Raw genomic sequence first — 110,111 nt, 5'->3', positions numbered from 1 at the left:
ACCGGAACTATCTGGGGATGGCGCGCAAGCCTCAGGCAAGCCCGAGCATCGCGCGCGCGTCCTCTGCGGCCGCCGCTTTGCTGCGAACCACCCTCTCCCACGAGGGAAGAGGGTAAGAGCGCACGCTGCTTCTGCTGAGTTAGATGATCCCCTGCTGCTTCAGCGTCTCGATTTTGCCCGCATCGTAGCCGAGCTTGCCGCCGAGGACCTCCTGCGTGTGCTCACCAAGCAGCGGCGGGGCGCGATATTCGGTGAGGGGGGTGCCCGAAAGAGTCAGCGCGTTTCGGATCAGCGAGAGTTCCGGTTCGAACTTGTGCTCGGTCTTCACCCGCATGCCGCGCGACTGGACGTGCGGATCGGAAAACACCTGCTCGAAATTGTTGATCGGACCCGAGGGCACGCCGGCCTCCTCCAGCTTTTCCAGCCAGTAGGCCACCGGCTGCTTCAGGAACAGGCCGGCGAAGATCGCCATGATCTCCTTGCCGTGCGTGACGCGGTCGTTGTTCTTGACGAAGCGCGGATCGCTCGCAAGCTCGGGTTCGCCGAGCACGGCGCAGGTCTTCCGGAACTGGCCGTCATTGCCGACCACCAGCATCAGCTCGCCATCGGTGCAGCGGAACACGCCGGCCGGCATGCCGCCATTGCCCCAGGTGCCGCGGCGCGGCGGCGTCTTGCCGTTGACGAGGTAGATCTGCAGCCAGTGCGACAACGACGCAATGACGGTGTCGAACAGGCAGACATCGATGTGCTGACCCTGCCCATCATTGGCGTCGCGATGGTAGAGCGCCGAGAGAATCCCGATCGAGGTGTTCATGCCGGTCATGTAGTCGACAATGGAGGGACCGACCTTCATCGGGCCCTCGCCCGGCTCGCCATCCATGTGGCCGGTGACGCTCATCAGGCCGCCCATCGCCTGCAAGATGGCGTCATAGCCGGCGCGCGGCGCGTAGGGTCCGGTCTGGCCGAAGCCGGTCACCGAGCAATAGATGATGCCGGGGTTGATCGCCTTGATGGTCTCATAGTCGAGGCCGTAGCGCTTGAGATCGCCGACCTTGTAGTTCTCCATGAAGACGTCGACGTCCTTGGCAAGCTCGCGGATGATCGCCTGGCCCTCGGGCTTGGCGATGTTGACGGTGACCGACTTCTTGTTGCGGTTGGCGCAGAGATAGAAGGAATTGTTGTTGTTGGCCTTGCCCTCGGGATCGCTGAGATAGGGCGGGCCGAAGGCGCGCGCGTCGTCGCCGGTGCCCGGCCGCTCGATCTTGATCACCTCGGCGCCGAGATCGCCCAGCATCTGGGCCGACAAAGGCCCTGCAAGCACGCGCGTAAGGTCAAGGATCTTGATGCCTGAAAGCGGCAGGGCCGACATGTCGATTTCCTCCGGGGAACTGAATTTTGGCGCGGCGGCTCTGAGCGGCCGCGCTCCCCAGCCGATACACTATTTTGGCGCCTTGAGCCCTGCACTGGCGGCATACGGCTATCCGCAGCTCCGGCAGCACGCCAATTCCTGTCGGCAGCTTTCCGCGCCGCGAATATTGCCTCGTCGGCTCAGGTCACGGCTGCCGCCGCCACGCGCGGCCGCCGGCGGCCGAGCAGGATCAGGATCAATACCGTCGCGCAGGAGCAGACGAAGGTGAGACCGAGCGCGCCGCGGCTGCCGAATTGGGTGAGCAGGCCGACAAGGAGCGGCGGCGAGATCGCGGACGCCAGATTGAGCGGCAGCGCGATCATCGACATCGCCTTGGCGAACTCGGCCTGGTCGTAGAACACCAGCGGGATGGTCGCCCGCGCCACCGCCATCGCGCCGCTGCCGGCGCCATAGAGCAGGATGAAGACCGCGACCGCCCAGGTCGCGCCTTCGCTCAGCATCAGCAGCAGCATGGCGACGGGCAGCGCCGTGCCCGCGACGAGCCCTGTCGTGATCCCGTCCCATCGCCCGCCGCCAAGCAAATCCAGCCCGCGGGCGCTGACCTGGATCACGCCCAGCATCGAGCCAAACGCGAGGGCCTGCGCGGGCGTGAGCCCCTCCGCCCGCAACAGCTCGATCATGATGGCGCTGATGCCGAAATTGACGAAGGCGTTGAGCGTGATCGCGGCGACGACGAGGCCGAAAGTGCTCCTTGGAATCGCGGGCACATCGGCAGACTTGGCCGGCGTGCCGCCATCGTCCTTCGCAAGTCTCCGGCGCGGCGCCACGAATGCATAGAGCGGAAGTGACACGAGGATCAGCATGGCCGCGTAAACCAGGCACGTCCCCCGCCAGCCGAGGTGCCCGCTGAGAAACGACGTCGTCGGCCAGAAGATGCTGCTGGACAGTCCCGTCACCAGCATCAAGGCTCCGATCGCGTTCTTGGCCTGCCGCCCCGCGACCTCGTTCAGCATGATATAGGCGCCGGTCGACAGCGTGGCGCTGCCGGCGATGCCGAGGACGATCCAGGCGGCGAAATAAAGCACCGGCTCGTGAGCGAGAGACAGCAGCACGAAGCCCGGCGCGGTGACGACCGTGCCGACCATCATGACCGTCCGCGCGCCATGCCGCGCAAACGATCTGGCGAGCCACGGCGCGCACAGCCCCATCGAGACATAGAGAACGGATGTCCCGGCGAACACCGCCGGCAGGCTCATGCCGAGATCGGCGGCGAGATCGCGCCCGACGATGGCAGGAAGCCCGATCGTGCCCCATCCGACCAGCTGCGTGATGGCGAGCACCAGCAGGACCCCGATCAGCCTGCTGTCAGATTTCAAGAACCGCATTCCAACCGTTCGCCTGCCCGGCAGGCGCTGATCACGCCTGTGACACCTCTCTTAGCCGGAGACTCAGTGCGCGGGAACGCCGGCCGCCGAATGGCAGAAGGCAGCCGGGAGCATGTCAGGAGGAGGCAGCAGCCTCTACCGCGCGATCCCGAGCAAGGATCGCGCCTCGGCGGCGGTCGCAACGCGGCGACCGTGGCGCGTGACAGCCTCGCAGGCGATGGTCACGAGCTCCGCATTGCTGGCGGCCAGGCGTGTCTTGTCGATCCTGATATTGTCCTCGAGCCCGGTCCGAACCGCGTCGGCGCCCCGCGCCAGCGCCCAGCCCATGACCTCGGCCTGGTGACGTCCGATCCCGGCCGCGGTCCATGTCGCGTGCGGGATCAGCCGCCTGAGCTCTGCCAGCAGGATGTCGAGGACATGCTCGTCCGCCGGCATCGCGTTCTTGACGCCCATGACGAACTGTACGTGCGGACGCGGGTCGATCAGCCCCGCCTCGATCAGGCGGCGGGCACCGTGGATATGAGACAGATCGAAGATCTCGATCTCCGGCCGGATGCCATTCGTCTGCATGCCGGTGGCGAGGGTCTCGACCAGGGCGGCGCTGTTCTCATAAACAATCGTCGGGAAGTTCACCGACCCCGTGGACAGCGAGGCCATGTCCGGCTTCAGATAGAGCGACGATCCACGCGCCGAGGGATCGCGGCCCCGCCCGCCGGTCGAGAACTGGACGATCATGCCGGGACAATGCTTCCTGATCCCCTCCGCTACCTTCGCAAAACGTTCGGGATCGGACGACGGCGTCTCGTCATCATTGCGAACGTGGATGTGGGCAAGCGTGGCGCCGGCCTCGAAGGCCTCCTGCGTCGACTCGATCTGTTCGGACGGCAAAATCGGCACCGCAGGATTGTCCTTCTTGCGCGGAACGGAGCCGGTGATAGCGACAGCAACGACGACGGGGTTCATCCTGCAACCTCATGATGATCGCGCTCACGCGCACCAAGTTCGATCAGGCCCTGACATAGCGCGCGGAGCCCTGCCGCCGCAAACATCAATTGTCGCGGCGGCAAGGCTTCCTTGCGTTCGCGTCAGGTCTGAACTGCGGCCACACCATTCGCGGCTTCCGCACGCTGCCGCTCGTAGTCGGCTCGGGCGATCGGAACGGCCTTGGGATTGCCGAGATCATCGATGCTGATCCGATAGGTCTCCCGGGCCGAGACGGCCGCCAGCGCCGCGATCACCGTGATGCCGAAGGCGATCGCGCCCACCGTCAAGGGAATGTTGGCCGAGCCGGGAGGCGCTACGATGGCGAACAGGGCTGGAAGCAAGGCGGTGATGGTCGTTCCGATGTTCTGCGAGATCGCCATCGCCGACACCCGTGTGCGGGTCGGAAACAGCTCCGGGTAAAAGCTCGGGAAGATCGCGTTATAGCCCTGATAGACGACGCCCCACATCAGGAGCGACAGCAGGATCGCCAGCGGCACGTTCCTGATGCTGATGGCATAGAGATAGCCAAAGGAGAGCAAGCCGGAGAGCAGCGCGCCCACGACGATCGGAGGCTTGCGCCCGACCTTGTCGGAGAGATTGCCGACGAAGGGAATGACGAACACGGCCAGCATGTTTCCGAGGACCGGGATCCACAGATAAACGTCCTTGGCAAAGCCGATGCCGTAGGCCGGCTGCACCGCGTAGGCCGCACCGAAGATGGTCGCGACAACCGGAATGACATTCATCAGCGCCATGCAGATGACCCTGAGCATGTCGGGCCAGTTCAGCTTGATGGCCTGAACGATGGGCGCCCGCGGCGTTTCTCCCCGCTCGCCCTCTCGCGCAAAGGCGGGGGTCTCGTCGACTTCGCGGCGAATGATGTAGCCCGCGACGATGACGAAGAAGCTGAGCAGGAAGGGAATCCGCCAGCCCCAGCTGTTGAAGGCGTCGGTCGGCATATAGGCCGCCAGCGGCAGGAAGACCGCAGCTGCGAGAATCTGTCCAGCCTGCACGCCCTGAAGGGCGAAGCTTGCATAGAAGCCGCGTCGACCGAACGGCGCATGCTCCAGAATCATCGAGCTTGCGCCGGAGATTTCACCGGCAACGGCAAATCCCTGCACGAGGCGCAGCATGACGAGCAGGATCGGCGCCAGGATGCCGACCTGCTGATAGGTCGGCAGGAGTCCCACGGCCATGGTCGAGATGCCCATCAGGAACATGCAGAGGATGAGAACCGTCTTGCGGCCATGGGTATCGCCCCAATGTCCGAGCACGAAGGCGCCGACCGGCCGGGCCACATATCCAACGCCATAGGTCGCCAGCGATGCGACGATCGCGACCGTGGGATTGTCCGACGGGAAGAAGATTTGCGGGAAGATCAGCGACGCAGCGGTCGCGTAGATGAAGAAGTCATAATATTCGAGAGCCGACCCGATCCAGCCGCTGGCAGCAGCCTTTCTGGACTGACTCATGTCGTGGATCGCGCGCGTGGTACCCATCACAAAAGCTCCTCCCGATCTGTTCGTTTGATGCGTCCCGTTGGCGGGCTTCGCTGGACAATTGGACAGCAATCCCCGGGCGCTCTGCGGAGCTCCGCGAGTGCTTGGCACTGCCGGTCGGTGTCTTGAGTGAAGAGACAGTAGGCTTTCGCCGGGCTAACACAATTACCCAGTTATGCGATAAACCTAACATGATGTTATCTGGGCTAAAGGGCCGAGCCGACCCATCCTGCACGCTGACCGACGGCTCGGCATGCCGCCGCGGAGTTCATTCCGGCGGATTGAACGTCCGCACGAAATACACGGGCTCGCTGCCCTTCTTCAGGCGGTAGAGTTGCGCCGGGCGGTTCGGGCCGCGCCGCATCTTCGCGACCGGCTCAATCATATCGGCCGCCAGGATCCGGGTGCGGAAGGCGCTTTTCTCGAGCGGGCGGTCGAGCACGATCTCGTAGACGCGCTGCAAATCCGGCAGCGTGAATTCCGGCGGCATCAGATAGGCCGGCAGCGAGGTGTATTCCACCTTGTTGCGCAGGCGCTGGATCGCGGTTGCGAGGATGTCGCCGTGATCGAAGGCGAGCTTGTCCTTGAGCCTGCCCTCTCGAATTGGAAACCAGTGCGCATCGTTCGCCAGCACGCTTGCGTCCGCCGGGATCAGCGCGAAATAGGCGTGCGTCGCCGACCAGCCGCGCGGATCGCGCGTCGCGCTTCCCCAGCTTCCGAGTTGCTCCAGATAAGGGCTGGTGACCCCGGTCTTCTCCTTCAGCTTGCGGGCCGCGCAAGCCGCGAGGTCGCGGTCCTTCGTGACGTCCACGAAGCCGCCCGGCAGCGCCAAGCTGAGCGGAAACGGCTCGCCCTCGCCGGCCGGGCGCTGCATCAGCAGCACCTGAAGGCTGTCGTCGAGGATCGTAAAGATCACGACATCGACCGTGGTCAGGGGGCGCGGAAAGTCCAATTCTCCAGACTTTCCAAGGCCCTTGCCAAGGTCCTTGCTCCGCCCCTCACCTGCCATCGCCAATCTCTCCTGTTCGGTCTTGACAGTAGCATAGTTAGTTGTACAGTCCAACTTACTTAGTTGCTCAGACACACTTATTGCAGCCGTTGGAGAAACACATGTTCGGCGTCAGGTTCATCAAGGCCCAGCCCACCACCTATCTGATGAAGTATCGCGCCGGCGCGATCGTCGCCGAGGGTGCTGGTCTTTCCGCGCTGTATTACGCGCCGGTGACCATGCTGGTCGCGGTGCCCATCGGCAGCCGCGACGCCTCGTTCATCTTCGAGCAGACCGCGCGCGACTTTCAGACGCTGACCGTGCAGGGCCAGGTGACTTATCGCGTCAGCGACCCGAAGAAGGCGGCCTCGATGCTCGACTTCACCCTGAAGGCTGACGGCAAGACCTATGCGAGCGACGATCCGGAAAAGCTGCCGGAACGCATCCTCGGCACGGTCGAGGTCCTCGCCCAGCAAGCGGTGAAGGAACTGACGCTGAGGGACGCGTTGCAGGCGTCCGACCGCATCGCCGACATCATCGCGGGCGGCTTGAGGGCGCGCGCCGACATCGCAGCTCTCGGCCTCGAAATCCTCGGCGTGTCGATCCGCGGCATCAAGCCGACGCCGGACACCGCGAAGGCGCTGGAGGCGCAAGCGCGCGAAGCGATCCTGAAGAACGCGGACGAAGCGATCTTCGCCCGGCGCAACTTCGCCGTCGAGCAGGAACGCGCCATTCGCGAGAGCGAACTCGACACCGAGATCGCGGTCGAGCAGAAGAAGCGGTCAATTCGCGAGACCCAGATGGACGCCGAGGCGAGCGTTGCGGCAAAGCGCAATGAGCTGCGCGAGGCCGGCATGGCCGCGGACATCGTGCTGGAAGGCAAGCGCAAGGATTTCGTCGGCCTCAATGCCGAGAACACCAGGACGCTGGCCGACGCCGAGGCCTATCGCGTCGGCGCGCTGATGAAGATCTTCGAAGGCGTCGACACCCGCGTGATCCAGGCGCTTGCCGCTGCCGGCATGCAGCCGGGTCAGCTGATCGCACAAGCCTTCTCCGGCATTGCCGAGAAGGCCGAGAAGATCGGCCAGCTCAACGTCTCGCCGGACCTGCTCAGCCAATTGATGGAGAAGCCGAAGGAGGCCGCCAATGCCCGCCGCCAATGACCGAAAGGTGGTGCTGGTGACGCGCAAGACCAGGTTGGAGGACCTGATCGCGCGCCACCTGACGGCGGCGCAGGCGCGCTTCTATGTCGAACATCTCGGCGCCGACTTCTCCGACTATGAGCGCGAGCACGAGGTCTATCGTGCCCAGCGTCACACGACGCTGCAAGTGCTGGAGCAATGGGGGCGCTATCAGGTCATCGACCGCGGCTTCCTGCCGAACTTCCTCTTCGGGCCTGATGACATCGTCGTCGCGCTCGGCCAGGACGGCGTCGTCGCCAACACGATGAAATATCTCGATGACCATCCGCTGATCGGGCTCAATCCGGATCCCGCGCGCCACGACGGCATCCTCCTGCCCTTCGCGCCGCGCGACCTCGCCAAGCTCCTGCCGGAGGTCGCCACTGAGAAGCGCGACAGCCAGGCCGTGACGATGGCGGAAGCACGGCTCAACGACGGCCAGGTGCTCTACGCCGTCAATGATTTGTTCATCGGCGCACGGACGCATGTCTCCGCGATCTACGAGATTGCCGCCGGCGGGGCGACGGAACGGCAATCTTCAAGCGGACTGATCGTCTCGACCGGCCTCGGATCGACCGCCTGGTTCAAAAGCATCGTCACGGGCTCGCTGGCCATTGCCGGCAGTCTTGTTGGGCAGCCTCCCCCGCTGACCGGTTACGAGGCCCTGCCCTGGGACGCGCCGGAGCTGCGCTTCGCGGTGCGCGAACCCTTCCCCAGCCGCCATTCGCAGACCCATCTCGTCTGCGGCCGGCTCGCCTCGGCGGACCAGTTGCGCATCCGCTCGCTGATGGCGGAAAACGGCGTCATCTTCAGCGACGGCATTGAAGCCGACCGTCTCGACTTCAACGCGGGTGCCGAGGTTGCGATCGGGATCGCCGCGCGGCGCGGACGATTGATCGTCTGATCATGTTAGGCCGCCGCGCCGCCTCACGCGGTGTGGCCGGGATCGACGTGCTTCGGCGTCTTCTTGTCGCGCTGCGGGGTCATCTTGGCCGGATCAGGCGCACCGGGCACGCCGCGGGGACCCAGCTGCTCCCGCTGGATGTCGTCCTCGGAACGGGATGGCTCGACGCCGTTCGGCTCACGCGGCTTGGTCATCGCGTCTTCCTTCTCAAGCGTTGTCCTGGACGCCGAGCGCGTTGCCTCCGGCTTCGCGGCCAGGCACGCTGACCTGGACTTCATGTCCCTCACGCAGCGCGAGGGATGCGGCGGCGACCGCCGATTCGAATGCAGCTTCCTTGGTGGCGTATGTGTTCTTGACATCGCCGTCGTGCAGCACGCCCCATTCGTCCCTCACCGGCACGATGGCATATTGAGCAAGGCCCATTGTCCAACTCCTGGCTTTGAGTTTCAGAATTTGGCTTTCACCGTCTGTCCGATAACGCGCCGGCGGGCCTATCGTTGCGTCAACTGCGGATGCGCAGCTGTGACGCGCCACAACGTGTTGCCGCTGTCGTCTGCGATCAGCAACGCGCCTGATTTGTCGATGGCGACGCCGACGGGACGGCCACGCGCCTGGTTGTCGCTGTTCAAAAAGCCCGTCACGACGTCCTGCGCCGGTCCGCTCGGCTTGCCGTCCGTGAACGGCACGAACACGACCTTGTAGCCGTTGAGCACCTGCCTGTTCCAGCTGCCATGCTCGCCGACGAAGGCGCCGCCACGATAGGCGGCCGGCAGGCCGGAGCCGGTGTTGAAGACGAGCCCGAGCGGGGCGACATGCGAGCTCAGGGCATAATCCGGCACGATCGCCTTGGCGACGAGATCCGGTCGCTGCGGCTTGACGCGGGGATCGACGTGCTGGCCGTAATAGCTATAGGGCCAGCCGTAAAAGCCGCCGTCCTTCACCGAGGTCATGTAGTCAGGGACGAGATCGGGACCGAGTTCGTCGCGCTCGTTCACCACCGTCCACAACGCGCCGGTCTGCGGCTCGAAGCTGAGCCCGTTGGGATTGCGCAGGCCGCTTGCGAACACGCGCCACCGGCCGCTGGCACGATCGATCTCGAGGATCGCCGCGCGGTTGTGCTCGGCCTCCATGCCGTTCTCGGTGATGTTGCTGTTGGAGCCGACGCCGGCATAGAGTTTCGAGCCGTCGGCGCTCGCGACCAGGCTCTTGGTCCAGTGATGGTTGATCGGCCCACCCGGCAGCGGCGTCAGCACCGTGCCCGGCGCGGTGATCTTGGTGTCGCCTTCCGTGTAGGGATATTTGACGATCGCATCGGCGTTGGCGACATAGAGGTCGTTGCCGACCAGCGCGATGCCGAAGGGCGAATTGAGATGGTCGAGGAAGACGCTTTGGGTATCCGGCACGCCGTCGCCATTGCTGTCGCGCAGCAGCGTGATGCGGTTGCCCGGCCCGGTGTCGTTGCCGCCCGAGGTTGCCCAGAACTCGATATAGCCCATGACGATCTCCTTGGGCCGCTTGATCCCGGCGCCCTTCGGCGCCTTGGATTCAGCCACCAGCACATCACCATTGGGCAGCACATAGATGAACCGCGGATGCTGCAGGCCGGTCGCGAAGGCCTTGACCTGCAGGCCCTCAGCCACAGCCGGCGTCTCGTCCTTCTTCCAGCCGACGATGCGCGCGATGTGGACCGGCGGCAGCAGATATTGCTGGATGTCGGGAAGCTTAGGATTGGCCCCGATCTGCGCCTTCGGATCGCCGCTGCCGTCGTCGCAAGCAGACAAGAGCAGCAGCGAGGAACAGAACAGCGCGCGGGCAAGCTTCGATATCATCGTGCAACTCCTACGCCGTGGCGATAGACCATGGCCCAGCCGAGCCAGCCGGTGACGGGCAGGATCAGCACCGTGATCACGGACAGGACGAGCCCGGTCGGCCACACCGAGGTCCAGGCATCGCGCGTATGGATCAGCGCGTTGACGATGGCCAGGATCAGCGCCACGGCATTTCCGATCAGATGCGGCCATGCCGGCATCTGCGCCCGCACCAGGCGGTTGCCGAGGAAATCGGTCAGACCCGCGATCGCCGCCAGCACGCCGAAGACGACGCCAGCGAGCAGAAGCCAGGCGGAAAAATTCGCCCACATGATCTCGGCGCTGGCGACATAGGCGATGTCGGTCAAGAGCGCCCCGACGAAGCACGCGATCGGGATCGGCACCAGCATCGGATGAATCGGATGACCCGCGATCTGCGCGGTGGTTCGCACGCGCATGTCGTCTTGCACGGTCGGCCTCGTGTGATTTTCGGTCCTGCCCGACCGGCCAACTCGTGCGTCGTGCGATGGTTCCTGCAACCGCTCGATGGCACGGACGGATCCGCCAGTCGGCCTGCCGCACCAACTGTCTGCGGCCCAGCCCGAATCGTCGGGGCATGCCCGAGGCCGACTTGCCCGAAGAAGTCGACTTGCCCGGGAATCAACGTCGCTCGGGCTCAGATCAGCGGAGGTCCCTGCCGCAAATTCATGTGCCGGTTGACGTCCTTGTAAAGGAGATAGCGAAACCGACCCGGACCTCCTGCGTAGCACGCTTGCGGGCAGAAGGCGCGCAGCCACATATAGTCCCCGGCCTCGACCTCGACCCAGTCGCGATTGAGACGGTAAACGGCGTTGCCCTCGAGCACATATAATCCGTGCTCCATGACGTGCGTCTCTGCAAAGGGGATCTTCGCACCCGGTTCGAACGTGACGATATTGATGTGCATGTCGTGTCGCATATCGGCCGGATCGATGAAGCGCGTGGTGGCCCACCTCCCCTCAGTGCCCGGCATCGATACTGGTTCCAAGGAGTCTGCATTGGTCACGATCACCTCGGGCTGGGCCAAACCCGGCACGCGCTGATACAGCTTCCGGATCCAGTGAAGCTGCGCCGGGCTCTGGCCGCGGTTACGAACGCTCCAGGTGCAGCCAGGTGGCAGATAGGCGAAGCCGCCGGGCCTGAGCTCGTGTTCCCTGTCCGCCAATTTGACGACCAATCTGCCACCCACAACGAACAACGCGCCTTCGGCGTCCTTGTCCGGCTCGGGAATTTCACTTCCTCCACCCGGGGCCATGTCCATGAGATAATGCGAAAACGTCTCGGCGAATCCGGAGAGCGGTCGCGCCAGCACCCAGAGGCGCGTGTCGTCCCAATGCGGCAGGTGGCTGACGACGATATCGCGCTGCACGCCGTTGGGGATAACGGCGTAGGCGTTCGTAAAGACCGCCCGGCCACTCAGAATATCCGTCTGGGGCGGAAGGCCGCCCTGCGGGACGTGATAGGTTTGCGATGACATCACCAAGCCTCGTGGACGTTATCGGGGTCAGCTTGCGGCGCTGCCGAGATCGAGTTGCATGTTCTCGTCCAGCCGATATTCTTCGAGATTGTCACCACCACCCTTTCGATCGACGACGAGGAACGAGCTTGCGTCCTCGAGAACCAGAAGCGGGTGGTGCCAGCAGTTTCGGGCATAATTCACGCCTTGCTTGCCATTGGCCGCAAACGCCCGATAGCTCGATGGCGTGCGCGGATCCGTGCAAACGACGACCAGCCAGTTTCCTCCGCTCAAGGGCATGAACAGCTGGCTTCCAAGCGGATGGCGCTCCATCAGGCGGATGGCGATCGGCGCGGGCCGCGCGGAGGCGACAAACCAGCTGATGTTGATGTGTCCGCCTTCCGCGCCGACATCGATATTGGCGAGTCCGTTGTAGCGCGCCGCATATCCCTGATTGATCGACAGGGGCGTCAACCCTTCCGTTTCGACGACTTCGCCAAACGGAGCGAATGCCGGCCGCGTCAAGGGCTCAATCGGGAGTGTCGTCATCTCAACCAAACGCCTCTGCGTTCAACTTGTCTGCAGGCCTGCGACGGGAGCGGCCGCGCCGGCCGGATCAATCTGCAGGGGCTCGCTGGAAGGAACGATCTCGCCATCGAGGATGCGCTGCGCCTTCGCGCGATCGAGGTCGCCCTCCCACGAGGCGACGACGACCGTGGCAACGCAGTTGCCGACATAATTGCCGAGCGCGCGGGCGATGCCGATGAACCAGTCCACCGACAAGATGAGCACCAGCCCAATCGCCGGGATGGCCGGAATGGCAGCCAGCGTCGCCGCGAGGACGACAATGGCCGATCCCGGGACGCCATGAGCCCCCTTGGAGGTGAGCAGCGCGACGCCGAGGATCGCCAGGAGATCGCCCGTGGCGAGCGGCGTGTTCGTCGCTTGTGCAATGAAGACCGCCGCCAAGGTTAGGTAGATCGAAAAGGCATCCAGATTGAACGAGTACCCTGTCGGGATGACCAGACCGACCGTCGACCGCTTGATCCCGAGCTGTTCGAGCTTGCGCATGGTCTGCGGGAGCACGCTGTCGCCTGCGGCCGTGCCAAGAACGATCATTAGCTCTTCACGCAAATAGACGAGCAGCTTGAACAGGCTGAATCCCGAGAGCCGCATGATCGCTCCGAGCACGACGACCACGAAGAAGAACACCGCCAGATAGAACAGGGCAACGAGGCCCCCAAGCTGCTTGAGCGAGCCGATGCCGTACTTGCCGACGGTGAACGCGATCGCACCGAAGACTCCGAGCGGGGCGAGTCGGACGACGAAATTCATCATCTTGAAGATGATCTCGTTCACCCGCTCGACGAATTCGATGACCGGCTTGGCGCGCTCGCCGCACAACGACATGGCGCAACCGAACATGATCGAGACGATCAGGACCTGCAAGACGTCGCCAGAGCTGAAGGCTCCGACGATCGTCGACGGGATGAGCTTCATGAGGAATTCGGAGACGCCCCCACCGGCGACCTGGGCCGCGGTCTGGCTGAACCCGCTGAGCGCCTTGGCGTCCAGAGCCCTTGGGTCGATGTTCATTCCTGCGCCGGGCTGGAAATAGTAAGCGAGCGCAATGCCGAACACCAAGGCGATGGTGGTGACGATCTCGAAATAGAGAAGCGAGCGAATGCCGACCCTTCCAACCTTCGAGAGGTCGCCGGCCGCCGATATTCCCTGCACCACGACGCAGAACACGATGACGGGCACCAGCATCTTGATGAGCTTAATGAAGCCGTCACCCAGGGGCTTCATCTGCAACGCGGTGTCCGGATAGGCCATGCCGAGAGCAATGCCCGCCGCCAGGGCGACGACCACTTGGAAGAAGAGTGACTTGAAAATCCTGGGCATGGCTTTCCTCGCTCGCTGGGCTTCCTTTGGTCTGGCTTGGTCGGCCTGAGCCTTCGCCATTCTTGTCGTTGGCGGTGACGAGAAGTCGCCGCGGATGGAGCCGTTCGGTCGCCGCATTGCGCGAGAAGTCTCCATCGGTCATTCGTTGACCAGCCCCGCGACCAAGTCCAATATATAGAACGACACGATTGATAGGGTTTCGCTATGGATCTGCGCCAGCTCAGGTACTTCATCGCGGTTGCCGAAGAGCGCAGCTTCACCCTCGCCGCCCGGCGGCTGAACCTCTCGCAGCCGCCGCTCAGCCAACATATCCAGGCGCTCGAGGCCGAGCTCGGGACCCAGCTCCTCTACAGGACCAGCCGCAGGGTTGAGCTGACGCAGGCCGGTGAATCCATGCTGGTGCGGGGGCGCGCGATCCTGCAACAGGTCAAAGTCGCCGAAGACGAGGTTCGGTCGATAGGCGCTGGCCTGATTGGAACGCTGGATGTCGGAGCGACCGGCTCCATCCTGCGCGGTCGCCTCGCAGAGCTTCTCGCGGCCTACCGGAAGGTTGCGCCACTGGTGAAGATGACGGTGCATGAGCAGGCGCCGGCCCTCCAGATCGCGGCGCTCCTCAGCCGGACCACCAACATCTGTCTTATTCGCGGTGTCCCCGCCGAACGCGATTTGACCAGCAAGCTGGCATGGCGCGAAGAGGTCGTTCTCGCAGTGCCCCGCAGCCATCGGCTGGTGCAACGCAAGCGCATCGCCCTCGGTGACCTGGCCTCCGAGGATCACGTCGTCCTGGATCCGAACAGCTCCGATTTCGCGCGGTACGTTCAGAAGTGCTGTGTCGACGCCGGCTTTCTCCCGAAGGTATCCCAGCAAGTCGTCGACGCCCAGTCGATCCCAAGCCTGATCGCCGCAGGTTTCGGCGTGGCACTCGTGCCGCAGTCGATTGCGCGGTTCACGACGACCGACATCGTGTTCCGCCCGATCAGGCCCTCACCGCCCACGGCCGATGTGTTTCTGGTGTTCAGGGAGGACGAGACGTCGATGGTGGTGCACAATTTCATCAGGCTCGCTCTTCGATACCTCAACCAGCGAAGAGCCTGAGCCAGGTCCACGTCATCGATCATGCCTGCGATGGTCGTCGACGCAAGCGGTTGCGGACCATCTGCAAGACGACGACGAGGCGAAGTAAGACGCGCACATTGGCGAAGCGCGAGGTGTCGCGATGAAAAGCCTTCGACACGCTAAGCCGTTGAAAATGTTGGAGCGGGTGAAGGGAATCGAACCCTCGTATTCAGCTTGGAAGGCTGCTGCTCTACCATTGAGCTACACCCGCGTTACGGGCTCCCTAACACGGCCGGGCGGCGGTCTCAACTGTTCAGGAGGTCGCTTTCCGGCCGTCCTGAGCCTTTGCGAATCGCGCCCGGTTCCTGCGGACCCGCCGCCTCTTAACAGCGGCGGCAATGCCCCCTATATTGAAACCTTCCGAAACCAACGAAAGGAGGTGATCCAGTGTCTTTTACCAAGCGCTGTCACCTCGCTGGGATCGCCCGCTAAGCTTTGAATAGGGCTTGGCATCGGGGCGCTCTCAGCCCTGGACCAGCGAGCAAGAAATCGGGCGCGACGGGGGCTTCCCCGCCGCGCCTTTTTTGTCCGGGAGCGCCGCCGCTCAGGCCGGCGGCTCGCCCGCAAGCACCTCGCGAATCTTCTGCGACAGCTCCGACTTCCGGTAGGGCTTCTTGAGCAGCGCCACGCCGGAATCGAGATGTCCTTCGTGGACCATGGCGTTGTCGGTGTAGCCGGAGGTATAGAGCACCCTTGCCCCCGGCCGCCGGAGCCGGACCGCGTCGGCCAATTCCCGCCCGTTCATGCCGCCGGGCATGATGATGTCCGTGAACAGCAGATCGAATTTGGCGCCCTGGTCGACCAGCGCCAGTGCGGACGCGCCGTCGCCGGCCACCAGCGTGCGATAGCCGAGGCTGCCGAGCCGGGCGATGACATAGCCCTGCACCAGGGGATCGTCCTCGACCACGAGGATCGTTTCGTGTCCGCGTGCCGTGTCGAGCGCCTGGACCGGTGCGGTCCTGGCCGGCGCCTCGCCCTTCGATCGCGGCAGGAACAGCCGCATCACGGTGCCGCGCCCCTCCTCGCTCTCGACGGCGACCGTGCCGCCGGTCTGCTTGGCAAAGCCGTAGACCATGCTGAGCCCGAGGCCGGTGCCACGACCGACGCCCTTGGTGGTGAAGAACGGCTCGAACACGCGCTCGCGGATGTCAGCGGGGATGCCGTGGCCGGTGTCGCCGACCGCGACCATCACGAAGGCGCCGCGAACGGCATCGCCATCACCGGCAACGCCGGTGTCGTCGAGCTCGCGGTTCGCGGTCTCGATCGTGAGCTTGCCCCCGCCCGGCATCGCGTCGCGCGCGTTGACGGCGAGGTTAACGATCGCCGACGAGAGCTGCGAGGGATCGGCCATCGCGGACCAGGCGTCATCGGCGAGCCGGGTCACGATCTCGATATGGGCGCCGAGGATCGGCCTCAGCAACTTCGTAGACTCGAGCACGAGGGCGTTGACGTCGATCTCGCGCGGCTCCAGCGGCTGGCGGCGCGCGAAGGTCAGCAGCTGCGAGGTGATCTCCGCGCCGCGCGCGGCCGCATCGTCGATCAGCTGCGCAATCGCGGCGAATTCGGGCTTGTCCGCAAGCCCTTCCTGGATGATCTCGATGGTGCCGGTGATGACCGTGAGCACGTTGTTGAAATCGTGCGCGACGCCGCCGGTGAGCTGGCCGATCGCGTCCATCTTCTGGGATTGACGTAAGCGCTCCTCGGTTTCGTGCTGCTTGGTGAGATCGGTCGCGGAGCCGCGATAGCCCATGAAGCGTCCGTCGGCGGCGAAGATCGGCTGGCCGTTGACGCTGAAATGATGCATCCGCCCGGCGGTGTCGCGGCCGCGATATTCGAACTTCCGGAACGGCTCGTGGCGGTCCAGCATCGCCATGTGCGCGCGCCATTTCTCGGGCTCGGCGTCGCGGCCGAACGCGGCATCGGCGCGGCGCTTGCCGATCAGCGCCTTGCTGTCCATGCTGAAGGCACCGGCCCGGTCGGAAATGTAAGTGAACCGATGGTCTGGTCCGGTCTCCCAGAACCAGTCGGACGCGGTCTCGGCATAGTCGCGGAAACGCTGCTCGCTCGCACGCGCGTCCTCTTCGGCGCGCTGGCGGATGGTCAGGTCGCGCTCGAGATTTGCATTGGCCTCGCGCAGCTCGCCATAGGCCCGCTGGAGGTTCGCGCACATGGCGTTGAAGGCGTCGATCACCTTGTCCAGTTCGTCGGCATCGTAGGGCGGCCGGCGCTCCAGGCGCAAAGGCGGCGGCGGCCACGCCAGGCTGTATTTGCTGACGAACTCGGCGATGGCGACCAGATGCCGCGTCACCAGCAGATGGAACATATAGATGATGAACAGCGAGACGAGGAACGTCTTGGCCGCCTGGCTTGCCAGGATGACCAGCGCGCGGTTCAGCAGATGTTGATAGACATCGGTCAGCGTCGCCTCGACATGGAGCACGCCGATCTCGCGTGCGGTCCCCTGCACGATGGTGTTCAGCGGATAGTCGCGCGTCACGACTGAGCGGGTGCTCGGCTCGCCGACTGCGAGACGGATCGGATTGGGACGATCGGCAATCTCGCGCACCTCGGCGGCGCGGATGTCGGGCAGCCGCAGGATACCGTCGAGCTGGAGCTTGAGCTGGTTCTGGTCGAGATTCCACAGGCTCTCGCCGAGACTGCCGGTGGTGCTGCGGCCGATCTCCTCGAGCCTGGTCTCGATGAGGCCGACCTCGCGATCATAATCGAGATAGAGCTGGAGCGCCGTCAATGTCAGCGTCACGACCGAAGAGAACAGCAGCACGGCTGCGAGCAGGCGCGGCCCGACGCCGCTGCGCGACCAGTTGAAGAGCCGGGACAGCAGCGCGGCGAACATCGAAGGCGCGAGCGCGGTGCCGATCAAATCCTGCTTCGCAGCCGCCGGTGCAACGGCGCGGCCGCGCTTGGAGTCCTCGTCACCAGCCTTGACCATGCACCACATCCCCGGAAATGGCGGCACGCTGCGGCCGAGCGGTCGCAGCCTCGAGCATTTCGATCGTCGAGACTTCCCCGTCCCGCGATGCGCGCGGCGATCCCGTCGGCCGATTTCCTGTCAACCCCTGGGCGGCTTGAGGTCGGCGGGGTCCATCTTGCGTCCGGCAGCAGGATTGTCGCGCAAACTACCACTTCGCGTGGTAGAATGACATCGGTGAAAGTCCGGAAGTCGCCTGCACCTCGGGCGGGCAGTGTCGATATGGCCACGCGCAGGCGCCATCTCCGGTAGATCGGGCGGACATCGGAAATCCAGCGATAGCATCGGGCAACGAGGAGGCGCGTCATGTGGCGGATTATCGTCGCCTGCCTGTCACTGCTTGCAGGCGGTCCATCGCAGGCGCAGGAGGTCATCCGGCTGGCGCGCATCGCCGACATCCCCGATCAATATGTCGGCGGCGAGATGCTGCGGGCCGTCTACGCCAGGCTGAACATCAAGCTGGAGTTCGAGGACGTCCCCGGCAAGCGTGCGCTCGCACTGTCGAGTGCCGGCGCGGTCGACGGCGAGATCCAGCGCATCGGAACGCTCTCGCGCGACTACCCGACGCTGGTCCAGGTCACGCCGGCGATCAACTATATCGAGCCTGCAGTGTTTGCGACCAAACTCCGGTTCGACGTCGCCGGCTGGGATTCGATCAGGGACTACCGCATCGGCATCGTCCGCGGCGTCGGCTCCTCGGAGGCCGGCACGCGCGGCATGGCCCGCGTCACGGCGACCACTGGCCTCGACAACATGGTCAGGATGCTCGATGCCGATCGTTTCGACGTGATGGTCACCGATCTCTTCAGCGGGCTCGCGGCGGTGCGGAAACTCAATCTGCAGGCCAGGATCCACCCGCTCTCGCCGCCGCTCCAGCGCATCCACATCTACCATTACCTGCACGAACGCCATCGCGACCTGGTGCCCGAGGTCGGCAAGGTGATCGCTCAGATGGAGGCGAGCGGCGAACTGGCGGCGCTGCGCGAGGCCCTGGTCAAACAGGTCTTGAACGGCCCGTAACGGGCCGCCAGCTCAGCCCGCGCGAAGCCGCTCGCGCAAGGCGACGGCGGCAATCAGCATGCCGACGCACCAGGCCACGACTGCGCGGTGAGGCTCCCCGCCGAGCAGCACCGTGAAGATGCTCGTCAGCAGGCACGGCACGATGACCTTGCCCGTCCGGCTCGTCAGCGCGAGCAGGAACGGCATCGCCGCGATCGATATTTGCAGGACGTCCATATGGGACATCGGGCGCGAGGCTTCAGAAGCCGCAAACGCCGAGCGAGCGCGGACGCTTGCCGCGCCGGCTTTCGACGATGCGCTCGCCGCCATTCTCGGCCGAGCTGCCGTAATAGCGGTGATGGCCGCTTTGGTCGTGCAGATCGGCCGTCTGAGATTGTCCGGCCCGACGTGCGTCGCAGATGATCTTGATGTGACCCGACATTGCCGCCTCCAGCAGAAATCTTGTTGTTGTGGTCATCAGTCGCGACCACTTCCGGCGGCGTTCACACGGCAACGCCGCAATCGGGTTTCAGGACGGTTTCGTCGCGGCATGGCTACGCAATATTTTGTGCTTGAATTCTTGTTTGGGGATTGTCGGCATCGCCCGCGGTGCTACGTCCTTTGGGATCGGTGCAGAAAAACAACGAGGTGACGATGCTGTACGCCATCCTGGCCTACCACGTGGAAGACGAGGTCCTGTCCTGGACGCCCGAGCAGGACGCCGCGGTCGTGGCCAAGGTCATCGAAGTTCAGGCCCCCTTGCGGGCCAGCGGGCAGTTCGGGCCGGCCGCCCGTCTGGATGAGACCCGAAAGGCCCGCACCTTACGTGGCGCCGGCGCAGGCATGGTGCTGGACGGCCCGTTTGCCGAGACCAAGGAGCAGCTTCTGGGCTTCCACCTGATGGAATGCGCCACCGAGGAGGAGGCGATCGCGGCGGCGCGGAAGCTGCGAGCGGTCAATCCGACTGCGGTCTACGAAATCCGCCCGGTCAAGCTTTACGTGCCGGCCGATGGGTTCGGCGCGACGTCCGGGTGAGGCGCGGCCTCGTGCGCCCGGCCCGGTCCGCGCACCGTAGAAGCGCTGGATCAGGAGCCCGCCGAAGGCGATGAACCAGACGAAAGGCGCGACGTGGGGGGCGAATGCCGCCACGATCGTGCCCGGAATGAACACCAGAAGCGGAAACAGCGAGGCCATGATCTCGTAGCGCCAGCTGCCAAGGATGGTCCACCACAGCCAGGCATTGAGACCGGCGATCGCGGTCAGGTGCAGCCCGTAGAGCACCGCAACCGCACTGCTCATGCTGTAATTGGTATAGAGGCCGTTGGTGACAGGCAGCAGCACGATCGAGAGCAGGAAGAACAGGTTGAGGATCACCGCGCCGCGGCTGCCGACTGGCTGGCGCGCCAGCCGCCGGTGATGGCTGATCCAGAACACCCCGGCGATGATGAAGCTGAGCGCGAAGCCGGCGAGCTTGCCGGAATAGACATGGGCAAGATCGCTCCAGCCGGGTGCGCTGGTGAACACCGCGGCCTTGGGCAGGTCGTAGGCCAAAAGCGTCATGGCGACACCGAAAATGGTGTTGCTGAGCGATTCCAGCCGCCGCATCTCGAACTGGTCGGATTTGAGCTCGGTCATGCCGGGGGCGCTTTTCGGGAGGGAACCTTGGGTCGTCTTTCCCCCTAAATCCTAAACCCGGTCCCGTCCAGCCGCATTGCGATTCGCGACGGGATCGCCGACTCTCGCCCTTTCACCGGGGCGATTCGTGGCGACATATCTGGACACGCTCAATGCGGAGCAGCGCCGCGCCGTCGAGCATGGCGTGGCCGATGGCGCGACCGTGGGCGCTCCCCTGCTCGTCATTGCCGGCGCCGGCTCCGGCAAGACCAACACGCTGGCCCACCGCGTCGCGCATCTGATCGTCGCCGGCGCCGATCCGCGCCGCATCCTGCTGATGACGTTCTCCCGCCGCGCCGCGGCCGAGATGGCCGGCCGGGTCGAGCGCATCGCCCGCAAGGTGCTGGGCGAGAACAACGCCGCAATCATGCGCGATGCGCTGACCTGGGCCGGCACCTTCCATGGCATCGGCGCGCGGCTGCTGCGCGAATATGCCGAACGGATCGGCGTCGATCCCGCCTTCACCATCCACGACCGCGAGGATTCCGCCGACCTGATGAACCTGGTCCGGCACGAGCGCGGCCTGTCGAAGACCGAGAGCCGCTTTCCAGCCAAGGGCACGTGCCTGTCGATCTACTCGCGCTGCGTCAACGCCGAGATGGAGATCGAGAAGGTGCTCGGCCAACATTATCCCTGGTGTGCGGGCTGGGCCGCCGAGCTGAAGGGGCTGTTCGCGGCCTATGTCGAGGCCAAGCAGGCCCAGCACGTGCTCGATTACGACGATCTGCTGCTGTACTGGTCGCAGATGATGAGCGATGGGTTGATCGCCGAGGAAATCGGCGGCCGCTTCGATCACGTTCTGGTCGACGAATACCAGGACACCAACCGCCTGCAATCCTCAATCCTCCTGGCGCTCAAGCCCGACGGACGCGGGCTCACCGTGGTCGGCGACGACGCCCAGTCGATCTATTCGTTCCGCGCCGCCACCGTGCGCAACATCCTGGACTTTCCGCAGAGCTTCTCGCCCCGCGCCGAGATGATCACGCTCGACCGCAACTACCGCTCGACACAGACCGTGCTGGCGGCGGCCAATGGCGTGATTGGACTTGCGCGCGAGCGCTTCACCAAGAATTTGTGGACCGACCGCACCGCCTCGCACAAGCCGCAGCTCGTCACCGTGCACGACGAGGCCGACCAGGCGCGCTACATCGTCGAACAGGTGCTGGCGAACCGCGAGCAAGGCGCGCTGCTCAAGCACCAGGCGGTGCTGTTCCGGACCTCCTCGCATTCCGGCCCGCTCGAGATCGAGCTGACCCGCCGCAACATTCCGTTCGTCAAGTTCGGCGGGCTGAAATTCCTCGACGCCGCGCACGTCAAGGACGTGCTGGCGCTGCTGCGCTTTGCCGAGAACCCGCGCGACCGTGTCGCCGGTTTCCGCATTTTGCATCTGTTGCCGGGCGTCGGCCCCGCGACCGCACAGCGCGTGCTCGACCAGATGGCGGAGAGCACCGATCCGCTTCACACGCTGGGCCAGCTCCCGGTACCCGCGCGCACGGGCGCGGACTGGACCGACTTCGTCCGCACCGTCGAGAACCTGCGCTATTCGGAATGGCCGGTCGATCTCGAACGCGTACGGCTCTGGTACGAGCCGCATCTCGATCGCCTCCACGAGGATTCCGAGACGCGCCGCGCCGATCTGATGCAGCTTGAGCAGATCGCGAGCGGTTATGCCTCGCGCGAGAAATTTTTGACCGAGCTCACGCTCGATCCGCCCGATGCGACCAGCGACAAATCCGGGCCGCCGCTGCGCGATGAGGATTATCTGATCCTGTCCACCATCCATTCCGCCAAGGGCCAGGAGTGGAAGTCGGTGTTCGTGCTCAACGTCGTCGACGGCTGCATGCCGTCCGATCTCGGCGCCGGCACCAGCGCCGAACTCGAAGAGGAGCGACGCCTGCTCTATGTCGCGATGACGCGCGCCAAGGACGATCTGCACCTCGTCGTGCCCCAGCGCTTCTTCGTCCACGGCCAGGCCGCCAAGGGCGACCGCCACGTCTACGCCTCGCGCACCCGCTTCATCCCGGAATCCCTGGTCTACCTGTTCGAGCGCACCGCCTGGCCGAAGGCCGCAGCGGGTGCAGCACGTACAGCGGCCCAGGGACCGAAGATCGACATCGGGGCGAAGATGCGGGGGATGTGGCGGTAGACACAAGAGACCGCCATCCGGACCTGTCAGGATAACTGGAACCACAGAGGTCCGACATGAAAGCCGTCGTCGTCGAGCACTACGCGTCCATCGATCAGATCGAGCTGAAGGACGTTCCGCCCCCGTCCATGGAGCCGGGACAATTGCGCATCCGCGTGGAAGCTGCCGGGATCGGCTTCGTCGACGGCTTGAAGATCGAGGGACGCTATCAGACCAGGGATCCCCTGCCCTTCGTTCCCGGCACGGAGTTCGCGGGGGTGGTGATGGACGCGCCCGGCGCCCCCGGCGGCTATCAACCCGGCATGCGCGTGATGGGGATGACGCGCTCGGGCGCGCTGGCCGAAGAGATCGTCGTCAGGCCCGAAGCGCTCCATCCCCTGCCCGACGGCGTCGCGGCCGAAGTCGCCGCCTCGTTTCGCGCCAATTATCTGACCGCGCTCTATGCGCTAAGCGCACGCGCCTCGCTCTGCGCAGGCGAACAGCTGCTGGTGCTGGGCGCAGCTGGCGGCACAGGAATCGCGGCAGTCCAGATCGGCAAGCTGCTTGGCGCCAGTGTGATCGCGGCAGCATCGACACCGGACAAGCGCGCCTTCGCCCAACAACATGGCGCCGACGCTGTGATCGACTACACGCAGACCGGCTGGCGCGACACGCTGAAGGAACTGACTGGCGGACACGGTGCCGACGTGATCTTCGACCCGGTCGGAGGCGACGTCTCGGTGCAGGCCTTTCGCTCCATCGCCTGGCGTGGCCGTCATCTCGTGGTCGGTTTTGCCGCCGGCGCGATCCCGGCATTGCCGTTCAATCTGCCACTGCTGAAGGGTGGCGCCCTGCTCGGTGTCGATCTCGCGCAGATTCCCGTGCGCGAGCCCGAGGTGCAGAAGCGCCTGATGTCGCAGTTGACGGGCTGGCTTGCCGACGGCCAGCTGAAGCCTGTGGTCGGTCGCGTCTTTGCCCTGGACGACTTCCGGGAAGCGTTCAGGACCATGCAGACGCGCGGGGCGCTCGGCAAGATGGTCGTGCGCATCTCGACATAGGACGCGCAAACGGGCGAAGATGCCCGTGACGTGGCGGCAACTACGCGTTCAGTCGGTCGAACTGGACCTTGCCGGCCTTCATCACCAGCGGAATATGCTCGCCCTGACCGAGCAGGCAAGCGACGTCGCTGAGCGGATTGCCGTCGACCACCAGCAGGTCCGCGATCGCCTCGGGCGCGATACGGCCGAGCTTGCCCTCCATGCCCAGCACCTCGGCGCCGATCAATGTCGCGCTGGCGATCACCGCGCGCGGACCAAGGATCTCGGCGCGGATGCGGAATTCATCGCTCTGCAGGCGCTGCGACGGACCGAGCAAATCGCTGCCGAACCCCATCTTCACGCCGGCGTCGCGATAGATCGCGAGCGAACGGAGACCCGCGTCGCGGACGTCGGCGATCTTGGCGACGCTCTCGGGCGGCAGGCCGTATTGCGCGCCCTCATTGGCCAGCGCCTCATAGGTGACGAGCGTCGGCACCACATAGGCGCCCTTCTCGGCCATCAGGCGCGCGGTCTTGGCATCGACCAGATTGCCGTGCTCGATGGTGCGCACGCCGCAGCGAACCGCGCGCTCGATCGCAGCGGCGGTGTAGGTATGGGCGAGCACATAGGTCTGGCGCCCGCGCGCCTCCTCGACGATGGCGCGGATCTCGTCCTCGGAGTAGCCGAAGGCGCCGACCGGGTCGGTCGGCGACGCGACGCCGCCGGACGCCATGATCTTGATCTGGTCGGCGCCCATCTGCAGCTCCTCGCGCGCCGCCTTGCGCACGCCGTCGACGCCGTCGGCGACGCGCGCGAGCGCGCCGACGCGCACGCAACACGGACATGGCGCGTCGCTGGCGAGATAATCCGAGCGCGCCCGCATGTCGCCATGCCCGCCGGTCTGGCTCAATGCGCGGCCGGAGACGAACAGCCGCGGGCCATCGGTCAGGCCGGTGTCGATCGCCTGCTTCAGCGCATGGCCGGCGCCGCCGGCGTCGCGGACCGTGGTGAAGCCGCGGCGCAACATGCCGCGCAGCAGCAGCGTCGAGCGCAGCGTCACCAGCACATTCGGCATGTGCACCTGCTGCGCCAGGTTGAGCTCCACCGCGATCGCATGGACATGCAGGTCGATCAGGCCGGGCATCAGGGTCTTGCCGTTTAGATCGATGGTCCGGTCGGCTGAGATGGATAGCGGCCGGTCCGAGACCTCCTTGATCACATTGTCCTCGACCAGCACGTGATGGCCTTCCAGCAAATCCGGCTGAAGCGGATCGAGCAGAGCGGCATTCTTGAAGAGGGTGCGAGTCATGGTCGTTTCCTGTCCGGTCAGGACTGTGTGAGCAGCGCGGGCAATGCGAGCTGGGCGAACGGGAGACACGCGGCGACATCGTCTGCACCGTACCAGCCCGCTTCATGCAGCAGGTTGAGCGAGCCGAGCGTGCGTCCGCGCCAGCGCACGGGCATGTTGAGCACGCTCTCGCAGCCGAGTGAAGCGATCAGCTCGTGATCTGAGAAGACGGTGCGCAGATCATCCCGCGTATAGCCGATATAGGCCTCGCCGCGGTCGAGCACGGCTTCGGTCCAGGGTCCCGGCGCGAGGCGCTTGCGGCCGCCCGTCGGGTAAGGCCCGGGGAGATTGGAATAGATCCGCGCCGCTTCGGACGTGTCGTCGTCATAGGTCAGGATCGTGAACAGCTTGTGCCCGATCGCCGATTTCAAGGCATCGTCCAGTGCCGAGAACAGCGCCTCCGGCTGATCCGCCCTGCCCTGCGCCGCCGCCACGGCGTTGAGCAGCGGATCGGCCCGGCCTGTCGTCTCCCTCATGCGACCTCGCCCGCGGCAATATCTTCCAGCGAACGGCCGCGCGTCGGCACGCCCATCACCACGACGGTGAGCGCTCCGATCAGCAGAACACTGGTGGTGATCCCGAACACGCCGGCAAAGCCGAAATTGGGATAGAGGTAGCCGACCAGGATCGGCGAGACGATCGCGCCGATGCGGCCGATCGCCGAGGCAAGGCCGGCGCCGGTGGTTCGCACCGGCGTCGGGAACACCTCTGCGGTATAGGCATAGACGCCGGCATAGGTGCCGTTCATGAAGAACGACAGCAGGATCCCCGCGACCATGATGTGCTGGTCGCTCTGCGCGAAGGCGAGCCCGAGCGCGCTGATGCCGCCGAGCACCATGTAGGACGCAATGGTCGCCTGCCGGCCGATGCGCTCGTTGAACCAGGCGGCGCTGAAATAGCCGGGGATCTGCCCGCAATAGATCGCGATCGAATAGGCGAAGCTCTTGGTGATGCTCATGCCGTTCTGGACCAGAAGGCCGGGGATCCAGACGAAGAAGGAATAATAGCTGAAGGTGATCGCAAGCCACATGATCCAGGTCATGACGGTGATGCGCGCCTGCCGGCCGTCGAGCAGCGCCGCGAAATTGGCAAGCAACGTGCCCCCGGCGACGGGCGGGCTGACTGAATCGACGACCGGCTGTGGCAGCACATGCCCCTGGCGCGCGAAGCCGGCTTCGATCTTGTCCAGCACCGCTTCGGCTTCCTTCGCCCTGCCCCGGCTTTCCAGCCAGCGCGGCGATTCCGGCAACGCCCTGCGCCACCACAACAGCATGACGACCGGCACGGCGGTGATGACCAGCACGATGCGCCAGCCGTTCTCAGAGGCGGGCACGATGAAATAGCCGAGCAAGGCCGCTGCGACGAAGCCGAACGAGAAGAACCCGGCCAGCGCGCCGGTGAAGCTGCCGCGGAAGCGCCGCGCCACGAACTCGGCGAGGTAAGGCGCGATGATCGCGCTCTCGGCGCCGGTGCCCATGCCGGCGACGACGCGGGCGGCGAAGAAGGACGGCCAGCTGTCCACGGCGGCGCTGACGATCGATGCGGCACAATAGAGCGCCAGCGCCGACATCATCACCGCACGGCGACCGATCAGGTCGCCAAGCGTGCCCGCCAGCAACGCGCCGAACAGGAAGCCGATATAGGTGCTGCTACCGAGCACGCCGATCTGCACGCTCGTCAGATTCCAGGCGGTGCGCAGCACCGGCAGGATGAACGCCAGCACGGCCGCGTCCATCGCGTCGAACATGTAGCCGAGCCCGCCCATCAACAACAGATGCGTGTGGAAGCGTGCGAATGGCAGGCGCTCGATGCGCGCCGAGATCATCGACATGTAAGTCCCCTCTGTCCGGCGGCCCGGCATCCGCAAGTCCCTGGGGGAACCATAGACAAAGAGATATTATCGTCATAATTTATAATCGTGATCCCATACATCACCACGGTGAATGTTCTGTCGTTTCGATCGCTCGACCTCAACCTGCTGAAAGTCTTCGAAGCCCTGATGACCGAGGGCAGCGTCACGCGCGCTGCAAACGCGCTGCTGATGACGCAGCCCGCGGTCAGCAACGCACTGGCACGGCTGCGCGACGCGCTCGGCGATCCCCTGTTCGTCAGATCCGGCACCGGCATCCGTCCGACCCAGCGCGCCGTGGTGTTGTGGGAGCCGATCGGCGAGGCGCTCGAAAGCGTCCGCGGCGCGCTCGACGAGCAGGTGTTCGATCCGCGCCGCGCGCAGACCGAGTTCAGCCTGTCGATGTCGGATTACGTCGCCTCGCTGGTGATGCCGAACCTCCTCGGCCATTTCGGCAAGGTCGCGCCCAAGGCGCGCGTGCACACCGTTCCCAACACCATCCTGGAGATCGCCGATCAGCTCGAAGACAATCGCGTCGATTGCGTGCTCAGCGTCTATGTCAACGAAGCGCAGCAGCCGGCCGCCATCCGCTCGCGCTCGTTGTGGACGGTCGACTATGCCTGCTTCATGCGGCGCGGCCATCCGCTCGCCGCCCAGAAGCGGCTGAGCACGCGCAGCTTCCTCGGCGCAGGCCATGTCGATGTGAGCCTCGCCGGCAAGACCCTGCCGTCCTACGATCTCTTCCTCGCCTCTCGCGGTCTGTCGCGCAATCTGGTCGCGACCGTCAACCACTACAGCGCCGCTTACGAGGTGGTGCGCCAGTCCGACCTGATCGCCGTGCTGCCGAGCGATCTGCGCTCGCAATCCCGGCACGCGCCGTTCCTGCACGCCATGCCGCTGCCGCTCAAGGCGCCGCCGCGCATCGTCAGCCTGTTCTGGCACCAGCGCAACGACACCGTGCCGGCGCAGCGCTGGCTGCGCGAGACCCTGGTCGAGATGTTCGCCAAGTCCGACTGAATACTCGGGCACAGGCCTGACACCATCCAAAAAGGAAACGGTGGGTTTCTCGAAGCAGCATTGTTGCACCGGCCGCCGGGGCCTAGCTCCACCGCAAACGATCCCCTCCCACAGCGACAAGCGCAAGCTGCGTCCGCAGAGACCTCACCGATGACCGCATCGCTTCAATTCGGACTGGATACTTTTGGCGACGTCACCAGGGACGCCGCAGGCGCGATGCTTCCGCACGCGCAGGTGATCCGCAATGTCGTCGACGAAGCGGTGCTGGCCGACGAGCTTGGCCTCGACTTCATTGGCCTCGGCGAGCACCATCGCGCCGATTTTGCGATCTCCTCGCCGGAGACCGTGCTCGCCGCGATCGCATCGCGCACCAAGCGCATCCATCTCGGCTCGGCCGTGACGGTGCTGTCTTCGGACGATCCCATCCGCGTGTTCCAGCGCTTTGCGACGCTGGATGCGCTCTCGAACGGGCGCGCCGAGGTGATCCTCGGCCGCGGCTCGTTCACCGAATCCTTTCCGCTGTTCGGCTTCGATCTGCGCAAGTACGAAGAGCTGTTCGAGGAGAAGCTCGACCTGTTCGCCGCACTGCTGTCGCAGAAGCCGGTGACCTGGGAAGGCAAGCTGCGTCCGCCGCTGAGGGATCAGCTGGTCTATCCCCCGGTCGAGAACGGCCGGCTTAAGACCTGGATCGGCGTCGGCGGCAGTCCGCAATCGGTGGTGCGCGCTGCGCATTATGACCTGCCCCTGATGCTCGCGATCATCGGCGGCGATCCCGCGCGCTTTACGCCCTTCGTCGATCTCCATCACCGCGCCGCCAAGGAATTCGGCCGCCCCGCGCAGCCGATCGGTGTGCATTCGCCCGGCTATGTCGCCGAGACGGATGAAGAGGCGCGCGAAGAGCTATGGCCCGACTACAAGGTCATGCGCGACCGCATCGGCAAGGAACGCGGCTGGCCCCCGATGGGCCGCGACGAGTTCGTCAACGAGGTCGAGCACGGCTCGCTCTATGCGGGATCGCCGGAGACGGTCGCGCGCAAGATCGCCAGGACGGCGAAGACACTTGGTGTTTCGCGGTTTCAGTTGAAGTATTCGGCGGGACCCTTGCCGCACGAGAAGCTGATGAAGAGCATCGAGCTTTATGGGCGGAAGGTGGTGCCGATGGTGCGGGAGATGATGGGGTAGCGGCTTGACGCAGCCGCCTACTTCATCAACCCGAGCCGGCTCGCGCCGACATAGAGCGAGAGCACGGCGGCGTTGGAGACATTGAGGCTCTTGATCTCACCGGGCATATCGAGCCGCGCCACGACGCTGCAGGTCTCGCGGGTCAATTGCCGCAGACCCTTGCCTTCGGCGCCGAGCACCAGCGCGAGCGGCTCGCGCAGCGCGACGTCGCTGAGATCCGCGCTGCCTTCGCTGTCCAGCCCGACGGTCTGGAAGCCGATTTCGTTCAGGGTCGTCAGGGCGCGAGCGAGGTTCTGCACGGTCACAACAGGCACCAGTTCCAGCGCGCCGGAGGCGGCCTTGGCGAGCACGCCGGTGGCTTCCGGGCTGTGGCGGGCAGTGGTGACGATCGCCTTCACCGCGAACGCTGCGGCGGAGCGCAGGATCGCGCCGACATTGTGCGGGTCGGTGATCTGGTCGAGCACCAGCACCATGCCTTCTTGCTTCAAGCTCTCGATATCAGGTGAAGGCAGAGGATCGGCTTCCGCAAGCAGGCCCTGATGTACGGCATCGGGCGAGAGCAGACGGTCGATCTCCTGGGGCCGGACGATCTCGGGCGTGACGCGGGTCTCGATGTTCTCGTCCGCAAGTCGCTTCGCAGCGTTCTCGGTCAGCGTCAGCTTGCGGATCCGCCGCTCCGGGTTGGCCAGCGCCATGGTGACGGTGTGCCAGCCATAGAGGATGACCGGCCCGTCGGGGTGCGAATCGCGGTCGCGCCAGGCCGGCCGGCCGCCCGATTTCCCGGGCCTGTTGAAGGGCTTAGCCCCGCCGCGGGGACCCCTGGAGGTGAATTTTTTGTCCTTCATGGGCTCGCTTGTGTCACGGGTCCCGGAATATGGCAATTTGGGTGGCTTGGGAGGCGATTTTAGCTGTTCGCCTCGGTTGACTTTGCCCCACCGGATCGCCCATAACCGCGCCCGGTCGCGCCCCCATCCGGGCTGTCGCGGCCTTCACGTTCCATGGCCGTCTTCGGTCGCCGGCAAGGTCCGGCCCGATTGTGCTGCCGTCGAGCGGGGGAGTGTCCCGAGTGGCAAAGGGAGCTGACTGTAAATCAGCCGCCTCATGGCTTCGCAGGTTCGAGTCCTGCCTCCCCCACCAGCCTTCGCTCGCTTCGCGAGCTACGGCTCGGCAAGCCAATCCAGAACATCATTCAGCGAAGCGAGCGAAGCGAGCGAAGGCTGCCACGCCGTAGCCGGCAGGCGCAGGCGGGCTGACAGCCCCGATCGATTCCAATCGCGACCACGCGCACGTCGCAAAAAAAACAAAACGCCCGTCCGCATCGCGCGAACGGGCGTCTCGTTAGCTCAACCGATCAGAGATCAGTAATAGCGGCGCAGCACGCGGTGACCGCCGTAGTACGGCATCGGCGCGTGGCGGTGGGCGTAGCCGTAGCGCGGACCGTAGCCATAGTGCGTGCGCGGCAGATAGCCGTAGCGCGGGCCGTAGCCGTAGCGATACGGACGGTAGTACGGGCGGTGATAGGGAGCCACGGCGGCGCGATAGCCGTAGCCATAATTGGCGGGCGCGACGACCGCGTCTTCACGGTAGGTCGGATACGGCGCGAACGCGCCCGGACCGGTGTAGGTCGGGCCCTGGTTGACGTAGTAGTACTGTGTGGTCGGCTCGGCGAGACGCTCATAGGCGCCGTAGCCATAGCCGTATCCATAACCATAGCCGCCGCAGCCGGTGTTGCAGCCGGTATAGACCGGCGCAACCGGCGCGCAGCTGGTGAAGCCGCAGGCCGCAGCGGGCCCGGTGGCGGCGAACATCACGGCAGCCGCCGCAACCAGTCCCGAAATCATTTGACGCATTACTCTCTCCTGTTGATTTTCGTTTGTTGAATTTTGACGTTTCTTAACCCGGCGGCTTGCCGGGGACTTGGACATGCGGCCGCGGTCGCGGTGGCCGCGGACGATCGTTGATTTCAGGCGCGAGGATCACCGGCGGCGGATCGACGGGCACGTCCATCTGCGGCGGCAGCGGCGCCGATTGCGCACCCCAGCTCTGGTGGTAGCTCTCGGCAGGCTTCGGCAATTTTCGGTTCGCGGGCGGCTCGACCTCGAGCCGGCCGTAGCCGGGCCGCAGGCCCAGCGTCGGATAATAATGGCCAACGTCGGCAGGCTGCCGCTCGGCGATATAGCGCCCGCCATAGATCGTGGGCTGCACCTGCTGGTTCTTGCCCAGGCCCCAGACACCCTCGACCACGGCATAGGACGCGTCGATGTTGTTGATGATGATCGGCACGCCGGGCCGGCCGGGGACAACGATATCGAAGCCGCTGTCGGCAAACGCCGTCGCGGGCAGTCCGATCAGAAAGGCAGCGAGCGCCACAACGCGCATGAGGGGGACCCCGGTTATGCGGCGGCAACCTATCCGATCGCGGCGCAGAGAGGGTTAAGGCCCGCTCACCAAATTCCGGTAAGCCTAATGTGTAAGGATTGCGCGCCACTCAAATGCTGCAAGGCGGACTAGCGAAGCATTAACGGCATGTGGCTTCGCCAAGCGGAACCGCGGCTGCTCACATCGGTTTGACCGCCGCTTGCGAGAAAATCCACCGGTTTCATCGGAACGTCCGGCGCCGCAAGCGTTTAGCCCCCGTCAACAAAATGGGAGCCAACAACCATGAACATCAAACTTCTTGGAGCGACGGCGATTGCGGCGACCATGCTGGCAGGCTCGGCCATGGCGCAGGCGGTCGTCAACGAACCCGGACGCTGCTCGGCGCAATTCCCCAACGCCAATTGCCAGAATCTCGGCCCCGGCAATCCCTACACCGATCGCGGATCGCGCCATCGCCGCGTGTCGTATCGTCAAACCAATTCCTACCGTCAGGCCAATGGCGACTGGAATAACGACTGGAACAGGAGCCGCACCGGCTTCTGGCCGACCGACGTTGCGGCCGGCGTAGCCGGCGCTGCGATCGGCACCGCGGGCGCGATTGCCAGCGCGCCGTTCCGCGCCTGGGACAATTCCTACGCCTACGACAATTCGTGGGACAACCGCGGCTGGGACAATCGTGGCTGGGACACCCGCACCTACGCCCAGCGTAACGGCTTCGTCTGTACGCCCGGCACCTGGTTCAAGGGCGCAGACGGCCGCCGGCACATCTGCCAATAAGGCGGTCTAAATCGATGCGAGAGATCAGGCGGCCTTGGGGCCGCCTGATTCATGTCTGCGGCCACGACGTTTCCGGTTGTGGCGCTTTCCGATCAAGTCTGGTATTGCGGCGCGCAACGGGTGGACACCCCGGCCCATGCCGGCCCTGCCCGCCTCCAGGCGTCGCCGGCTTAGCTCAGCGGTAGAGCAGCGGTTTTGTAAACCGAAGGTCGGGGGTTCAATCCCCTCAGCCGGCACCAGCATCTGGCATACAGATCTCAGCGCGAACGCTTCGGCGCGCTGCCTTGCTGGAAGTGCTCGGCGCCTGACATCTCCACCCAGCCGTGTTTCGACTGCTCGAACACCGATCTGATCGGCGGTGGAAAATCGGGATTTGCGATCGCGCCGACGGCGACGCCGATCATCGCGGGCAAATTCTCGGCTTGCCAATAGACCGTCGAGCCGCACTCGGGACAAAAATAGCTGCGGACCTTGCCGCCGCTTGCGGCTGTCCGGACGTAGGGCTTTGGCGTCCCTGTAATCGTGACGGTCTCCACCGGATAGAAGGCGCCGACGCCGAACGGCGCTCCGGTTCGCCGCTGGCAGTCTAGGCAATGACAGGCAACGACGAGGCGCGATGGTTCCGGAAGCGACAGCGCGAGAGAACCGCAGCTGCATCTGGCATCGATCATCGAATTCTCTCCTCGTTGGTCGGGATGCAAGTTGAAAGGGAGGCGCCGATGACGAGGTTGACGAAGCAGCCCCGACCTGTGCCCCGGACGCAGTGCAGCGCCTCTTCGGCGATGCGCTGCAGAGCGGGGGCCCATCGCGCCGCATTCCTCCGTACCGCTTTCTGGGTCCCGGCTCAGCGCCGCAACGCTGAAGGCGTTGCAGCGCGTCGGGGACATGGCGGCGAGATTCTCACTCCGTCCCCACCTCGAACGCCAGCAGCACGTTGCCGGTGACGCCGCTCCATTGGCCGTAGCCGGAATTGGTGTAAAGCATGCCGCCGGCGATGACCGGCCCGGGGCCGTCGATCGCGCCGCCATGGGCGGGGACGCCGTTCACGGCCTTGAAATCCTGCGCGGTGTCGAACTCCCAGAGCAGCTTGCCGTCGGTGGCATAGGCGCGCAGGAAGCCGCTGACGCCGCCGGAGAACACCACGCCCGGGATCAGACTCACTGCCGCCGAGAGCGCGGGGCTGCATTTGGGGCGGTCGCCGCAGGCGACCGGCGGCACTTCCATCGCGATCTTGCCGCTGGCGAGGTCAAGTCCGAACAGGCCGCCGCCTTGCGTGGAATCGAGTTGCCGCGTGCCGTCACGCATGAAGCGCACGTCGGAGTTGGCGACATAGATGCGCTCACCGTCCGCGGCCGAGCCCCATTCGCTGCCGCCGAGCGCTCCGCCCTTCCCGATCCGGGTCTGCCACAGGATCTTGCCGCCCTCGTCGGGATCGAGCGCGTGCACGACGCCGGATTTCTGCGCGATGACGAGCACGCGTCTGCCGTCGCGCAAGGTCACGAGGATCGGCGACTGGCCGAAATCGTGATCGGGTCCGTGATCCTCGGGACAATTGGACTTGTCCGCGGTGAAGCACGCCACGACAAAGGCATCCTTCGGCGTCGCCTGCTGCTTCCAGAGCAGCTTCCCGGTCGCAAGCTCGAAAGCGAGGATCGCATCGGCGGTTACCGCCGGCGGGTTCGAGTACGAATTGCTGGTTGCGACATAGACGGCGCCCCGCTTCGCATCGATCGTCGGTGCCGACCAGATCGCGGCGCCGGACGGACCGAACAGCTGCGTGCCCCTCGCACTCTTGCCGGTCGGATGCGGCACTTCCGGAATCGTATAGGCCTGCCAGACCAGCTTGCCGGTCACCGCGTCCAGCGCCACCACGCTGCCGCGGAAGGTGCAGCATTCGTAGCTGGCCTGCGAGCCCGCCGCTTCCTCGATCGAGGACACCGGCACGTAGAGCACGCCGGAATGCAGCGTCGGCGCGCCGGTGATGCGCGCGGCGGCATGCTCCTCGACCTTCGTTTTCCAGATCAGCGCGCCGGTCAGCGCGTTCACGGCATAGGCGTTGGCGCGCAAATCGCCGAAGAAGATCGCGAACTGGTCGGAGCCAGGAAGCGGCGCAAAGCTGATCGCGGCGCGCACCGCCGCATCGATCGCCAGCGTCCACAGCGTGCAGCCGCTGCGCGCGTCGAGCGCGTGCACCTTGCGATCGGTGCCGCCGATGAACAGCATTCCGCCCACGATGGTCGGCGGCGCAAACGACACCGAGGCGCCGGGGAATGCATAGGCCCATTTCAACCGCAGGCGCGGTACCTGTTCCGCCGTCAGCCCCGCCATGTCGGCGGGCTGGAATCGGCTGTTGTTGGTGTCGACGCCCCATCCGTTCCAGCGCGGACCGTCAAGGGCTTGCGGAAAACCGCTGGCCTGCTGCGTACAACGACCTTCCGCGTCGGCCGCAACGCCGCCGGTCGCGATCTTGCCGGTGACGAAGGACGCTATCGCGCGGCGTTCCGCGTCGCTGCGATCCTTTGCCATCGCCGCCATGCTGCCGGAGGTCAACGCCGCCAGCACATGGTCGAACGACATCGCCTGTAGGGCGCCGCGGCCCGGCACGCGGGTCTGCACATCGCCGTCGTGGCATTGCGCGCAATGCGCGGCATAGAGCGCGGCCCCCTCCTGCTGGGCCAGCGCCGGCGCGCTGCACCAGATCAACAACGCGGCCAGGACAGCACGTGCTCTCATGGTGGGCTCCGGCAGGTCACCGCAATACGAGATCGCTACACAACCCAAAGTCTATCGCCGGGGCGATCACTGATGCAATGGACGTTCCGCCCGCAGCTGTCACACATCCGTGGCCGTGCGGACGCGACCCGGCAACTCATCCAGCCGCCAGAGCCCGAGGCTCTTGTCGCGCCAGCCGCCATCGCCCTCCTCACAGCGCTCGTCGATCAATTCGCGCGGCGCCGGCCAGTCGAACGGCGCCGTCGTCATATTGAGGGCGCGCCAGTCGCCATCCTCGCAATCGCGGTTTTCCTCCCACTCCGGAAACGTCGTGGCGAGCAGGAATTGCGCGCCGCTCTCGCGAAAGCGGGCGATCACGCGGGCGATGTTCTGAAAACACAGATGCACCAGGCAGTCCCGGCACAGGATCAGATCGGCGCGCGGCAATGCATCGCACGTGATATCGGCCACCAGGAATCGGCCGGACAATTCGCCGCGCGCCGCACGCGCGTTGTTGGTCTCGATCAGCGACCGCACGATGTCGATGCCGATGTAATCGAGATCGAGATTGAGGCGGCCGATCCAGCCGGCATCGCCGCAGGGCGCATCGAGCAGCGAGCGCGCGCCGAGCCGCTGCAGCAGCGGCGGCAACGCGTCCCGGATCGCGGCAGTCGCGGGGTCCTCCGAGCCGAGGCCGGACACCGAACTGGCCGCGCCCCAAAGGTTCGTCCTCTCGATCCGCTCGAACCGCGCGGCGAGATCTAGCCCTGAGAAGTTGTCGCGGTCGGCGACGAAGCGTTCGTGGGCGAGCACGGGAGGACGATTGGAGATCATGGGATCGGACTCAAGGTCGAGACTCCGGTGCAAACACGCTATACTCGCGTCCGATGCGCTCGACCACCCCGACAGAGAAGGCCAAGATCGTCGCCGGCGCGGTGACGGCCGTCGTCATGACGGCCATGCTGCTCGTGTTCGTGCTCGGTTTCCTGCTGGCGTGATCGAGGGCGCGGCATGAAAGCCGCCGCGCACACTCAGGCCGTACGCACCGTCCGCAGGAATTTCCCGACCTCGTCCTTGAGCCGGTTGCTGTCGGTCGCCAGCATCTTGGCGGTCGAGAGCACCTGCGAGGAGGCCGAGCCGGTCTCGGCCGCGCCGCGCTGCACGTCGGTGATGTTCGTGGAGACCTGCTGGGTGCCGTGAGCGGCCTGCTGGACGTTACGCGAGATCTCCTGGGTCGCGGCACCCTGCTCCTCGACGGCCGCGGCAATGGTCGAAGACACCTCCGACAGCCGCTCGATGGTCATCGAGATATCGCGGATCGCGTTGACGGATTCCTGGGTCGCGGTCTGAATGCCGGAGATCTGCTGGCTGATCTCGCCGGTCGCCTTCGCGGTCTGCTCGGCCAGCGTCTTCACCTCAGAAGCGACGACCGCGAAACCGCGGCCGGCCTCGCCCGCCCGCGCCGCTTCGATCGTGGCGTTCAGTGCCAAAAGGTTGGTCTGGCCGGCAATGGTGTTGATGAGCTCGACGACGTCGCCGATCCGCGTCGCGGCAACCGAGAGCTCGCTGACCCGCTCCGTCGTGGTGCGGGCCTGGGCGACGGCTTCGCCCGCCATTCGCGCGGATTCCTGCACCTGCCGGCTGATCTCGTTGACCGAGGAGGACAGCTCCTCCGTGGCGGTCGCGACCGACTGTACGTTGCCGGTGGCTTCGCCGGACGCGACTGCGACGACCGAGGTCAGCTCCTGCGCGCGCTGCGCGGTGGTCGCCAGCGTCGAGGACGAGGCTTCGAGCTCGGTGGAGGCGGATCCGACCGTGTCGATGATTTCGCCGACTGCACGTTCAAAGCCGTCGGCGAGGTTGACCATGTCGCGGCGGCGTTGCTCGGCAGCCTGCTTCTCGGCTTCGAGCTGTGCAGCCTTGAGGCGCTCGACTTCCAGTGCATTGGTCTTGAACACTTCGACCGTCTTGGCCATGTCGCCGATCTCGTCGCGCCGGTCCTTCTCGGGCACCTCGGTCTTGAGATCGTTGCGGGCAAGTCCCTCCATGGCGAGCTTGAGCCGGGCGATCGGCTGCGACATCGCCTTGAGGCCGATGAACAGCGCGATCGCAATGCCCAAGATCAGGCCGCCGGCGCTGACGCCGATCACGGTCCAGGTCGCGGCGTGAGCGTCGCGGTTGATGGCGTCCTTTCGCTTGGCCACAGCCTGACCGGTTTCGGTCGTGAACTTGGCGATGCGCAGCAGGGCCGCATCGATCAGGGGATCGCACTCCTTGTGCGCGCGTTCGGCTGCCCTGACGTTCTCTTCCGTGCTGCTGGCCTGTGAGCCGGCCTGGAGCACCGGATCGCAGCCGATGAAAGCGGCTTTCAACTGGTCGCCGATGCTCTTCAGCTCGCCGGCGCGCGATGGGTCGTCCTGCTCGGCCGCATCGAGGAATTGACGGATTTCGTCGCGGTTCTGGGTCGCGGTCTTGAGGCGTTTGGCATTGCCCGCCTCGGTTGCCTCGGTGAACACCGCATAGAGCGCCGCGTGGTAGGTCTCGGCGCGGCGCTGGGCGCGGGTGAGGTTGAGAGAGGAGGATTGCGCGGCGGAGAGCTCGCCGAAACCGTCGACGGTCGCGGAAAGTTCGCGCACGCCAAAGGCCGCGACGGCGATCATCGCACACCCCATCACGGTCACGATCAACGCGACCTTCCAGACGATCTTCAGATTGTTCAAAAAGCTCATTTGTGCCGTCCAATGATGGTGCTGCCGGCGATAATCCCAGCACCGTGCATTGGAACCGGCGGATGTTAAGATTTAACCTCAATTCGCCCGGGTATTCTTACGCAAAAATAACCCTTCTGCGCTCCAGCGTAAGCCTGGCGTAAGCTTCGGCCCGTTTTCGGTCGCGCGATCGGCATCGCCAGCCCGGAACCGAGCCTCCGCGTCAGCCGTTGTCGACCTATGCGGATCAGGGAAGAAAACCGAAATATGTTTCTGCTGGCGACGGTGGCGTTGTGCTGTGTCGCCGTGGCCGGGACATTGACGTTGTTGGAGCCGATGCTTTCGCCGGCCCCCGAAAAGCGGGTCGCGGAGACAGCCGTGATCGACGTCACCCGGACACCGGTTCAGACACCGGTCCGGGTGGTTGGCGCACCGTTCGAGCCCAACATCAATCCGCGCCAGCGATAGCGCTCACCTCGGCGACGCCTGCGTGCCCTCCTCGGGCCGGCCATGCGCACGCGCCAATTCCTCGACGAACGCGATCACCTCCGCCCGCTTGTCGGGCGGTAGCGACAAGAACGCGCGGATGAGCCTCAGGCCCTCCACTTCGTCCGACCGTTCTTTTCCGGAATCCATCCGACTAATGTCGGGTGACCGGGAAAAATATGCAATCCCCTGTTTACCGCCTTGATTCGGCGCAGCCGCTTTGCTGGAATGGGGCCGGCTGAGGTGGATCATGAAATGGATCGCGGAACGCGACGCGCTGATCGCGCAGACACTGGCCTTCGTCCAATCGGTAACTGGAAGAAAGGATGACGTCCTTCAGCCGGACGGGACCTCGGTTGCCACGACCGTCGCGGTCGAAATCGTTGCCGTGAAGGCCGCCGCAGTCGAGATCGAACTGCCGCAAGCTCCGGTACCGCCCCCACCCACGCCTCTGCCGCCACCGCGGGCGATCGGTGATTTCCGCACCGAGATGCAGGCCCGCATCGCCAATTTCCGCAAGCATCAGGAGCGGTTCGAGCGCGAGCGCGAGGAATATTGTGCCAAAACCCTGACCAGATTGCGCGCCGCCATCCACGACTCCCCGGCCCCACCGGCCAGAAAATAAGGCCCCCCTCCCGTCAGAGGGGCCTATAGCCAGGACCACACCAGCCAAAGATTGGCCGCGCAGGCGCCGAATAACGCCAGCGTCAGCGGCAGGAGCATGTGCCCGCAGGAGGTCTTCAGGTCGCTCGTCATGGCGGAAAACATCCGCTGATTCCGCCAAACGAGTCCCAAGGATTCTTTTTTTCCCGATTCAGGACTCGTTAAGGACTCAGAGGCCCCGGCAGCCCGATCACGGCCCCGTGATCGCCTGCCCCCCGGAACCGCCGGCCCATGAGGTCGTTAATGCGCTTTCCGGGAGCGGGAAGAATGCCCTACGCCTTGTTCTGCAACGACGCCCAGATCAGCAAGGCCTATCCGAGTGAATCCGACGTCTGGAAGCTCGCGTATCGGAGCGGCCTGGTCGTCGACGTCAGCGCCGACGAGGACCGTCCTGGGCCGCGCCGGGTGCTCGACAACGACTACGAGATCAAGCCCTGCCGGGTCGCGCAGGGTGAGGACCCCGCTCGAAACAAGGCCGAGGCCGACCGCCAGTCGAAAATGGAGCTCGAGCTGAATCCGTGAGATCTGGCGGCGGAGGCCGCCAAGCGATCAGGGCGTTGCGGTTGCCAGCGAGGCCTGCTCACCGGCCAGCGCCACGCAGGCCTTGCGGCGATGCAGCCCGCGGATCGCGCCGGTGACCTTGAGCACCTTGCCCGACGGGCAGGACGCGTCCTTGACGAAAGCCACCTCGTAAGGTGCCAGCATCAAAGGCTCGGATTTGAGGATTGTCTGTGCAGAGCACGGCAGGCAGATAAAGCACGAGAGCACCACCGCCGACACCAAGATACGCATGTCCGTCGTCCCACCAGCCCGGTAATTCTCATATAACGCTTTCCGGAGCGCGAGTTCCGTAAGCGGCAAAAATTATTTTTGCTTTACCCAAGTCCCATGACGCGCGTGAGAAGGCGCCCGCCGGAATGTTTTCCTGCAAATGACGCGCCAGATGGTTCATGCAAAGCAAACATGGGGCCGACAGGCAAGAGGCTGACAAACGAAAGGCCGGCAGAGCCGGCCTTTCCAGAGCGTGGTCGCGGTGGAGGGTCAGTAGCGCGAGGCTGCCGGACCGCCCCAGCCGAAGCGGTAGTTCACACCGACCTTGACGGTATGCTCGTCTTCCCGGCCGCGAACGCCGACGATGTCGGCCGGGCCGGAGGTGAAGGTGGTGCTGCCGAAATTGTAGTACTGGTACTCGGCCTTGGCCGACCAGCTCGGCGCGAACATGTATTCGAGGCCGGCGCCGACGGTGTAGCCGTCCTTGCTGTTGCCGGTGGTGGTGAAGCCCTGCGGCACGCCTGCGACATTGACGCCCAGGCCGCCATTGCGCCAGGCGTAACCGCCCTTGGCGTAGAGCAGCGCCGGACCCCAGGTGTAGCCGACGCGGCCGGTCACCGACCCGAGCTGGTCGGTGTTGGAGGTCACCTGCGTGCCCGCCGGGAACGTGACACCGTTGTTGTTGGTCGGCAGCCAGGAATACTGGGCCTCGATACCCACCACCCAGTTGGGCGCGAACTGGTAGTCGAAGCCGCCCTGCACGCCGCCGAGGAAGCGGGCGTCGCTGGACTGGAAGCTGCTGTCACCGGCAAACGCGCCGCCGACATGGCCGCCGATGTAAAAACCGGTCCAGTTATAAATCAGCTGCGGCGGCGTATAGGCCGGGGCCTTGGCGTAGGTGCGCGGCTGCATGTCCGCGGCTGCCGCCGGCGCGGCCAGCGCAAGCAGAGCAGCTGCACCCAGCAAAATCGATTTCATGATCATCCCCGTTCTTTCATTTACGACACTCAGGAAACAACGTGGCGTGAATTGGGTTGCTTCGCGGCGATGCCGGAACGTTGATCGCTCGTGACTGTGACGGAGGGGCAACAACGCGATTTTGTTCCGTCCCGTCGTCCTGCACCGACTATTCTTGTCGTCTGCGCAGCACCTGCCGTAACAATTTGTCGCGAGGTCAAACCGCCCCGTTCAAAGCTCGCCGAAATGTGATCCCGCGGCTCCGGCAGTATCGTTCTAGCACCCGGCGATGAAGACGGGCTTTGCGCTACCGCGTCATCTTTTCGAGTTCCGGAAAGGGTACGTAAACCGCGCCGGCGCAGAGCTCGCTCGTGCGGTCGACGACGCGGTCCGCGCGTCCGTTGACGAAGATCACAGCGCGTTCCCGCATGGCCTTGTAGCTGCCATCGGTCTCGCGCGGGGTGAAGTGCAGGCAGCTCACATAGAACTGCCGGCCGCCGACCTCGCGCTGGACCGGCTCGGCCATGCTGGCCTCACGCACGCCGACCGGGTTGTTCAGATAGGTGCGCATCAGGGCCGGGATGTCGCCGCGGAAATTGTCCGGAAACGGCTGCGGCCCTCCGGCCTGGGTCCCACCGATGATGGTTGGACGATCACCGTCGCTGCCGAAACATGCCGCGAGCGCCAGCGGCAACAACAGGACCGATGCCAGGCTCGCCGCACGTTTCGCCAATCGCCCCACAGATCCCGCTCCCGCTCGAACAGACTAAGGGGACGTTCTAGCCGCAAGGTCGCGCAAAGGGAATTCGCGTCCCCGGGGCTTTGCGACGCACGCACCGTCCCGCCGCCGGCGTCTTTCGCTTTCGCGCAAGGCGCCGAGACGACGGGCCGGGCCTGACGTCCTGACGCGGCGGCGGGGCAATGCTTGGGATGCCGCCGCGAGAGGATCAGTCGTTAGCTGCGCTTGTCGGTGGTTGCCGGCTTGGTCAGGTCCGGCTGCGCCTTCAGCGATTTCTTCGCCGACAGATGCTTGTGGTGGTGGCGATGGGTGCGCACGGTCTTGTGCTCGTCGGACGTGACCGCTGCGTTGGCATTCAGCGCCTTCGACTTGCTATCCACCTTGGCGTCCGCCTTGACGTCGGCGGGCTTGACGTCGCCGGCCTTCGCGTCGGTCTTGGCATCGACCGCCTTGGCATCGGCCTTGATGCCGGTGTCCGGTTTCGCGGCGGTGGTCGAGGCCTTGGTCTGGCTCTGGTCCGCCTTGATCACCGGGGCCGTAGTGGTCTTGCCGGCCTCGGCAGCGAAGGCCGGGGCTGCGATCACGGAAGCTGCGAGCAAGGCTGCGGAAATGGTCTTCAGCATGGTGGTCTCCTCTTGGAAGGATCTTCAGGCGGCGCCCTCTCGCCTACCCTTCGATCGTGGGTGGGAGCCTAGGGGCGGCGCGCTGAACCCTGTCTGAAGTCCCCTGCAGGCTTCCGTTCATCTGGATGACAAGTTTGTCATCCGCGCCCTGTCGAATAGATCGTGCGGAGCGGGAATGTTTTCGCCAGACGGGTGTTCCGGTCTTCGGGCAATCGTGTAGGATCGCCACGTTCCATACGGGAGAATTTAGATGCGCAAACTCTCAATGCTTGTCGTGCCGGGATTGGTCGCCATGTCGCTGGCGACCGCGCCGGTGCTGTCCAGCGCCTATGCCGCCGGCAGTGACGAGCCCTCGCCGCCGCCGAAGTCGGACTCCTCGTCCAAGAAGGGCAAGAAGAAGAGCTCTTCGGTCAGCGATCCCAAATTCCTCGCCGCCTATCGCACCGCCTATACCGCGATCTACGACAACCACGACTACACCGGCGCGATCGATCGGTTGAAGTCGCTCAAGCGCGACGACGTCGCCGACGTCGCCAACCTGATCGGCTACTCCTATCGCAAGCTCGGCGACTACCAGTCGTCGAAGGTCTATTACGAGCTGGCGCTGAAGGACGATCCGAACCACGTCCGCACCTGGCAGTATTACGGCCTCTGGCAGCTCGAGCAGGGCAATCGCGAACAGGCGCAGTATCATCTGAACAAGATCGCCTCGCTCGCCGGCACCGACAGCTCCGAGTATCGCTCGCTCGCCACGGCGCTCGACAAGCCAACCGGCGCGACGCTCGTCTACTAAGACAATCGCATCTTCGAACGCAGCGAACGGGCACAACCTTTCGGTTGTGCCCGTTCGGCTTTCTCGGCTAGCCTCTCGCATCGATTTTCCCACTAAATTGGTGTGCAATGGACCCGTGGCTGCGATCCGCGATCGACTACATCGGCTCCTGGATCGAATTCCAACTGACGACGATCCAGCAGCCAGGCGTCATCGTCGCATTCGCCCATCGCGGCGAGATCGTCGCCGAGCATGCGTTCGGCCTTGCCAATCTCGACACCGGCGAGAAGCTCACCCCGCGCCACCGCTTCCGCATCGCCTCCCATTCCAAGACCTTCACCTCGGCCGGCATCATGAAGCTGCGCGAGCAGCGCAAGCTCCGGCTCGACGACACGGTCGGCCAATATGTCGGCGGGCTGCATCCGCGCGTCGCCGAGACCACGATTGCACAGGTGCTCTCGCACAGCGCGGGTCTGACGCGCGACGGCGCCGATTCCGGCCAGTTCATCGACCGCCGTTCCTATCTCAACGCGAAAGAGTTGCTTGCGGAATTGAAGCTGCCGACCGCGATCGAGCCCGGCACCCGCTTCAAATATTCCAATCACGGCTTTGGCCTGCTCGGCCTCGTCATCGAGGCGGTGACCAAGCAGCCCTACTCAGCCTGGATCAAGCGCGAGATCGTCGAGCCTGCGGGCCTGCGCGCAACTGAGCCGGACGCGCCGCTGCCCAAAGGCGCGTCGTTCGCGCGCGGCCACACACGAAAGCTGCCATTCGGCGAGCGATGCGTGATCCCCGGCGACAATCCCGCCCAGGCGATGGCGTCCGCCGCCGGCTTCGTTGCGACTGCCGGCGACACCGCACGCTTCTTCGCGCAGCTTGCGCCCAATGCGAAGAAGAGCGTGCTCTCGGTCGCGAGCCGCCGCGAGATGACGCGACACCATTGGCGTATCCCGCAGAGCTTCGAGGGCTATTACGGCCTCGGCGTCAACGCCGGCAAGACCGACGGCTGGGACTGGTTCGGCCATGGCGGCGGCTTTCAGGGCTACATCTCCCGAACCTGCGCCATCCCCGCTTGCGAGCTCACGATCAGCATCCTCAGCAACTCCATCGACGGCGCGGCGCCGTTCTGGATGGACGGCGCGATGCAGATCTTGCGCGTGTTCAAGACGCGCGGCACGGCCGACCGTCGCCTGCGCGACTGGACCGGCCGCTGGTGGACGATCTGGGGCGCGAGCGACCTCGTGCCGATAGGCAACCGCGTGCTCGTCGCCAATCCGCAATTCAACAATCCGTTCATGGATGCCGCCGAGATCGAGGTCACCGGCCGCGACACCGGCAAACTCGCCTGGGCTGCGGGCTATTCCAGTCATGGCGAGCCGGTGCGCCGGATCCGCGACAAGCGTGGCAGGATCAGCGAGGTCTGGATCGCCGGCGCCAACGTCAAGCCTGCGAGCGTCGTGGCGAAGGAGATCGCGCGCCGCTATCCGCCGCGCAAACGCCGGCCTATTCCCTGATCAGCGCCTCGACCTCGCTGCGAAACGCCTGCCGCGAGCCGCCTTGCGAATAGAACATGTGACCGCCGGGATAGACGGCGAACTTCACGCGCTGCGTCGCGAAGGCCGGCATCTGATCGAGGACCCGCTTCGTTCCGAAATAGGGCGTGGCAAGGTCGAACAGGCCGTGCGCGACCAGCACGTTCAGTTTCGCGTCGGTGGCGAGGATCTGGCGCAGCTCGGATACCGATTGCGGCGGGTTGATGCCACGGCCGAAATCCCAGTGACCTTCCACACTGCCGTTCAGGACTTCATAGGAGCCGTCGGGCCGCCAGTTGAGCTTGCGCGTGAGGACATCGACCGCGGCGCTCGTCAGCGGCGCCTGGAGCGCGTCGCCTGAGGGGTCGCCGAACCGCGAGCTGCTCGAATCCGGATAGGGATCGAAGCCGCGCACGGAGGCGTCGTAACGTCCCGTCACCTTGCCGTTCTTGCGGTCGAATTCGCGACGGAATTCACCGACGTCGAAACGGCCGGCGAGCCGGCGGCTCACCGCCTGGTCGATGCCGGTAAGCGCGGCGACCTTGTCGGCAAGACGATTGGTGGCCTCCTTGTCGGCCTCGCCCTTGACGAGGTCAGCCAGGAATTCGCCGCGCGCGTAAGCCTCGACGTCGGCGAGATCGGCGCGCTTGACCGGCCCTTTTGCCTCGCGCGCCACCGCCACATAGCTCGGCAGCGTCGCGACATATTGCAGGAGGCTGGTGCCGGTGAACTCGCGGAAATCCAAGAGCGGCGACACCAGGATCAGGCCCTTGACGCCGACGCCGTGCTGGAGCTGCAACTGGCGCACGACCTTCGGCCCGCGAATGCCGCCATAGCTCTCGCCCGCGACGTATTTCGGCGAGGTCAGGCGGTCGTGCTTCTCGAGCCAGCGGCGGATCACCAGCGCGATCGCGTTGACGTCGCCGTCGACGGAGTAGAACGATTTTCGTGCGTCCTCGCCGCTCGCGATGAAGCGGCTGTAGCCCGTGCTGACGGGATCGATGAAGACGAGATCGGTGAAGTCGAGCCAGGTCTCCGCGTTCGGCTTCACCTCGGGCGAGGCCGAGGGCGACAGCGCTTCGCCGTCGAGCGGCAGCCGCCATGGACCGGCCGCGCCGAACTGGAGCCACGCCGAGGAGGCGCCGGGCCCGCCATTGGACAGGAACGTGACCGGGCGCGTGGCGCGGTCGGCGCCGTCGAGCTGGTAGGAGGTATAGGCGATGTCGGCCAGCGGCTCGCCCTTGCCGTCGAACACGCGGATGGAGCCGGCGGTCGCGGCGAAATTGAGGGTGCGGCCGGGCAGATCCAGCGTCTGCTTCGTGGTCGAATCCGCGGGGAGACGGTGCGGCTCGGCCGCGGACGGCGAGGCCTGCGTCGCGCTTTGCGGATTGGTGGCGCGCCCACCCTTCTGTGCCGCTGGCGATGCCGCCTCGGAGCGCGGCTGCGGCGGATCATCCGCGCGCGCGACGCTCGCGAGCGCGGCCGCGGACACGGCCAGCGCGAGCCCGGTTCGTCGCAGCGTCGGCAAGATCGTGAACATGATCGTTCTCCCTGCCCGGCTGTCACAGCCGGTGCGCATCAAAGCTAGCGCGGAATTGCGACGCTTTGCGGGATCACCGGCCCGATGGGCAAGTAAGGCGCCCGGGACGGCTCAAATCAACCCGTTTTGTTCTCCGGATCGACAATCGCCCGTTTGCCTTGAGACCCGGTCATCCTCGACAATGCAGGGCCACCTCGTATAGACGAGCCCGGCGGAACTTCCTCCAGCCAGCGGCCTGCCCGACAAGCCATGACCAAGCCCCAGCGATACGAACGCATCGCCTTCGTCGCCAGCCCGAGCAGCGAGGCGCAGACCGCCTTCAGCCAGCTCACCAGGGACTATGGCAATTGCGACCCCAGGGAGGCCGACGTCGTGGTCGCGCTCGGGGGCGACGGGCTGATGCTCCAGACGCTGCACCAGAACATGCGCACGGGAAAGCCGATCTACGGCATGCATCGCGGCACCGTCGGCTTCCTGATGAACGAATACGCGACGCACGATCTGCGCACGCGGCTCGAGACGGCGCATGAATCCGAGATCAATCCGCTCCTGATGCGTGCAACCGACGTCAATGACCGCGTCCATTTGCACCACGCCATCAACGAGGTCTACCTGTTCCGGCAGACCTCGCAGGCGGCGCGCCTGCGGATCCTGATCGACGAGCGCGAGCGCATGCCCGAGCTGATCGCCGACGGCATCATCGTGGCAACGCCGGCCGGTTCGACGGCCTACAATCTGTCGGCGCAGGGACCGATCCTGCCGATCAACGCCGCCCTTCTGGCACTGACCCCGATCAGCGCCTTCCGCCCGCGCCGCTGGCGCGGGGCGCTGCTGCCCAACACCGCCTATGTCGTGATCGAGGTGCTGGAGGACGACAAGCGTCCGGTCGCGGCCGTCGCCGACCATGAGGAGGTCCGCAGGGTCCGGCGGGTCGAGGTCCTGTCCGACAAGAGCATCTCGATGCGCATGCTGTTCGACCCCGGCCACAGCCTGGAAGAACGCATTTTGCGCGAGCAGTTCGGCTACTGAGCCCCTGCCCCCGCACGCTGCGGGAGCCCGGTCGCAACCCTTCGTTAACCCTCGCCACGATATGGTTAACGAAGGTTGACCGCTTTGGCCCGGGCGTCATGTTCCGTATCGACTTCAACAAGCTGCGCTTCCTCGTCTGCGACGACAATCCGCACATGCGCCGCATCCTGCGGACGCTGCTGCATTCCTTCGGCGCGCGCGAGGTCTATGAGGCCGAGGACGGCGCCACCGCGCTGGAAATGTACAGCCATTACGTGCCTGACATCGTCATCACCGACTGGGCAATGCCGATCTTCGACGGGCTCGAGCTGGCGCAGATGATCCGGCAGCCGGAATCCAAGGGCAACCCCTACGCGCCGATCATCATGCTGACCGGCCATTCCGAGAAGCGCCGCGTCACCGTGGCGCGCGATGCCGGCGTCACCGAATTCCTGGCCAAGCCGATCTCGGCCAAGGGGCTCTATCAGCGCATCCTCAACGTGGTCGCCAATCCCCGCCCCTTCATCAAGACCAAGACCTATTTCGGGCCGGACCGGCGCCGCAACACCAATTCCGCCTATATGGGCCCCGAGCGCCGCGTCGGCGAAAAGCACGAGGTGCTCCAGCAGCCCTCGCTGCTCGACAAGGCCCGCTCATCCATCTAGCGCAACGTCTTCAGACGAGGCAGGCATCATGGCGAAGAACAGCGCAAAGGACATCGAGGTCACGGCCTTCGCCACGCATCAGATCATCACGCAGCCCAACCCGCTGCGGAAAGTCCTGCGCCGGGTCGAAGACAAGGACATGGACGATCCGATCGGTCGCGCCGAGCAGGCGCTCGCGGGCCTGTCCGGCGAGTTCAAGGATTGGATGACGACCGAGGTCAACCGTCTGTCGGCCGCCTATGTCGCCATCCGCAATGACGGCTTCACCAAGGAGCGCCGCGACGAGCTGTTCCGCGCCGCGCACGACATCAAGGGCGACGCCGCGACCTTCGGCTATCCGGCCGCAGCCGGAATCGCCGAGAGCCTGTGCCGCGTCATCGAGCACGCGCCTGATCTGGAAAAGGTGCCGGCCGAATTGTTCACGCACCACATCAACGCCATCCTCGCCATCGTGCACGAGAACACCAGGCTCGACAGCATCAGCGTCTCCGCCGAGCTCAGCCGCCGCCTGCGCAAGGTCGCCGACGATTATCTTACCCAGGTCAACCGCGACCGCCCCGAGCATCTCGAGGTGATCCTGGCGCCGAGCATCGCGCCGGCGGAGTAAAGGCCCGTCTTTTTCATCTCGTGGGAGGCTGCTCCATCCACACGGGCAGCATCGTAGAGTGGGCAAAGCGAAGCGTGCCCACGATTCATCTCGAATCATACTGATAGGTCGTTGGCATGGCGCTGTGCGCCTTTGCCCACCCTACGGCAGCTCGCTACGCGGCAATCAGATCGCCATACAGCGGATCGATCGTATCATCCGCGACCAGCTCGTCGCAGAACAGCCTTGCCTCCTCCCGCGCGGACTCCGTGGCGAAGCGGCGCAGCAGGACCATCAGCGGCTCGGTGACGCCGCGGTCGGTCTCGCAATGGGTGAGCACGCGCTCGACCATGCGCCGACGCAGCCGCACCGCGCCGTCGTCGCTGTCGACGAAGCCCTGCTCGTGGCAGGCATCGAGCGCGACCTGGAACGCCGCGAACGTCGCCTCGGGAAGCCCGGCGCGGCGCAGCAGCGCGTGCAGGCTGTTGCCGCCGCGGTCGTGCAGCAGCGCGGTGACGCGCGCCAGCGGCAGGTCGGCGAGCTCGGCCAGCGCCGCGTCGAACAGGTCGAGATTGCTCGACAACAGCGCCCGCAGGATGAGGCCCGCCGTGAGCTGGCCGGTGATGCGCAGGTGCCGCACCAGACCCTGCATGTCCTCGCCGCGCGAGCGCGATGCGATGTTCATGGTGGAGCGGTCGCGCGCCTCGAGCGCGATGCGTTCGGCGCGGTCGGCGCTGAGCCAGTTCCGCGCCACGACGAATTGCGCCAGCGTCTCGGAGAGCTTCGCCACCAGCGCGGCACGCGTTGCGGACGGCAGATCGTCCAGCACCAGCATCGCCTCGCGGATCGCGGCGAGATGGCCGTGGCGCTCGACGATGCGGTCCCAGGAGAATGGTGCAAGCTCGGCGTTGGGATTTTCGATCAGCTCCAGCGCGGCCGCCGCGCAGCCGACTTCGGCGATGGCGGCGCAGACCGAGACCGGCAGCGCGATGCGGCGTGCGACCGCGCATTGCACCTCGTCATTGCCGGTCGCGACGATGTCGACGAGATCGGCATCGATCAGCAGCGGGGAATGTTCGAGCACGGGTAGCGCGACGGTCGGCTGGTCCGCCGACAGCGCCCGCACGATCGAGGCCGGCGCATCCGTGCTGCGCGCAAAAGCCTCGGCCATCGCCTGCCGCACCAGCGGCGAGGGATCGTCGAGCTGCATCAGAAGCGCGCCTTCGGCGGCGAGGCGGTCGTCGGCCGAAAGATCTGATATCAGCCAGGCCCGGGCCAACGCCCGTGTTGCCTCGGCCCGCTCGCCGGCGGGCGCCGTCCTGATCCAATTGATGAACTGCCGAACAATCATGCTGCTTCCGGCTTACACAACAAACGAAAATGGTGACGGCTCGTCACCTGCAACACAAAATAAACCACGACGCTTAACAAAGCGTTCACCATAACTGGCTGGTTTTATTGACGTTTTGTTAAGGGAACAGAGGCGCTGCAGCGCGTCCGGGACACGAGAGCGGGGTCAGCTCGAGAACGTGCCGCTGCGATCGCTGAACAGATCGAGCGGCTGCGGCGGACGCACATCCGGCGTCGCGGATGCAACTGAGGTCGCTGGTGCGACCGACGTGAGCGAGGCGTTGTTGCCCCACAATTTCTGCACTGTGGTCGAGACCGGCTGCGTGGCATCGCCGGGCTGATAGATCGAACGAAACACCGGCGTGGTCGGGGCATTGTCCGCGACCGTCGTCGGCGATGTCGCACTGACGGGCGTCACCGCACGTGTGTTCGGGAAGGTCTGGAGATAGGCGGCGTTGTCGACAACAGGCGCGGTGGGCTGCACGCCGCTCGCGCTCGCAACCTCCGTGGTCGACGGCGTGCCGCCGTACATCGCCATCGCGCTGCGGGTCGTCCTCGAATTGGCCGCGCTGGCGTAGCGTGCGTCCAGCACCGAATAGACTTCGGAGACGCTGCGGGCGCGGCCGTCCCTGGCGTAGAAGATCGAGCGGTTGGCGGATGCCGCATTGGGAAACAGCCGCGCGCCGACCGCTTGCGGATTGTCCTCGGCATTGGCGATCAGTTTTGCGGCGCCGCCGACGCCCATGAAATGCGCCATGTAGAGTTCGCTGTCGCTCGGCCTGCGCCCGAGCAGGCCCGTCAGCTTGAAACTGTTCGACTGCGTCAGCGCCGCCGCCATGCTCGAGGCGGCCTCGGGATCGTCGCGCAGCTTCATGATCGACCGCTTCATCGCGGGATCGTCGACGGCGTAGCCGCCCGACGTCGTCCTGGAGATCGCGTTGGCATAATTGCCATAGCCGAGCTGGGGGCCCGCCTCCTTCACCGTGCCGAGCCAGGTCTGGTCGATGAACTGGTAGAGCCCGTGCGCGGACGACGTGGTGGCTCCCGCCGTCGGATCGAAATCCGATTCCATCTTGGCGGTGGTCAGCATGTACTGGAAGCTGACGCCTGAAACATTCGAGGCCTGCTTGATCGCACCGGCGACGCGCGCCCGCGACGGATCGAGAACCGCCGTCTGCGTGGCACTGGAATTGTCGACCGACATGATGATGTGCCCGCCCCGCGCGGCGTTGAGCAGCGCCGGCAATTCGGCGCCCGTCGTCTCACCGTGGGACAGGTATGGTTAATGCGGGGTTAATTCGGGGGCGACCGCTCTCCGAGTCATTCCGGGGCGCGCGTAGCGCGAACTATGGCGCGCAGTTGCGCACCTGAGAATCTCGAGATTCCGGGTTCGGCTCTTTGAGCCGCCCCGGAATGACGAAAGTCATTTCTTGTAGACCGCGTCCGGATCGAACAGCCGCTCTGCATCGGCGAAGACCAGCTTCGCCCCGCCGCCTTCGGCCTCGACCTTGCGATAAAAGCACGACCTTCGCCCGGTGTGGCAGGCAGCGCCGATCTGCTCGACACGGATCCAGACTGCGTCCTGGTCGCAATCGGTGCGCATCTCGATCACGCGCTGGGTCTGACCCGAGGTCTCACCTTTTCGCCACAAGGCATTGCGCGAGCGGCTGAAGTACCAGGCCTCGCCGGTCGCGATCGTCTTGCGCAGCGCCTCCTCGTTCATGTGCGCGACCATGAGCACGTCACCGGAGGCGACGTCGGTCGCGACGCAGGTCACGAGGCCGCTCGCGTCGAACCGGGGCAGGAAGGACAGGCCTTCCTCGATCTCATGGGAGTGGGCGGACACAGCGACCTCGCTAGAGCATGATCCGGAAAAGTGTGAAGCGGTTTTCCGAAAAGATCATGCTCAAACAACAGAGCTTTGCGAGGTCAGCGCTGCAGGCCTCGCACCAGGGACAGGAAACGGGCTTGCTCCGCCGGGTTGTCGCGGAACATGCCGGTGAAGCGGCTGGTGAAGGTGGAGGCGCCATGCTTGGCGACGCCGCGCACCGACATGCAGGTATGTTCGGCCTCGATCAGCACCGCGACGCCGCGCGGCTTGAGGACCTCGTCGATTGCAGCCGCGATCTGCGCCGTCAGATGCTCCTGGGTCTGGAGCCTGCGGGCGAAGATGTCGGTGAGGCGGGCGAGCTTGGACAGGCCGACAACACGTTCCACCGGCGTATAGGCGATGTGCGCCCTGCCGTAGAACGGCATCATGTGATGCTCGCACTGCGAGGTGAACTCGATGTCGCGCACCAGGACGAAATCGTCATAGCCCGCGGTCTCGCCAAAGGTGCGGTCGAGCACTTCGGCCGGGCATTGGTGATAGCCCTGATAGAGCTCGTCGAAAGCCTCGACCACGCGGCGCGGCGTGTCGAGCAGGCCCTCGCGCTCGGTGTTCTCGCCGATATAGGCGAGCAACGTCTTCACCGCCTGTTCGGCCTCGGCACGCGCCGGGCGCGGCTGATCGGCGCGGACGGCGGCCGCGAGGAATTCGGCAGGGTCAAGCTCGGCCGGGCGGCTCTCGGGCTGCCGGTCGGAGGGCTTGTTGGGGCGGATGGATTTGATGGTCGCGTCCATGTCTACTCCGTTCGACGGCCTTTCGGCCGGAGTGTCACCGGCAGACGGGGCGGCATGCCGCCGGACGCCTGAAGAGAACAGTTGAACCCGGCGAAAAAGGTCCTCACTCTCTCCCGTCGGCCGCATGGCCTGTCGCCACCGCCGCTGGACTGTTTTTCCGCCAGTTCCGACCCTATATAGGACCGTGGACGGCGCCCGCCAAGGCCGATCCGATGCGGAAGTGCTGGACCCCATCACATGCTGAACGACATCTACAACAAGCGGATCATCGAATTGGCCGGGAATATTCCGCGCCTCGGACGGCTGCCCGACCCCGATGCCTCCGCCACCGCCCACTCCAAGCTGTGCGGCTCGACCGTGAAGGTCGATCTCAAGATGGAGGGCGACAGGGTCACCGACTTCGCCCATGACGTGAAGGCCTGCGCGCTCGGACAAGCCTCCTCATCCATCATGGCAAGTCGCATCGTCGGCTCGACTGCGAGCGAACTCCGTGAGTTACGCGAAACTGTTCGCAAGATGCTGAAGGAGAACGGTGCGCCTCCTGAAGGCAAATGGGAGGAGATCAAGTTCCTCGAGCCGGTCCGCGACTACAAGGCGCGGCACGCCTCGACGCTCCTGACCTTCGATGCGGTGGTCGACGCCATTGGCCAGATCGAAGCCAAGGCCAAGCAGCCGGCTGCGGCGCAGGGCTGAACTTCCCCAGGTCATTCCGGGGCGTCGCCAAGCGACGAACCCGGAATCATGATCAAGATTTCAAAGCTTACTTCTGCGTCGCCGGAGCCGGCGCGGCCACGCCACCGGTCGGCACCAGGGCTTCCGCCGTCTTGGTCGACTTGGCAGCTTGCGACTGCTCCGGTTCCGCGCCGAACCTCGCCTGCGTCTTCGGCGCAAGCTCGGCCATTGCCGGCGCGGAGATGTCCACATGCGGCAGCACGTCGGCGACGAGATCGGTCGTCACGAGATTGGTGAGCTTGAGCTCGCCGGCGTCCAGCTCATGCAGGTCTTCCCAGGGCGGCACGCTGAGCGCGAGCGACAGCAGATCGCCGGCTCCGCCCATGTCGAAGGTGTATTTGGCGAGCCGGCCGATGTCGCGTTCGACGATCATCAGGTCCTGCGCGCTGTAGCTCGCCGCCTTCGCATCGTCGGCGCGGTCGCCCATCCAGATCTGATGGACGCGGACGTGGGCAGCTTCCGGCACGTAACGCTTCTTGCCGGCCAGCAGCAGGAACACGCACATGGATTCGCAATAGGCCTCTGGCGCAACCGCCGGGCGGCCAGACTGCCCGCCGCGGAGACTTACGCCGACCGTGGTCAGGAGTCCGAGATTGCGGAAACGTCGGCCGAGGGTGATCGCGTCGTTGACGGAACCGCCGCTGGAATCGAGCACCACGGTGGCGCCGCCGAGCTGGCGTCCGCGGGAAAACTCCTCGAAATCCTTCGGTGTGTCAGCGGTGATGATGCCGACCGCGCTGACCCAGCCGCGGCAGTTCGGCTCGCAGGCAATCCAGTTGAACTTCATCGGCAGCTTGCGCTCTTCGAGAGCAACACCCGCGCGAGCCGATGACCCGAGTGTCGCGACGGCGCCAGCCAGCACGACTCCACAGACGGCGGTTCCCACCAGCAACCAGCCGCGAAGATTAAGGGAGTTCAGAAGTCTCAATCTGGTTCCTTCCCCAAGCCCCTAAGGTCCCCAACAATCCTTGGTAGCGCCCTCTGAGTCCATCATACAGGCGTATGTTTCTACACATGGACGTCACAAAAATGGTATCCGTGGGAATACAGATCGTCCACAGCTACTTGCTGCACTGCTCCCAAAAAGCACGCAAAATATGGCGCGCAAACAACAGCTTACAGTTCCCTGCGCCGGAACTGTGCAACACCTCGATCAACATTGCAGCAAAGCGCCCATGAAGCATTCAGCCTGCGAGCATTGTTCCAGTCCGGTCGAAGATGTGCTCCGGCTCCCGCGCAGATTCGGCCGTGCGCTGATCTGGCTCTACCGGCACACGCTGTCGCCCCTGGTTGGTTACAATTGCCGGCATCTGCCGACCTGCTCCGTCTATGGCGACGAGGCGATCGAACGCTTCGGTCTCTGGGCCGGCGGCTGGATGACGCTCGCGCGCCTGCTCCGCTGCAATCCGTTCGGCACGTCGGGCATCGACAATGTACCGCTCACCGCACCGCCAGGCGCACACTGGTATCTGCCCTGGCGCTACGGCCGTTGGCGCGGCGTCAATGCATCCTGAGAGTACGGCGATGCTCTGAGCATCGGTGGCCTGAGGGGAACCGTAAGGGTTCTTCCCGCGTTGTTTTGATGCTCCCCCGGGAGGAAACAACAATGCGCTGGAAAATCAGCCCTCATCTTCACTTTAGGCCTTTTCACTTCGGGCTTTCTCACTTCAGGCCTGGGCCCACCCCCGGCTCCAGGCGGCACCACGACCCCAGATCCTTGGACCTGCTCGCGATCGTCGCCTTGCTGGCGCTCGTGCTTGGCTCCGGCTGGTATCTGGCGACGAGTTTAGCCACCGCGCCGAGCACGACTGCGTTCATCGTGCCGAGCCAGAGCGTGCACTGGTGATTATCGGAACCAGTAAAAGCGCCCGGGCGGCGGCGGGATCGGCTCGGGCGGCCGCAGCCGTTTTGGACGCGGCGGTTTCGGCGTCGGATCGGCCGACGAGGTGGCCTCCCCGCCCGGCGCCGTTTCGGTGCCCGGCACCCTCACCGCCAGCAGCAAATTGGATTCGTGCATCCGCCAGCGGTAGCCGACGCCGAAATCGATCGGCTGGGCCCGGGTGAACAACTCGGCGTAGCGCTCCTGGTAGCGGCCGGGGAATTCGTCGATCGGCCCGAGATAGCGGCCGAACGGGAAGAAACGCCATTGCCGCGCGCCGTAGTTCGCAAGCGGAATGCCGGAATCGTCCTGGATGATGGTGGCGCTGTTGGCAAGCAACCAGTCGCGAACGACGGTGAAGTTTCCGGAGTGCATGAGATAGGACGCGCTCTTGAGCAGGCTGTTGCCGGGCCCGAGCGTCTCGCAGAATTTCAAGAATCCGGTGTTGCGCGCGCCGGAATTGGAAAGATCGGTCGAGAAATAATACAGCGTGCGCGTTTCCCCGTCGCTGCCGGCGAAGGTGATGCGAACGCCCCGCGTCGCGTTACGCCCCGGATTGTCGTCGCCGACACGCAAGCCCCCCTTGTCGTCGAGCGCGATCATCTCGACGTTGCGGATGGTCTTGCCGGAGCGCGCCAGGAAAACATAAAGGATCGGCAAGGTGCCGTTGACCTGGTTGGTATGCAGGTCGACCTTCATCTGCTTGGTGATGAAGAAGGAAAAGCTCAGGATCGAGCCGAGCGAGCGCTCGACATTGTAGAGCGCGGCGCCGATCGAACCGCGCGGCAGCCGGGTCAAATCGGGCACGGCGCCGACCGGCTCCAGCGCGCCGAGCACGTAGGTGCTGGCCTTGGAATAGAAGGCGTTGGCGTAGAGAAAATCGGGACCGCTGAACATGTAGAACATGGTCGGCCGGGGCGCGGCGAGATTGACGTCGGCCCAATCGCGGATCTTGGAGAGCTGGCGCTGTTCGAGCTGGGCGAAGGCGCCGTCGAAGAATTTTGCGTGGCGCTGCCAGCCTGGGTCCTTCGTGAGCGCCACCAGTGGCGAGTCCGCCGAGGGCTGCATGCCCGCGAGGAAGCGCGCGGTGTCATCGAAGGTGGCGTCGGCGGCGCGGGCGGACGAGACGGCCGCGGCCAGCAGGGCAAGAGCTGTGGCCGCAATTCTGAGGGGACGAAACATGTCTATGCGCGATCGTGTGAATTGCCAGCGGCGACCGGCCGCCTGCGGAAAACAGCATAAATCACTAGGCCCGAGAGCATGACGAGCATCCCCGCGAGCGACTGCAGCGGCCGCTCGGTCAACAGGTAGTACATCATGAACGCAGTCACGAGCAGGAAAACCAGGGGCGTGAACGGGTATCCCCAGGCGCGATAGGGCCTCGGCAAATCGGGATCGGTGATGCGCAGCTTGATGACGCCGGCGACCGTGAAGAACGAGCAGAACAACAGTGCGAACTGGATGAAGTCGAGCACCGCCTCGAAGCTGCGCGTGAACAGCAGCAGATTGGCGACGGCGAGCTGAAACAGGATCGCATAGGCCGGTGCGCCGCTCGCCGATCGCTTCGAGAACACGCGCAAGGCGGGGATGTCCTCCCCCATCGTCATCATCACGCGCGGGCCGATCCACATCATCGCGCTGATCGAGGAGATCAGGCCAACGCAGATCATCGCGCCGACGATCCGACCGCCGAGGCTGCCGAAGATGGCGCTACCGGCGACGCTGGCGACATCGAGCTGACCGGCAAGCGCACCGACCGGCGTCGAATGGAGAAACACTGCATTCAGCGCGACGTACAGCACGAGCACGATCAGCGTGCCCGCCAGCAGCGCGCGCGGCAGATTCCGCTGCGGCATGTTCATCTCGCCGATGATGTAGGTCGCGGCGTTCCAGCCCGAGAACGAATACATCACGAAGACCAGCCCGATCGCAAACGGCGCGCTGACGATGTGGGCGAGATCGCCCGGCTGCGGCGCGAACGTGATTGGTTGCGGGGCAGCGATGACGAAGCCGGCGACCAGGAAGGCGACGATCAGCGCGACCTTGATGATGGTCGCGATCAGCTGAAAGGTCGAGGAGTGCCTGACGCCGGTCAGTTGCACGAGCGAAACCAGCCACACCACGGCGATGGCGAGCGGGATCGGCGGCAGATCGGGCACGACCGATTTGGCGTATTCGCCGAACGCCATCGCGGCGAGCGCGACCGGCGCTGCGAAGCCGACCGTCGCCGACACCCAGCCGGCGAGAAAGCCGAAGGCGGGATGATAGGCGCGACCGAGGAAATTGTACTCGCCGCTCGAGCGTGGAAACATCGCCCCGAGCTCGCTATAGGCGAACACCCCGCACAGCGCGACGACGCCGCCGACGGTCCACAGCAGCAGGATCGAGAAGCCGGACGGGATGTCCTTGACCTGGAAGCCGAGGCTGGTGAAGACGCCGACCCCGATCATGTCGGCCACGACGATGGCGGTTGCGACCAGAACTGAGACCCCGGTCCCGCTTCCGGTCAGCCGGCCAGTCCAGGGCGCGGTTCCCGCATTTGATGCCGTCATCGGGGTCCTTAACCTCAGGCGTCGTGCCTCATGGGCGCATCGTGCAGGTTGGCCCAGTCAATTCAAGCAGGGTTAACAAGGGCTAAATGAGGCGACGGAAGTGGGTATTTGAGCACCGCTTATTCTGCTCCCAAGCGCCAAAGCTGCGCCAGCCCCGGGAAAGCCCGTCCCCCTCCCCCACAATCAGGACACGATTGCATGGTCCTTTTGAGCGTTCCGGATGTGGGGAAGTTCTCCGGACGCTTAACGTCACCTAAACGCCGGTCGGCTCAATTGTCTCTTAATACGCCGATGGACGTGACTTTGGGGTCATGGGTGGATGGTCGGGGCCGTTCCGAAATTGAGAGCTGACATGCGTGCCGACCGGCCGTCGTCCGGTGCGCGCGGTCATGCGCTCCGGGTCGGCCTGATCTCAACCTTGGTGCCGCTTTCGCTGACACTGGTTCAATGCGGCAAGGCGCCCAATCCGGCGGCCCTCGCGGCGAATTCGCAGGCCAATGTTCAGGTCGTCGCGAAGACAAATCAGCAAGTCGCGAGCGGCGACACGTTCGAGGATCGCTTCCCCGCCCCGCAATTCGGGGAGCGCTTCCCCTCGGCGAGCGAGAGTTTTCTGCAGCGGCAGATGTCGGACTTCTCGCCGAAGCGGGCCGTGCAGCAACCGCCCCCGGAGCAGGCCCCCTACAAGGTCGCTTCGCTCGAGCCGCAGGTCCCCTACAAGCGTTCGCCCCGCGACGACCTGACGACGCTCGTCAGCATGAAGTCGTCGGCCTTCCCCTATTTCGGCAACAACCCCGCCTCCGACGCGCCGTTCCTCGACGTCGCCAAGGGCGACCGCCGCGGCCATCGCAGCTATTCCGGTCGCGTGTTCTGGCAGGACGAGACCTACAATGACAGCCGCGTGCTGATGCACGTGCCCGAGCATTTCGACGTCCGCAAGCCCGGCGTGATCGTGGTGTTCTTCCACGGCAATGGCGCAACGCTCGAACGCGACGTGCGTGATCGCCAGCTAGTGCCGAAGCAGATCACCGATTCCGGCGCCAATGCCGTGCTGCTCGCCCCGCAGATGGCCGTCGATGCCGCCGATTCCAGCGCCGGCAAGTTCTGGCAACCTGGCGGCTTCAAGCGCTTCATGGCGGAATCGGCCGACCACCTTGCCCGCGTCACCGGCGATCCCAACAGCGCCCGCGCCTTCGCCAACATGCCGATCGTGATCGTCGGCTACAGCGGCGGCTTCCTGCCGACGGCCTGGAGCCTCGAGGTCGGCGGCATCAGCGACCGCGTCCGCGGCGTCGTGCTGCTCGACGCCGTCTATGGCGAGATGGACAAGTTCGCGTCCTGGATCGAGAACCACCGTTCCGGCTTCTTCGTCAGCGCCTACACCCGCCACACCGCGCGGCGCGATCGCGAGCTGATGAGCATGCTCCGGCAGAAGGGCATCAGCGTCGCAGAGGACATGGACGGCCCCTTGCGTCCCGGCAGCGTGGTGTTCGTCGAGACCGGCGACGGCATCACCCATCGCGACTACGTCACCCGCGCCTGGACGCGGGATCCACTCAAGGATGTGCTGGTGAAGATGTCGGCGACGCCGGCGCTGGCGCTGACCCGCGTGGCCGCCACCAGTTCCGGCGCATCGAGCCGATAGGTTTGGATGTTGGTCCAGCCGGTGTCCGGCTGCATTGCCTGCAATTCCCTCAGGCTCTGATCAAAATGTAATGTTGATGGCCGACATCCCCGGGTGCCACCGGATTGCTTCCGCCCGCAAGGCTCATAGTTTGCCGGCCAGTTTGCGATTGGAATTCGGTGGGGACAGGCAGTGCGTCAGGGATTGTACAAGGTCGACTTCCATACCGTTCATGGAACGGGCTGCGGCGTCGTCTATGTGATGGATGGCAAGATGCGCGGGGGCAATTCCGCGTTCGCCTTCATCGGCACCTATCAGGGCGAAGGCGACAGCATCAAGGTCAAGATCTCGACCCAGCGCTACAACGACGACCCCTCCTTCAAGGCTCTGTTCGGCACCGACCGGATCACGCTGGCGCTCGCCGGCCGGGAGGACGGCGACAACGCCGAATTCGAGGGCAACGCGCTGCAGGCGCCGGGCGTTGCCTTCCGGGCCGTGCTGAGCCGGATCAGCGACTGAGCTTCAGCTCGTCTACGATGAGCTCTTGTCAGTACTAGCTCTTGGGCAGCTTCGGAATGCTCTCGGCGAAGCCGTTGAAGCAAGCCAGCCGCTCGTCCTCTTCCTTGAAGAAGCGGCAATCGGCGTAGCCCTTGGCCTTCGCCGGCTTCGGCTTCGGCGCCGGCGCGATCACCGCGTCGTAGCAATTGAGGCGGTCCTTGGTGCCGTCGTCGAGCTCGAGGCAGGCCTGGAGCCGGGCCGCGATCGATTGCGGCTTGCCCTTCGCCGCTGCGGCCGGCTTGGCCGCTGCCTCCTTCGTCCCCTTGGGCTTGACCTGCACCAAGGGCTTGTCCCCCACCATCGGTGGCTTGTCGGCTTGCGCAAACGCGGAGGCTGAATAGAGCACCGCGGCAACCGCCAGAATCATCCTCATTTCAGTCAACTCTCTTTGGTCCCCATGACCGGCGTTCTAGCGCTCCCGCGCGCGGTTTGCCAAGCACATTGCGTACACGAAGCCGCGGGATTCAGGCCGTTGCGGCCGCAGGCCGGCGCCGGGTCAGGACCACCAGGATCAGCGCCAGCACGACGAAACCGACCGCGACGAAGCCGAGCGCATGCAGGAGTTCGCGGGCGAACAGCAACCCGCCGACGGCGGAGCCAACCGCCTGGCCGATATAGAGGACGGACGTATTGAGCGCGACAGTCGCCGATGCCAGCCGCGGCGCGGCCGCGACCAGCCGCACCTGCTGCATCGAATTGGTCGAGGCAAAGCCGAGGCCCCAGATCGCGACTCCGACCGTCATGAAGGCTAGCGTGCCCGCGCCGAGCGCCCAGCCCGTGATGCCCGCAAGCAGCAGGCAGGTGAACAGCAGCGAGGTCCGATAGGGGCCCGAGGTGTCGACGATGCGGGTGGCGATGACGACGCCGAGGAAGCCGCAGACGCCGTAAAGCGCGAACACCATGCCGACCGCATCGGGACCGGCACCGGTGAGCTTCTTGAGCAACGGGCCCATGAAGGTGAACACTACGAACTGCCCCGACATTTGCAGCATGGTGATCGCCAGCAGCAGCAGAATTGTGCTGTTGCGGCCGACCTCGCGCCAGGTCTTCAGGTCCACCGGCGCGCCTTTCAGGCCCGCCGGCAGACGCAGCAGCAACAAGAGGAAACTGATGCAGCCGAGCACGCCGATCTCACCATAGGCCGCGCGCCAGCCATAGCGGCTGGCGATGAAGGTGATCAGCGGAAGGCCGACGGCGGCAGCCAGCGACCAGCCGAGGAAGATATAGGCGATGGTGCTGCCCCGCCGCTCCACCGGCACGATCAACGCCGCCGTGCCGGCGGCCTGCGGCGTGTAGAGCGCACCGACCGCGAGCATCACGAGACGGATGGCGAGGAGGCTGGTGTAATCGGGTGCAAGCGCCGAGGCGAGATTGCCGAAGGCGAGCACCGCCAGCGTCGTCGCGAGCAGCGTCCGCCGTTCGATGCGGCTTGTCAGCCAGGCCGTCAGCGGCGAGCCGATGCACAGCGTGATCGCGCCGAAGGTGATGAGGAGCCCGGCCGCATGAATGCTGACGTCGAGCCCCGTCGCCAACTCCGGCAGCATGCCCGCCGGGGCCAGCACCGAGCAGCCGGTGACGAGATTGCCGAGCATCAAGGCGGTTGGCGCGAAACGCGGGGCGCGTGCATTTTCCATGCAAGTGCATGTAGAGCAGCCGCCGGGCCAGTTAAAGGGCCGGTGCGAAATAGTTCGTGCGCACGTCCGTTTTATGCGCCGATTTTCTTGGAATTGCCGGATTGCGCAGGCCGAATCGCCTGATATATCGCTCGTTCCCGCTTACCTGCGCTCGTTCGCAGGAGTGAGCCTCAGGAGAAAAGCAATGACTGACCAGTCCAAGGACCAGCCGAAGTCCGAATCCGGCTTCCAATATTCCCTCAGCAATCTGAAGCCCGTGACCCCCGCCGCCAAAGTTACCCTCACCTTTCCGGACGGCGCCCAGCGTCAATACGACCAAAGCATCACCGGCCTCGATATCGCCAAGGGCATCTCGCCGTCGCTGGCCAAGCGCACGGTCGCGATGGCGCTCGACGGCGTCGTCGCCGACCTCAACGATCCCATCGAGGCCGACGCCAAGCTCGAGCTGATCAGCCGCGACGATCCGCGCGCGCTCGAATTGATCCGCCACGATTGCGCCCACGTGCTGGCTGAGGCCGTGCAAACGCTGTGGCCGGGCACGCAGGTCACCATCGGTCCCGTGATCGAGAACGGCTTCTATTACGACTTCTTCCGCAACGAGCCGTTCACGCCGGAAGACTTTGGCGCGATCGAGAAGAAGATGCGCGAGATCATCGCGCGCGACAAACCCTTCACCAAGGAAGTCTGGGACCGCGAGAAGACCAAGCAGGTGTTCCGCGACAAGGGCGAGGCGTTCAAGGTCGAGCTGGTCGACGCCATTCCCGGCACCGAGCCGATCAAGATCTACTATCAGGGCGACTGGTTCGATCTGTGCCGCGGCCCGCACATGACCTCGACCGGCAAGGTCGGCAACGCCTTCAAGCTGATGAAGGTGGCCGGCGCCTACTGGCGCGGCGACAGCAACAACCCGATGCTGACCCGCATCTACGGCACCGCCTTCGCCAAGCAGGAGGATCTCGACGCTTATCTCAAGCAGATCGAGGAAGCCGAGAAGCGCGACCATCGCAAGCTCGGGCGCGAGCTCGACCTCTTCCATTTCCAGGAGGAAGGTCCGGGCGTCGTGTTCTGGCATCCCAAGGGCTGGACCATCTTCCAGCAGCTGATCGCCTATATGCGTCGGCGCCTGACCGGCGACTACAGCGAGGTCAACGCACCGCAGATCCTCGACAAGGTGCTGTGGGAGACCTCGGGTCATTGGGGCTGGTACCGCGAGAACATGTTCGCGGCGCAGTCGGCCGGCGACGAGGCCGAGGACAAGCGCTGGTTTGCGCTCAAGCCGATGAACTGCCCGGGTCACGTGCAGATCTTCAAGCACGGCCTGAAGAGCTACCGCGACCTGCCCTTGCGCCTCGCCGAGTTCGGCGTGGTGCATCGCTATGAGCCCTCCGGCGCCATGCACGGCCTGATGCGCGTGCGCGGCTTCACCCAGGACGATGCGCACATCTTCTGCACCGAGGACCAGCTCGCCGAAGAGTGCCTGAAGATCAACGAGCTCATCCTGTCCACCTATGCCGATTTCGGCTTCACCGGCGATCTCACGGTGAAGCTGTCGACGCGGCCGGACAAGCGCGTCGGCACCGACGAGATGTGGGATCACGCCGAACGCGTGATGGCGACGGTTTTGCGCGAGATCCAGTCGCAGAACAATCACATCAAGACCGAGATCAACCCGGGCGAAGGCGCCTTCTACGGGCCGAAGTTCGAATATGTGCTGCGTGACGCCATCGGCCGCGACTGGCAATGCGGCACCACGCAGGTCGACTTCAACCTGCCGGAGCGGTTCGGCGCGTTCTACATCGACCATGACGGCGGCAAGAAGCCGCCTGTCATGGTGCACCGGGCGATCTGCGGCTCGATGGAGCGCTATATCGGCATCCTGATCGAGCACTATGCCGGCAACTTCCCGCTCTGGCTCTCGCCGGTGCAGGCGGTGGTCACGACCATCACCTCGGAAGGCGACGAGTACGCCAAGGTGGTGATGGAGCAGGCACGCCGCGCCGGGCTTCGGGTCGAGATCGACCTGCGCAACGAAAAGATCAACTACAAGGTCCGCGAGCACTCGCTCGCCAAGATCCCCGCCCTGCTCGTGGTCGGCAAGAAGGAGGCCGAGACGCATTCGGTCTCGGTCCGCCGCCTCGGCAGCGACGGCCAGAAGGTGATGACGACCGAGGAGGCGATCGCCGCCCTGGTCGACGAGGCGACCCCGCCGGACGTCAAGCGGGTGCGGGGCGCGGTCTGATCCCTGAAATCGATCTAAACTCGCTTCCGGTTGCGGGCGTGCATGCTTATCTCCGCATGGCACGCCCGACGACCAGTTGAAGAGGATCTCCCAGTGCCCGACGCCATCGAACTCCTGAAGACCCGCCGCTCGGTCAAGCCGCGCGAGATGACCGGGCCTGGCCCCTCCGCGGCCGAGCTCGAGACCATCCTCACCATCGGCGCCCGTGTGCCCGACCATGGCAAGCTGGCGCCCTGGCGCTTCATCATCTTCGAGGGCGATGCCCGCCAGCGCGCCGGCGAGGTGATCGCGAAGGTGTTTGCCCGGAAAAATCCCGGCGCGCCCGCCGCCGACGTCGAGATTGAGCGCAAGCGCCTCACCGACGCGCCGCTGGTGATCGGCATCGTCAGCTTCACCAGGCCGCACCCGAAGGTGCCGGCGTTCGAGCAGGAATTGTCGGCCGGCGCCAGCGCCATGAACATCGTCACGGCCGCGACCGCGCTCGGCTACGGCGCCTGCTGGCTGACCGGCTGGTTCTCGTTCGATCGCGACGTGCTCGACGGTCTCGGCCTCAAGCCGGACGAAAAGCTCGCCGGCTTTATCCACGTGGGCACGCCGACCAAGCCGAGCGAAGACCGTCCGCGGCCGTTCCTTTCGGAAATCGTGACGCGTTTTTAATCGAAGGCTTGTTGACGCCTCTGGCGTCTTGCGGCTTTGATCCCGGCAAGGGAGGAAGCCCGAATGAGACGCCGTGAATTTCTGGTCGGGGCCGCGCTGCTGGCCGGCACGATGGCGCGAAGCCGGGCCGCCGACATCCCCGCCCCCTCGCCCGACGGGCTCGACCGCATCACGGCGTATTTCAACGAAGAGGTCGGAAGCGGCCGGCTGCCGGGCGCCGTGATCCTGGTGCAGCAGCACGGCAAGCCGGTCTATCTGAAGACGTTTGGCCTGCGCGACGTCAGGACCAGTCTTGCGATGACGCCGGATACGATCTTCGCGATCCACTCGATGACCAAGCCGATCACCTGCCTTGGCGCGATGATGCTGATCGACGAAGGCAAGCTGGCGCTCACCGACCCCGTGTCGAAATACGTTCCCCTGTTTGCCGACACCAAGGTCGGTCTCGAGGTCACCCTGCCCAACGGCAAGCTGGAGCTCGATCTCGTGCCGCCGGTCCGCCCCGTCAACATCGAGGATTTGCTGCGGCACACTTCGGGCATCAGCTACGATTATATCGGCGGCAAATGGGTCGAGCAGGCCTACAAGGCCGCCAACATCTTCGAAGGCCAATTCAACAACAGGGAATTCGCCGACCGCATCGCCAAGCTGCCGCTGGCGCGGCAGCCGGGAACGCTGTGGCGCTACGGCCATTCCACCGACGTGCTCGGCAGCGTCATCGAGATCATCTCGGGCCAGACGCTGTATCAGTTCCTGAAACAGCGCATCTTCGACCCGCTCGGCATGAGCAGCACCAAATTCACGCTGGCGACCGAGGATGAGCTCGCGCGGATGGCGCGGCCGCTGCCGAACGATTTCATCCTGCTCGCCGCCGAGCGCGACCGCCTCGATCATCCCGAATGGCAATCCGGCGGCGGCGGCCTGCTCTCGACCATCACCGACTATCAGCGCTTCTCGCAGATGCTGCTCAACGGCGGCGAATTCGAGGGCAAGCGCTATCTCAGCCCTGCCGCGTTCAAGGCCATGACGACCGATCACATCGGACCCGGCTCCGGCGTCGGACGCGATTATTTCTATTTCCCGGGTGACGGCTTCGGCTATGGCTACGGCCTTGCGGTGCGGACCGATCCCGGCAACGCCAAACCGCCGCCGCCGGGCTCGCTCGGCGAGCTGAAATGGGACTCTGGGAGCGGCACCTATTTCGGCGTCGATCCCAAGCTCGACATGGTCTACCTCATGATGCAGCAGACCCAGAACGAGCGCAGCCGCATCACGCCCGCCTTCAAGGCGCTGGTCTACGACTGCTACCCCGAGGGACTACGCCGCCCGTGAGGCGCGCTGACCGAAATCGGCGAGCAGCTTTGCGATCTCGGCCGCAGGCCGCGCCGCACTGAACAGAAAGCCCTGCACCTCGTTGCAGCCCTCGGCGCGCAGCCAGTCGAGCTGATCCTCGGTCTCGACGCCCTCCGCGGTCGTGGTGATGTTGAGGCTGCGGCCGAGCCCGGAGATCGCGCGCACGATCGCGCTGCAATCGGGCCGCTGCGCCAGATCCTTGACGAACGAGCGGTCGATCTTGATCTTGTCGAACGGGAAGCTCCTGAGATAGCTCAGGCTGGAATAGCCGGTGCCGAAATCATCCATGGAGATGCTAACGCCGAGCTCGCGGAGCTGGTGCAGGATGGCGAGATTGGCGTCGGTCTCGGCCAGGAAGATCGACTCGGTGATTTCGAGCTCGAGCCGCCGCGGCGACAGGCCGGACTGCGCCAGCGCCGAGATCACGATTTGCACCAGGTTGCGGCTGCGGAATTGCGCCGGCGACAGATTGACCGCGACCTTGACGTCGGCAGGCCATTTGACGGCCTCGGCGCAGGCTTCGCGCAGCACCCACTCCCCTAGCTGGGTGATGAGGCCAATGTCCTCGGCAACCGGGATGAACTCCGCCGGCGAGATCATGCCCTTGTCCGGATGACGCCAGCGCAGCAGCGACTCGAAGCCGGAGATGCGGTCGGAGGCGATCGACACCAGCGGCTGATAGTGCAGCTCGAACTCGCCATTGGCGAACGCACGGCGCAGATCGAGCTCCATATCGCGGCGCTTCTGCGCCTGCAGGTCCATCTCGCGCTCGAAGAAATGGTGCACGCCGCCGCCGTCGGACTTCGCCCGGTACAGCGCCATGTCGGCATTGCGCATCAGCTCTTCGGGCGTCGTGCCGTCGCCCGGCGACAGCGCGATGCCGATGCTGGCACCAATCACCATCTCCTGGCCGTCGAGGTCATAGGGCGCCTTCAGCATGTCGATCAGCAGGCCAGCGCAGGCGCTGGCCTCGTTCGGCGAGACGTCGGCGGCAAGGATCACCGCGAATTCGTCGCCGCCGAGCCGGGCCGCCAGATTGCCGCCGCGGACGGCAAGGGTCAGGCGCTCGGCGACGTCCTTGAGCAGGCGGTCGCCGACGGGATGACCGAAGGAATCGTTGATGTTCTTGAACAGGTCGAGATCGATGTAGAGCACGCCGACCCGTCTTCCCGCCGCCTGCTCCAGCGCCTGCTTCAGCCGCTCCTGGAAATATTCGCGGTTCGGCAGGTCGGTGAGCCCGTCATGGTGGGCCATGTGCGCGATGCGCGCCTCGGCCTTGCGCCGTTCGGTGATGTCGACCACCGCGACCAGATAGCCGTCGCGATCGTCGAAGGCGACGCGGCGGCCGAAGGTGAGCACCTCGATCTCGCTGCCGTCGGCGCGCAAATGCCGCCAGTTGCGCGAGGAGTGGTAGGCCTCGCCGACGCGCTCCAGCGCCTCGGCGTGGCTGTCCCACTCGTCCTCCGGCCAGATCTCGTGCAGCTTCATGCGCAGGAAGGTGGCGCGGCTGTAGCCGTAATGCTGGACCGCGGCGTCGTTGACGCCAAGGAATTCCTTGGTCTGCGCGTCGAACACCCACATCGGCATCGGGTTGCTGTCGAACAGCAGGCGGAACGAGGCGTCGCGCCGCTTCAGCGCCGTGACATCGGAGATCGTCAGCGATACCACGTCGGCGAAGGCCGTTGCGCTGAAGCGGAGGTGGCGTCCGTCGTTTTCGATCTCGAGCTGCTCGCCGCGGCCGCCCGCGACGGCCTTGAGCAGAAAGTCCATGATCTCGGGCGAGGCCAGCAGCGTGTTGCCCTCGCCGATCCGCCGCCACAACAGGTTTCCGGTCGCGACATTCAGCAGCGCGCTTGCGCTGTTGTTGTGGTGCACGACCTGGAGATCGGATGGCTTGCCGCCGGCATCGCGCAGCGTCGCCAGCGAGATCACCGCATCGTCGGTCGAGGCGAAGATCGCATCCAGCAGATTGTACTGGGTGCCGCGCTCGTTGATGTAGGCGCCGACCAGCGTGGCGCCCCAGCGCGAGGCCGTCGGCAGCGCCAGCACATCGTAGGTCCGGACCATGCCGTCGCGCACGCAATGCGCGCTGGCTTGATAGGGTCGTCCGTTGGCAAGCGCGCTCGTCGCCGCTTCCGACAGCGCGGTGGCGCAATCCGGCGACAATTCGGCGACGGGGATATCCCAACGCTCCTCGCCGAGCCATTTTTGCACGTAGCGTCCGCTGCGTGACAGCTCGAGCGTGCCATCGTTCCTCAATAGCGCGATGTGATCGGCGAGCCGTCCGAGACTGCCGAGCATCACGTCCTCATAGCGCGGCAGCCGATCGCCCGGCTTCAGCGCGGCACGCCATTTGCGCTGAAGCACCGGGATGTCGTCGAACATTTCGGCGGCCGGTTTTCCCGACACTTTCTTCGCGGCATTCATGGCAGTCCCCAACGCACTTTCCCGGCGCATCCAATGCAGCTGCGCTTAACGACATGTAAAAAGGCCGCAGGCGCGGGTTCCATTCGGCGATTATGACAGTTTTAAGTCAGGTGTTGGTTAGTGGGCGTTAGAGACTATGACGGTGATGCGAAGCTCTCGTGTCCCGGACGCGCTGCAGCGTTCTTACGCTGCTGCGCAGAGCCGGGACCCAGGAAGCCGCAGCACGTGCTGATACATGGGCCCCGGCTCTGCAGCGCACCGCCGAAGAGGCGCTGCGCAGCGTCCGGGGCACGAGAGCGGAGCTTGGCGCACCACTGCGTCAACATCGTCACTGCGAGCGCAGCGACTTGTCCGCCGAAGCCTTGGCGAAGGCCGAAGCAATCCAGAATCCTTCCGCAGTGGCCATATTTAATCCGTCATCCTGAGGTGCGAGGCGTGCGATGCGAAGGCATCGCATGCCGAGCCTCGAAGGATGAACGGCCGAGCTGATGCAGCCGGGCCGTCGCCCTTCGAGGCTTGCTCTGCGTCGCTGTCGCGCCGCAGCGCGCGCACCTCAGGGTGACGGTGATGGATAGAGCTCGCGGCAGCATTCCGTATTCGCTCTCGACGTGGAGACACACCTTCACATCCTCGCGGCTCATCTCGCCCGAGCTTTGCTTCATCTCTTCACCCTCCTAATTGAAAGAGGGCGCAGGGAAGGCCGGGAGCCCGCTGGCACCCGCGGTCCACTGTGCGAAACCTGCGTGACAAGAAGTTGCACAGCGGGATACAGGTGTAGCCAGGACATCCCGGCCTTCCCTGCGCAGTGGCTTTACGGCTTATGTCGTGCTCTCCCCGGGGAGCGTTGCACTATTGCCCCCGTCGCCTTGCGGATGGCTGATGCGCGTGCCCGGTTGGGCCGCCACATCACCACAAGACTTGGCGCACAGACCCCGGGCGCCAGGACCACACGATTTTGCCGTACGCCGATCACACCGGTCGTGTGCGCGAGGTCTTCGCTCACGGTTACCCGCCCTGCGAAGCTGTTCGCGCCGATGTCACCTGCGTCCACCGCCGCCCGGCCCGCGTTCGTGACGATCGCGATACGCCCCTCTTCCTTGGGCCGGGTTGTCGCGACACATACGTGATTTCCGAATTTCGGTAAAGTGGAATATTTTTGTCGCCGCGCGTTGACCCAGGGCTCGCGTGTTTTGCCCGCCGGGCAGCGCAAGATCTTGTAGCCCGGATGGAGCGCAGCGTAATCCGGGGAGCCTTGCTACGAGGCACGAGCGCCCCGGATTACGCTCTCGCTCCATCCGGGCTACGAAGCCTCACCCCGCCAGCCTCTCGATCACGATATCGAGCAGCGCGCGCAGACGGGCGAGGCGCCTGAGATCGCGGTGATAACCGACATAGGTGTCGCGGCCGGGCGGCGCCGTTCCGATGTCGAGCGCGACCAGACGGCGGTCGCGGTCGCCGAGCGGACGCGGCAGCACGGCAAAGCCGTCACCGCTCGCGCAAAGCTCGGCCTGCACCTGCCTGTTGTTGCTGCGCGAGGCGATTGCTGCATTCGGCAGCGCGCGCTTCAGCCAGACGGCGTCCGGCATGTCGGCGAACTCGGCATTCATCGTCACGACGCGGACAGCGCCGCCGTCGCCGGCGCGCGGCGGCTTGCTGCCCTTCTTGCCGTAGAGCGCGTAGGGAATGTGCAGCAGCTTTCTGGAGATCACCTCGGGCTCGCTGAACGGCTTGATGCGGAAGACGAGATCGGCTTCACGCCGCGGCAGGCTGTAGAGCCGCGCATCGGTCAGGAGTTCCACCGTCACCTTGGGGTGACGCTTGCCGAACGCGGCGATCACCGGCGACAGCATCACCGTCCCGAACCAGTCCGACGACGACAGGCGCAACAGGCCGTCGAGCTGCGTCTCCGCGCCGGATACATGACGCTCCAGTGCGAGCGCCTCGTCCTCGATCCGCTCGGCATGGCGGAGCACGGCGGCACCCTCGTCGGTCAGCACCAGGCCATCCGCCGTGCGCTGGAACAGGGTCTGGCCCAACGATGTCTCGAGCGCGCGAAGCCGCCGGCCCATCGTCGGCTGGGTCTGGCCGATTTTTCGTGCGGCAGCGCCGAGCGTGCCTTCGCGCGCAATTGCCAGGAAGATGCGCAAATCGCTCCAGTCCATCAGGATTCCCGCCATACAAAAATGTATGACGAGCGTACAGCCTTGTTCCTTCTCATGCAAAATTTCATGGGCATATTGAGCCGATCACGGAGCAAGACGATCATGACGAGACAATCGACGATGCGCGCCGGCGTCCTGGAGACCCACAACGCTCCCTTGCGCGTCTCAACCATCTCCACGCCCGAGATCGGCCCGCACGACGTGCTGGTGCGGGTGCGGGCGAGCGGGGTCAATCCGCTCGACACCAAGATCCAGGCGGGCGCCGCGGCGCATGCGCGCCATCCGCTGCCGGCGATTCCAGGGATCGATCTCGCCGGCGTGGTCGAACTGGCCGGGCGCGAGGTGAGGCGGTTCAAGCCGGGCGACGAGGTCTACGGCATGACCGGTGGTGTCGGCGGCGTACAGGGATCGCTGGCCGAATTCGCCGCGGTCGATGCCGATCTCCTCGCGCCGAAGCCTGTTAATCTCAGCATGCGGGAAGCTGCCGCCCTGCCGCTGATCGTCATCACGGCCTGGGAAGGCCTGATCGACCGGGCGGCGTTGAAGGCGGGTCAGAAGGTATTGATTCATGGCGGTGCGGGCGGTGTCGGTCATGTCGCGATCCAGATCGCGCGCGCCGTCGAAGCGGAGGTGTTCGCAACCGGCTCGCCGTCGCAGCGCGCCACCATCGAAGGTTTCGGCGCCGTATTCATCGACCGCGACAGCTCGGTCGAAACCTACGTGACGCAGCATACCGGCGGCCGCGGCTTCGACATCGTCTACGACACCGTAGGCGGCAAGGTGCTCGACGCTTCCTTCGAAGCAGTGCGCCGCTTCGGCCATGTGGTGAGCGCGCTCGGCTGGGGCACGCATGCGCTTGCGCCGCTGTCATTCCGGGCGGCCACCTATTCAGGTGTGTTCACGCTGCTGCCGCTGCTGACAGGCGAAGGCCGCGCGCATCATGGAGAGATCATGGCGCAAGCCACCCGCCTCGCCGAGGCCGGCAAGCTCGTGCCGCTGCTCGACGCCAGGCGTTTTACGCTGGAGAACGTCGACGAGGCCTATGCGTTGATCAAGGATCACGCCGCCAAGGGCAAGCTGGTCGTCGATGTCTGAGGTGGAGCTTGTGGCCCGGATGAGCGCAGCGCAATCCGGGATTCTCGCTAAAGAGCACGAAGGCCCCGGATAACGCTGCGCTCCATCCGGGCTACGGAGCTGTGCGCGCCGGAGCTGTGCTCGCTAGTCCTCGCTGGACGCGGCGGAGCGGTTGCGCAAGTAGGCCTGCGACAACAGGAAGAACAACGCGCGCTCGCCATGATATTTGGCGGACGGCCGGGTGCGCTCGAAACCATCGGCAAAGATCTTGCCGGACTGGTCGCACACCTGCCATCGCCAGCCAAACCGCTTGCGCCTGGTGAGGATCACTTCGAACATGCCGACGAGCTTGGTCCCCTGCTCCTTGCCGGTCTCGCAAAGGCATCCAAGCCCCTGCTCCGGCCTCCCCCATTAAACGGATGCCCGACATATAACCCAGCCGAGTGGAAAGAGAATAAAATTGATGATCGGAAATTCGTCTCTTGCACCGCTGGGATGAAGACGGCGGGGGTGCGGGAATAAGCTTTCGCCAGCGGTGTTCGCCTTGGCCCCAGGAGGCAATCCGGCGGCGCTTGCAGTATTCAAAGCAGAACACAGGGGTTGATGGGGATGAGCATTTGCTCACCAGTCTCCACGACGGATGCGACGGTAACAGGAGATGCACGCTCGTGCGCTCGATGAGAATTTCCGTGCCGGGCGCCAGGTCGCAGGCGGCACCGCCGCCAGGACCTTAGCGCGCGACGACTTCGACCTCGCCGTCGACGCCGTTGACGACGTTGAATCCGCGCTCGTAGACCTTGCCCTCGTTCTTGGCGATGGCGCGGTATTCGCCTTCGGAGAGCACGACGCGCGGGAAGGCGCCGATCGATTCCTTGATGACGTCGCCGCCTGGGGTCAGCACCGACCAGGCGGTGTTGGCAAGCGCCTCGCCACCCCTGTCGCTGACCAGCTTGAGGGTGATCACGGCAGCACGGTGGGTGATGGTGACGTCGGTGAGCTTGCTGGCCTGGACGCGGATGTCGGAGCGCACCACCGAATTGGCGTCGCCATAGTTGGAGATGATGTAGTAGGTGCCCTCCGGCAGCAGCACGACGTCGCCGGCGGCGACGTTCGGCACCAGCGATGCGCGCTCGCCGGATTCGAACTGGCTGCCCTTGTAGATCGCGAACGAGATCTGGTTCTGGGGAATGCGGCTGGTGCCGACCCGGCCCTCGATCCGCAGGCCCCCGGCCGGCAGCACGAAGGACTCACGGTCGGTCTCGGCCTTCAGGCTGACGGTGCGCACCGCGCTGACGAGGCCGAAGGCGACGTGCACGACGTAATTGCCGGGCGGCAGCACGATGTTGGGCGTGGCGCTGCGGTCCTCGCGGATCAGCTTGAAGGTGCCGTTCTCGTCGGGACGGTCGGCAAACACGCGCCAGACTAGGCCGCTGGTGATCGCCGGAGAATCCTTGCCGTATTTCGCGGTCAGCGACAGCACGCCCTGTCCGGGCACGGCCGCATTGAGCGGAGCGGCCGGCGGCACGGTCGTGACCGCGGGCGGCGGCATGCTCGGGGTTGCCGGCTGCATCAGGGTCGGCGGCAGGCTCGGCGGGCCGGCGCCCGGCCCGGAGGGCGGCGCCAGGCTGACGGCGCCGCCGGGCTCGGGCACCGAAGCCGGTGGGACCGGCGGCGGACGATCGGAGAAAAGCTGCGCCTGCGCAGCGTTTTGGCCTGAGGTAACGAGGCACGCGGCAAGGATCAGCGCCGGCAGCAGCCTGCCGCTGCGCCGCCATCCGATGATGCCGTCACCCCCGCGTGTCATGCCCCCTGCTTTTCACCGAAAACGCGGCAAATTCAAGCCTCTGATACCCCCGGAAATACGGGCCCCTGCAGATCGATGGAACCCGGTTGACGCCTGCGTGATTACACCAGAGGCAACCGTCCCTCGCCATACTCCTGCCCCGTGCCCTTTCCAAAGCGGCATAAACCATGCTTCGCGCCTGATATGGCGAAGCGCAAATGCGGTGCCTAGTCTGACGGTGCAGGCCCCGGCGTAGGAGAGTTTCGGTGCTAGACATCTTGAAGGGGCGTGGCGCGAACGGCTCGAACGGCGAGAAGATTGGCCTTGGCCCCACCCGCCGGCCGGTCATCGGCCTCGCCCTCGGTGGCGGCGCGGCGCGCGGCTTTGCCCATATCGGAATCCTCAGGACCCTGATTGCCAACGGCATCGTGCCCGACGTCGTGGTCGGCACCTCCATCGGCGCCGTGGTCGGTGGCCTGCATGCGGCCGGCCGGCTCGAGACGTTCGAAGAGTGGGGGCGCAGCCTGCAAGGGATGCGCAACATCCTCGGCTATCTCGACATCCGCCTCAACGGCTCCGGCCTGCTCGGCGGCGAGAAGCTGGCGACCCGCCTCGTGAACGCGGTCGGACAGACCCTAATCGAGGACCTGCCCATCAAGTTCGCAAGCGTCGCGACCGAGGTCCGCACCGGCCACGAAATCTGGCTGACACGCGGCCGCGTCGTGGATGCGATGCGCGCATCCTACGCCCTGCCCGGCATCTTCTCGCCCGTCCTGATCGGCGACCGCTGGCTGGTCGACGGCGCGCTGGTGAACCCGGTGCCGGTCTCGGCCGCCCGCGCGCTCGGCGCCGAAATCGTCATCGCCGCAAATCTTTCCAGCGACATCTTCACCCATTCCACGACGATCTATTCGCACGGCGCACTGCCCGCCCCGGTCGCTCCGGAGGCGGCGGAGCCGACGGCCAAGCGGCGCTTCCCGCGCCTGTTCTCGCCCGAGAGGACGATGAAGCGCGAGTTCTTTGGCGGTAATGGCCGGCCCGGCATCTCCTCGGTGATGGTGGATGCCTTCAACATCATGCAGGATCGCATCACCCGCGCGCGCCTTGCCGGCGATCCGCCGGATCTGTTGATCACGCCGCGGGTCGGCCAGTTCGGCTGGTTCGACTTCCACCGCTCCGAGGACCTGATCGCTCATGGCACCCGCGCCGCGGAGCGCGCGCTGGAGTCGATCCAGGAGGCAATCCATGTGCTGGCGCCAGCGCCCGAAGGCACCGCGCCGAAAGCCGGCGAGCAGACCTGATCAGGCCGTCTTGATGTAGTCGCGCAGGGCTTCCTGCTCGGACTCGTATTCCTGGACCCGGCGCTTGACGATGTCGCCGATCGAGATCAGGCCGACCACTTTGCCGCTGTCGATCACCGGCAGATGGCGGAACTTGCCCGACGTCATCATCTCCATGAGCTCGGCGACCGTGTCGGTCTCCTTGCAGGTCACGACCTTGCGGGTCATGACCTGAGCGACCGGCTCCTCCAGCGCGCCGGCGCCGCGCTCGCCGATCACGCGGACGATGTCGCGCTCCGACAGGATGCCCTCGAGCCGGCTCTGGTTCATCACCAGCACCGCGCCGATCTTCTTCTCACCGAGCAGCTTGACCGCGGCAGCCAGCTTCGCGTCGGGCTCGACGCTCACGATCTGGTGGCCCTTGGTGTTGAGAATGGAACGTACCGTCATTGTTGCCTCCCTGAATCGGACCCGTTCCGCCTTTGGCGGCCCGGACTTGTTCTTCGAGTCTTCAGCTAACAGTTTTAGCGCCGGTTGCAGGCTCAGGCGCTTTGCGAAGCATCGCCGCTAGCGGCTTGCAGCTTCGGAACATTCTTCCCGCAAATGATGTATGAATTCGGGCCGCACCGCAAGCGCCGCTTCAAATACGGTCTGAAACGTCCTGTGATGACGCATCCGCAGCATCGTTTCGCACGCGCGGCACGGGATCGAACAGCGCGAACAGCAGCAGGCCGGCGAAGAAGCCGCCGATATGCGCCTGCCAGGCCACGCTCGTGGTTTCGGAATCGATGCCGATCGCACCGACGCCGAAGATGATGTTGACGCCGAACCACACGGCGAGGAAGCCGACCACCCGTCCGTCGCGCAGCGCGCGCGACAGCGGCAGCGCCGGAACCTTTGCTGCGGTATCGGCGTCCGACCGGTTGAACGACAGGAAGCTGCCGCGCACGAACGCGAAGCGGATCGCGGCTGCCATCGCGCCCGACACCGAGGCCGAGGCGCCGATCATCGGCGCCACCGCATGCTCATGGGTGACGAGATGGGCGAGCGCGCCGGCCGCCGCCGTCACCGCCAGAAACAGGAAGAACCTGACCGCGCCGAAGCGCCGCGCCAGCGCGCTGCCGAACGGCAACAGCCAGAGCACGTTGAAGCCGAGATGGGTCAGATTGGCGTGCAGCAGCGAATAGGTGACGAAGGTCCAGACCTTGGCGCCGGCCCCGCCGGGGATCTGCAAGTTCAGCAGCGAGGAATCGTAGCGCTTGGGGATGAAGCCGAAGACGTCGATGGTCCAGTTCTCGAGCTCCGGCGGCAGCAGCACCCGCAGATGGATCACCGCCAGCAGGACGATATAGGCGGTCAGCGCCACAGGCAGCGTCAGGACCGGCTCGCGCGGAGCCTCCTCATGGGCGGCCGGCAGGCCGGGCTGAGAATCCTGCGGCGGAGAATCGTGCGGGGAATCCAAGGCAGCTTCGCTTTCAGGCGCGATCGGAACGATCCGTTTGGAGATAGTCGCCTTTGCCGGCCTTGCGCAAGTGCACAAAAGGAAAAGGCAGGGCCCTGGGAAGCCCTGCCTGTCCGTGTCGGCCTTCCGGTGCCGGAGGAATGAAGGTGTATCCCCACCCCTCCCCGCGGCCCGTGACCAAACTGTTTGACGCCCTGTGTACAGGCCCCGCCGAGAACCTGGATGAAAGCGGCGAGGCTTGCGACTGCGATCACCATAGCAGCGCCGCGCGAGACGCAAAGGCCATAGTTAATTTAACGTTAACGACGCAAAGACTGCCTTAACGGGGGCGAAAACGCCCTCCCGGCATGGACGCTGCAAATCCCCTCCTGCACAACATCACAAGGGATCGCGGGTGCACTGAAGCGGGACAGCTTTGTCCCTTCGAGGTCGCACCCCGGGATAAGCGTTCAGACATGAAACATCCGTCGAGCCGCGCGTTCTTCGCGTATTGGGACAAGAAGCGCGGCGCCGCACGGGCTCCCGACAGGGCCGACATCGATCCGGCCGCGGTCCGCGGCCTGCTCGGCGACATTTTTGTCCTCTCCTGCGAGCCCAATCTCGGCTTTCCCTTCCGCGTCGCCGGCACACGCGTCTGTGCTCTCGCGGGATGCGATCTCAAGGACCAGAGCTTTGCAGCGCTGTTCACGGCCGCGAGCCGCAGCGAGATCGAGGAGATCACAACCATCGTCGCCGACGAGGCGTTAGGTGCGATCGCCGGCGTCACGGCCGCGCGCGAGGACGGCAGCAAGGCCTATCTCGAGCTGTTGCTGCTGCCCTTCAACGCCCGCCCGCACACGCCGGTGAGCGTGACAGGCGTGCTCGCACCGTTCGACGACGAATGCGGCGCGCTCTCAACCTTCACCCTCACCTCCTGGCGCTATCTGCACCAGCCGGAGAAGCTGCTGCCGCGCGCGATCCGCAAACTGCAGATCGCACGCGGGCTGATGGTGTATGAGGGGCTGAGATAGTCTCCGCCGCCCGACAAATCACGCGCATGCGGATGGCCGTTTTTGCCGGATCTGCGTCATTCCTGATGTCGTCGCCAAGGGATAGCTTCCGCCTCGCGTGAAGCAACGAGGTTCGGGTGACATCATCATGACATGGCGCGTTCTGGCGTTGAGCGGCCTCGGCTGCGTGGCGCTGCTGGCGGCGATCGGCGGAACCTGGCTGTTCCTGCTGCCCGGCGCGCCGGCTCAGGGAGCCGCCCCTGCGATATCCAAGGAGGAGACCGAAGCGACGCTTGCGGCGCTGAAGCCGCCGAAGCGCAAACGCCCGCTGATTGCCATCGTCGGCATCAACGACATGAGCGAGACGACCGACTATCTGATGCCGTACGGCATCCTCGCGCGCGCCGATGTCGCCGACGTCCTCACATTGGCGACGCAGCCCGGACCCGTCACGCTCTATCCCGCGCTGAAAGTGCAGCCGCATGCGACCATCGCCGAGTTCGACGCGGCGCATCCCGACGGCGCCGATTACGTGATCGTGCCCGCGATGAGCCGCGAAGACGATGCCGTGGCGTTGCAATGGATCAGAAGCCAGGCCGGCAAGGGCGCGATCATCATCGGCGTCTGCGTCGGCGCCAAGGTCGTTGCCAACACGGGACTCCTCGACGGCCGGCAGGCCACCACGCACTGGTATTCGGTGCGCGATCTGCAAAAGCATGCCGCAATCCGCTATGTCGCGGACCGCAGGATCGTGGTCGATCGCGGCGTTGCGACGACGACCGGCATCACCGCGTCCATGCCGATGGCCCTGACCCTGGTCGAGGCCATCGCCGGACGCGCCAGGGCCGAGGCGGTCGCCCGCGACATCGATCTTGCGGAGTGGAATGCGCGCCATCGCAGCGCGGCGTTCCAGTTCACACGCCCGTTCGCACTGACGGCGATCGCCAACACGCTCGCATTCTGGAACCGCGAGCAACTCGGAATCGCGCTGACGCCTGACATCGACGAGGTGTCGCTTGCGCTTGTCGCTGATGCGTGGTCGCGCACCTATCGCTCGCGCGCCCTCACCTTTGCGGCCACGGCAGAGCCGCAGACGAGCCGTGGCGGTCTTCGCATCCTGCCGGACAAGGTCGCGGCCGACTGGCCGGCATCGCTGATGCCGCCTGATACCGTCGACTTGCCGCCGGCGCGAGCGCTGGACCGGACGCTGCATGCCATCGATGCGCGCTACGGGTCACGCACGGCCGACTTCGTCGCGATGCAGCTCGAATATCCGAGATGACCGCACGTCAGTGCGCCGGCTGTCGCTAGCAACAGCCGACGCACGATGCGCGGTTACGGCATCGCCAGGTGCCAGGCGCCGTTCAAGAAGCCGTCGCCGGTGACGTCGCCGGGCTTCTGGTCCTTGGCGAACGTGTAGAGAGGCTTGCCCTTGTAGGCCCACTGCTTCGAGCCGTCGTCGCGCGTGATGATGGTGTAGCCGTCGCCCGCTGCATCGCTGGCCTCGGCCTTCAGCACCGGCCAGTTCGTCGCGCATGGACCGTTGCAGGCGGACTTGCCGTCCGCGTCCTTGTCGAAGGTGTAGAGCGTCATGCCCTTGCCATCGGTGAGCACGTTGCCCTTGTCGGTCTTGCCGGTCTTGGTCGGCGGTGTGGCGAAGGCGGCGGGAACGATCGCGAGCGAGAGTGCCAGCGAGAGCGCGAGGCGGATCGAGGACGTCATGATATCTCCTGTCATGCAATTGGCTTGCATGGGTAGGACGCCGCAGGCCGCGTCGTATTCCTGAGACGGCGGCAAAGATATTTTTCACTGCGCGCGCCGACGCGGCGGAATAAACTGGATCAACCGAGACGGAACGACGGAAAGACATGAGCAAGCCGCATTGGCGTCCCGCGCACGCATCCGACCTGCCCGCGATCAGCGCGATCGCGGCGCGGATTCATCCTGCTCTCCCCGAGAGCCCCGAGGTGCTCGCGGAGAAGATGCGGCTCTATCCCGACGGATGCCGCGTGCTGATCACGGGCGACGAGATCGCCGGCTACGGACTTTCGCATCCCTGGAAGAAACACCGGATCCCGCCGCTCGACGGCCTGCTCGCACGATTGCCTGACGATGCGGATTGCCTCTACCTGCACGACGTCGCGGTGCTGCCCGATTTTCGCGGCGGTGTCGTGCGCTCCTATGTTGCCGAGATCGAGCAGCTGGCGCGCGCGGCAGGCATCGCAACGCTCGCACTGGTCTCGGTCTACGCCACGCGGCCGCTGTGGCAACGTCTCGGCTTTCGGCCCGTCACGGCGGACGCGGCACTGCGCGCAAAGCTGGCCTCCTATGGCGAAGGCGCGACGTACATGCTGCGCGACCTTACCGCGGCGTAATGTCCCTCCCGGCCGGCTCACGCGGGCGTGAAGCCGCACGCTCGAACCGTGTCGGATCAAGCTCCGTCGAAGGGATGTGCGAGCCGTTCCGGTCTCGCCGAACCGAGGCTGGAGAAGATCCATGAAGCTCACTTTGTCGAAGATTGCTTTGATTACATGTGTTGCGGCGAGCGCGTTCGCCGCGACCAGCGCCAACGCGGCGCCACACCGAATCGATGGTTGCCAGTTCGGCTTCTTCGAAAGCTGTGGCATCGTTGCGGAGTCGACGACCCCGGGCCGCGCACGCCGCCCCGTCGCGCGCCTCGCCAACGATACCTCGCCGACCTACATGAAGCAGACTGATCCGCGCTACAGCTCGTCGATGCGCGATGCCGGCGGCGGCGGAGGTGGTGGCGGCGGAGGCGGTGGTGGTGGTGGCGGCGGCCGCTGAACTCACACCTGACTTTTCAGATGATGCCGCCGGTGCAACCCGGCGGCATCATTGTCGTCTGCGCTGAACGGCGCCGGTTCAGCCGCGATGCTTTTTCTTCTTCGGCTTCTTTCCAGGCGCGCCCTTCGCGGGCCACGCCGTGACCGACGGCTCTGCGTGACCCGGCTTGTTCTTGTGCTTCTTCTTGCCGAAAGACGGAGCATCGCCGAATTTCGGCCCGCGCTCGCCTTGAGGCTTGCCGCGTGGCTTGAATTCACTCTTGTCGCGCGGACGATCGTCGCGACGTTCACGATGATCGCTGTCGCGGCTCTCGCGCGTGTGTGACCGCTCCTCCGCAGGCGCCTGCTGCTGCGAGCCCTCCCCCAGCCGTTCGATGCGGATGCTGTCCTCCTTGTCCGGACGCTTGACCTTGGCCGCGAAGGATTCCGCGACCCGCTCGGAGATCTCGAACTCGGTCGTGGTGTCCATGATCTTGATGGCGCCGATGTCGCGCTTGTCGATGCCGCCGCGGCGGCAGATCATCGGCAGCAGCCAGCGCGCCTCCGCATTCTTGCGTCGTCCGATCGCGGCGCGGAACCAGACGCTCGTCTCCGACATGCCGTGCTTCGACGATACTTTTCCCGATTTCGATCGAGGTCTTCCGGCGCGATCGTCGCCGCCGTCGCCTCTATCCTGGAATTTATCGCGACCACGATCATCGCGCGGCCGGCCGCTGCGCTCGCCGGGATCGAGGATGTCTTCGGGCGACGGCAGCCGCGCGCGATAGAGCCGCGCCAGGGCGGCTGCGATATCCTCGGCCGACCGCTCGGCCAGCAGCGCCTGCGCCAACACCAGATCGTCCGCCGTCGTCTCCTCGGTGAACAACACGTCCTTCATGCGCTCATGGTCGAGCTTGCGGATTTCGTCCGCCTGCGGCGCCGTGCCCCAGTCGGCGTCGACACCTGCGAGATTGAGCAGCAGCTCCGCGCGACGCCGGCGGGCGGGCGGCACCAGCAAGACGCTTGTCCCCTTGCGTCCGGCGCGCCCGGTTCGGCCCGAGCGGTGCTGCATCACCTCGGCGTCGTTGGGCAGGTCGGCGTGAATGACGAGGTCGAGGCTCGGCAGGTCAATGCCGCGGGCGGCAACGTCGGTGGCGACGCAGACGCGGGCCCGTCCGTCGCGCAGCGACTGCAGCGCCAGGGTCCGCTCGTTCTGCGTCAATTCTCCCGACAGGGCGACGACGGAGAAGCCGCGCTCCAGGAGCGCCGCCTGCAAATGCCTGACGTGATCGCGCGTGCTGCAAAACACCAGCGCGCTCGGCGCCTCGTAGAAGCGCAGCACGTTGACGACCGCATGCTCGGCATCGGCGGGCGCGATCCGGATGGCGCGGTACTCGATATCGGCATGACCGCCTTCGTCGCCGGCGACTTCGATCCGGAACGCCTGCTGCTGATATTGCTTGGCGAGCGCGACGATGCCGCGCGGAAAGGTCGCCGAGAACAGCAGGGTGCGGCGCGTCTCCGGCGTGGTCTCGAGGATGAACTCCATGTCCTCGCGAAAGCCGAGATTGAGCATCTCGTCGGCCTCGTCGAGGACGACCGCTTTCAATTCCGAGATGTCGAGACGGCCGCGGCGCAGATGATCGCACAACCGGCCGGGCGTACCGACGACGATGTGAGCACCCGCGGCGAGCTCGCGCTGCTCGCGGCGCGGATCCATGCCGCCGACGCAGGAGACGACGCGCGTCTCCGCATGCTGGTAGATCCAGGCAAGCTCACGCTGAACCTGCATCGCGAGCTCGCGGGTCGGCGCCACGATCAAGGCGAGCGGAGCCGCCGCCCGCTCGAACCGCTCGGCATCGCCGAGCAGATCCTTGGCCATGGCGAGGCCATAAGCGAGGGTCTTGCCGGAGCCAGTCTGGGCCGAAACCAGCAGGTCGCGGCCGGCGGCTTCGTCCGCGAGCACGGCGAGCTGAACGGGGGTTGGCGAATCGTAGTTCCGCTCGGCCAAAGCGCGGGCGAGCGGCGGGGTCAGGGCCGGAAAAGACACGGGATGGAGAACCTTGGTTAATTCAGGCGCGCAAACTGTGAGCCGAGGGGCCTGAGCTGCATGCGCGGCAAACGGCCCGGCCGCACGCTGATTTGATCTGGGCGCTCTTTACGCCAAGTGCCCGGAAATCACCATGCCTATGATGCATGGCTTCGCGCAGAGAACCGCGCTTAGAGGTTGCGGAGGATTTTTACCGCCACCTCGATCGGTCAATGGATACGGTCTTGCCGCACCGGCCATCCGATACCAAATCGTTTCTCACAAGAGAACAATGGGGGAAACATGCCTGACAGCATATCGCTCGCCGACAAGCTCGCGACCTTTGAGGACCTCTGGTCCCCGCGCACTATCACGACGTTCAACGATTGCGACGTGATGGTGGTGAAGGTGAAGGGCGAGTTTACCTGGCACAAGCATGACGACACCGACGACTTCTTTCTGGTCCTGAAGGGCAATCTGGACATCGAATTGCGGGATCGCACGGTGACGCTCGGTCCGGGCGAGCTCTATGTCGTGCCCAAAGGCGTCGAACATCGCCCGGTGGCGCGCGAGGAGGTCCACCTGATGCTGATCGAGCCGACCGGCACCCCGAACACCGGCGACAAGGCGACCGCCGCGGCGCGCAAGCTTGCGTAGAGGGCAGCGCGGCGGCCTAATCCCTGGAGGCCGCCAGCCGGCTGAAGCGGCCGGCCAGCCTGGCTCTTGCGCGTGCAGCATTGTCCTTGATTGCGCGGGCCAGCGCTCGGATGGCCCGCCAGGCCTCGGTCGCCTGCAGCCACGCCTTTGCCGCGGCGTATTTTCCGTAAGCCCAGGCAAAGGCGGGAATTCGCATCAGCTTGTCGCGCGTGAGATGAAAGAGGCGCTCGACCAACACCAGCTTGAGCAACTCGCCGACAATGAAAGTCACAACGCTGCTGACGAACTGACCGGTCGCGGCGAGATAGGCCGCCACGGGCTTGACCGGCTCCAGAATGATGACGGGCACCGAGAATAAAGCGAGCGATGGATAAGGCGGTAGGCCCCTGATCCAGGCGCGCAATCGCCTGAATTCGAAATGCCGCCCGATCCAACGCGCTATTGGCCGCGCCACGGCCATGAAGACCGCATCCACCACGAAGTAGATGGCAGCCAGCACGTAAGTGACCGGTTTCAGGATTCGCTTCACGATCGCTCTCCTGGCAACTGAAAGCCGCAACCTGGACCTAAGTTTCACCTCGGCGTGAATAACTCGGCGATTTCCGGTGGAACTTTTCAGGCGACGGACACCGTGACTGGACTAGGACGTGGACTCATTAACGCGAAGCCATAGCCTGATCGAGGCGAGCTGAACGAAAGCAAGATACGGACTGAAGCAGATCGGATCGCTGCGATTGCTCTTTGGCGGGATGTTGGCCCACGCGCGCCCTTCTTCATCGCAAGTTCTCTGATCCAGTCGGCGTCATAGCCACGGTCGGCGAGTAACATTGCCCCGGATTTCAGACGAGACAGCAGTTTTCCGGCTAGTCGAACGTCGTGCGCCTCACCGGGGCTCAGCGCCAGCCGTACCGACAGACCATTGCTATCGACCACCGCATGAATTTTGCTAGTCACGCACGATTCAAATTTTGTTTTTTGACCTTAAGGCAGGCAAATCTCCGCCCACTTGGTCGTTGTCACGATGCGCGGCGATGAACATGGCGACGGCCGACCGGCAATAGGATTCGATTTCGTTGTGGTCCTCTGCTTTAGCCTGATCGAAGCGTGCAATCATCAGGAGATCGGATCCTTTGAAAAGCGCGGCGAACAAGCGGGCGGACCGGAGAGGATCGGGCACGTTCAGAACCGCCTTCGCGTGCAACTGACGCAACAGGGCCTCGATTTCGGCGATGACATGGGCGGGGCCGGATTCGAAATGGAGCTTGCTTAACGCGTTTTGACTCGTCTTGTTGGCCATGACCATGGCTTCGAGGCTGCGGACGTCTGATCTCAACAGCGTGCGAAGCAGTGATGATCCCACCGCCACGAGCTGATCTTCGACCGAACCGTCGACGCCTTCAAGAAGGGCCTGTGGTGCAAACAACTGATGGCAGCCGGCCGCCATGGCCGCGCCGAACAGCGCCTCCTTGTTCTCGAAGTGCCTGTAGATGCTGAGCTTGGATATCTTCGCTCGCTGGGCGACCTTGTCCAATGTCGTCGCTTGAAAACCCAACTCCACAAAGAGCTCGCGCGCGGCGTCGATGATGGTTTGGCCAAGCGCCTCGTTAGCGGGCCGGCCGCGCCGGCCCTGGCTGTTTTCGGTCACGGCAATTCCAGTACTTGAAAGTATCCTAATTCTTGAATTACGATACCATGAAGTATCTGAAATGTGCAAGCCAGGGGGTAAGGTGACTCCTTCGATGCAACGACGAGCCCTGCTGAAGTTGGCTGCGCTTTCCGCCATCGGCCTCGCCCGCGCTCGGGCCACCGCCAAGCCCAACTCGTCTCCCTCCATCCACAACACGGAGCCCATCACCATGGATGACGTCATCATCATCGGCGGCAGCTTTGCCGGTCTCGCCGGCGCCTTGCAGCTCGGCCGCGCCGCCGCAAGGTCACCGTTCTCGATACCGGTCTGCCACGCAACCGCTTCGCCGGCCACTCGCATGGACTGCTCGGCCACGATCACAAGCCGCCGCTGGACATCCTGGCGGAGGCGCGGCGGCAGTTGGCGCGTTATCCCGCGATCAAGCTTGTCAGTGCCCGGGCCGACAGCGTCTCCGGCGCCATCGACAATTTCTCTGTCCTTACTGGCGATGGTGAAAGCCTTGCGGCGCGCCGCCTGATCCTGAGCTATGGCATCGTGGACCAGATGCCTGATGTTCCGGGCTACGCCGAAAGCTGGGGCACGTCCATCGTGCCATGCCCCTATTGCGATGGCTTTGAAGTCGCCGGCCAGCATTGGGGCCTCGTCTGGTCCAGCCCGCAGTCGCACAATCAGGTCAGGCTGTTCCACGATTGGACTGACAAGTTGACGCTCTTCGCCGATGGTCACGACATTCCGCCCGATATCCAGGCCGATCTGGCGCGCCGCAACATACCTCTCGTCGATGGCCGGATCGTCGAGATCGCCCATCACCAGGGCCATATCGCCACCGTCAATCTCGATACCGGCCGCAATGTCGCGGTCGACATCCTGTTCGCCAATCCGCGCAACAAGCCGTCCGCAAGCCTGCATGAAGCACTGGGCCTTGCCACCGTGGCTACGCCCGCCGGCATCGTCCTCAAGGTCGACGAACGCCGTCAAACCAGCACGCCTGGCATCTACGCCGCCGGCGACCTCACCACGGTCTTCTTGCCCTCGGTCACCCAGGCATCATCGCAGGGCGCGATGGCGGGTATCTTCGCCCAGCAGTCGATGGTGGTTTGAGAGCGCAGATTGGAGATGAGCATGGCGGTCGAACCGGACAGCGCGGGTGTGCGCTTCCCTCCGCCCTTCGTCTATCTGGGAGCGCTGCTGTTGGGGCTGGCGGCGGAGCGGTTCGTCACCCAGCGCTCTTTCGGCATCGACGGGCGGTTGCTGGTCGCGACCGGCGCGCTGCTGTTCGTTGCCGGCGCGGCGATGATGCTTGCGGCGGCGGGGCTGTTCCGGCGGTTGGGCACCAACGTTCCGCCGTCGCAGCCAACGACCCTGATCGCAACGACCGGCCCTTATCGGTGGACCCGCAATCCCATGTATCTCGGAATGGCGCTTATCTATGCCGGTCTTGCGATCGGCTTCGACGGGCCGATCGCCTTCGCCTTGCTCCCGTTGGTGCTGATCGCGATCCAGACGCAGGTGATCGCCCGCGAGGAGCGCTATCTCGAAGCGAAGTTCGGCGACGACTACCGCCGCTACAAGGCCGAGGTTCGCCGCTGGCTCTGACTATTCCGCCGCTGCCGCCTGCGGGGCCGCCCGTCGGCCAGCTTTCCCAACGGATCGCCGTCGTTACCCGGAGCAGCTTTCAGTATCTGGAAAGTATCCATCCGTCTTGTAGAGCCGTCGGCTATCCAACAACAGGTGGCATCAATGGTCTACAGTCTAATTGTCGAAAAAGAGATCCGCAGGAGCTTCGATCATGTCAACAACCAGCGTTGGGATGATGCTGCAAAGGGCCTAACACCAAACGCGTATCACTGGGTTGCCGGAAATCATGCGTTGGGGGGTGAGCGACATGGAAAGCAATCGGTGAAGCAGTGGTTCGAGCGCATGGGCCGTGTTTTCCCGAAGCTTCATATAGATATTGAGCAGGTCGAGGTGACGGGTTGGCCATGGAATACCACAGTGTTCGTCAAGTGGCGGGCCAACGCGAGGCTACTTGACGGCCAAAGCTCGTATGTGAACAGGGGCGTCCACGTCTTCAAGTTGCGATGGGGCAAGGTTTATTCGATTGAGGAATATTTCGACTCGCAGGCTGCAGAACGAAGCCTCGCTATCCAAGCTCGTGCTGGTTTGGATGAAGCTGCGGCTGGCCCGATCGTGAGCTAACGCGGATCACTCGTGTGATGCCGCCATCAGCGCACGGCGCCTTATCACTAGTGGAGGCGGGCTCGCTGGAGACGATGGACTTTGGCATCGGATAGCTTCGTTAAGAACGAACCAGAACAAGGATATGTCATGGCACAGCACAATGCCGATCAGATCACCAACTGGAAGGGCCAAAGCGGGGAGCGCTGGGTCGTCCACCAGGCCCGGCTCGACGGTAGGCTGGAGGTGTTCGGCCAGGCCGCGATCACGGCGATCGACGACGCGGTGAAGATGACGTTCGAGGTCGGCCCGCTGTCGCGCGCGCTTGTTGATCAGCCCGACGACATCCGCGCCCGCGCCTCGGCCGCGGTTCGTGCCGCCTTCGCGGACTGCCCCGGCGAGCGGTCGGTGATGATCGACGGCGCGACGTAGATCGTCACGGCGCGCAATCCCGCGCAAGCTGATAGCGATTAGCAGGGGGAGACGCCCCTCGCTGGCCTTGATGGCCGCTGCGCTGGCCGGGAAGGATACCGTGGCGCAAAAAGCCGAACCGCTGCGGCCGGTTGTGGTTGCGACCGCGCATTTTGACGCCGAGACCCCGGAGCGGAGCACAGCTGCTTAATGAGTACACAGCCTAGATCTCGGCATAGATCTCCAAGAGATTGCCGTCGGGATCGCGGAAGAACAGCGTGCGATGCCCGAACGACTGGTTGGTCGGCGGCGACACCAGCGCGACGCCCTGCTGAACGAGTTCGTCGGCGCATGCATCGACCTCGGCCGCGGAGACCTTGAACGCCAGTTGCAGCGCGGCGCTGCCCGGCGGCGTCGGCGCATCGGCGGCGGTTCGTCTCGGCCGCGCCAGCGCCAGCGTGTTGCCGCCCAAGCCGTACTCGATCCAGTTCGGCGACAGCTCGCGCAGCAGCGGAAAGGCGAGGACACCCTCATAGAAGCGGCGCATCGCCGCCATGTCGCGCACGAAGATAACGGTGTAGTCGATCGCGCGGATGGCGTTGAAGGGAGAGCGCCGGGTTGGTTCGGGTGTCTGTTCGTTTGTCATCGTGGCCCTTATTCCAAATTGCGGCTCGTAGCCCGCATGAAGCAAAGCGGAATGCGGGGCCGGTGTCCCGGGATTGGGCTTCGCTCCATCCGGGCTACAGGCTCGCAGGGCTATCGCAGCAGCCGCCACCATAGCGCAGCTCGTAGAGCTGCATGCCATCTTGCCGCGCAATCGTCTCGACGCCGTGGAAACGATCGAGCGCGCCTTCGACCTCGTTGCGGTAGAGCATCCCCGCTTGTTCGAATCGGCGCGGTCCGCGGTATGGCTGCTCGACGCTCACAGCCAGCAGCGCGTGACGCAGGAATTTGTAGATCGCGAGGAAAGTCTCCCGATCCCTGATCTCCGCACCGGCGCCACCACCGTAGCTCATCGACCAGATGACGCGGTCGTCCTTCGACACCGTCTCCTGCCCGACGAAAAATCCCATGCCGAAATAGATATCGCGATAGGCGTAAGACGACGCGCGATGCTCGAGCTGCTTGGAGCCGGCGAGCAACGGCGCGGCCACCGTCGCGTCGTCGTCGAGGCCGGCATAGGTGCGCCGCTTGGCCTCGACCAGGAACGCCGCGAGATCGTGCGGGACCGATGGCATCGTCTAGTCCACCAGCTCCGGCCACGGCACGATGGTCGACTTCACCGTCTTCATCGCCATGGCGTCCTTCACCGCCTGCGCGACGCCTTCCTCCGTGAATGGATAGATCGTCTGCATCTTCAGCCAGGGATATTTGCCCGCGGTGCGATAGAGCATGTCGACGCCGAGCGGCAGATCGTTGCCGGTGAAGCCCCAGGAGCCCAGCACGTTGAGATCCTTGGTGCAGATGCGGTGCCAGGAGGTCTCGATCGAGCCGGCATCGGTGAACTGGCCCATCTCGACATAGGTGCCGCCGTCACGCAGCATCTCGATGCCTTCCGGGCCGGCGGTGGGATGCCCCGAGCAATCCATCACCAGATCAGCGCCGAAGCCGCCGACGATTTCGCGCACACGCGCGATGCGCTCCTGCGGCGATCTGATCTCCTCGATGTTGACGGTCGCCTCCGCGCCGAATTCGCGGGCCAGCTTGAGCCGCGGCTCCTCCGGCGCGCCGACGCAGATGACGCGCCCCGCCCCCATCTCCCTTGCGGCCGCGACCGCGAGAATGCCGATCGGCCCCGAGCCCTGGATTACCACCGTGTCGCCCCAGGAAAAACCACCGGCGCGGCTGGCGCGGTTGAAGGCGCGGATGCAGGAGGTCAGCGGCTCCGAGAGCGCACCTAAGCGCAGCGACATGTCGTCGGGCAATTTGTAGATCTTGGTGCCCGGCAGCATCTCGAGATCGACGTAGACATATTCGGCCCAGCCGCCCCACATGTGCGGCGCCTTGTCGAAGCCGAGATAGCGGCCGTAATAGACCGGCGTCAGGCATTTGTTGGCGGTTTGCGGATAATGGATGCAGTAATAGCAATGGCCGCAGGGCATCAGCGGCGGGATCATCACCTTTGATCCGACCTTGAGCGGCTTGCTCATGAAGTCCTCTGTAAACTCCTCGCCGCACTCGACGATGATTCCACCGAGCTCGTGGCCGAGCGTGAACGGCCAGGGCAGCGGCTTCGGCCAATGTCCCTTGAGGATATGCAGATCGGTGCCGCAGACCCCGCAGGCGCCCACCTTGATCAGCGCAGCCTTGCGGCCGACCTTCGGCCACGGCACGGTGCGGATGACTGGCTCTGAGCCCGGCCCTGCATGGGTGCAGACGCGAATGGATTGCATGGCTGTTTCCTCGATGCCCGTCTGTTATGATTGATGGGTGCGGGCTGAGGCAAAGCTATGTGAGATGTACGCGCGTGCCAAGATGCAGGAATTCGTAGCCCGCATGAGCGAAGCGACATGCGGGATCAGCGGCCCCGGATATCGCTCCGCTAATCCGGGCTACGGCAGCTGCCACACACTCTACCGTCATCCTGAGGTGCGAAACGTGCGGCGCGTAGCGTCGCACGGGGAGCCTCGAAGGATGGGCTACGGGTTGCGGTCCATCCTTCGAGGCTCACCTTGCGATGCGGACGCATCGCAAGGTGAGCTCCTCAGGATGACGGCGGAGTTCGTGGTGGCAGTGCATGGCAGATGCCCACACACCCAATTGTCTTGAGCCCTCACCCTCGACCGTGTAAGGCGCCGATAGTCCCACCCAGGTGCCCCCTTGAACCCCCTTCCCCAAAATCCCGTGGCTGCGTCCGGCTCGTTCGCGGCGATGAAGTCGGTGCCGTACCGGCTCCAGTTCGGCTCTTACGTGCTGGCGATGATGGCCGACAACATCGAGCATGTGATCAGCTATTGGGTGGTGTTCCAGAAATTCCATTCGCCGGCGCTGGCGGGTTTTGCGGTGCTGTCGCACTGGCTGCCGTTCCTGCTGTTCTCGGTCGCGGTCGGCGGGCTTGCCGACCGGTTCGATCCGCGCCGCATCATCCAGTGCGGCATGCTGCTGTTCATCGTGGCATCGAGCGGATGGGGCTTCTTCTTCATCACCGATACGATCCAGATGTGGCACGCGATGCTGCTGCTGGTGATCCATGGCTGCGCCGGCGTGCTCTGGCAGACGCCGAACCAGCTCTTGCTCTACGACCTCGTCGGCCCCGCCGACCTGCCGAGCGCGGTGCGGCTGAACGCGATGGCGCGCTATCTCGGCATCCTGGTCGGGCCTGCCGTGGGCGGAATCATCATGCTGACGCTGGGCACCTCGCACGGCATCATCTTCAACACGCTGTTCTATCTGCCGATGCTGCTCTGGCTGTTCTGGGCGCCGGCGCGCGACAGCAGCGTGGCGGTGCGGCGCTTTGCCGTGCGCGGCCTTGCCGACATCGTGCTGACCATCCGCGCCATCGGCACCCAGCCGACCCTGACGGCGATGACCTGGCTCGCCGGCCTCACCTCCTTCATGATCGGCAACGCCTATCACGCCCAGATGCCGGGCTTTGCCGGCGATCTCGGCCATGGCGATCCCGGCGTCTCCTACAGCGTGCTGCTCGCGGCGGATGCGGCCGGCGCGGTGCTCGCCGCTATCGCGCTGGAGTCTTGGGGACGATTGAAAGGCACGCCGCGCACCGCGATCCTGCTGGCGATGCTCTGGAGCGCGGCGCTGCTCGGCTTCGCCACGGTGCGGATCTATCCGGTTGCGATCGTGCTGCTGTTCTGCGCCGGCTTCTTCGAGCTGTCGTTCAACACCATGGCGCAGGCCCTGGTGCAGGTGAATGCCCCGCACGACATTCGCGGCCGCGTCGTCGGTCTTTATAATATGGCGGGGCTCGGGATGCGGGCGTTCAGCGGCATCACGGTCGGGCTAGCAGGCGCGGCGATCGGCATTCACTGGTCGCTCGGGCTGTCCGCCGCGGTGCTGCTGGCGCTGCTGGTCCTGCTGCAGCGGCGGGCGACGAGGCCGGCTTGAGCACCCCTCCGGGTGTGGCTTTTCGAACGCAACGTGTCTGTCCGTTTCCGCCGCACCCAATCCTAACGCGGCATTAACCCTATGCACCTTAGGGTCGTCCCGGACTCCGCCCGGGCGGGGGGTCGGGTGTTGAAAATGGCGTTGGCGAACAAAAAATTTCTTCCTGCCGCCGAAGAGCGTCGGCGTTTCCAGCGGGTGAAGGTGCACCTGCTCGGCCGCTACATGCTGCCGGACCGCCGCGAATTCCCCTGCCAGGTGATCAACATGTCGCCGGGCGGCCTCGCGCTGCTCGCCCCCGGCATCGGCAATGTCGGCGACCGCGTCGTCGCCTATCTCGACCATATCGGCCGTGTCGAGGGCAAGATCACCCGCATCATCGACAACGGCTTCGCCATGACGATCGGGGCGACGCCCCGAAAGCGCGACAAGCTCGCCGCGCAGCTGACCTGGCTCGCCAACCGCGACATCCTCAATCTGCCGGAGGACCGTCGCCACGACCGTATCGTGCCGCGCAACCCGATCGCGGTGCTGACGCTCGAGGACGGCACCAAGATGACCTGCCGCATCATCGACCTTTCCTTGTCCGGTGCTGCCATCGCCGCGGAGAACCGGCCGCCGCTGAAATCGACCGTCATGCTCGGCCGGGTCCAGGGCCGCGTGGTCCGAAACCTCGAAGACGGCTTCGCGCTGGAGTTCGTCCACGCGCAGCCGATCGAGACACTCGAAGAGAGCGTTACCGCGCGGTAAAGCGCTAGGACGCCAAAACCCCTGTATTTCCAGCCCCGAAGGCGGCTTCCGCAATGCGGACGCCGCCTTTTTCGCGCGTGATCATGGGCCTCGCGCCGGTTAACGCGCGGCCCGTTTGCACGTTGAAATGGCGGTTCCGCCAGCGTTTCCGCGTTAATCGATAAAACTTGAATCAATTGCAGTTGTTTCAAATTTTATGAGAATTCGATTCAAGTATAGATCGAATTCGCCGCGCCTTTTACTTGTATTCGTCTCGACTTGACTTGACTGACTTAGCGGCAACTCAAAAGCTCCGTGCGAAATGTGGTCCCAACAAGAAACGGGGGCCGCAATGTTTGACTTCAAGGGACAGGGGAAAGGGCTGGCGCTGGCTGCCATGCTCTTCGGGATCAGCGCGGCAGCGCAGGCCGGCGAAGGCCGTCTGCTCTACGCGAGCCTCGGTGACACCACGCGTGCGCCGATCGGCTGGGTCGAGTTCTGCGCGGACAATACCGCTCAGTGCCAGGGCACGCCGGCACAGCCGCGCGACATCGTGATGTCGCAGGCCGCATGGCGCGACCTCGTCAAGGTCAATCGCTGGGTCAACGAGACCGTCAAGCCTTTGACCGACCAGGAGCACTGGGGCGTGATCGAGAAATGGTCGCTGCCGACCGACGGTTACGGCGACTGCGAAGACTACGTGTTGTTGAAGCGCAAGATGCTGATCGATGCCGGATGGCCGCGCCAGGCCCTGCTGATCACCGTCGTGCGCGACAAGAAGGGCGAAGGACACGCGGTGCTGACGGTGAAGACCGACAAGGGCGAGTTCGTTCTCGACAATCAGAACGAGAACGTCGTTGCCTGGACGGAAACCGGCTACCGCTTCGTCAAGCGCCAGTCGCAGAGCGATCCCAACGTCTGGGTCTCGCTGGGCGATACCAAGCCGGCGGTCTCCACCGCCAGCGCCAGAGATTAAGAACGAGACAAGGAGTTACGCGACCCGGTCACATCCCCACCCCTCCCCGTCCCAGACCGGTTCGCGCGCGGCCAGCCATCCCCCAATGGCTGGCCGCAACTTTTTGGGGTTCTGCGATCAGCCCTGTGAGGACCAAGGCACGCGCGCGGCGGTGAAATCGCGCCAGGTGCCTTGCAAGGCGGGCTTGACGCCGATCGATGCACGCGCCTGCCAGCCGGCGATCGCGGCGGCGGCGATGGCGCTGTCGGGCTCGGCACCGAGCCCGTCGAGCAGCGAAGCCGTGACCGCCATGTCGTTGAAGGCGCCGAGCTCCTCCTGCAAACCGGCGAGCCTGCGGGCAAACTTCCTCGCGGACTTGCGATCGGCAAACAGCGGCAGCAGAAACTCGCTGAGATAGCGCAGCCGTTTGGTCGCGAGCCGCACCCGGTGCAGCTCCTCCATCGTGAGCGACTTGAAGCGGCGGCCGCGCTTGAGCACCTTGGCGTACTGCTCCGACAGAATGCGCTGCGCGAAGTTGACGGCGGGCTCGGCGAGCCGGCCGAGATCTTCGGCGGCGACGTCGTTGCGCCAGCCACGCGTCTCGATCCAGTTGCCGAGGCCGATCAGGAACATGGCGCAGCGGCGATCGTCGAGCGCGTGATGGGCCTTGCGATAGGCCTCGGACTGGCGTTCGGCCGCAGCCCGGCCGAGCGCATCGAAGCCGGCGATTGAAGGGCAAGCCTTCGCGATCGTCGGCAAGGTCTCGCGCTGGAACACGTCCCAGTCGCGTGCGGCGGACAGGTCCTGCGCCAGCCAGCGCGCCTCCGAGCGCAGTGCGTCGAGATTGCTGAGCGCGCCGACCGAGCGCATCAGGTCGAGCGCCGATCGAATCCGGCGCAGCGAGACACGCAGCTGATGCACGCCCTCCGGATTGCGCCCGTCCTCGGCCGCCGGCAGCGACTGAAGCAGATGGAGGAAGCACGAGCGCAGGATCGTCGCGAAGGCTTCGTCGAGCGTCACCGAAGGATCGAGGCGAAGTTTTCGCGGGCGTCGTGCCGAGGGCGGCGCGCCCGCGGCAAGATCGAAGCCACGCGCCGACTTGCTGCGGATGGACGGCTTCACCGCGCCGTGCTCCGCCAGCCGCAACGCGACCTCGTAGATCGTGCTCGCACTGCCGCTCTTGAGCTCCAGCTCGATCTCGCTCACCGGCAGCGATCGATCGCTCGCCGTGAGCACGCCCTGGTCGAAGGCGATCTCGACCGTGCCGGACGGCAGGTCGATCATCCGCGCGTGGCGATGGACGTCGGCGGTGAAGATAGCTTCGAGCGGCTGTGCTCCGAGATGGCTGCGAAGCTTCTCCGGAATGAACGGCATCGCCAGAGCGAGATCGGGCGCAAGCGAGGCCACGCTCGCCTCCCACTCGCCGCGGCGCAGCGGATCATCCGCTGTGTCGGTCTTCACGGTCTGCACGAAGCGCGCGCCGCTCTGGCGAACGCGCAGGCTCAGGCCGTTGCGCCGAAGCATCCGATCGGGCGTATCATAGTAGACGGATTTGAGGTGTTTTCGCGAGCCCTTGTTGCGCGCATTCGCCGCGATGACCGGCGCGGCGTTGAAATGCGCCATGCGATCGGCATCGACGACCAGCTTGAGCTCGATCTCGCCGGGGTGCGCGACAAGGCTCGACCGAGTTGGTTCCGGAGCAGGCGGGGCATCTTGCGATGGCGTCTGATCACTCACAGCGCCCTCGACGATCGCAGGTTCCGCGCCGGGCTCGGCCGGTTCAATCTGCCTGAGAAAGCCGGCGACGACTTGCGTCCTCTTGTTGTCCTTCAGGACAGGATTTCCGTCCGGCGCACTCGAGGTTTTGCGAGCCGGTGTTGGGTCTGATTTCAGCATTTACGATGACATGACAGTTTAATGACAGAGCGACAGCATATAGCCCGTCAGTCCGGCAAGGAATAGTCACGTTAGTCGCGCTGCCTGATCATCGACACGACGTGCCAGACGCAGAAATCCGGCAAGGCTTGTCACAATTCGGCGTGCCATGACGAACTAAATTGGCCCCGAGCGCAGCAAGTGACCGATTTGACGAGCGAAATTCGCTGTTCTCGAAACCGAAACGAACGCATCAGCGAGTTTGACTCATGCTAGCCGAGAAATTCTTCCTGGTTCTGGAGACGCTGAGAAGCCATGCCTCCGACGACAGGCCCGGAATTATGACAAGCCCTGGACGGCCCGCCGCGGTTCCGGAGATCGCGGCCGGTTCGCGGCGCATCAGCCCGGTTGCGGAGGATCGCCCCTAGCAGCGATCCAATCCCGCCACCTCATGCCCTGGCAGGCGCGCAGGATGTGATCCACGCGCGCACTCGTCAGCGTGCGAGGATGTTCTTGTAGACCTTGCCGCCCTTCATGATCACCACAAAATTCCTCGCGGGATCTTCGACGAGCTTGATGTTGTCGAGCGGATTGCCGTCGACCAGCAGGAGATCGGCGAACGCGCCCTCCTCGACCACACCGAGCTTGCCCGGATAGGGATTTCGCGGACCGGACAGGCTCAGCAATTCGGCATTGGCCGACGTCGCCATGGCCAACGCTTCGGCCGATGTGTACCAGCGCGCGAGCGCGGCCAGCATGGCGCCCTGTCGATCCGCCAGCGCCTGCGAGAACAGGACGTCGGTGCCGAACGCGGTCTTGATGCCGTACTTCTTCGCGAGCGCATAGACGCGGTCGGTTCCAGCGACCACCTGCCTCATCTTGTCCTGCTCGGCGGGTCCGAGCGCGGCTGCAGCGGAGATATCCAGGAACGGTTGCGTGCTCAACCAGATCCCCTTCTCAGCGATCAGCTTGGCGCTCGCCTCGTCCATGAGATGACCGTGCTCGATGCATCTGACGCCGGCCGCGACCGAGCGCTGGATCGCGACCGACGTATAGGCGTGCGTAGCAACATAGGTGCCCCAATTGTCGGCGGCTTCGACCGCCGCGCGCAGCTCGGGCTCGGTGAAGGTGGAGACGTCGAGCGGACTAAAGGGCGATGCAACGCCGCCGCCTGCGGTGAGCTTGACCTGCGAGGCCCCTTGCATGAGCTGCTCGCGCGCGCGCACACGCACCTCGTCGGGACTGTCGGCCACCATGCTGCCGCCGATCCGCTCCATGCGGCTCAGCATGCCGCCGATCGTTCGCGGCAGATCGGAGAGCTGGCGGAAGTCGCCGTGACCGCTGGTGACGGTGATTATGGCGCCGGAGGGATAGATGCGAGGACCTGCGACGAGGTCCTCGTCGATGGCCTGCTTGAGGCCGAAGCTCGGCCCGCCCATGTCGCGCACGGTGGTGAAGCCGCGCATCAGCGTGGCCGTCGCCTCGCTGGCGGCGAGCAGGTTGTTGTAGCCGATATCGCCCGCAAGCGCAGCCATCGGCGTCGGGCGCACCAGCATCGCGTGCCAATGCGCATCGATCAGTCCCGGCATCAGCACGCGGCCGCCGCCGTCGATCACCTGACCGGCGGCCGCGATGTCCGCGGTCGAGATCTTCTCGATCTTGCGAGTTCTGACGAGGACGTTGGACGCGGCTGAGAGCGCGGCGCTCTTGCCGTCGAATATACGGACGTTGCGAAACAGGACGGCGGAGTCCTGCTGGGCCGGCGCCGAGGGCGCGCTGCCGAGGATCATTGCAACGGCCGCAAGCAGCGTGGCGATTCCGGACACTCTGGCCGGCATCCTCAAACCCGTCATGGCCGGCCTCCGCTGAGGTGCAGGGCTACGCGAGGGGTGATGGCAGGCACGCAACTTCTACGTGCCATTTGACGCCGACGTCCGGCCGCCGTCAACTGGCCACCACGGCGGCAAATATGCAGTCCTGCCATCTGCATTGGCGGGAGGTCGCCGCGGTCGGCTCCAATTTGAATCAATGAGATATCGCCGCGTGCGAGATCAGCTGCCGAACGCGCCTCGCTCACGCGCCCGGCACGTCGGCGAGGTTGCTCGCCTCACTCTGCGGCTTCAAGATTGGCTGGCTTCTCGATATCGCCGAGCGGAGACACGGCAGGGCCGTTGAGCGCGGTGCCATCAGGGGCGAATTGCGAACCGTGACACGGGCAATCCCAACATTGCTCGAGCGCATTCCAGTGCACGACGCAGCCGAGATGGGTGCAGCTTGCCGAATGCAGATGCAAATGTCCGTTTCGGTCCCGGCACGCCGCGATCTTCTTCAGGCCGCTGCGGACAAGGCGCCCCTCCCCGGGGCGCAAATGTTCGACGCCCGCGATCTCGCTCGCCGTCAGATACTCCGCGAAATTCTTCAGCGGCGTGATGTTCTCGCTGATGAACTCGCCGATGTTCTTTTGAATCTTGCGGGCCGGGGCGTAGACATCCTCCCACGGGCTCGCGCCGGTCATGACGAGATCCGCAATCAGCATGCCCGCCACCAGCCCGTTGGTGATGCCCTGTCCGGAGTCACCGCTGACGATGAAAAGGTGCTCCTCGCCGGGGCTGCGGCCAATGAAGCCGACGAAATCGCTCGGCTCCAGCACCTGACCTGACCATCGATGAGTGACCTCGCGCAGCGCCGGCAATCGCTCGCGCGCCCAGCGTTCGAGCGCGGCAAGGCGCTGTGCGCCGTCGTCCGCTTCACCGGACTTGTGATCTTCGCCGCCGATGATGACGAGGTCCTCCTCCGCGGAGAGCGGTTGAAGCCTGACATAGTGATAGGGATCGAGCGTGTCCCAATACAGCGCATCCTCCAGCGCGCCGGCCGGGATTTTGGCGGCGAGAGCATAAGTGCGGTAAGGCGCCTGCTTGGTATGGATCGCCACCTGCACATTGACCGGCGAGTTCGTCGCGACGACCACGTCGGCGGCGTGGACCTCGTAGCCCGAGGCGGTCGTCACGATCATGTCGCCACGCTCTTGCCGGATGCTTTCAACGCAGGTGTCGCCATAGAGCTGCGCCCCGCGGCGCTGAAGGGCGCCGGCTAGGCCAGCAAGATATCTGGTCGGGTGCAGGCGCGCCTGGCGGGAAAAACGCAACGAACGCACCACACCTCCAGAATGGAACACGGTCGGCTCGGCGCAATCTTCGACGGGGATCCCGAGCTTGCGACAGCAATCCAATTCCTCATCCAGCTCGGATGCGGGCGTTTCGGGCGCCTGCACCCAGTAACCGTCGACACGCCGAAAATCGCAATCGATGTGCTCGTCGCGCTGAATGGCCTCGGCGCGGTCGATTGCGGCTTCGACGCTCTGATAATAGTGCCGCGCACAATCAGGGCCGCGGACCCGGACCAATTCGCCGTAGCCATCGTCGAGCGCCGTCGCCAGATGCGCCGTGGTGCGCGCCGTCATCCCGCTGCCGATGCCGCCGCGGTCGAGCACGGCGACCGAACGTCCATGGCAGGCCAGTTCATAAGCCACCGACAGCCCGGCTATTCCGGAGCCGATGACAACGACGTCTACGCCCACGGTGCGCGACAGCGCAGGGGCATCCGCGACCGAAACATCCATCCAGAGCGATCGCGTGTACTCGTCCCGTACGTTCATGATGCTGCTCCTTCGAAAACAACAAACGATGCGGCAGAACGCGAGTTCCTACCCGCCCTCTGCAGCGCAAAGCCATCGAAAGTCACGGCGTTGATTAGGAACCTTCGTCGCGCTCGCGCTTGAACCGGCATGAAAGATCCATCACCCGGGATGCGCAGGGCATTACGTCATGCCCAACTGTACGGACACTTGCTGGTCCGAAATGACAGGCTGTATTACCCAGGAGGTAACCATCCGATCTGCTCGGTGCAGCTGGCACGGGAGATGGTCAGGTCAGGATGGATGACAAAGCGAGGCGGCGACTACGAGATCACCCCGGACGGACAGCTCGCCGCAGAGCGCGCACTCAACCACTGACGCGGGATCGTGGCTCCGGCGCGGATTCCTGGCGCTATTCCTGGCGCCTAAGATCGGTGCCGATCAGACGCCCAGCACGTCCGCGAGCCGCAGCTCGTCGGCGGCGGGGTCCTTGAGGAACAGCTCGTCCTCGATCTCGGTCAAATGCGAGAGCATCTGCGCGCGCGCCGCCTGCTTGTCGCGGTTGCGGATGGCGGCGACGATGCCGGCGTGATGATCGGTGCCGCAGGCCGGCGTGTCGTGGCGGCGGTACAGCAGGATGATGAGCGAGGAGCGCGCGATCAGCTCCTTGAGGAAGCCGAGATAGATGCTGTGACCGCTCATCTCGGCGACGAGCTTGTGAAACTCACCGGAAAGCCGAACCGAGGCGCGCGCGTCGCCGCGCAGCTCGGCCTCGCGTTCCTCGGTGAGATGTTGCTGGAGACGATCGAGCCAGGCCGGCGACATCGCGTCGATGGCGTGATCGACGATGGTGGGCTCGATCAGGCGCCGCGCCTCGAACACCTCGCGGGCATCGGCGGGCGTAGGACGCGCGACGAACGCGCCGCGGTTCTTCTCGATGTTGACGATGCCCTCATGCGCAAGTTGCTGCAGCGCGGTGCGGACCAGCGTGCGGCTCGCGCCGTAGATCTCACCGATCTCGTCCTCGCCGAGCTTCGTGCCCGGCAGCAGGCGATGCTCGAGGATCGCGGCGGTCACGCCCTCCCGGATGCGGCTGACGCGATCGCTCGCATCTGGCGCGTCGGATTTGGGGCGGGACTTGGCGGCCATTGGTTCGAGAGTTGGGCTTGAGGGCGATCGACGACGTTCGCTTCGAATGTTAGTCGACGACCTGTATCCAATCACAGGCGAAACTTTATACAATCTTCGCCCATTTTGTGTGCAAATGACTGTGCAAGCGGCGGGCAGCCCGGAGGCCCAGGATTCGATCTAACGATCTGACTCCACTGCACAGTTTCGGAATTCGGCCGGCCAAGCGGCGGTTGGCACGGACCTTGCGGAGAGAGCCCGGAAGCACCGCCCCTCCTCGGACACGCCATGGCCACTCCCGCCGCTCTCGAACTGGTCGCCGTCACCAAGCGCTACGACACGACGCTGGCGGTCGACACCGTCAATTTGAAGATCCCGGCCGGCACCTATTGCTGCCTGCTCGGCCCGTCCGGCTGCGGCAAGACCTCGACCCTGCGGATGATCGCGGGCCACGAGGCGGTCAGCGCGGGCGACATCATCCTGGGCAGCCAGAACGTCACCGACCTACCGCCGGCCGAGCGCGGCACCGCGATGATGTTCCAGTCCTACGCACTGTTTCCGCATCTCAGCGTGATCGACAATGTCGCCTTTGCGCTGAAGATGCGCGGCGTCGACAAGCCGACGCGCCACAAGCGCGCCGGCGAACTGCTCGAGCTGGTGGCGATGAGCCAATATGCGGGCCGTCTGCCGGCACAGCTCTCCGGCGGCCAGCAGCAGCGCGTTGCGCTCGCCCGCGCGCTGATCACCGAGCCGCAGATCCTCCTGCTCGACGAGCCGCTCTCGGCGCTCGATCCTTTCCTGCGGGTGAAGATGCGCGGTGAATTGAAACGGCTGCAGCGCGAGCTCGGCATCAGCTTCATCCAGGTCACCCACGGCCAGGAAGAGGCGATGGCGCTCGCCGACCATATCGTGGTGATGAACCACGGCCGGATCGAGCAGCAGGGCACGGCCCGCGACATCTTCCACCATCCCCGCACCGAATTCGTGGCGCGCTTCATCGGCGGCCACAACGTGCTCAGCGACGCCGGCAAGCTGATTGCCGTGCGCGCCGATCAGCTCGGCATCGCGCCGTTCACCGACGGCGCCTTCGGCGCGCCGGCGCGGCTGATACAGACCGAGTACCAGGGCTCCTACATCGCCGTCTCGCTCACGCTCGACGACGGCACCGCCCTGTTCTCCCACGTTCCCGAAGCCACTTTCGACGTCCACCCGTTCCGTCCGGGCGATCGCGTGCTGGCCACCTGGGATCCCGCCAAGGCGCAACGCCTGCAATAGCGCCGATCGATCACTGGAATGCGCAACAGAGGAGTGACTGACATGAGCGAGACCACAAGGACCAAGGGCGTCAGCCGCCGCACGCTGCTCAAGGGCACCGCCAGTCTGGCCGGCCTTGCCGCCGGCTCCGGCGCCATCACCGGCTTTCCCTATGTGAAGTCGGCCGAGACCAAGGTGCTGCGCTATCTTGGCACCGCCGTGAACGAGGGCGACGACATCTCCAAGCAGTGCCTGAAGGACACCGGCATCAAGATCGAGTACATCACCGCGACCACCGACGACGTCACCAAGCGCGTGATGACCCAGCCGAACTCCTTCGACGTGCTGGACACCGAATATTTCTCGCTGAAGAAGATCGTGCCGTCGGGCAACATCCTCGCGCTCGACGCCAGGAAGATCAAACAGTTCGACAACATCACGCCTGTCTTCACCAAGGGCGAGACGCCCGGCGGCAAGAAGATCGGCGGCCAGGGCACCGCGCCCTGGAAGGTGCTGTATCTCGAGGGCAAGGACTCCAAGAAGTTCGCGACCTCGGCGACTGAATTCGTCACGCTGATCCCGACGGTCTACAACGCCGACACGCTGGGCATCCGCCCCGACCTGATCAAGCGGCCGATCAGCTCCTGGTCCGAGCTGCTCAACCCCGAGTTCAAGGGCAAGGCCTCGATCCTCAACATCCCCTCGATCGGCATCATGGACGCCGCGATGGTCGTGGAAGCCACCGGCAAGTACAAATATGCCGACAAGGGCAACATGACCAAGGAAGAGATCGATCTCACCATGAAGGTGATGACCGAGGCCAAAAAGGCCGGCCAGTTCCGCGCGTTCTGGAAAGACTTCAACGAGAGCGTCAACCTGATGGCATCAGGGGAAACCGTGATCCAGTCGATGTGGTCGCCGGCAGTCACCAAGGTCCGCTCGATGGGCATTGCCTGCACCTTCCAGCCGCTGAAGGAAGGCTATCGCTCCTGGGCTTCGGGCTTCTGCGTCTCCAAGGGCGTCTCGGGCGCGAAGCTCGAATGGGCCTATGAGTTCGTGAACTGGTTCCTGTCCGGCTATGCCGGCGCCTATCTCAATCGCCAGGGCTACTACTCCGCCGTGCTCTCCACCGCGAAGGCGCATATGGAGCCCTACGAGTGGGCCTATTGGATGGAAGGCAAGCCGGCCGAGAAGGACATCAAGGCGCCCGACGGCTCGCTGCTCGAAAAGGCCGGCGCCGTGCGTGACGGCGGCTCCTATGAGGACCGCATGGGCGGCGTCGCCTGCTGGAACGCGGTGATGGACGAGAACGACTACATGGTCCGCAAGTGGAATGAGTTCATCGCGGCGTAATGGACATGTCGGAAGAGGTCCTGCAACAGGCGTCCCCGGGCTTGATCCCGGGGTCGGGCACAGCGCGCGCGGCAAAGCCGACGCGCCTGTCGCCCTCCTTCATCTCCTGGCTTCAGGCCGGGCCGATGATGCTGGTGTTTCTGGCCTTCTTCCTCATTCCGCTCGTCTTCGTCGTCATCGTCTCGTTCTGGGACTACAACGAATACCAGTTGCTGCCGGCCTTCTCGGGCCGCGGTTACACCGACACGTTCGAAGGCTGCATCGCGCAGCTCCCCGACCTCTGCACGATCGGCAAGACCTATCTGAAGACGCTGAAGCTGTGCTTCCTGGTCTGGGCGATCACGCTGTTTATCGGCTTCTGGGTCGCCTATTTCCTCGCCTTCCATGTCAAGTCCAAGACCTGGCAGATGGGATTGTCGCTGCTCTGCACGATCCCGTTCTGGACCTCCAACGTGATCCGCATGATCGCCTGGATCCCGCTGCTCGGGCGCAACGGCCTCGTCAATTCCGGCCTGGTCAAAACGGGCCTGATCAACCACCCACTGGAATGGCTGCTGTTTTCCGAATTCTCGGTGGTGCTGGCGCTGGTGCACCTCTTCACCTTCTTCATGGTGGTGCCGATCTTCAATTCGATGATCCGCATCGACAAGTCGCTGATCGAGGCCGCCTATGACGCCGGCGCGACCGGCTTCCAGACGCTGGTCAACGTCATCATCCCGCTGGCAAAGCCGGGCATCGTGATCGGCTCGATCTTCGTCATCACCATCGTGATGGGCGATTTCATTACCATCGGCGTGATGGGCGGCCAGCAGATCGCAGCTGCCGGCAAGATCATCGAGACGCGGGTCAACGCGCTGCAATTCCCGGCCGCCGCGGCCAACGCCGTGATCCTGCTCGCGATCACCTTCCTGATCATCACCATGATGTCGCGCATCGTCGACATCAAGAAGGAACTCTAGAGCATGAAGGAAGGACGCCCGCGCTCTTTCTACGTGCTCGCGATCTTCTTCGCGGCCTATGTGCTGTTCCTCTACGGCCCGATGATCGCGATCTACGTGCTGTCGTTCCAGGGGCCGCAGGGCGGCCTTACTTTCCCGATGAATGGCGTGTCGACCTTCTGGATCGCAAAGCTGTTCCAGGGCACCGGCATCGTCGACCTCGGCGCGGCCTTCCGCCGCTCGCTGCTGCTCGGCGTGATCGTGATGATCGTCACCGTCGTGCTGTCGGTCGCCGCCGGCATGGCCTTTCGCAGGAAGTTCAGGGCGCAAAGCATCCTGTTCTACTCGGCGATCGCCAGCCTGATCGTGCCCTCGATCATCACCTCGCTCGGCATCTCCCTGGAATTCCGTATCATCGACGATCTGATCAAGGCGCATTGGAACGAGAATTTCGAGACCTCGATGGGCCTGCTCACATCGGGTCTCGGCGCACACCTGACCTGGACGCTGCCGTTCGGCCTTCTCATCATGTTCGCGATCTTCAACCGCTTCGATCCCCGCCTCGAGGAAGCCGCGCGCGATCTGGGGGCGACGCCGTGGCAGACGTTTCGCCATGTCGTGCTGCCGATCATCCTGCCTTCCGTGATCGGCATCGGCCTGTTCGGCTTCACGCTGTCCTGGGACGAGCTCGCCCGGTCCAGCCAGGCGATCGGGGCGGTGAATACGCTGCCGCTCGATCTGCAGGGCCTGACCACCACGGTGACGAATCCCGACATCTACGCGCTCGGCACCGTGATTTCGGCCGTCTCGTTCACGGTGATCACGCTTGCGCTCGGCACCATCCACATGCTCAACAAGCGGCAGGCGGCGAAGGGTTCGGACGCCGGCAAAGGGCTCGTCTGATCCGATGCGGCTGCACGTCGTCAATCCCAACACCACAGCGTCCATGACGGCGAAGATCGCCGCTGCAGCGCGCAGCGTCGCCCTGCCCGGCACGGTGATCGACGCGCGGCAGCCGACGATGGGCCCCGTCTCGATCGAGGGATTTTACGACGAAGCCTTCGCCGTGCCCGGCATGCTCGGCTGCATCCGCGAGGCCGACAGCGATGGTGCGGAGGCCCACATCATCGCCTGCTTCGACGACACCGGCTTGGATGCCGCGCGCGCCGTCGCGAGGGCGCCGGTGATCGGCATTGGAGAGGCCGGCTTCCACATGGCGAGCCTGATCGCTGCGCGCTTTGCCGTGGTGACGACGCTCGGTGTCTCCATCGTGCCGATCGAACATAATTTGCGGAAATACGGCCTCGCTGAGCGCTGCGCCCGCGTGCGCGCCGCCGAGGTCCCGGTGCTGGCGCTCGAGGAGCGCAACACGGACGCGCTCGCAAAGATCTCCACCGAGATCACGACCGCGATCCGCGACGACCGGGCGGAAGCCGTCGTGCTCGGCTGTGCCGGCATGGCCGATCTCGCAGCTGAACTCGCCACTGCCCACGGCCTGCCCGTGATCGACGGTGTCGCTGCAGCGGTGACGCTGGCGGAATCACTGGTGCGGCTGGGCCTGAAGACCTCCCGGCTCGGACCCTATGCGGCACCGCGCGCCAAGACCTATTCTGGGCCGTTTGCGCCGTTTCAACCTTGATTCCCGCGCCAAGGCGGAGCCTTGGAGGCCGCAAGGCCCGCTGATTCCTGGTTTTTTGGCCCTTAGCCTCTTTTTGGTCCCATTCCTTGCGGAAACGTAACACTTTCGGGACGCCCCGGCGACCTCTGGTTGCCGGTCTTCGCCACTCACCAAGTTTCAATTTGGGTTTTGTCAGCGATGATCGATCTCGCCCAGGACACACCGTCGACCCCCCTGCTTCGCCTTGGCGCCCAGCCCATCGCGCTGACCGCCGCTGCGCTCCTGCTCCTGATTGCGGGGGTGACCTCGATCGCGATCTGGCGGGCCTATACCGGCGCCGCACCTGAAGCCGACCGGGTGGTGGCATCGCGGCAGCTCCAGGCCCGCACGGCCCAGGCCTCCGAACAGCTGGTCGAGAAGACCAAGGGGCTGGAGGCGACGCAGCAGGAATCGATCGACCAGCTGCAGGTCGTGCAGGACCAGCTCCAGACGATGAAGCGGCTGATGGCGGCGCAGCAGGCCGACACCAAGCGCCTGTCCGAGCAAGTCGCATCGCTGAACGAGTCCATCGACGGCTTGCGGCAGTCGTTTGCCAGCGCACGGGCGACCGAAGTTGAAACGCCCTCGGTTACCCGTAGGAAACCGGCGCGGCACCGTGCCCACGCCAGCGCGCGAAAGCGCTCGCGCGGCTGAGTGTCCGCCCCGCGGTGGAACTTTTATTTTCGCCACTTGTGAACTGGATCACATTCAGCCGTATGATTCCGCGCGATGCTCGCCCCTACCGGATGGCGTGAGCCGATTTCAATGTCCGGGGCTGGCAAGGTCGTTGACGGTATACTGCGTCAACGGCCTTGTTTTTTGTGGGACGCTATTCGCAGACGTCCACGCGGCGGATACGCCAGCCCGCTGGCGTCATGACTCGCTTGCGCGCGACGTAGCAGCCGCCATAACCATCGTTGTAGTCGCCGTAGCCGGTACTATAATAAGCAGGACCGCCGTAATAGGGGTAGCCGTAGCCGTAATAGCCACCGTAGTAGCCGGCGCCGGCGATGCCTGCCCCGATCGCAACTCCGGGCCAGAAGCCGCCGCCATGCCAATGGCCGCCATGGCCCCAGCCGCTCCCGCCGTGCCCCCAGCCGCCATGTCCCCCGCCGCCATGTCCGAATCCGCCTGCGTGGGCCACCTGCGGCGCCGACAGCCCGACCGCCGCGACGGCCAGCGCCGCCATCATCATCCTGCGTAACATCACTCGATCCTCCGCGTGGACACGCTCCACGCTTCAAAGCAGGGTCAAGCTAACGTCACGTGGGCATTCGGGACAGCCACGCTGTCTCACTTCCGCGCGAGGATCAGCAGCCGCGGCAGATGCTCTTGAGCTTCTTGTCGAGCATCCGATTCTCGGCATTGACGGTGGCATCGGCGCTGCCGCCTGTGCCGCTGCCGGTCGTAACTCCGGAGCCCGGGCCGGATGACTGAGCCGTACCCAGGCTGTTGGTGCCGGGCGGTGGAGCCGGCGAGTTGGCGACGCCTCCGCTCGATCCGACGGAGCCTCCAGTCGATCCCGCAGCGCCTCCGGTCGATCCGGCAGAACCGCCGCCCGCCTGCGCGAATGCGACGGCTGGCATCGCCACAAGGGCGAAGATCACCATCATGGTCTTGATTGAGACGGTTGCAGACGATGCGGCCATGAGAATTCTCCTTTACCGGTCAACCGCCGCGGCGAAGGCCGGTTCCGGAACAAATGCCGTCACATCAGCTTGAAAGCGAGGAGGCCCAATCACGATGACCGATCGCGATCCTTTTGCAGAAGGCGAACGCGCCGCGCGCGACAACATCCCGGCCGAAGCCAATCCTTACCTCGGCGGCAGCGACGAGCATGCGCTGTGGGCCGCCGGCCACGAGAAGGTCGCAGGCGCAATCGAAGCGCGCGAATCCGAAGGACGCTGACGCGGTGCTGCCGTGAGGGCGTGCATAATCGCTAGGCGGCCGCCACCATATTCTCCGTCCGGTCCTCGACCATGGTCACGAACATGTGGGACTCTTCGCTGGCGCCACCGATCTGAACCCGCCGTGCGGAGATGACGCGGCGCCCGCGCGCGGGATTGTCGATGGTATCGATGATCGGCTCGAGCTGCTGTTTCTGCGCGAGCAGCTGCTTGTCGCGCCGCTCGATCAGTTCGGCCGCCTCCGGGGAGAACAATTCCCGCGCGGTCTTGCCGATGATCTCGCCGCGCGACATGCCGATCATCTTCTCGGCCGCCTTGTTGACGAAGACGTAGCGCAGATTGCGCGCATCCTTGGCGATGATGCCCTCGGCCACGTTCTCGATGATGGTGGCGAGGAAGCGCTCCATCCGCTCGAGAATGCGCTCGCGCTGGCGCTGTTCGGTGACGTCCTCCTGCACCGACACCCAGCCGCCGCCATCCATCGGACGCTCGTAGATCTTGATGATGCGGCCGTCGTTCAGGGCGATCTCGTAGGCCGCCGGTTCGCGCCTGGCGATCCGGTCGAGAACAGCTGCGACATATTTCGCGACGTCGCCGCTGAACAGCCCGCTCTTGACCCGGTGCTGGAGGATATCCTCGAGGGTCGATCCGGCCTGGATCGTCTCGGGCAGATTGTAGATCTGCCGGTAGTTCGAGTTCATCGCGACCACGACCGCCTTGCCGTCGAGCATGATCAGGCCCTGCGGCATGCTGTTGATCGCCGCCGAGAGCTGCCACTTCTTGGCCTGGTACTTGTCGTTGAATTGGTCGCGCTCGGTCCGCGCGGCGTCGCGCGCCTGGGCGGTGCCGAGCTCGAGCTCCTCGAGCTCGAAGATGCGCGCGACGGCGTCGCGGAAGTTCTGCACGGCGCGCGCAAGACGTCCGATCTCGTCGTGACGGTCGAGATGCGGCACCTCGCTCTTGACGTCGCCTTGCGCGATCCGGTCGGTCGCCTGCGTGATATCGGCCAGGGCGCCGACGATCGAACTGCGCATGACGACGACGTTGAGCGCTGCCAGCATCAAGGCGGCGAGTCCGAGTGCGAACAGATAGGCAGCCGCATAGCGGTTCTCATTGGCGAGTTCGTCCGCCTCGCGGGCGCGCTGCTGGTAGATGCGCTCGAGCGCCTCGATATCGCTGTTGAGCTTGCTGCGCACGGTGCGGTTGGCGTCATTGTCGCCCCATTCGCGCCCCGCGGCCGGGCTGATCTCGATCCCGCGCCGCACCAGCTCCTGACGGAAGTCGATGAATTGCAAGATGCGCTGGCGGAAGCTCGCGAACAGCTCGGCGTCGTCGTCGCCGACGTTCTTCTCCATGCTCTTCACGGCCTCGGCGAGCTCGCGGTTGCGCCGCACCAGCCCGTCCGCGAACGGCTTCATCGCACGACGATCGGCCGACATGTAGATGCCGCGTGATTCCATCACGATGGCATAGATCAGCGCATTGATGCGCCCGACGCCGATCGCCGCCTCGGCGGCGGTGACATGCATGTGGCGATACGTCGTCTGCAAGCGCACGGACTGGACCGACATCACCAGGAGGAAGGTGGTGACGATCGCAAGGAAGGCGGCGATGCTGTAGACCTTCTCGGCGACTGTCAGCGTGTCGGCGCCACGCGCTAGTCTTACGAACTTCTTCAATAGATTGGTTCCGGCACCGAAGCCGGATCCCAGCGCCGTCGCATTCATGGCGACGCTCCTCCTGGTTGAAAACGCTCGACGATAAGCGTGATCGCGCTAGCGGAGGATTAAAGTACCTGCCTGTATTCTTACGGTACGGAACCGTGCCGCCGGGCCGGCCGGCCGCGCGATCTCAACCGATCCGCTTCAGGCCCTTCTTGAAGCGCGGACCGTTGGCCACGTAAAACCTCGCCGCACTCCCCATCTTCTGCACTTGGGCGTCGTCGAGCGTGCGGATCACGCGCGCCGGTGAGCCGATGATCAGGGAACGTTCGGCAAACTCCTTGCCCTCGGTGATGACGGAACCGGCGCCGACGATGCTGTTGCGGCCGATCTTCGCCCCGTTCATCACGATCGAGCCCATGCCGATCAGCGCGTCCTCCTCGATGGTGCAGCCGTGCAGGATGACGTTGTGGCCGACCGTGCAGTTCCGACCGATGTGAAGCGGAAAGCCGAGATCGGTGTGGCAGGTCGAGCCGTCCTGCACATTGGCGCCCTCGCCGATCTCGATCCACTCATTGTCGCCGCGCAACACCGCGCCAAACCAGACGCTTGCGCCCGGCTTCAGGCGCACGCGGCCGATCACGGTGGCGGTCTCGGCGATGAAATAATTGCCGTCGGCGGGAAGGTCGGGCGCCTGCCCGTCGAGCTCGTAGATCGCCATGGAGGTCTCCTGTCGCGTTGACCACTGGCATAGCCAAACGGCAGCCGCGACGCAAAGGCCCGCGCCGGCAGGGCTCAATGCGCGGGCGTCAGCCCAGAACGCCGGCCGCGCGCAGCGTCATCAGGAAGAAGGTGCCGCTCATCATGCTCCAGAACCCGGCGATGAGGGTCGCCATCATCACGAACTCGGCGCGGCGGCTTTCCACCCGCATGCCGCGCAGCGTGTTGCGCATGATGATGAAGGGCGCGGCGAACACCAGGAACGGCACCGCAGCGAAGGTCTTCGGCGCCACGCCGTCCTGCAGCAGGCCGAACCCGGCGGGCCGCTGCGCCAGCGCCTGGTATCCGTTCACGAGCGCGCCCGCGAGCGCGAAGCCAATGCAGATCGAGAAGAAGGTGTTGAAAGCTTCAGGTGTCATCGGAACGGTCCGCCCTTACGCAACGCCGAGCATTCCTGTGACAAATGGTGCGGGTTAACGCTACATTATCCTTAAGGGAAGGTTAACGCCGCCGTCCTGTCCACGCAGGGCCGTCCCCGCCCCCCGCAGCCGGGAACGCTGCGCGAAATCGCCGCCGCGTGGCATATTCGCCGCTGATTCGTCGGCCACCGGCCGACTTCCGGCTCGACCTCGTACAAGCTCATGACGGTGTTTTCGGCAGCTCCCCATAGGTCCCCCCGCACGCGCACCTGGGCACATGCCGTCCCGATCGTGCTCGGCGGCATTGCTGCGGTCTGCGCGGTCGCGCTCGTCGCCTATCTGTTGTGGCCGACCTGGGGCACCCGCGGCGCGAACGCCCCGGACAAGCTGCCGGTGAGCGTCGGCGGCACGCTGTTCAACCTGCCGGTGACGGCGATCCGCATGAAGATCCAGCGGCACTCCGGGCCGCAGGAGCGCATCGATCTCGACTTCCTCTATCCCTCGCTCGAGCCGCCAGGCGCGCCGAAACACGTCACCGCCGACACGGTGGAGGCGGCGGTGCAATCGATCGACCGCATCTTCCTGTCGATCACGGCCCATCACGATGCGCTCTCGCCCGAGCAGCGGACAGCCACGATCTATCCGCGCTATCTCGACCAGGCCGCAGCGACGCCCGCGGACGGCCTGACGATGCGGATGTTCCGCGCTGAGACCCCTTACGGCAGCGAAGATTTCTATTCGGCTGCAAGCCCCGCGCTGACCGCGCGCTGCACTCGCGATGCGTCAACGCCCGGCATGTGCCTGTCCGAGCGCCGCGTCGGCGGCGCCGACCTCACCTTCCGCTTCCCGCGCAGTTGGCTGTCGCAATGGCGCGATGCGGCGGAGGCGATGGAAAGGCTGACGGCGCAGCTTCGCGGGCCGAAGGGGTGAGCGCGGCCGCGAGATCGGCTTGCAGGCCGGGCTCAACCCCTCACCGAACCAAATCTCGAAAAACAACCCCATGCACAGTAGCCAAGTCACGGTCGCACTTCGTATTTTTAGATATTCGTTCTTTCCGAATTAAAGCTTGACCCATCGGGCAAAACCCATGGGGATCTCAAGGCCACATCATCCCCTTCCGCGCCCGATAAAGGCTCGGCGTCGTGCCGACCGCCTTGCGGAAGGCGCGGTTGAAATTGGCCTGCGAGGAAAATCCCGCGGCAAAGGCGATATCGACCAGCGGGCGATCGCTGGTCGATAGGAGCCGCTTGGCGAGATCGAGGCGCTGACGGCTGACATATTCGTGCGGTGCAGTTCCGGTCGCCGCCTTGAAGCTGCGGGAGAAATGCGCCGGGCTCATGCAGGCCACCGATGCGAGATCCTTCACGGTGAACTCGCGCTCGACGGATGCGTCGATGAATTCCGTGACGCGCGACAGGCGCCTTGCATCGAGCGGTTTCTGCACGGCATAGGATTGCTTCAGCCGGACTGAACTGGCGGCGTAGCTGTGCACCAGATGGGCGGACAAGGCCCGCCCCAGGCTTTCGATCAAAAGGCGGCCTGTGGAGGTCTCCTGCGCGAGCTCCGCGAGAATGCGGTCCGCGACATGCTCGATGAACATGTCCCGATCGATCGTCTCGTAACGGATGGACATGCCCGAGGGATCGATGTCGAGATCCCTAAGCATGGTGTCGTCGAACGGCTTGCCCGGAAGAAAGAGATGCAGGCATTCCTGCATCTGGTTCTCGACGCGGATGAAGTCTTCGCGGATGCCGGCCGGGCACAGCCAGACGGTGCCTCTCCTGCCGAAGGTGCGCTGCCGCATGCCAGCGCCTTCGCGGTCGACGACCGAACTGCCGCGCAGCAATATCGCGATCTCGGTATCACGCGGCAATTGCGGAGGGAGATCGCCCGGCTCATGACTCCATCGCTCCGCCAGGAGATGCCCCCACCGCCGGTCGTTGGACGTCTGGAGCATTCTGCCGGTAACA

109 protein-coding genes, 3 tRNA genes and 4 pseudogenes are annotated in these 110,111 nt (G+C 64.9%); 50 read left to right on the top strand and 66 right to left on the bottom strand.

Annotated features, from left to right (window positions below):
* Window positions 1-139: 139 nt before the first annotated feature.
* From GGD66_RS22250 to GGD66_RS22230, 5 genes are all read right to left on the bottom strand, one after another.
* Window positions 140-1,369 carry a CaiB/BaiF CoA-transferase family protein gene (locus GGD66_RS22250; RefSeq protein WP_183259026.1) on the bottom strand — a complete coding sequence of 410 codons (1,230 nt, stop codon included), beginning with the start codon at window positions 1,367-1,369 and terminating at the stop codon, window positions 140-142.
* 179 nt (window positions 1,370-1,548) lie between these two features.
* On the bottom strand, window positions 1,549-2,754 hold the full coding sequence (locus tag GGD66_RS22245; protein ID WP_183259025.1) for an MFS transporter: 1,206 nt from the start codon (window positions 2,752-2,754) through the stop codon (window positions 1,549-1,551).
* 135 nt (window positions 2,755-2,889) lie between these two features.
* Window positions 2,890-3,717: a 3-keto-5-aminohexanoate cleavage protein gene (locus tag GGD66_RS22240; protein WP_092260283.1), complete on the bottom strand. Its 828-nt coding sequence runs from the start codon at window positions 3,715-3,717 to the stop codon at window positions 2,890-2,892.
* 122 nt (window positions 3,718-3,839) lie between these two features.
* Complete coding sequence (locus GGD66_RS22235) at window positions 3,840-5,237, bottom strand: MFS transporter (RefSeq protein WP_183259024.1); 1,398 nt, start codon at window positions 5,235-5,237, stop codon at window positions 3,840-3,842.
* 268 nt (window positions 5,238-5,505) lie between these two features.
* Window positions 5,506-6,246, bottom strand: a complete 741-nt coding sequence (locus tag GGD66_RS22230; protein ID WP_183259023.1) for an NrtR DNA-binding winged helix domain-containing protein — start codon at window positions 6,244-6,246, stop codon at window positions 5,506-5,508.
* Between the two features lie 101 nt (window positions 6,247-6,347).
* Here GGD66_RS22230 and GGD66_RS22225 point away from each other — a divergent pair, with 101 nt between their 5' ends.
* Window positions 6,348-7,388, top strand: coding sequence for an SPFH domain-containing protein (locus GGD66_RS22225; protein WP_183259022.1), 1,041 nt, complete (start codon window positions 6,348-6,350; stop codon window positions 7,386-7,388).
* Window positions 7,372-8,310 (top strand): sugar kinase, encoded by a 939-nt coding sequence (locus tag GGD66_RS22220; RefSeq protein ID WP_092260291.1) that lies wholly within the window; start codon window positions 7,372-7,374, stop codon window positions 8,308-8,310. Before GGD66_RS22225 ends, GGD66_RS22220 begins: the two co-directional genes overlap by 17 nt.
* A 23-nt stretch (window positions 8,311-8,333) precedes the next feature.
* Here GGD66_RS22220 and GGD66_RS22215 read toward each other — a convergent pair whose 3' ends face one another.
* From GGD66_RS22215 to dctA, 7 genes are all read right to left on the bottom strand, one after another.
* Window positions 8,334-8,504: a hypothetical protein gene (locus GGD66_RS22215; protein ID WP_018322208.1), complete on the bottom strand. Its 171-nt coding sequence runs from the start codon at window positions 8,502-8,504 to the stop codon at window positions 8,334-8,336.
* Between the two features lie 13 nt (window positions 8,505-8,517).
* The gene (locus tag GGD66_RS22210; protein ID WP_018322207.1) at window positions 8,518-8,733 is read right to left on the bottom strand and encodes a hypothetical protein; all 216 of its coding nucleotides are present in this window, start codon (window positions 8,731-8,733) and stop codon (window positions 8,518-8,520) included.
* Window positions 8,734-8,801: 68 nt separating this feature from the next.
* The gene (locus tag GGD66_RS22205) at window positions 8,802-10,139 is read right to left on the bottom strand and encodes a sorbosone dehydrogenase family protein (protein WP_183259021.1); all 1,338 of its coding nucleotides are present in this window, start codon (window positions 10,137-10,139) and stop codon (window positions 8,802-8,804) included.
* Window positions 10,136-10,576: a DUF2231 domain-containing protein gene (locus GGD66_RS22200; protein WP_183259150.1), complete on the bottom strand. Its 441-nt coding sequence runs from the start codon at window positions 10,574-10,576 to the stop codon at window positions 10,136-10,138. Before GGD66_RS22200 ends, GGD66_RS22205 begins: the two co-directional genes overlap by 4 nt.
* A gap of 218 nt (window positions 10,577-10,794) precedes the next feature.
* The gene (locus GGD66_RS22195; protein WP_183259020.1) at window positions 10,795-11,634 is read right to left on the bottom strand and encodes a bifunctional allantoicase/(S)-ureidoglycine aminohydrolase; all 840 of its coding nucleotides are present in this window, start codon (window positions 11,632-11,634) and stop codon (window positions 10,795-10,797) included.
* 27 nt (window positions 11,635-11,661) lie between these two features.
* Window positions 11,662-12,162 carry an ureidoglycolate lyase gene (locus tag GGD66_RS22190; protein WP_183259019.1) on the bottom strand — a complete coding sequence of 167 codons (501 nt, stop codon included), beginning with the start codon at window positions 12,160-12,162 and terminating at the stop codon, window positions 11,662-11,664.
* Between the two features lie 21 nt (window positions 12,163-12,183).
* A complete protein-coding gene (gene dctA / locus GGD66_RS22185; protein ID WP_183259018.1) occupies window positions 12,184-13,518 on the bottom strand; it encodes a C4-dicarboxylate transporter DctA in 1,335 nt (444 codons plus the stop codon).
* A gap of 204 nt (window positions 13,519-13,722) precedes the next feature.
* Here dctA and GGD66_RS22180 point away from each other — a divergent pair, with 204 nt between their 5' ends.
* Window positions 13,723-14,613, top strand: a complete 891-nt coding sequence (locus GGD66_RS22180; RefSeq protein WP_018322201.1) for a LysR substrate-binding domain-containing protein — start codon at window positions 13,723-13,725, stop codon at window positions 14,611-14,613.
* Between the two features lie 158 nt (window positions 14,614-14,771).
* Here GGD66_RS22180 and GGD66_RS22175 read toward each other — a convergent pair.
* Both GGD66_RS22175 and GGD66_RS22170 read right to left on the bottom strand, forming a co-directional pair.
* Window positions 14,772-14,845 (bottom strand) — tRNA-Gly (locus GGD66_RS22175).
* A gap of 333 nt (window positions 14,846-15,178) precedes the next feature.
* The gene (locus GGD66_RS22170; RefSeq protein WP_183259017.1) at window positions 15,179-17,584 is read right to left on the bottom strand and encodes an ATP-binding protein; all 2,406 of its coding nucleotides are present in this window, start codon (window positions 17,582-17,584) and stop codon (window positions 15,179-15,181) included.
* A 345-nt stretch (window positions 17,585-17,929) separates the two neighbouring features.
* On the opposite strand from GGD66_RS22170, the gene GGD66_RS22165 reads away from it, so the two are divergent.
* On the top strand, window positions 17,930-18,643 hold the full coding sequence (locus tag GGD66_RS22165) for an ABC transporter substrate-binding protein (protein WP_183259016.1): 714 nt from the start codon (window positions 17,930-17,932) through the stop codon (window positions 18,641-18,643).
* A 12-nt stretch (window positions 18,644-18,655) separates the two neighbouring features.
* On the opposite strand, the gene GGD66_RS22160 is transcribed toward GGD66_RS22165, so the two are convergent.
* Together GGD66_RS22160 and GGD66_RS22155 are read right to left on the bottom strand one after the other, a co-directional pair.
* Entirely contained in the window at window positions 18,656-18,859 is a 204-nt protein-coding gene (locus GGD66_RS22160; RefSeq protein ID WP_018322198.1) for a hypothetical protein, read from the bottom strand.
* A gap of 22 nt (window positions 18,860-18,881) precedes the next feature.
* Window positions 18,882-19,064: a hypothetical protein gene (locus GGD66_RS22155; RefSeq protein WP_183259015.1), complete on the bottom strand. Its 183-nt coding sequence runs from the start codon at window positions 19,062-19,064 to the stop codon at window positions 18,882-18,884.
* Between the two features lie 212 nt (window positions 19,065-19,276).
* Here GGD66_RS22155 and GGD66_RS22150 point away from each other — a divergent pair, with 212 nt between their 5' ends.
* Window positions 19,277-19,657, top strand: a complete 381-nt coding sequence (locus GGD66_RS22150; RefSeq protein WP_183259149.1) for a YciI family protein — start codon at window positions 19,277-19,279, stop codon at window positions 19,655-19,657.
* A gap of 15 nt (window positions 19,658-19,672) precedes the next feature.
* Here GGD66_RS22150 and GGD66_RS22145 read toward each other — a convergent pair.
* Window positions 19,673-20,257: pseudogene (locus tag GGD66_RS22145) on the bottom strand (TMEM175 family protein); the annotation flags it as partial.
* 127 nt (window positions 20,258-20,384) lie between these two features.
* Here GGD66_RS22145 and GGD66_RS22140 point away from each other — a divergent pair.
* A complete protein-coding gene (locus tag GGD66_RS22140; RefSeq protein WP_183259014.1) occupies window positions 20,385-22,442 on the top strand; it encodes an ATP-dependent helicase in 2,058 nt (685 codons plus the stop codon).
* 56 nt (window positions 22,443-22,498) lie between these two features.
* Window positions 22,499-23,479, top strand: coding sequence for an NADPH:quinone oxidoreductase family protein (locus GGD66_RS22135; RefSeq protein WP_183259013.1), 981 nt, complete (start codon window positions 22,499-22,501; stop codon window positions 23,477-23,479).
* Between the two features lie 40 nt (window positions 23,480-23,519).
* Here GGD66_RS22135 and GGD66_RS22130 read toward each other — a convergent pair whose 3' ends face one another.
* The 3 genes from GGD66_RS22130 to GGD66_RS22120 are packed head-to-tail and all read right to left on the bottom strand — an operon-like array spanning window position 23,520 to window position 26,637.
* Window positions 23,520-24,767, bottom strand: coding sequence for an amidohydrolase family protein (locus tag GGD66_RS22130; RefSeq protein ID WP_183259012.1), 1,248 nt, complete (start codon window positions 24,765-24,767; stop codon window positions 23,520-23,522).
* A gap of 17 nt (window positions 24,768-24,784) precedes the next feature.
* Window positions 24,785-25,282, bottom strand: coding sequence for a GAF domain-containing protein (locus GGD66_RS22125; RefSeq protein ID WP_183259011.1), 498 nt, complete (start codon window positions 25,280-25,282; stop codon window positions 24,785-24,787).
* Entirely contained in the window at window positions 25,279-26,637 is a 1,359-nt protein-coding gene (locus GGD66_RS22120) for an MFS transporter (protein WP_183259010.1), read from the bottom strand. The genes GGD66_RS22125 and GGD66_RS22120 overlap by 4 nt, the downstream gene beginning before the upstream one ends.
* Window positions 26,638-26,724: 87 nt before the next feature.
* Between GGD66_RS22120 and GGD66_RS22115 the strand changes: the two genes are divergently transcribed.
* The gene (locus GGD66_RS22115) at window positions 26,725-27,672 is read left to right on the top strand and encodes a LysR family transcriptional regulator (protein WP_283806125.1); all 948 of its coding nucleotides are present in this window, start codon (window positions 26,725-26,727) and stop codon (window positions 27,670-27,672) included.
* A gap of 150 nt (window positions 27,673-27,822) precedes the next feature.
* Window positions 27,823-28,854, top strand: a complete 1,032-nt coding sequence (locus GGD66_RS22110; protein WP_183259009.1) for an LLM class flavin-dependent oxidoreductase — start codon at window positions 27,823-27,825, stop codon at window positions 28,852-28,854.
* Between the two features lie 17 nt (window positions 28,855-28,871).
* Here the strand turns inward: GGD66_RS22110 and rlmB are convergent, their stop codons facing one another.
* A complete protein-coding gene (gene rlmB / locus GGD66_RS22105; protein WP_177237291.1) occupies window positions 28,872-29,699 on the bottom strand; it encodes a 23S rRNA (guanosine(2251)-2'-O)-methyltransferase RlmB in 828 nt (275 codons plus the stop codon).
* A gap of 206 nt (window positions 29,700-29,905) precedes the next feature.
* Here rlmB and GGD66_RS22100 point away from each other — a divergent pair.
* Window positions 29,906-29,991, top strand: a tRNA-Tyr gene (locus tag GGD66_RS22100).
* 221 nt (window positions 29,992-30,212) lie between these two features.
* Here the strand turns inward: GGD66_RS22100 and GGD66_RS22095 are convergent.
* Window positions 30,213-30,704: a hypothetical protein gene (locus tag GGD66_RS22095; protein WP_183259008.1), complete on the bottom strand. Its 492-nt coding sequence runs from the start codon at window positions 30,702-30,704 to the stop codon at window positions 30,213-30,215.
* A gap of 43 nt (window positions 30,705-30,747) precedes the next feature.
* Window positions 30,748-31,233 carry a hypothetical protein gene (locus GGD66_RS22090; RefSeq protein WP_092260333.1) on the bottom strand — a complete coding sequence of 162 codons (486 nt, stop codon included), beginning with the start codon at window positions 31,231-31,233 and terminating at the stop codon, window positions 30,748-30,750.
* A 282-nt stretch (window positions 31,234-31,515) separates the two neighbouring features.
* On the opposite strand from GGD66_RS22090, the gene GGD66_RS22085 reads away from it, so the two are divergent.
* Together GGD66_RS22085 and GGD66_RS22080 are read left to right on the top strand one after the other, a co-directional pair.
* Window positions 31,516-32,010, top strand: a complete 495-nt coding sequence (locus tag GGD66_RS22085) for a hypothetical protein (protein WP_092260335.1) — start codon at window positions 31,516-31,518, stop codon at window positions 32,008-32,010.
* Between the two features lie 164 nt (window positions 32,011-32,174).
* Window positions 32,175-32,249: transfer RNA gene (locus tag GGD66_RS22080), tRNA-Thr, on the top strand.
* A gap of 18 nt (window positions 32,250-32,267) precedes the next feature.
* Here the strand turns inward: GGD66_RS22080 and GGD66_RS22075 are convergent.
* The 4 genes from GGD66_RS22075 to GGD66_RS22060 all read right to left on the bottom strand — a co-directional run bounded on the left by GGD66_RS22075 (window position 32,268) and on the right by GGD66_RS22060 (window position 37,451).
* Window positions 32,268-32,681 (bottom strand): GFA family protein, encoded by a 414-nt coding sequence (locus tag GGD66_RS22075; protein WP_183259007.1) that lies wholly within the window; start codon window positions 32,679-32,681, stop codon window positions 32,268-32,270.
* A 229-nt stretch (window positions 32,682-32,910) separates the two neighbouring features.
* Window positions 32,911-34,743, bottom strand: coding sequence for a PQQ-binding-like beta-propeller repeat protein (locus GGD66_RS22070; RefSeq protein ID WP_183259006.1), 1,833 nt, complete (start codon window positions 34,741-34,743; stop codon window positions 32,911-32,913).
* A gap of 99 nt (window positions 34,744-34,842) precedes the next feature.
* The gene (locus GGD66_RS22065; RefSeq protein ID WP_092260339.1) at window positions 34,843-35,556 is read right to left on the bottom strand and encodes a class I SAM-dependent methyltransferase; all 714 of its coding nucleotides are present in this window, start codon (window positions 35,554-35,556) and stop codon (window positions 34,843-34,845) included.
* A gap of 197 nt (window positions 35,557-35,753) precedes the next feature.
* Window positions 35,754-37,451, bottom strand: a complete 1,698-nt coding sequence (locus GGD66_RS22060) for a methyl-accepting chemotaxis protein (RefSeq protein ID WP_183259005.1) — start codon at window positions 37,449-37,451, stop codon at window positions 35,754-35,756.
* Between the two features lie 246 nt (window positions 37,452-37,697).
* On the opposite strand from GGD66_RS22060, the gene GGD66_RS22055 reads away from it, so the two are divergent.
* Window positions 37,698-37,898, top strand: a complete 201-nt coding sequence (locus tag GGD66_RS22055; protein ID WP_018322178.1) for a hypothetical protein — start codon at window positions 37,698-37,700, stop codon at window positions 37,896-37,898.
* A 3-nt stretch (window positions 37,899-37,901) separates the two neighbouring features.
* Here GGD66_RS22055 and GGD66_RS22050 read toward each other — a convergent pair whose 3' ends face one another.
* Entirely contained in the window at window positions 37,902-38,168 is a 267-nt protein-coding gene (locus tag GGD66_RS22050) for a hypothetical protein (protein ID WP_143109081.1), read from the bottom strand.
* Here GGD66_RS22050 and GGD66_RS22045 point away from each other — a divergent pair.
* Both GGD66_RS22045 and GGD66_RS22040 read left to right on the top strand, forming a co-directional pair.
* Window positions 38,167-38,541 carry a hypothetical protein gene (locus GGD66_RS22045; RefSeq protein WP_183259004.1) on the top strand — a complete coding sequence of 125 codons (375 nt, stop codon included), beginning with the start codon at window positions 38,167-38,169 and terminating at the stop codon, window positions 38,539-38,541. The two genes, GGD66_RS22050 and GGD66_RS22045, sit on opposite strands and share 2 nt — an antisense overlap.
* Before the next feature lie 305 nt (window positions 38,542-38,846).
* On the top strand, window positions 38,847-39,101 hold the full coding sequence (locus GGD66_RS22040) for a hypothetical protein (RefSeq protein ID WP_018322174.1): 255 nt from the start codon (window positions 38,847-38,849) through the stop codon (window positions 39,099-39,101).
* 27 nt (window positions 39,102-39,128) lie between these two features.
* On the opposite strand, the gene GGD66_RS22035 is transcribed toward GGD66_RS22040, so the two are convergent.
* The 4 genes from GGD66_RS22035 to GGD66_RS22020 all read right to left on the bottom strand — a co-directional run bounded on the left by GGD66_RS22035 (window position 39,129) and on the right by GGD66_RS22020 (window position 41,669).
* Window positions 39,129-39,371, bottom strand: coding sequence for a DUF6719 family protein (locus GGD66_RS22035; RefSeq protein ID WP_018322173.1), 243 nt, complete (start codon window positions 39,369-39,371; stop codon window positions 39,129-39,131).
* Between the two features lie 249 nt (window positions 39,372-39,620).
* Window positions 39,621-40,328, bottom strand: a complete 708-nt coding sequence (locus GGD66_RS22030) for an outer membrane protein (protein ID WP_183229926.1) — start codon at window positions 40,326-40,328, stop codon at window positions 39,621-39,623.
* A 286-nt stretch (window positions 40,329-40,614) separates the two neighbouring features.
* Window positions 40,615-41,049 carry a hypothetical protein gene (locus tag GGD66_RS22025; RefSeq protein ID WP_018322171.1) on the bottom strand — a complete coding sequence of 145 codons (435 nt, stop codon included), beginning with the start codon at window positions 41,047-41,049 and terminating at the stop codon, window positions 40,615-40,617.
* A gap of 212 nt (window positions 41,050-41,261) precedes the next feature.
* Window positions 41,262-41,669 carry a His-rich protein BRANT gene (locus tag GGD66_RS22020; RefSeq protein WP_183259003.1) on the bottom strand — a complete coding sequence of 136 codons (408 nt, stop codon included), beginning with the start codon at window positions 41,667-41,669 and terminating at the stop codon, window positions 41,262-41,264.
* Between the two features lie 250 nt (window positions 41,670-41,919).
* Between GGD66_RS22020 and GGD66_RS22015 the strand changes: the two genes are divergently transcribed.
* A complete protein-coding gene (locus tag GGD66_RS22015) occupies window positions 41,920-42,462 on the top strand; it encodes a tetratricopeptide repeat protein (protein WP_183259002.1) in 543 nt (180 codons plus the stop codon).
* 107 nt (window positions 42,463-42,569) lie between these two features.
* Window positions 42,570-43,955 (top strand): serine hydrolase, encoded by a 1,386-nt coding sequence (locus GGD66_RS22010; RefSeq protein ID WP_183259001.1) that lies wholly within the window; start codon window positions 42,570-42,572, stop codon window positions 43,953-43,955.
* Here GGD66_RS22010 and GGD66_RS22005 read toward each other — a convergent pair.
* A complete protein-coding gene (locus GGD66_RS22005) occupies window positions 43,945-45,513 on the bottom strand; it encodes a S10 family peptidase (protein WP_183259000.1) in 1,569 nt (522 codons plus the stop codon). The genes GGD66_RS22010 and GGD66_RS22005 overlap by 11 nt on opposite strands.
* A gap of 249 nt (window positions 45,514-45,762) precedes the next feature.
* Here GGD66_RS22005 and GGD66_RS22000 point away from each other — a divergent pair, with 249 nt between their 5' ends.
* The 3 genes from GGD66_RS22000 (at window position 45,763) to GGD66_RS21990 (ending at window position 47,793) form a co-directional block, all read left to right on the top strand.
* Complete coding sequence (locus GGD66_RS22000) at window positions 45,763-46,542, top strand: NAD kinase (protein WP_018322166.1); 780 nt, start codon at window positions 45,763-45,765, stop codon at window positions 46,540-46,542.
* A 98-nt stretch (window positions 46,543-46,640) separates the two neighbouring features.
* Entirely contained in the window at window positions 46,641-47,186 is a 546-nt protein-coding gene (locus GGD66_RS21995; protein WP_008549760.1) for a response regulator, read from the top strand.
* Between the two features lie 28 nt (window positions 47,187-47,214).
* Window positions 47,215-47,793: an Hpt domain-containing protein gene (locus GGD66_RS21990; RefSeq protein WP_018322165.1), complete on the top strand. Its 579-nt coding sequence runs from the start codon at window positions 47,215-47,217 to the stop codon at window positions 47,791-47,793.
* Between the two features lie 154 nt (window positions 47,794-47,947).
* Here the strand turns inward: GGD66_RS21990 and GGD66_RS21985 are convergent, their stop codons facing one another.
* The 4 genes from GGD66_RS21985 to folE all read right to left on the bottom strand — a co-directional run bounded on the left by GGD66_RS21985 (window position 47,948) and on the right by folE (window position 51,744).
* On the bottom strand, window positions 47,948-49,123 hold the full coding sequence (locus GGD66_RS21985; RefSeq protein WP_183258999.1) for a DUF2336 domain-containing protein: 1,176 nt from the start codon (window positions 49,121-49,123) through the stop codon (window positions 47,948-47,950).
* 165 nt (window positions 49,124-49,288) lie between these two features.
* Window positions 49,289-50,368 carry a lytic transglycosylase domain-containing protein gene (locus GGD66_RS21980; RefSeq protein WP_183258998.1) on the bottom strand — a complete coding sequence of 360 codons (1,080 nt, stop codon included), beginning with the start codon at window positions 50,366-50,368 and terminating at the stop codon, window positions 49,289-49,291.
* A 177-nt stretch (window positions 50,369-50,545) separates the two neighbouring features.
* Window positions 50,546-50,968, bottom strand: coding sequence for a phosphoribosyl-AMP cyclohydrolase (hisI, locus tag GGD66_RS21975; RefSeq protein ID WP_183258997.1), 423 nt, complete (start codon window positions 50,966-50,968; stop codon window positions 50,546-50,548).
* Between the two features lie 83 nt (window positions 50,969-51,051).
* Window positions 51,052-51,744, bottom strand: a complete 693-nt coding sequence (gene folE / locus GGD66_RS21970; protein ID WP_018322161.1) for a GTP cyclohydrolase I FolE — start codon at window positions 51,742-51,744, stop codon at window positions 51,052-51,054.
* Between the two features lie 237 nt (window positions 51,745-51,981).
* Between folE and GGD66_RS21965 the strand changes: the two genes are divergently transcribed.
* Entirely contained in the window at window positions 51,982-52,437 is a 456-nt protein-coding gene (locus tag GGD66_RS21965) for an iron-sulfur cluster assembly scaffold protein (RefSeq protein ID WP_018322160.1), read from the top strand.
* A 67-nt stretch (window positions 52,438-52,504) separates the two neighbouring features.
* On the opposite strand, the gene GGD66_RS21960 is transcribed toward GGD66_RS21965, so the two are convergent.
* Complete coding sequence (locus tag GGD66_RS21960; RefSeq protein ID WP_179734357.1) at window positions 52,505-53,404, bottom strand: hypothetical protein; 900 nt, start codon at window positions 53,402-53,404, stop codon at window positions 52,505-52,507.
* A 247-nt stretch (window positions 53,405-53,651) separates the two neighbouring features.
* Here GGD66_RS21960 and yidD point away from each other — a divergent pair, with 247 nt between their 5' ends.
* Both yidD and GGD66_RS42245 read left to right on the top strand, forming a co-directional pair.
* The gene (gene yidD / locus GGD66_RS21955; RefSeq protein ID WP_179734355.1) at window positions 53,652-53,990 is read left to right on the top strand and encodes a membrane protein insertion efficiency factor YidD; all 339 of its coding nucleotides are present in this window, start codon (window positions 53,652-53,654) and stop codon (window positions 53,988-53,990) included.
* Between the two features lie 92 nt (window positions 53,991-54,082).
* Window positions 54,083-54,322 carry a hypothetical protein gene (locus tag GGD66_RS42245; RefSeq protein ID WP_183258996.1) on the top strand — a complete coding sequence of 80 codons (240 nt, stop codon included), beginning with the start codon at window positions 54,083-54,085 and terminating at the stop codon, window positions 54,320-54,322.
* Here GGD66_RS42245 and GGD66_RS21945 read toward each other — a convergent pair whose 3' ends face one another.
* Complete coding sequence (locus tag GGD66_RS21945; protein ID WP_183258995.1) at window positions 54,323-55,537, bottom strand: hypothetical protein; 1,215 nt, start codon at window positions 55,535-55,537, stop codon at window positions 54,323-54,325.
* 2 nt (window positions 55,538-55,539) lie between these two features.
* Window positions 55,540-56,907: an APC family permease gene (locus GGD66_RS21940; RefSeq protein ID WP_183258994.1), complete on the bottom strand. Its 1,368-nt coding sequence runs from the start codon at window positions 56,905-56,907 to the stop codon at window positions 55,540-55,542.
* Between the two features lie 352 nt (window positions 56,908-57,259).
* Between GGD66_RS21940 and GGD66_RS21935 the strand changes: the two genes are divergently transcribed.
* Together GGD66_RS21935 and GGD66_RS21930 are read left to right on the top strand one after the other, a co-directional pair.
* Window positions 57,260-58,549, top strand: coding sequence for an alpha/beta hydrolase (locus GGD66_RS21935; RefSeq protein ID WP_246788955.1), 1,290 nt, complete (start codon window positions 57,260-57,262; stop codon window positions 58,547-58,549).
* 171 nt (window positions 58,550-58,720) lie between these two features.
* A complete protein-coding gene (locus tag GGD66_RS21930; RefSeq protein WP_179734347.1) occupies window positions 58,721-59,047 on the top strand; it encodes a GrlR family regulatory protein in 327 nt (108 codons plus the stop codon).
* 34 nt (window positions 59,048-59,081) lie between these two features.
* Here GGD66_RS21930 and GGD66_RS21925 read toward each other — a convergent pair whose 3' ends face one another.
* Together GGD66_RS21925 and GGD66_RS21920 are read right to left on the bottom strand one after the other, a co-directional pair.
* Window positions 59,082-59,459 carry a hypothetical protein gene (locus GGD66_RS21925; RefSeq protein WP_018322153.1) on the bottom strand — a complete coding sequence of 126 codons (378 nt, stop codon included), beginning with the start codon at window positions 59,457-59,459 and terminating at the stop codon, window positions 59,082-59,084.
* Between the two features lie 91 nt (window positions 59,460-59,550).
* A complete protein-coding gene (locus tag GGD66_RS21920) occupies window positions 59,551-60,720 on the bottom strand; it encodes an MFS transporter (RefSeq protein WP_183258992.1) in 1,170 nt (389 codons plus the stop codon).
* A gap of 184 nt (window positions 60,721-60,904) precedes the next feature.
* Here GGD66_RS21920 and thrS point away from each other — a divergent pair, with 184 nt between their 5' ends.
* The 3 genes from thrS (at window position 60,905) to GGD66_RS21905 (ending at window position 64,948) form a co-directional block, all read left to right on the top strand.
* Complete coding sequence (gene thrS / locus GGD66_RS21915) at window positions 60,905-62,959, top strand: threonine--tRNA ligase (protein ID WP_183258991.1); 2,055 nt, start codon at window positions 60,905-60,907, stop codon at window positions 62,957-62,959.
* 93 nt (window positions 62,960-63,052) lie between these two features.
* Window positions 63,053-63,616 carry a nitroreductase gene (locus tag GGD66_RS21910; protein ID WP_177237295.1) on the top strand — a complete coding sequence of 188 codons (564 nt, stop codon included), beginning with the start codon at window positions 63,053-63,055 and terminating at the stop codon, window positions 63,614-63,616.
* Window positions 63,617-63,679: 63 nt separating this feature from the next.
* Window positions 63,680-64,948 (top strand): serine hydrolase, encoded by a 1,269-nt coding sequence (locus tag GGD66_RS21905; protein WP_183258990.1) that lies wholly within the window; start codon window positions 63,680-63,682, stop codon window positions 64,946-64,948.
* Here GGD66_RS21905 and GGD66_RS21900 read toward each other — a convergent pair.
* Window positions 64,934-67,396 carry a bifunctional diguanylate cyclase/phosphodiesterase gene (locus tag GGD66_RS21900; protein ID WP_183258989.1) on the bottom strand — a complete coding sequence of 821 codons (2,463 nt, stop codon included), beginning with the start codon at window positions 67,394-67,396 and terminating at the stop codon, window positions 64,934-64,936. The two genes, GGD66_RS21905 and GGD66_RS21900, sit on opposite strands and share 15 nt — an antisense overlap.
* Before the next feature lie 1,310 nt (window positions 67,397-68,706).
* Window positions 68,707-69,558: a LysR family transcriptional regulator gene (locus tag GGD66_RS21895; RefSeq protein WP_183258988.1), complete on the bottom strand. Its 852-nt coding sequence runs from the start codon at window positions 69,556-69,558 to the stop codon at window positions 68,707-68,709.
* Between the two features lie 102 nt (window positions 69,559-69,660).
* Between GGD66_RS21895 and GGD66_RS21890 the strand changes: the two genes are divergently transcribed.
* Window positions 69,661-70,653 (top strand): zinc-dependent alcohol dehydrogenase family protein, encoded by a 993-nt coding sequence (locus GGD66_RS21890; RefSeq protein ID WP_183258987.1) that lies wholly within the window; start codon window positions 69,661-69,663, stop codon window positions 70,651-70,653.
* A 123-nt stretch (window positions 70,654-70,776) separates the two neighbouring features.
* Here the strand turns inward: GGD66_RS21890 and GGD66_RS21885 are convergent, their stop codons facing one another.
* Complete coding sequence (locus GGD66_RS21885; RefSeq protein WP_018322145.1) at window positions 70,777-70,971, bottom strand: hypothetical protein; 195 nt, start codon at window positions 70,969-70,971, stop codon at window positions 70,777-70,779.
* Between the two features lie 391 nt (window positions 70,972-71,362).
* Window positions 71,363-72,436: a hypothetical protein gene (locus tag GGD66_RS21880; RefSeq protein ID WP_092259287.1), complete on the bottom strand. Its 1,074-nt coding sequence runs from the start codon at window positions 72,434-72,436 to the stop codon at window positions 71,363-71,365.
* A 245-nt stretch (window positions 72,437-72,681) separates the two neighbouring features.
* Between GGD66_RS21880 and GGD66_RS21875 the strand changes: the two genes are divergently transcribed.
* Window positions 72,682-73,716, top strand: a complete 1,035-nt coding sequence (locus tag GGD66_RS21875; protein ID WP_092259284.1) for a patatin-like phospholipase family protein — start codon at window positions 72,682-72,684, stop codon at window positions 73,714-73,716.
* On the opposite strand, the gene GGD66_RS21870 is transcribed toward GGD66_RS21875, so the two are convergent.
* On the bottom strand, window positions 73,717-74,145 hold the full coding sequence (locus GGD66_RS21870; RefSeq protein WP_092259281.1) for a CBS domain-containing protein: 429 nt from the start codon (window positions 74,143-74,145) through the stop codon (window positions 73,717-73,719).
* A gap of 190 nt (window positions 74,146-74,335) precedes the next feature.
* On the bottom strand, window positions 74,336-75,157 hold the full coding sequence (locus tag GGD66_RS21865) for a rhomboid family intramembrane serine protease (RefSeq protein ID WP_092259278.1): 822 nt from the start codon (window positions 75,155-75,157) through the stop codon (window positions 74,336-74,338).
* Between the two features lie 455 nt (window positions 75,158-75,612).
* Here GGD66_RS21865 and GGD66_RS21860 point away from each other — a divergent pair, with 455 nt between their 5' ends.
* Both GGD66_RS21860 and GGD66_RS21855 read left to right on the top strand, forming a co-directional pair.
* Complete coding sequence (locus GGD66_RS21860; RefSeq protein WP_183258986.1) at window positions 75,613-76,167, top strand: PAS domain-containing protein; 555 nt, start codon at window positions 75,613-75,615, stop codon at window positions 76,165-76,167.
* Between the two features lie 127 nt (window positions 76,168-76,294).
* Window positions 76,295-77,428: a DJ-1/PfpI family protein gene (locus GGD66_RS21855; RefSeq protein ID WP_183258985.1), complete on the top strand. Its 1,134-nt coding sequence runs from the start codon at window positions 76,295-76,297 to the stop codon at window positions 77,426-77,428.
* Between the two features lie 53 nt (window positions 77,429-77,481).
* Here GGD66_RS21855 and GGD66_RS21850 read toward each other — a convergent pair whose 3' ends face one another.
* Complete coding sequence (locus GGD66_RS21850) at window positions 77,482-77,868, bottom strand: hypothetical protein (protein WP_183258984.1); 387 nt, start codon at window positions 77,866-77,868, stop codon at window positions 77,482-77,484.
* 146 nt (window positions 77,869-78,014) lie between these two features.
* Between GGD66_RS21850 and GGD66_RS21845 the strand changes: the two genes are divergently transcribed.
* On the top strand, window positions 78,015-78,521 hold the full coding sequence (locus GGD66_RS21845) for a GNAT family N-acetyltransferase (RefSeq protein ID WP_183258983.1): 507 nt from the start codon (window positions 78,015-78,017) through the stop codon (window positions 78,519-78,521).
* Window positions 78,522-78,642: 121 nt separating this feature from the next.
* Window positions 78,643-78,951 (top strand): hypothetical protein, encoded by a 309-nt coding sequence (locus GGD66_RS21840; RefSeq protein WP_183258982.1) that lies wholly within the window; start codon window positions 78,643-78,645, stop codon window positions 78,949-78,951.
* 78 nt (window positions 78,952-79,029) lie between these two features.
* Here GGD66_RS21840 and GGD66_RS21835 read toward each other — a convergent pair whose 3' ends face one another.
* Window positions 79,030-80,979: a DEAD/DEAH box helicase gene (locus GGD66_RS21835; RefSeq protein ID WP_179734328.1), complete on the bottom strand. Its 1,950-nt coding sequence runs from the start codon at window positions 80,977-80,979 to the stop codon at window positions 79,030-79,032.
* Window positions 80,980-81,261: 282 nt separating this feature from the next.
* Between GGD66_RS21835 and GGD66_RS21830 the strand changes: the two genes are divergently transcribed.
* Window positions 81,262-81,615: a cupin domain-containing protein gene (locus GGD66_RS21830; protein WP_179734326.1), complete on the top strand. Its 354-nt coding sequence runs from the start codon at window positions 81,262-81,264 to the stop codon at window positions 81,613-81,615.
* A gap of 16 nt (window positions 81,616-81,631) precedes the next feature.
* Here the strand turns inward: GGD66_RS21830 and GGD66_RS21825 are convergent, their stop codons facing one another.
* The 3 genes and pseudogenes from GGD66_RS21825 to GGD66_RS21815 form a co-directional block, all read right to left on the bottom strand.
* Window positions 81,632-82,144, bottom strand: coding sequence for a hypothetical protein (locus GGD66_RS21825; RefSeq protein WP_183258981.1), 513 nt, complete (start codon window positions 82,142-82,144; stop codon window positions 81,632-81,634).
* A 111-nt stretch (window positions 82,145-82,255) separates the two neighbouring features.
* Window positions 82,256-82,569, bottom strand: a pseudogene (locus GGD66_RS21820) (transposase); the annotation flags it as partial.
* A gap of 7 nt (window positions 82,570-82,576) precedes the next feature.
* The gene (locus tag GGD66_RS21815; RefSeq protein ID WP_183258980.1) at window positions 82,577-83,260 is read right to left on the bottom strand and encodes a TetR/AcrR family transcriptional regulator; all 684 of its coding nucleotides are present in this window, start codon (window positions 83,258-83,260) and stop codon (window positions 82,577-82,579) included.
* A gap of 211 nt (window positions 83,261-83,471) precedes the next feature.
* Between GGD66_RS21815 and GGD66_RS21810 the strand changes: the two are divergent.
* The 4 genes and pseudogenes from GGD66_RS21810 to GGD66_RS21795 all read left to right on the top strand — a co-directional run.
* Window positions 83,472-84,364, top strand: a pseudogene (locus GGD66_RS21810) (NAD(P)/FAD-dependent oxidoreductase).
* Between the two features lie 21 nt (window positions 84,365-84,385).
* Entirely contained in the window at window positions 84,386-84,859 is a 474-nt protein-coding gene (locus GGD66_RS21805) for an isoprenylcysteine carboxylmethyltransferase family protein (protein WP_183258979.1), read from the top strand.
* Between the two features lie 144 nt (window positions 84,860-85,003).
* Window positions 85,004-85,462, top strand: a complete 459-nt coding sequence (locus GGD66_RS21800; RefSeq protein WP_183258978.1) for a nuclear transport factor 2 family protein — start codon at window positions 85,004-85,006, stop codon at window positions 85,460-85,462.
* Window positions 85,463-85,711: 249 nt separating this feature from the next.
* Window positions 85,712-85,873 (top strand): annotated as a pseudogene (locus GGD66_RS21795) (SAM-dependent methyltransferase); the annotation flags it as partial.
* A 202-nt stretch (window positions 85,874-86,075) separates the two neighbouring features.
* Here GGD66_RS21795 and GGD66_RS21790 read toward each other — a convergent pair.
* The 3 genes from GGD66_RS21790 to GGD66_RS21780 all read right to left on the bottom strand — a co-directional run bounded on the left by GGD66_RS21790 (window position 86,076) and on the right by GGD66_RS21780 (window position 88,245).
* Window positions 86,076-86,498 (bottom strand): VOC family protein, encoded by a 423-nt coding sequence (locus GGD66_RS21790; RefSeq protein WP_183258977.1) that lies wholly within the window; start codon window positions 86,496-86,498, stop codon window positions 86,076-86,078.
* A 94-nt stretch (window positions 86,499-86,592) separates the two neighbouring features.
* Window positions 86,593-87,090 (bottom strand): DUF5680 domain-containing protein, encoded by a 498-nt coding sequence (locus GGD66_RS21785; protein WP_183258976.1) that lies wholly within the window; start codon window positions 87,088-87,090, stop codon window positions 86,593-86,595.
* Between the two features lie 3 nt (window positions 87,091-87,093).
* Window positions 87,094-88,245, bottom strand: a complete 1,152-nt coding sequence (locus GGD66_RS21780) for a zinc-binding dehydrogenase (RefSeq protein WP_183258975.1) — start codon at window positions 88,243-88,245, stop codon at window positions 87,094-87,096.
* A gap of 478 nt (window positions 88,246-88,723) precedes the next feature.
* Between GGD66_RS21780 and GGD66_RS21775 the strand changes: the two genes are divergently transcribed.
* From GGD66_RS21775 to GGD66_RS21765, 3 genes are all read left to right on the top strand, one after another.
* Window positions 88,724-89,914 carry an MFS transporter gene (locus GGD66_RS21775; protein WP_183259148.1) on the top strand — a complete coding sequence of 397 codons (1,191 nt, stop codon included), beginning with the start codon at window positions 88,724-88,726 and terminating at the stop codon, window positions 89,912-89,914.
* Between the two features lie 135 nt (window positions 89,915-90,049).
* A complete protein-coding gene (locus tag GGD66_RS21770) occupies window positions 90,050-90,661 on the top strand; it encodes a PilZ domain-containing protein (RefSeq protein WP_026202686.1) in 612 nt (203 codons plus the stop codon).
* A gap of 331 nt (window positions 90,662-90,992) precedes the next feature.
* Complete coding sequence (locus tag GGD66_RS21765; protein WP_177237231.1) at window positions 90,993-91,616, top strand: transglutaminase-like cysteine peptidase; 624 nt, start codon at window positions 90,993-90,995, stop codon at window positions 91,614-91,616.
* 117 nt (window positions 91,617-91,733) lie between these two features.
* Here GGD66_RS21765 and GGD66_RS21760 read toward each other — a convergent pair whose 3' ends face one another.
* The 4 genes from GGD66_RS21760 to GGD66_RS21745 form a co-directional block, all read right to left on the bottom strand.
* Window positions 91,734-93,491 carry a CYTH and CHAD domain-containing protein gene (locus GGD66_RS21760; protein WP_183258974.1) on the bottom strand — a complete coding sequence of 586 codons (1,758 nt, stop codon included), beginning with the start codon at window positions 93,489-93,491 and terminating at the stop codon, window positions 91,734-91,736.
* A 473-nt stretch (window positions 93,492-93,964) separates the two neighbouring features.
* On the bottom strand, window positions 93,965-95,323 hold the full coding sequence (locus tag GGD66_RS21755) for an amidohydrolase family protein (RefSeq protein ID WP_409362380.1): 1,359 nt from the start codon (window positions 95,321-95,323) through the stop codon (window positions 93,965-93,967).
* Between the two features lie 254 nt (window positions 95,324-95,577).
* The gene (locus GGD66_RS21750) at window positions 95,578-97,125 is read right to left on the bottom strand and encodes an FAD-dependent oxidoreductase (protein ID WP_183258973.1); all 1,548 of its coding nucleotides are present in this window, start codon (window positions 97,123-97,125) and stop codon (window positions 95,578-95,580) included.
* Between the two features lie 420 nt (window positions 97,126-97,545).
* Window positions 97,546-98,253 (bottom strand): GntR family transcriptional regulator, encoded by a 708-nt coding sequence (locus tag GGD66_RS21745; RefSeq protein WP_092259219.1) that lies wholly within the window; start codon window positions 98,251-98,253, stop codon window positions 97,546-97,548.
* A gap of 267 nt (window positions 98,254-98,520) precedes the next feature.
* Here GGD66_RS21745 and GGD66_RS21740 point away from each other — a divergent pair, with 267 nt between their 5' ends.
* From GGD66_RS21740 to GGD66_RS21715, 6 genes are all read left to right on the top strand, one after another.
* On the top strand, window positions 98,521-99,507 hold the full coding sequence (locus GGD66_RS21740) for an ABC transporter ATP-binding protein (protein WP_092259218.1): 987 nt from the start codon (window positions 98,521-98,523) through the stop codon (window positions 99,505-99,507).
* Between the two features lie 42 nt (window positions 99,508-99,549).
* The gene (locus GGD66_RS21735) at window positions 99,550-100,839 is read left to right on the top strand and encodes a PotD/PotF family extracellular solute-binding protein (protein ID WP_026202682.1); all 1,290 of its coding nucleotides are present in this window, start codon (window positions 99,550-99,552) and stop codon (window positions 100,837-100,839) included.
* Window positions 100,839-101,798 (top strand): ABC transporter permease, encoded by a 960-nt coding sequence (locus tag GGD66_RS21730; protein ID WP_018322116.1) that lies wholly within the window; start codon window positions 100,839-100,841, stop codon window positions 101,796-101,798. Before GGD66_RS21735 ends, GGD66_RS21730 begins: the two co-directional genes overlap by 1 nt.
* A 3-nt stretch (window positions 101,799-101,801) precedes the next feature.
* Window positions 101,802-102,680: an ABC transporter permease gene (locus GGD66_RS21725; RefSeq protein WP_091966290.1), complete on the top strand. Its 879-nt coding sequence runs from the start codon at window positions 101,802-101,804 to the stop codon at window positions 102,678-102,680.
* A gap of 4 nt (window positions 102,681-102,684) precedes the next feature.
* Window positions 102,685-103,416, top strand: a complete 732-nt coding sequence (locus GGD66_RS21720; protein ID WP_183258972.1) for an aspartate/glutamate racemase family protein — start codon at window positions 102,685-102,687, stop codon at window positions 103,414-103,416.
* Window positions 103,417-103,593: 177 nt separating this feature from the next.
* Entirely contained in the window at window positions 103,594-104,088 is a 495-nt protein-coding gene (locus GGD66_RS21715; RefSeq protein WP_183258971.1) for a hypothetical protein, read from the top strand.
* Between the two features lie 175 nt (window positions 104,089-104,263).
* On the opposite strand, the gene GGD66_RS21710 is transcribed toward GGD66_RS21715, so the two are convergent.
* Both GGD66_RS21710 and GGD66_RS21705 read right to left on the bottom strand, forming a co-directional pair.
* Window positions 104,264-104,641: a hypothetical protein gene (locus GGD66_RS21710; protein ID WP_183258970.1), complete on the bottom strand. Its 378-nt coding sequence runs from the start codon at window positions 104,639-104,641 to the stop codon at window positions 104,264-104,266.
* A gap of 103 nt (window positions 104,642-104,744) precedes the next feature.
* Window positions 104,745-105,083, bottom strand: coding sequence for a hypothetical protein (locus GGD66_RS21705; protein WP_018322108.1), 339 nt, complete (start codon window positions 105,081-105,083; stop codon window positions 104,745-104,747).
* Between the two features lie 94 nt (window positions 105,084-105,177).
* Between GGD66_RS21705 and GGD66_RS21700 the strand changes: the two genes are divergently transcribed.
* Complete coding sequence (locus GGD66_RS21700; protein ID WP_177237229.1) at window positions 105,178-105,342, top strand: hypothetical protein; 165 nt, start codon at window positions 105,178-105,180, stop codon at window positions 105,340-105,342.
* Between the two features lie 31 nt (window positions 105,343-105,373).
* On the opposite strand, the gene GGD66_RS21695 is transcribed toward GGD66_RS21700, so the two are convergent.
* From GGD66_RS21695 to GGD66_RS21685, 3 genes are all read right to left on the bottom strand, one after another.
* Window positions 105,374-107,068, bottom strand: coding sequence for a PAS-domain containing protein (locus tag GGD66_RS21695; protein WP_092259212.1), 1,695 nt, complete (start codon window positions 107,066-107,068; stop codon window positions 105,374-105,376).
* Window positions 107,069-107,192: 124 nt separating this feature from the next.
* Window positions 107,193-107,723, bottom strand: coding sequence for a gamma carbonic anhydrase family protein (locus GGD66_RS21690; protein WP_183258969.1), 531 nt, complete (start codon window positions 107,721-107,723; stop codon window positions 107,193-107,195).
* Window positions 107,724-107,811: 88 nt separating this feature from the next.
* Window positions 107,812-108,141, bottom strand: coding sequence for a DUF6949 family protein (locus GGD66_RS21685; RefSeq protein ID WP_018322105.1), 330 nt, complete (start codon window positions 108,139-108,141; stop codon window positions 107,812-107,814).
* Between the two features lie 222 nt (window positions 108,142-108,363).
* Between GGD66_RS21685 and GGD66_RS21680 the strand changes: the two genes are divergently transcribed.
* Entirely contained in the window at window positions 108,364-109,071 is a 708-nt protein-coding gene (locus tag GGD66_RS21680; RefSeq protein ID WP_183258968.1) for a hypothetical protein, read from the top strand.
* Window positions 109,072-109,237: 166 nt separating this feature from the next.
* On the opposite strand, the gene GGD66_RS21675 is transcribed toward GGD66_RS21680, so the two are convergent.
* The gene (locus tag GGD66_RS21675) at window positions 109,238-110,098 is read right to left on the bottom strand and encodes an AraC family transcriptional regulator (protein ID WP_183258967.1); all 861 of its coding nucleotides are present in this window, start codon (window positions 110,096-110,098) and stop codon (window positions 109,238-109,240) included.
* Window positions 110,099-110,111 lie beyond the last annotated feature (13 nt).

Origin of the sequence: Bradyrhizobium sp. CIR48 (assembly GCF_014198315.1) — a bacterium.
GTDB lineage: Bacteria > Pseudomonadota > Alphaproteobacteria > Rhizobiales > Xanthobacteraceae > Bradyrhizobium.
Note: the sequence above shows the minus strand (reverse complement) of the source record. Positions and strands in the feature narration are given on the sequence as shown.

Bases quoted from the DNA above. Each gene is read 5' to 3' on its own strand.
- GGD66_RS21845 (WP_183258983.1), top strand. From the start codon at position 78,015: ATGAGCAAGCCGCATTGGCGTCCCGCGCACGCATCCGACCTGCCCGCG.
- GGD66_RS21805 (WP_183258979.1), top strand. From the start codon at position 84,386: ATGGCGGTCGAACCGGACAGCGCGGGTGTGCGCTTCCCTCCGCCCTTC.
- GGD66_RS22190 (WP_183259019.1), bottom strand. From the start codon at position 12,162: ATGACGACACTCCCGATTGAGCCCTTGACGCGGCCGGCATTCGCTCCG.
- GGD66_RS22020 (WP_183259003.1), bottom strand. From the start codon at position 41,669: ATGCTGAAGACCATTTCCGCAGCCTTGCTCGCAGCTTCCGTGATCGCA.
- GGD66_RS21775 (WP_183259148.1), top strand. From the start codon at position 88,724: ATGAAGTCGGTGCCGTACCGGCTCCAGTTCGGCTCTTACGTGCTGGCG.
- GGD66_RS21985 (WP_183258999.1), bottom strand. From the start codon at position 49,123: ATGATTGTTCGGCAGTTCATCAATTGGATCAGGACGGCGCCCGCCGGC.
- GGD66_RS22230 (WP_183259023.1), bottom strand. From the start codon at position 6,246: ATGGCAGGTGAGGGGCGGAGCAAGGACCTTGGCAAGGGCCTTGGAAAG.
- GGD66_RS21750 (WP_183258973.1), bottom strand. From the start codon at position 97,125: ATGAACGTACGGGACGAGTACACGCGATCGCTCTGGATGGATGTTTCG.
- GGD66_RS22155 (WP_183259015.1), bottom strand. From the start codon at position 19,064: ATGTCGGGTCACATCAAGATCATCTGCGACGCACGTCGGGCCGGACAA.
- GGD66_RS22250 (WP_183259026.1), bottom strand. From the start codon at position 1,369: ATGTCGGCCCTGCCGCTTTCAGGCATCAAGATCCTTGACCTTACGCGC.
- GGD66_RS21995 (WP_008549760.1), top strand. From the start codon at position 46,641: ATGTTCCGTATCGACTTCAACAAGCTGCGCTTCCTCGTCTGCGACGAC.
- GGD66_RS21990 (WP_018322165.1), top strand. From the start codon at position 47,215: ATGGCGAAGAACAGCGCAAAGGACATCGAGGTCACGGCCTTCGCCACG.
- GGD66_RS42245 (WP_183258996.1), top strand. From the start codon at position 54,083: ATGCGCTGGAAAATCAGCCCTCATCTTCACTTTAGGCCTTTTCACTTC.
- GGD66_RS22070 (WP_183259006.1), bottom strand. From the start codon at position 34,743: ATGAGAGCACGTGCTGTCCTGGCCGCGTTGTTGATCTGGTGCAGCGCG.
- GGD66_RS21920 (WP_183258992.1), bottom strand. From the start codon at position 60,720: ATGGAAAATGCACGCGCCCCGCGTTTCGCGCCAACCGCCTTGATGCTC.
- GGD66_RS22030 (WP_183229926.1), bottom strand. From the start codon at position 40,328: ATGAAATCGATTTTGCTGGGTGCAGCTGCTCTGCTTGCGCTGGCCGCG.
- GGD66_RS22200 (WP_183259150.1), bottom strand. From the start codon at position 10,576: ATGCGCGTGCGAACCACCGCGCAGATCGCGGGTCATCCGATTCATCCG.
- GGD66_RS22110 (WP_183259009.1), top strand. From the start codon at position 27,823: ATGACCGCATCGCTTCAATTCGGACTGGATACTTTTGGCGACGTCACC.
- GGD66_RS21900 (WP_183258989.1), bottom strand. From the start codon at position 67,396: ATGAATGCCGCGAAGAAAGTGTCGGGAAAACCGGCCGCCGAAATGTTC.
- GGD66_RS21800 (WP_183258978.1), top strand. From the start codon at position 85,004: ATGGTCTACAGTCTAATTGTCGAAAAAGAGATCCGCAGGAGCTTCGAT.
- GGD66_RS21855 (WP_183258985.1), top strand. From the start codon at position 76,295: ATGACATGGCGCGTTCTGGCGTTGAGCGGCCTCGGCTGCGTGGCGCTG.
- GGD66_RS22165 (WP_183259016.1), top strand. From the start codon at position 17,930: ATGTGGCGGATTATCGTCGCCTGCCTGTCACTGCTTGCAGGCGGTCCA.
- GGD66_RS21935 (WP_246788955.1), top strand. From the start codon at position 57,260: ATGCGTGCCGACCGGCCGTCGTCCGGTGCGCGCGGTCATGCGCTCCGG.
- GGD66_RS22170 (WP_183259017.1), bottom strand. From the start codon at position 17,584: ATGGTCAAGGCTGGTGACGAGGACTCCAAGCGCGGCCGCGCCGTTGCA.
- GGD66_RS21850 (WP_183258984.1), bottom strand. From the start codon at position 77,868: ATGACGTCCTCGATCCGCCTCGCGCTCTCGCTGGCACTCTCGCTCGCG.
- GGD66_RS21690 (WP_183258969.1), bottom strand. From the start codon at position 107,723: ATGGCGATCTACGAGCTCGACGGGCAGGCGCCCGACCTTCCCGCCGAC.
- GGD66_RS22040 (WP_018322174.1), top strand. From the start codon at position 38,847: ATGCCCTACGCCTTGTTCTGCAACGACGCCCAGATCAGCAAGGCCTAT.
- GGD66_RS21715 (WP_183258971.1), top strand. From the start codon at position 103,594: ATGATCGATCTCGCCCAGGACACACCGTCGACCCCCCTGCTTCGCCTT.
- GGD66_RS21770 (WP_026202686.1), top strand. From the start codon at position 90,050: ATGGCGTTGGCGAACAAAAAATTTCTTCCTGCCGCCGAAGAGCGTCGG.
- GGD66_RS21700 (WP_177237229.1), top strand. From the start codon at position 105,178: ATGACCGATCGCGATCCTTTTGCAGAAGGCGAACGCGCCGCGCGCGAC.
- GGD66_RS22055 (WP_018322178.1), top strand. From the start codon at position 37,698: ATGTTTCTGCTGGCGACGGTGGCGTTGTGCTGTGTCGCCGTGGCCGGG.
- GGD66_RS22205 (WP_183259021.1), bottom strand. From the start codon at position 10,139: ATGATATCGAAGCTTGCCCGCGCGCTGTTCTGTTCCTCGCTGCTGCTC.
- GGD66_RS22125 (WP_183259011.1), bottom strand. From the start codon at position 25,282: ATGAGGGAGACGACAGGCCGGGCCGATCCGCTGCTCAACGCCGTGGCG.
- GGD66_RS22085 (WP_092260335.1), top strand. From the start codon at position 31,516: ATGAACATCAAACTTCTTGGAGCGACGGCGATTGCGGCGACCATGCTG.
- GGD66_RS21940 (WP_183258994.1), bottom strand. From the start codon at position 56,907: ATGACGGCATCAAATGCGGGAACCGCGCCCTGGACTGGCCGGCTGACC.
- GGD66_RS21905 (WP_183258990.1), top strand. From the start codon at position 63,680: ATGAGACGCCGTGAATTTCTGGTCGGGGCCGCGCTGCTGGCCGGCACG.
- GGD66_RS22215 (WP_018322208.1), bottom strand. From the start codon at position 8,504: ATGACCAAGCCGCGTGAGCCGAACGGCGTCGAGCCATCCCGTTCCGAG.
- GGD66_RS22120 (WP_183259010.1), bottom strand. From the start codon at position 26,637: ATGTCGATGATCTCGGCGCGCATCGAGCGCCTGCCATTCGCACGCTTC.
- GGD66_RS21755 (WP_409362380.1), bottom strand. From the start codon at position 95,323: ATGACGGGTTTGAGGATGCCGGCCAGAGTGTCCGGAATCGCCACGCTG.
- GGD66_RS22065 (WP_092260339.1), bottom strand. From the start codon at position 35,556: ATGATCTCCAATCGTCCTCCCGTGCTCGCCCACGAACGCTTCGTCGCC.
- GGD66_RS22000 (WP_018322166.1), top strand. From the start codon at position 45,763: ATGACCAAGCCCCAGCGATACGAACGCATCGCCTTCGTCGCCAGCCCG.
- GGD66_RS21720 (WP_183258972.1), top strand. From the start codon at position 102,685: ATGCGGCTGCACGTCGTCAATCCCAACACCACAGCGTCCATGACGGCG.
- GGD66_RS22075 (WP_183259007.1), bottom strand. From the start codon at position 32,681: ATGATCGATGCCAGATGCAGCTGCGGTTCTCTCGCGCTGTCGCTTCCG.
- GGD66_RS21830 (WP_179734326.1), top strand. From the start codon at position 81,262: ATGCCTGACAGCATATCGCTCGCCGACAAGCTCGCGACCTTTGAGGAC.
- GGD66_RS21870 (WP_092259281.1), bottom strand. From the start codon at position 74,145: ATGACGGTACGTTCCATTCTCAACACCAAGGGCCACCAGATCGTGAGC.
- GGD66_RS22050 (WP_143109081.1), bottom strand. From the start codon at position 38,168: ATGATCCACCTCAGCCGGCCCCATTCCAGCAAAGCGGCTGCGCCGAAT.
- thrS (WP_183258991.1), top strand. From the start codon at position 60,905: ATGACTGACCAGTCCAAGGACCAGCCGAAGTCCGAATCCGGCTTCCAA.
- GGD66_RS21695 (WP_092259212.1), bottom strand. From the start codon at position 107,068: ATGAATGCGACGGCGCTGGGATCCGGCTTCGGTGCCGGAACCAATCTA.
- GGD66_RS21785 (WP_183258976.1), bottom strand. From the start codon at position 87,090: ATGCCATCGGTCCCGCACGATCTCGCGGCGTTCCTGGTCGAGGCCAAG.
- GGD66_RS21885 (WP_018322145.1), bottom strand. From the start codon at position 70,971: ATGTTCGAAGTGATCCTCACCAGGCGCAAGCGGTTTGGCTGGCGATGG.
- GGD66_RS22235 (WP_183259024.1), bottom strand. From the start codon at position 5,237: ATGGGTACCACGCGCGCGATCCACGACATGAGTCAGTCCAGAAAGGCT.
- GGD66_RS21680 (WP_183258968.1), top strand. From the start codon at position 108,364: ATGACGGTGTTTTCGGCAGCTCCCCATAGGTCCCCCCGCACGCGCACC.
- GGD66_RS22195 (WP_183259020.1), bottom strand. From the start codon at position 11,634: ATGTCATCGCAAACCTATCACGTCCCGCAGGGCGGCCTTCCGCCCCAG.
- GGD66_RS21685 (WP_018322105.1), bottom strand. From the start codon at position 108,141: ATGACACCTGAAGCTTTCAACACCTTCTTCTCGATCTGCATTGGCTTC.
- GGD66_RS22095 (WP_183259008.1), bottom strand. From the start codon at position 30,704: ATGCGTCAAATGATTTCGGGACTGGTTGCGGCGGCTGCCGTGATGTTC.
- GGD66_RS21840 (WP_183258982.1), top strand. From the start codon at position 78,643: ATGAAGCTCACTTTGTCGAAGATTGCTTTGATTACATGTGTTGCGGCG.
- GGD66_RS22005 (WP_183259000.1), bottom strand. From the start codon at position 45,513: ATGTTCACGATCTTGCCGACGCTGCGACGAACCGGGCTCGCGCTGGCC.
- GGD66_RS21735 (WP_026202682.1), top strand. From the start codon at position 99,550: ATGAGCGAGACCACAAGGACCAAGGGCGTCAGCCGCCGCACGCTGCTC.
- GGD66_RS22135 (WP_183259013.1), top strand. From the start codon at position 22,499: ATGAAAGCCGTCGTCGTCGAGCACTACGCGTCCATCGATCAGATCGAG.
- GGD66_RS21730 (WP_018322116.1), top strand. From the start codon at position 100,839: ATGGACATGTCGGAAGAGGTCCTGCAACAGGCGTCCCCGGGCTTGATC.
- GGD66_RS21965 (WP_018322160.1), top strand. From the start codon at position 51,982: ATGCTGAACGACATCTACAACAAGCGGATCATCGAATTGGCCGGGAAT.
- GGD66_RS22180 (WP_018322201.1), top strand. From the start codon at position 13,723: ATGGATCTGCGCCAGCTCAGGTACTTCATCGCGGTTGCCGAAGAGCGC.
- GGD66_RS21860 (WP_183258986.1), top strand. From the start codon at position 75,613: ATGAAACATCCGTCGAGCCGCGCGTTCTTCGCGTATTGGGACAAGAAG.
- GGD66_RS21925 (WP_018322153.1), bottom strand. From the start codon at position 59,459: ATGAGGATGATTCTGGCGGTTGCCGCGGTGCTCTATTCAGCCTCCGCG.
- GGD66_RS21740 (WP_092259218.1), top strand. From the start codon at position 98,521: ATGGCCACTCCCGCCGCTCTCGAACTGGTCGCCGTCACCAAGCGCTAC.
- GGD66_RS22090 (WP_092260333.1), bottom strand. From the start codon at position 31,233: ATGCGCGTTGTGGCGCTCGCTGCCTTTCTGATCGGACTGCCCGCGACG.
- GGD66_RS21945 (WP_183258995.1), bottom strand. From the start codon at position 55,537: ATGTTTCGTCCCCTCAGAATTGCGGCCACAGCTCTTGCCCTGCTGGCC.
- GGD66_RS21880 (WP_092259287.1), bottom strand. From the start codon at position 72,436: ATGACACGCGGGGGTGACGGCATCATCGGATGGCGGCGCAGCGGCAGG.
- GGD66_RS22150 (WP_183259149.1), top strand. From the start codon at position 19,277: ATGCTGTACGCCATCCTGGCCTACCACGTGGAAGACGAGGTCCTGTCC.
- GGD66_RS22130 (WP_183259012.1), bottom strand. From the start codon at position 24,767: ATGACTCGCACCCTCTTCAAGAATGCCGCTCTGCTCGATCCGCTTCAG.
- GGD66_RS22060 (WP_183259005.1), bottom strand. From the start codon at position 37,451: ATGAGCTTTTTGAACAATCTGAAGATCGTCTGGAAGGTCGCGTTGATC.
- GGD66_RS21705 (WP_018322108.1), bottom strand. From the start codon at position 105,083: ATGGCCGCATCGTCTGCAACCGTCTCAATCAAGACCATGATGGTGATC.
- GGD66_RS22220 (WP_092260291.1), top strand. From the start codon at position 7,372: ATGCCCGCCGCCAATGACCGAAAGGTGGTGCTGGTGACGCGCAAGACC.
- GGD66_RS21745 (WP_092259219.1), bottom strand. From the start codon at position 98,253: ATGGCCGCCAAGTCCCGCCCCAAATCCGACGCGCCAGATGCGAGCGAT.
- GGD66_RS21765 (WP_177237231.1), top strand. From the start codon at position 90,993: ATGTTTGACTTCAAGGGACAGGGGAAAGGGCTGGCGCTGGCTGCCATG.
- GGD66_RS21675 (WP_183258967.1), bottom strand. From the start codon at position 110,098: ATGCTCCAGACGTCCAACGACCGGCGGTGGGGGCATCTCCTGGCGGAG.
- GGD66_RS22015 (WP_183259002.1), top strand. From the start codon at position 41,920: ATGCGCAAACTCTCAATGCTTGTCGTGCCGGGATTGGTCGCCATGTCG.
- GGD66_RS22035 (WP_018322173.1), bottom strand. From the start codon at position 39,371: ATGCGTATCTTGGTGTCGGCGGTGGTGCTCTCGTGCTTTATCTGCCTG.
- rlmB (WP_177237291.1), bottom strand. From the start codon at position 29,699: ATGAAGGACAAAAAATTCACCTCCAGGGGTCCCCGCGGCGGGGCTAAG.
- GGD66_RS21760 (WP_183258974.1), bottom strand. From the start codon at position 93,491: ATGCTGAAATCAGACCCAACACCGGCTCGCAAAACCTCGAGTGCGCCG.
- GGD66_RS22045 (WP_183259004.1), top strand. From the start codon at position 38,167: ATGAAATGGATCGCGGAACGCGACGCGCTGATCGCGCAGACACTGGCC.
- GGD66_RS22245 (WP_183259025.1), bottom strand. From the start codon at position 2,754: ATGCGGTTCTTGAAATCTGACAGCAGGCTGATCGGGGTCCTGCTGGTG.
- GGD66_RS21710 (WP_183258970.1), bottom strand. From the start codon at position 104,641: ATGTTACGCAGGATGATGATGGCGGCGCTGGCCGTCGCGGCGGTCGGG.
- GGD66_RS21780 (WP_183258975.1), bottom strand. From the start codon at position 88,245: ATGCAATCCATTCGCGTCTGCACCCATGCAGGGCCGGGCTCAGAGCCA.
- GGD66_RS21890 (WP_183258987.1), top strand. From the start codon at position 69,661: ATGACGAGACAATCGACGATGCGCGCCGGCGTCCTGGAGACCCACAAC.
- GGD66_RS21790 (WP_183258977.1), bottom strand. From the start codon at position 86,498: ATGACAAACGAACAGACACCCGAACCAACCCGGCGCTCTCCCTTCAAC.
- GGD66_RS22160 (WP_018322198.1), bottom strand. From the start codon at position 18,859: ATGGACGTCCTGCAAATATCGATCGCGGCGATGCCGTTCCTGCTCGCG.
- dctA (WP_183259018.1), bottom strand. From the start codon at position 13,518: ATGCCCAGGATTTTCAAGTCACTCTTCTTCCAAGTGGTCGTCGCCCTG.
- GGD66_RS22210 (WP_018322207.1), bottom strand. From the start codon at position 8,733: ATGGGCCTTGCTCAATATGCCATCGTGCCGGTGAGGGACGAATGGGGC.
- yidD (WP_179734355.1), top strand. From the start codon at position 53,652: ATGAAGCATTCAGCCTGCGAGCATTGTTCCAGTCCGGTCGAAGATGTG.
- folE (WP_018322161.1), bottom strand. From the start codon at position 51,744: ATGGACGCGACCATCAAATCCATCCGCCCCAACAAGCCCTCCGACCGG.
- GGD66_RS22240 (WP_092260283.1), bottom strand. From the start codon at position 3,717: ATGAACCCCGTCGTCGTTGCTGTCGCTATCACCGGCTCCGTTCCGCGC.
- GGD66_RS21725 (WP_091966290.1), top strand. From the start codon at position 101,802: ATGAAGGAAGGACGCCCGCGCTCTTTCTACGTGCTCGCGATCTTCTTC.
- GGD66_RS22225 (WP_183259022.1), top strand. From the start codon at position 6,348: ATGTTCGGCGTCAGGTTCATCAAGGCCCAGCCCACCACCTATCTGATG.
- GGD66_RS22010 (WP_183259001.1), top strand. From the start codon at position 42,570: ATGGACCCGTGGCTGCGATCCGCGATCGACTACATCGGCTCCTGGATC.
- GGD66_RS21895 (WP_183258988.1), bottom strand. From the start codon at position 69,558: ATGGACTGGAGCGATTTGCGCATCTTCCTGGCAATTGCGCGCGAAGGC.